Source organism: Zobellia alginiliquefaciens (assembly GCF_029323795.1).
Lineage (GTDB): Bacteria > Bacteroidota > Bacteroidia > Flavobacteriales > Flavobacteriaceae > Zobellia > Zobellia alginiliquefaciens.
Genome location: NZ_CP119758.1, coordinates 288,357 through 403,699, shown reverse-complemented (window position 1 = coordinate 403,699; position 115,343 = coordinate 288,357). Strand labels below are relative to the sequence as shown.

General features: G+C 39.0%; 81 protein-coding genes, 1 tRNA gene and 1 pseudogene (2 of these 83 cut by a window edge). 64 read left to right on the top strand and 19 right to left on the bottom strand.

Going from position 1 to position 115,343, the window contains the following annotated elements; all coding sequences use genetic code 11:
- On the bottom strand, positions 1-825 hold the 5' portion of the coding sequence (locus tag P0077_RS01680) for a GntP family permease (RefSeq protein WP_276167451.1). 474 nt of this gene lie to the left of the window's left edge; 825 of the gene's 1,299 nt are visible here — the first part of the coding sequence; its start codon is at positions 823-825; the stop codon falls past the left edge of the window.
- A gap of 161 nt (positions 826-986) precedes the next feature.
- Entirely contained in the window at positions 987-1,871 is an 885-nt protein-coding gene (locus P0077_RS01675; protein WP_276167450.1) for an AraC family transcriptional regulator, read from the bottom strand.
- A gap of 282 nt (positions 1,872-2,153) precedes the next feature.
- Between P0077_RS01675 and P0077_RS01670 the strand changes: the two genes are divergently transcribed.
- From P0077_RS01670 to P0077_RS01635, 8 genes are all read left to right on the top strand, one after another.
- On the top strand, positions 2,154-2,981 hold the full coding sequence (locus tag P0077_RS01670) for a polysaccharide deacetylase family protein (protein WP_276167449.1): 828 nt from the start codon (positions 2,154-2,156) through the stop codon (positions 2,979-2,981).
- Positions 2,982-3,261: 280 nt separating this feature from the next.
- Positions 3,262-5,952 carry a c-type cytochrome gene (locus P0077_RS01665; RefSeq protein WP_276167448.1) on the top strand — a complete coding sequence of 897 codons (2,691 nt, stop codon included), beginning with the start codon at positions 3,262-3,264 and terminating at the stop codon, positions 5,950-5,952.
- Positions 5,953-5,961: 9 nt separating this feature from the next.
- Positions 5,962-7,068 carry an aldose 1-epimerase family protein gene (locus P0077_RS01660; RefSeq protein WP_276167447.1) on the top strand — a complete coding sequence of 369 codons (1,107 nt, stop codon included), beginning with the start codon at positions 5,962-5,964 and terminating at the stop codon, positions 7,066-7,068.
- Positions 7,049-8,260, top strand: coding sequence for a class I mannose-6-phosphate isomerase (locus P0077_RS01655; RefSeq protein ID WP_276167446.1), 1,212 nt, complete (start codon positions 7,049-7,051; stop codon positions 8,258-8,260). Before P0077_RS01660 ends, P0077_RS01655 begins: the two co-directional genes overlap by 20 nt.
- Positions 8,261-8,353: 93 nt before the next feature.
- Positions 8,354-9,382: a sugar phosphate isomerase/epimerase family protein gene (locus P0077_RS01650; RefSeq protein ID WP_276167445.1), complete on the top strand. Its 1,029-nt coding sequence runs from the start codon at positions 8,354-8,356 to the stop codon at positions 9,380-9,382.
- Between the two features lie 23 nt (positions 9,383-9,405).
- Positions 9,406-10,218, top strand: coding sequence for an alpha/beta fold hydrolase (locus P0077_RS01645; protein WP_276167444.1), 813 nt, complete (start codon positions 9,406-9,408; stop codon positions 10,216-10,218).
- A gap of 87 nt (positions 10,219-10,305) precedes the next feature.
- Positions 10,306-11,118, top strand: a complete 813-nt coding sequence (locus tag P0077_RS01640) for a sugar phosphate isomerase/epimerase family protein (RefSeq protein ID WP_276167443.1) — start codon at positions 10,306-10,308, stop codon at positions 11,116-11,118.
- Positions 11,119-11,155: 37 nt separating this feature from the next.
- On the top strand, positions 11,156-12,307 hold the full coding sequence (locus tag P0077_RS01635; protein WP_276167442.1) for a Gfo/Idh/MocA family protein: 1,152 nt from the start codon (positions 11,156-11,158) through the stop codon (positions 12,305-12,307).
- Between the two features lie 87 nt (positions 12,308-12,394).
- Here the strand turns inward: P0077_RS01635 and P0077_RS01630 are convergent, their stop codons facing one another.
- From P0077_RS01630 to P0077_RS01620, 3 genes are all read right to left on the bottom strand, one after another.
- Positions 12,395-13,480, bottom strand: a complete 1,086-nt coding sequence (locus tag P0077_RS01630; protein ID WP_276167441.1) for a GDP-L-fucose synthase family protein — start codon at positions 13,478-13,480, stop codon at positions 12,395-12,397.
- 1 nt (position 13,481) lies between these two features.
- Positions 13,482-14,594 carry a GDP-mannose 4,6-dehydratase gene (gmd, locus tag P0077_RS01625; RefSeq protein WP_276167440.1) on the bottom strand — a complete coding sequence of 371 codons (1,113 nt, stop codon included), beginning with the start codon at positions 14,592-14,594 and terminating at the stop codon, positions 13,482-13,484.
- Positions 14,595-14,798: 204 nt separating this feature from the next.
- A complete protein-coding gene (locus P0077_RS01620) occupies positions 14,799-16,172 on the bottom strand; it encodes a Gfo/Idh/MocA family protein (RefSeq protein WP_276167439.1) in 1,374 nt (457 codons plus the stop codon).
- Between the two features lie 121 nt (positions 16,173-16,293).
- On the opposite strand from P0077_RS01620, the gene P0077_RS01615 reads away from it, so the two are divergent.
- From P0077_RS01615 to P0077_RS01595, 5 genes are all read left to right on the top strand, one after another.
- Positions 16,294-17,682, top strand: a complete 1,389-nt coding sequence (locus P0077_RS01615; protein WP_276167438.1) for a sialate O-acetylesterase — start codon at positions 16,294-16,296, stop codon at positions 17,680-17,682.
- A 66-nt stretch (positions 17,683-17,748) separates the two neighbouring features.
- A complete protein-coding gene (locus P0077_RS01610) occupies positions 17,749-19,860 on the top strand; it encodes a thioredoxin domain-containing protein (protein ID WP_276167437.1) in 2,112 nt (703 codons plus the stop codon).
- A 94-nt stretch (positions 19,861-19,954) separates the two neighbouring features.
- Entirely contained in the window at positions 19,955-21,673 is a 1,719-nt protein-coding gene (locus P0077_RS01605; protein WP_276167436.1) for a GMC family oxidoreductase, read from the top strand.
- 5 nt (positions 21,674-21,678) lie between these two features.
- Positions 21,679-22,398 (top strand): gluconate 2-dehydrogenase subunit 3 family protein, encoded by a 720-nt coding sequence (locus tag P0077_RS01600; RefSeq protein WP_276167435.1) that lies wholly within the window; start codon positions 21,679-21,681, stop codon positions 22,396-22,398.
- Positions 22,399-22,460: 62 nt separating this feature from the next.
- The gene (locus P0077_RS01595) at positions 22,461-23,279 is read left to right on the top strand and encodes a sugar phosphate isomerase/epimerase family protein (protein ID WP_276167434.1); all 819 of its coding nucleotides are present in this window, start codon (positions 22,461-22,463) and stop codon (positions 23,277-23,279) included.
- 101 nt (positions 23,280-23,380) lie between these two features.
- Here P0077_RS01595 and P0077_RS01590 read toward each other — a convergent pair whose 3' ends face one another.
- The gene (locus P0077_RS01590; protein ID WP_276167433.1) at positions 23,381-25,189 is read right to left on the bottom strand and encodes an arylsulfatase; all 1,809 of its coding nucleotides are present in this window, start codon (positions 25,187-25,189) and stop codon (positions 23,381-23,383) included.
- A gap of 200 nt (positions 25,190-25,389) precedes the next feature.
- On the opposite strand from P0077_RS01590, the gene P0077_RS01585 reads away from it, so the two are divergent.
- The 8 genes from P0077_RS01585 to P0077_RS01550 all read left to right on the top strand — a co-directional run bounded on the left by P0077_RS01585 (position 25,390) and on the right by P0077_RS01550 (position 36,818).
- Positions 25,390-27,246 carry a DUF5060 domain-containing protein gene (locus tag P0077_RS01585; protein WP_276167432.1) on the top strand — a complete coding sequence of 619 codons (1,857 nt, stop codon included), beginning with the start codon at positions 25,390-25,392 and terminating at the stop codon, positions 27,244-27,246.
- 88 nt (positions 27,247-27,334) lie between these two features.
- Positions 27,335-28,057 carry a M15 family metallopeptidase gene (locus P0077_RS01580; protein WP_276167431.1) on the top strand — a complete coding sequence of 241 codons (723 nt, stop codon included), beginning with the start codon at positions 27,335-27,337 and terminating at the stop codon, positions 28,055-28,057.
- Between the two features lie 16 nt (positions 28,058-28,073).
- A complete protein-coding gene (locus P0077_RS01575; RefSeq protein ID WP_276167430.1) occupies positions 28,074-28,988 on the top strand; it encodes an alpha/beta hydrolase in 915 nt (304 codons plus the stop codon).
- Positions 28,989-29,054: 66 nt separating this feature from the next.
- Positions 29,055-29,128, top strand: a tRNA-Pro gene (locus P0077_RS01570).
- Positions 29,129-29,355: 227 nt separating this feature from the next.
- Complete coding sequence (locus tag P0077_RS01565; protein ID WP_276167429.1) at positions 29,356-30,639, top strand: site-specific integrase; 1,284 nt, start codon at positions 29,356-29,358, stop codon at positions 30,637-30,639.
- Positions 30,640-32,568: 1,929 nt separating this feature from the next.
- Entirely contained in the window at positions 32,569-34,188 is a 1,620-nt protein-coding gene (locus tag P0077_RS01560) for a sulfatase family protein (protein WP_276167428.1), read from the top strand.
- 147 nt (positions 34,189-34,335) lie between these two features.
- Positions 34,336-35,358 (top strand): alpha/beta hydrolase family protein, encoded by a 1,023-nt coding sequence (locus P0077_RS01555; RefSeq protein ID WP_276167427.1) that lies wholly within the window; start codon positions 34,336-34,338, stop codon positions 35,356-35,358.
- Positions 35,359-35,453: 95 nt separating this feature from the next.
- A complete protein-coding gene (locus tag P0077_RS01550) occupies positions 35,454-36,818 on the top strand; it encodes a glycoside hydrolase family 28 protein (protein ID WP_276167426.1) in 1,365 nt (454 codons plus the stop codon).
- 320 nt (positions 36,819-37,138) lie between these two features.
- Here the strand turns inward: P0077_RS01550 and P0077_RS01545 are convergent, their stop codons facing one another.
- Positions 37,139-37,729, bottom strand: a complete 591-nt coding sequence (locus P0077_RS01545) for an RNA polymerase sigma factor (protein WP_276167425.1) — start codon at positions 37,727-37,729, stop codon at positions 37,139-37,141.
- Between the two features lie 116 nt (positions 37,730-37,845).
- Here P0077_RS01545 and P0077_RS01540 point away from each other — a divergent pair, with 116 nt between their 5' ends.
- The 10 genes from P0077_RS01540 (at position 37,846) to P0077_RS01495 (ending at position 53,343) form a co-directional block, all read left to right on the top strand.
- The gene (locus P0077_RS01540) at positions 37,846-39,006 is read left to right on the top strand and encodes a FecR family protein (protein WP_276167424.1); all 1,161 of its coding nucleotides are present in this window, start codon (positions 37,846-37,848) and stop codon (positions 39,004-39,006) included.
- Between the two features lie 142 nt (positions 39,007-39,148).
- Entirely contained in the window at positions 39,149-42,607 is a 3,459-nt protein-coding gene (locus P0077_RS01535; RefSeq protein ID WP_276167423.1) for a TonB-dependent receptor, read from the top strand.
- A gap of 10 nt (positions 42,608-42,617) precedes the next feature.
- On the top strand, positions 42,618-44,027 hold the full coding sequence (locus P0077_RS01530; protein WP_276167422.1) for a RagB/SusD family nutrient uptake outer membrane protein: 1,410 nt from the start codon (positions 42,618-42,620) through the stop codon (positions 44,025-44,027).
- Positions 44,028-44,241: 214 nt separating this feature from the next.
- Positions 44,242-45,570, top strand: a complete 1,329-nt coding sequence (locus tag P0077_RS01525) for a sulfatase family protein (protein WP_276167421.1) — start codon at positions 44,242-44,244, stop codon at positions 45,568-45,570.
- A gap of 64 nt (positions 45,571-45,634) precedes the next feature.
- On the top strand, positions 45,635-47,239 hold the full coding sequence (locus P0077_RS01520) for a sulfatase family protein (protein WP_276167420.1): 1,605 nt from the start codon (positions 45,635-45,637) through the stop codon (positions 47,237-47,239).
- An 8-nt stretch (positions 47,240-47,247) separates the two neighbouring features.
- Entirely contained in the window at positions 47,248-48,669 is a 1,422-nt protein-coding gene (locus P0077_RS01515; protein ID WP_276167419.1) for a sulfatase family protein, read from the top strand.
- 183 nt (positions 48,670-48,852) lie between these two features.
- Positions 48,853-50,544 (top strand): GMC oxidoreductase, encoded by a 1,692-nt coding sequence (locus P0077_RS01510; RefSeq protein WP_276167418.1) that lies wholly within the window; start codon positions 48,853-48,855, stop codon positions 50,542-50,544.
- 3 nt (positions 50,545-50,547) lie between these two features.
- Entirely contained in the window at positions 50,548-51,123 is a 576-nt protein-coding gene (locus P0077_RS01505) for a gluconate 2-dehydrogenase subunit 3 family protein (protein WP_276167417.1), read from the top strand.
- Positions 51,124-51,177: 54 nt separating this feature from the next.
- Positions 51,178-51,942: an SGNH/GDSL hydrolase family protein gene (locus P0077_RS01500; protein ID WP_276167416.1), complete on the top strand. Its 765-nt coding sequence runs from the start codon at positions 51,178-51,180 to the stop codon at positions 51,940-51,942.
- A gap of 141 nt (positions 51,943-52,083) precedes the next feature.
- Entirely contained in the window at positions 52,084-53,343 is a 1,260-nt protein-coding gene (locus P0077_RS01495; RefSeq protein WP_276167415.1) for a glycoside hydrolase family 88/105 protein, read from the top strand.
- Between the two features lie 368 nt (positions 53,344-53,711).
- Here the strand turns inward: P0077_RS01495 and P0077_RS01490 are convergent, their stop codons facing one another.
- Positions 53,712-54,287, bottom strand: a complete 576-nt coding sequence (locus P0077_RS01490) for an RNA polymerase sigma factor (RefSeq protein ID WP_276167414.1) — start codon at positions 54,285-54,287, stop codon at positions 53,712-53,714.
- Between the two features lie 133 nt (positions 54,288-54,420).
- Between P0077_RS01490 and P0077_RS01485 the strand changes: the two genes are divergently transcribed.
- From P0077_RS01485 to P0077_RS01435, 11 genes are all read left to right on the top strand, one after another.
- Entirely contained in the window at positions 54,421-55,587 is a 1,167-nt protein-coding gene (locus P0077_RS01485) for a FecR family protein (protein WP_276167413.1), read from the top strand.
- Positions 55,588-55,730: 143 nt separating this feature from the next.
- On the top strand, positions 55,731-59,081 hold the full coding sequence (locus tag P0077_RS01480) for a SusC/RagA family TonB-linked outer membrane protein (RefSeq protein ID WP_276167412.1): 3,351 nt from the start codon (positions 55,731-55,733) through the stop codon (positions 59,079-59,081).
- 12 nt (positions 59,082-59,093) lie between these two features.
- Entirely contained in the window at positions 59,094-60,746 is a 1,653-nt protein-coding gene (locus P0077_RS01475; protein WP_276167411.1) for a RagB/SusD family nutrient uptake outer membrane protein, read from the top strand.
- 262 nt (positions 60,747-61,008) lie between these two features.
- Positions 61,009-62,205, top strand: a complete 1,197-nt coding sequence (locus P0077_RS01470) for a Gfo/Idh/MocA family protein (protein WP_276167410.1) — start codon at positions 61,009-61,011, stop codon at positions 62,203-62,205.
- A gap of 183 nt (positions 62,206-62,388) precedes the next feature.
- Positions 62,389-63,288 (top strand): alpha/beta hydrolase, encoded by a 900-nt coding sequence (locus P0077_RS01465; RefSeq protein ID WP_276167409.1) that lies wholly within the window; start codon positions 62,389-62,391, stop codon positions 63,286-63,288.
- 281 nt (positions 63,289-63,569) lie between these two features.
- Complete coding sequence (locus P0077_RS01460; protein WP_276167408.1) at positions 63,570-64,562, top strand: nucleoside hydrolase; 993 nt, start codon at positions 63,570-63,572, stop codon at positions 64,560-64,562.
- 81 nt (positions 64,563-64,643) lie between these two features.
- On the top strand, positions 64,644-64,943 hold the full coding sequence (locus tag P0077_RS01455) for a hypothetical protein (protein ID WP_276167407.1): 300 nt from the start codon (positions 64,644-64,646) through the stop codon (positions 64,941-64,943).
- Positions 64,944-65,099: 156 nt separating this feature from the next.
- On the top strand, positions 65,100-65,345 hold the full coding sequence (locus P0077_RS01450) for a hypothetical protein (protein ID WP_276167406.1): 246 nt from the start codon (positions 65,100-65,102) through the stop codon (positions 65,343-65,345).
- 93 nt (positions 65,346-65,438) lie between these two features.
- Entirely contained in the window at positions 65,439-66,176 is a 738-nt protein-coding gene (locus P0077_RS01445; protein WP_276167405.1) for a rhamnogalacturonan acetylesterase, read from the top strand.
- Positions 66,177-66,369: 193 nt separating this feature from the next.
- Positions 66,370-67,311 carry a DUF6807 family protein gene (locus P0077_RS01440; protein ID WP_276167404.1) on the top strand — a complete coding sequence of 314 codons (942 nt, stop codon included), beginning with the start codon at positions 66,370-66,372 and terminating at the stop codon, positions 67,309-67,311.
- A 471-nt stretch (positions 67,312-67,782) separates the two neighbouring features.
- Positions 67,783-69,147, top strand: a complete 1,365-nt coding sequence (locus tag P0077_RS01435; protein WP_276167403.1) for a glycoside hydrolase family 28 protein — start codon at positions 67,783-67,785, stop codon at positions 69,145-69,147.
- 234 nt (positions 69,148-69,381) lie between these two features.
- On the opposite strand, the gene P0077_RS01430 is transcribed toward P0077_RS01435, so the two are convergent.
- The 3 genes from P0077_RS01430 to P0077_RS01420 form a co-directional block, all read right to left on the bottom strand.
- Positions 69,382-70,508, bottom strand: a protein-coding gene (locus tag P0077_RS01430; protein WP_432422796.1) for an IS3 family transposase whose coding sequence is annotated in 2 segments (ribosomal slippage) — positions 69,382-70,256 and positions 70,256-70,508 — 1,128 coding nt in all. Because the reading frame shifts where the segments join, the coding sequence is not laid out codon by codon here.
- 66 nt (positions 70,509-70,574) lie between these two features.
- The gene (locus P0077_RS01425; RefSeq protein WP_276167401.1) at positions 70,575-70,847 is read right to left on the bottom strand and encodes a hypothetical protein; all 273 of its coding nucleotides are present in this window, start codon (positions 70,845-70,847) and stop codon (positions 70,575-70,577) included.
- A 14-nt stretch (positions 70,848-70,861) separates the two neighbouring features.
- Positions 70,862-73,828, bottom strand: coding sequence for a SusC/RagA family TonB-linked outer membrane protein (locus tag P0077_RS01420; RefSeq protein WP_276169159.1), 2,967 nt, complete (start codon positions 73,826-73,828; stop codon positions 70,862-70,864).
- 850 nt (positions 73,829-74,678) lie between these two features.
- Here P0077_RS01420 and P0077_RS01415 point away from each other — a divergent pair.
- From P0077_RS01415 to P0077_RS01405, 3 genes are all read left to right on the top strand, one after another.
- Positions 74,679-74,912 carry a helix-turn-helix domain-containing protein gene (locus tag P0077_RS01415; protein WP_276167400.1) on the top strand — a complete coding sequence of 78 codons (234 nt, stop codon included), beginning with the start codon at positions 74,679-74,681 and terminating at the stop codon, positions 74,910-74,912.
- Between the two features lie 213 nt (positions 74,913-75,125).
- Complete coding sequence (locus tag P0077_RS01410) at positions 75,126-75,764, top strand: type IV toxin-antitoxin system AbiEi family antitoxin domain-containing protein (RefSeq protein ID WP_276167399.1); 639 nt, start codon at positions 75,126-75,128, stop codon at positions 75,762-75,764.
- Positions 75,761-76,618, top strand: coding sequence for a nucleotidyl transferase AbiEii/AbiGii toxin family protein (locus P0077_RS01405; protein ID WP_276167398.1), 858 nt, complete (start codon positions 75,761-75,763; stop codon positions 76,616-76,618). Before P0077_RS01410 ends, P0077_RS01405 begins: the two co-directional genes overlap by 4 nt.
- Before the next feature lie 144 nt (positions 76,619-76,762).
- On the opposite strand, the gene P0077_RS01400 is transcribed toward P0077_RS01405, so the two are convergent.
- From P0077_RS01400 to P0077_RS01380, 5 genes are all read right to left on the bottom strand, one after another.
- On the bottom strand, positions 76,763-78,199 hold the full coding sequence (locus P0077_RS01400; protein WP_276167397.1) for a type IV secretory system conjugative DNA transfer family protein: 1,437 nt from the start codon (positions 78,197-78,199) through the stop codon (positions 76,763-76,765).
- Entirely contained in the window at positions 78,196-79,230 is a 1,035-nt protein-coding gene (mobB, locus tag P0077_RS01395; protein WP_276167396.1) for a MobB family relaxase, read from the bottom strand. The genes P0077_RS01400 and mobB overlap by 4 nt, the downstream gene beginning before the upstream one ends.
- Positions 79,230-79,769, bottom strand: a complete 540-nt coding sequence (locus P0077_RS01390) for a BfmA/BtgA family mobilization protein (RefSeq protein WP_276167395.1) — start codon at positions 79,767-79,769, stop codon at positions 79,230-79,232. The genes mobB and P0077_RS01390 overlap by 1 nt, the downstream gene beginning before the upstream one ends.
- Positions 79,770-80,173: 404 nt before the next feature.
- Complete coding sequence (locus P0077_RS01385) at positions 80,174-80,623, bottom strand: JAB domain-containing protein (RefSeq protein ID WP_276167394.1); 450 nt, start codon at positions 80,621-80,623, stop codon at positions 80,174-80,176.
- A 71-nt stretch (positions 80,624-80,694) separates the two neighbouring features.
- On the bottom strand, positions 80,695-81,030 hold the full coding sequence (locus P0077_RS01380; protein WP_276167393.1) for a single-stranded DNA-binding protein: 336 nt from the start codon (positions 81,028-81,030) through the stop codon (positions 80,695-80,697).
- A 2,021-nt stretch (positions 81,031-83,051) separates the two neighbouring features.
- Here P0077_RS01380 and P0077_RS01375 point away from each other — a divergent pair.
- The 5 genes and pseudogenes from P0077_RS01375 to P0077_RS01350 all read left to right on the top strand — a co-directional run bounded on the left by P0077_RS01375 (position 83,052) and on the right by P0077_RS01350 (position 88,187).
- The gene (locus tag P0077_RS01375) at positions 83,052-83,483 is read left to right on the top strand and encodes a hypothetical protein (protein ID WP_276167392.1); all 432 of its coding nucleotides are present in this window, start codon (positions 83,052-83,054) and stop codon (positions 83,481-83,483) included.
- A gap of 137 nt (positions 83,484-83,620) precedes the next feature.
- Positions 83,621-83,800: a hypothetical protein gene (locus P0077_RS01370; protein ID WP_276167391.1), complete on the top strand. Its 180-nt coding sequence runs from the start codon at positions 83,621-83,623 to the stop codon at positions 83,798-83,800.
- 7 nt (positions 83,801-83,807) lie between these two features.
- On the top strand, positions 83,808-86,339 hold the full coding sequence (locus P0077_RS01365; RefSeq protein WP_276167390.1) for a glycoside hydrolase family 95 protein: 2,532 nt from the start codon (positions 83,808-83,810) through the stop codon (positions 86,337-86,339).
- Positions 86,340-86,579: 240 nt separating this feature from the next.
- Positions 86,580-87,935: pseudogene (locus P0077_RS20945) on the top strand (glycosyl hydrolase family 95 catalytic domain-containing protein); the annotation flags it as partial.
- A 6-nt stretch (positions 87,936-87,941) separates the two neighbouring features.
- Positions 87,942-88,187, top strand: a complete 246-nt coding sequence (locus P0077_RS01350) for a glycoside hydrolase family 95-like protein (RefSeq protein ID WP_432422808.1) — start codon at positions 87,942-87,944, stop codon at positions 88,185-88,187.
- Positions 88,188-88,292: 105 nt separating this feature from the next.
- Here P0077_RS01350 and P0077_RS01345 read toward each other — a convergent pair whose 3' ends face one another.
- Entirely contained in the window at positions 88,293-88,883 is a 591-nt protein-coding gene (locus P0077_RS01345; protein WP_276167386.1) for an RNA polymerase sigma factor, read from the bottom strand.
- A 307-nt stretch (positions 88,884-89,190) separates the two neighbouring features.
- Here P0077_RS01345 and P0077_RS01340 point away from each other — a divergent pair, with 307 nt between their 5' ends.
- The 9 genes from P0077_RS01340 (at position 89,191) to P0077_RS01305 (ending at position 108,471) form a co-directional block, all read left to right on the top strand.
- Positions 89,191-90,363 (top strand): FecR family protein, encoded by a 1,173-nt coding sequence (locus P0077_RS01340; protein ID WP_276167385.1) that lies wholly within the window; start codon positions 89,191-89,193, stop codon positions 90,361-90,363.
- 100 nt (positions 90,364-90,463) lie between these two features.
- Positions 90,464-93,832: a SusC/RagA family TonB-linked outer membrane protein gene (locus P0077_RS01335; protein WP_276167384.1), complete on the top strand. Its 3,369-nt coding sequence runs from the start codon at positions 90,464-90,466 to the stop codon at positions 93,830-93,832.
- Positions 93,833-93,843: 11 nt separating this feature from the next.
- Positions 93,844-95,547 carry a RagB/SusD family nutrient uptake outer membrane protein gene (locus tag P0077_RS01330; protein ID WP_276167383.1) on the top strand — a complete coding sequence of 568 codons (1,704 nt, stop codon included), beginning with the start codon at positions 93,844-93,846 and terminating at the stop codon, positions 95,545-95,547.
- A 366-nt stretch (positions 95,548-95,913) separates the two neighbouring features.
- On the top strand, positions 95,914-101,343 hold the full coding sequence (locus P0077_RS01325) for a carbohydrate-binding protein (protein ID WP_276167382.1): 5,430 nt from the start codon (positions 95,914-95,916) through the stop codon (positions 101,341-101,343).
- A gap of 819 nt (positions 101,344-102,162) precedes the next feature.
- On the top strand, positions 102,163-102,327 hold the full coding sequence (locus P0077_RS20925; RefSeq protein WP_349292970.1) for a DUF6747 family protein: 165 nt from the start codon (positions 102,163-102,165) through the stop codon (positions 102,325-102,327).
- 240 nt (positions 102,328-102,567) lie between these two features.
- Entirely contained in the window at positions 102,568-103,092 is a 525-nt protein-coding gene (locus P0077_RS01320) for a Crp/Fnr family transcriptional regulator (protein WP_197057950.1), read from the top strand.
- A gap of 570 nt (positions 103,093-103,662) precedes the next feature.
- Positions 103,663-104,094, top strand: coding sequence for a hypothetical protein (locus P0077_RS01315; RefSeq protein WP_276167381.1), 432 nt, complete (start codon positions 103,663-103,665; stop codon positions 104,092-104,094).
- Positions 104,095-104,098: 4 nt separating this feature from the next.
- Entirely contained in the window at positions 104,099-107,563 is a 3,465-nt protein-coding gene (locus tag P0077_RS01310; protein ID WP_276167380.1) for a T9SS type B sorting domain-containing protein, read from the top strand.
- Positions 107,564-107,586: 23 nt separating this feature from the next.
- Entirely contained in the window at positions 107,587-108,471 is an 885-nt protein-coding gene (locus P0077_RS01305) for a PorP/SprF family type IX secretion system membrane protein (protein WP_276167379.1), read from the top strand.
- A gap of 364 nt (positions 108,472-108,835) precedes the next feature.
- Here P0077_RS01305 and P0077_RS01300 read toward each other — a convergent pair whose 3' ends face one another.
- Both P0077_RS01300 and P0077_RS01295 read right to left on the bottom strand, forming a co-directional pair.
- Complete coding sequence (locus P0077_RS01300; protein WP_276167378.1) at positions 108,836-109,384, bottom strand: hypothetical protein; 549 nt, start codon at positions 109,382-109,384, stop codon at positions 108,836-108,838.
- A 278-nt stretch (positions 109,385-109,662) separates the two neighbouring features.
- Positions 109,663-109,809: a hypothetical protein gene (locus tag P0077_RS01295; RefSeq protein WP_276167377.1), complete on the bottom strand. Its 147-nt coding sequence runs from the start codon at positions 109,807-109,809 to the stop codon at positions 109,663-109,665.
- A gap of 474 nt (positions 109,810-110,283) precedes the next feature.
- Between P0077_RS01295 and P0077_RS01290 the strand changes: the two genes are divergently transcribed.
- From P0077_RS01290 to P0077_RS01270, 5 genes are all read left to right on the top strand, one after another.
- Positions 110,284-110,703: a hypothetical protein gene (locus tag P0077_RS01290; RefSeq protein ID WP_276167376.1), complete on the top strand. Its 420-nt coding sequence runs from the start codon at positions 110,284-110,286 to the stop codon at positions 110,701-110,703.
- Positions 110,704-111,041: 338 nt separating this feature from the next.
- On the top strand, positions 111,042-111,473 hold the full coding sequence (locus P0077_RS01285) for a response regulator (protein WP_276167375.1): 432 nt from the start codon (positions 111,042-111,044) through the stop codon (positions 111,471-111,473).
- Positions 111,474-111,893: 420 nt separating this feature from the next.
- On the top strand, positions 111,894-112,379 hold the full coding sequence (locus P0077_RS01280) for a YciE/YciF ferroxidase family protein (RefSeq protein ID WP_276167374.1): 486 nt from the start codon (positions 111,894-111,896) through the stop codon (positions 112,377-112,379).
- A gap of 1,112 nt (positions 112,380-113,491) precedes the next feature.
- On the top strand, positions 113,492-114,565 hold the full coding sequence (locus P0077_RS01275) for an AI-2E family transporter (protein ID WP_276167373.1): 1,074 nt from the start codon (positions 113,492-113,494) through the stop codon (positions 114,563-114,565).
- A gap of 549 nt (positions 114,566-115,114) precedes the next feature.
- Positions 115,115-115,343, top strand: the beginning of a protein-coding gene (locus tag P0077_RS01270) for an SDR family NAD(P)-dependent oxidoreductase (protein ID WP_349292969.1). Its footprint extends 809 nt past the window's final position; 229 of the gene's 1,038 nt are visible here — the first part of the coding sequence; its start codon is at positions 115,115-115,117; its stop codon lies off the right edge, out of view.

Below are 115,343 nucleotides of genomic sequence, written 5' to 3'. Positions count from 1 at the left end.
GTCTTTTCTGGGTAATAAGGGAAGTGCAAAAAGTACACCTATGAGCAGTGCCCAGACAGGATTTTTTATAAATTCAATATATCCATTTTTTAATGGGAAAATAGTGCCTATGGACATAAGGAATAACGGCACCAACAAGGCTGCAAAGGGCAATACTTTTTTGAAACCTTTCAGCTCTTTTGTTTGTGCTGTTTCAATGGTTTGCTCAGGTAAATGGATGCTGAGGTTTTTCTTATTGAACTTAATCCACAATAAACCTCCAGCTATGGCAGCTAAGGCTACCACAATGTTAACGGGTATCATATCGCCTATGTTTATCTCAAGAATAGCTGCTACTGCAAGAGGACCAGGAGTAGGAGGTATAAGAGCATGGGCAACGGTAAGACTAATGGCCAAAGAGAGTCCGAGGGTCAAAACGGAATGCCCGGATTTTTTAGACAGAACGAATATGGTGGGCAAGAGGGTCAGATACGCTACATCCATAAAAACAGGTATACCGATTAAAAACCCAATAACAGCCATACTCAATGGTAGGTACTTTGTGCCGAATAAGTTAATTATGGTATTCGCTATAACATCGGCGCCACCGGTTTGAGCAAGAATTTCACCTAACAAAGTGCCAAAAAGAATTATTAGGCCTATCCACTTTAAAGTGTTGCCAAAACCACTTAACAAACTTTCGGTGACCAGTTCTACGGAACTGCCTGTGGTTAGTCCTAAAATAAGTCCCGAAATTAAAAGTGCGGGAATAGGATGTACTTTAAAAACCGTAACCGCCACGATAAGTAATACAATACAAAGAAGTAAAAATAGAAGGCTGGTCACGTGGTTAAAATTAAGTTAGATCTGCGGAGGTAATGGTATCCAAACAAAATTAAAAGAAACCTAGGCTTGCAGACAAGCGTACATTAACCAATACAGGCACTATTGTAACCTTGGAAGTAATGTTACAGGTAAGTTAGTGTGTCTAAGGTTTTGCATTCAGGTTACACCAACTCTTTTTTCTCGTTATATTTCTGCATGTATTCGGTTGGGGTAATATCCATAAGTGCTTTAAATTGTCTGTTGAAATTTGTAAGTGTATTAAAGCCCGATTGATAGCAAACGGTTGAAATCTGCATTTCGCCCTCAATTAAAAGCTTGCATGCATTTCGTAAACGAATTTCATTTAAGTATTGTGTAAACGATTTTCTTGTTTTCTTTTTAAAGTACCTGCAAAAGGCGTTCGGGGTCATATGTGCAATAGAGGCAATCTGCTCTAGTTCTATTTTTTTTTCAAAATTTTCGGTCAGGAAATTTATGATTTTGCGCATTCTGTCCTTCTCGTTATTATTGTAGGTATTCGCAATTACTTCAGAACAAAGCAACTCATAATTTTCACTAATGGATAAGGTATCCAGAATTTTCAAAAGTCCTACAATGCTTGATAGTCCTTGGTCACCAACCAGTCCCAGAATAAGGTTGTGTACCATATATGTTACAGATTCTGAAAATTTTATTCCTCTATCTGCCCGTTGCATAAGACTTTTTAATCGTTTTGATTCTGCAAGGTCTAGAAAGTCGCTCCCTAAAAAGTGAGGTTCAAACTTTATGACAATGAGGTTCACAGCTTCAGTTTCCTGCTGGTCGTTGTAATACTCTTTATGGTTTCTGAATAGATGGGGAATATTACTTCCAATAAGATAAAGTTCTCCGGGTTCAAAGCTTCCTATAGAATTACCAACGTAGCGCGTTCCCGTACTTTTAATGAAGTAAATAAGTTCAAGCTCTTTATGGAAATGCCAATTCTGTTCAATACATGGTAATCTATCTTGTCTCGCTAAAAATGAATTTTCAGGGCGTTTTTCAGTTTGTTTGTACGTCAGCTTCATAGTCTCTTTCAATTTTATTATCCAGATTTTTCAAGTGCACGTTTCGACTTTAAAAATTTAGATATTCGTTGTTTTGTCAATATAAGATTCCCATAAAGATATAAAATTACCTGAAATAATATCAATTATTAATTTTTGGAGATAGAATAGTGTAGGTGTGTTGCGCTAGTTTTATCAATTTGATATGATAAATGTTAGCTGATATTCTTTTCTTAAATTTCTGCTTAGTTACTCTAAAATCTTCATTCTATTTACATCCCTATTCCTTTATAATTATTCATTATGAAAAAGAGCAAACATCTAATTATTCATGCCGATGATGCCGGCCTGTGTCATTCTGAAAATAGAGCAACAATGGAGGCCCTAAAAAAAGGTATTGTTAACTCATGCAGTATTATGGTCAATTGTCCTTGGTTTTATGAGATGGCAGAATTTGCTAGAGAAAATCCATTTTACGATTATGGAATTCACCTTACATTAACTTGTGAATGGGAAAAATACAAATTTGGGCCGGTATTGCCAGTCTCGGAAGTTCCGAGTTTGGTGGATGAAAACGGATATTTTTATAGAAATCGAGATTTAGTAAGGGAACATGCTGTGGTGTCGGAAGTAAAAAAGGAACTTGTAGCTCAAATAGAGAGAGGGTTGAGGTTTGGGATTAATCCGAGTCATATTGATTCACATATGTATAGTCTTGGGGCAAGAGAAGACTTATTTGAAGTGTACAAAGACTTAGGGAAGGCATATAACATACCTGTTTTATTGAATAGGGAACTTATGGAAATGGTTGGGTTGGATTGCAACCAGAATCTTAGTGAAGAAGACTTGGTAATAGACAAAACACATTATGGAAACTTTGATTATTTTAAGGAAGGAAAATTAAAGGAGTATTACACCAGTGTTTTTGATAATCTGGTTGATGGTGTTAATCTCATATTAATTCACCCAGCCTTTGATGATGCAGAAATGAAAGCTATTACTATTAATCATCCAAATTTTGGTTCTGAATGGAGGCAAATCGATTTTGACTATTTTACAAGTCAAGAATGTAAATCAATTTTGGATGATAGGAATATTACACTTATAAGTTGGAAAGATTTGAATAAATAAAATGGTATTTATTTGTATGCTTACAACTTTATATATCCTCTGATTTTATGATTTTTCAGCTATTTCCATGACACTCAGTTTTATAAGAGCAATTTTTCGTTTATAATCTAAATTGGGCAGTACACTACAGGATAGTAAAGAAAAAATGCTTCACTAGTTTTAGGCTCCTAGAAGCGGACATTGTCAAGTGTAAAACTGGCAGTACTTTACAAACAAATCAACTTGATCAAAGGTATATTATGTTTTGCTGATAGGAAAACCATTTAAACAAGAGAAAGATATGACCTTTAGAATTATGAAAATTTACACCTCCTTTCTCTTGATGTTCTTTCTTGTGATGCTATCAGCATCGTGTACTTCGGATAAAAAAAGTACAAATGAATCGGTTGAATCCGATAATCCTAAAATAGCAAAGCTGAAACTCCAGTCCGGTTTTAGTGCGGAACATTTGTACAGTCCGGGAGATAATGAAATGGGGTCTTGGGTAGCCATGACTTTCGATAATAAGGGAAGGTTGATTACATCTGACCAATATGGTGCTTTGTATAGAATGGAAGTTGCAGCTATAGGAGCGGACAACCTTACGCCAAAAATTGAAAAGCTTAAAATTCAAACAGGAACGCAAGTAGCGGATTCTGTTATACAGATGGGTTACGCCCAAGGTTTGCTGTATGCTTTCAATAGCCTTTATGTAATGGTAAACCATAGGGGAAGTGATGATTTTGAGAAAACTAGCGGTCTTTATCGCTTACAGGATACAGATAATGATGATGAGTATGATAAAATAACACTTCTGAAAAAGCTGAACGGGGCAGGGGAACATGGGCCTCATAGTATAGTTCTTTCTCCTGACGAGAAGTCGCTTTACGTGATTGCGGGAAACCATACGGATTTACCGGAGATGGATGGATACCGGCTATCTAATAACTGGAAGGATGATAATCTTTTTCCGCAGATTAAGGATCCACGTGGTCATGCTAATGACCGTGGAGCGCCGGGAGGCTGGGTAGCTAATCTTGATCCTGAAGGAAAAAACTGGGAGCTTGTAGCTTCAGGATTTAGAAACCCCTTTGATTTAGATTTTAATGAACTGGGTGATATGTTCGTCTATGATTCGGATATGGAGTGGGATTTAGGAATGCCTTGGTATCGCCCAACTCGCATATGTCATGTGACAAGTGGTGCCGAATTTGGATGGCGTACGGGTAATGGAAAATGGTCCGCTGCCTATCCTGATAATTTACCTCCGGTACTAAATATTGGTCAGGGTTCGCCAACAAATGTTTTGAGCGGAAAAGGAGCTAAGTTCCCTGAAAAATATCAACATAGCATATTCGCTTTTGACTGGAGTTTTGGAATTATTTATGCCATTGAAATGAAAGCAAATGGTTCGTCTTATGTGGGTGACAAAGAGGAGTTTTTATCGGGAATTCCACTTCCGCTAACAGATGGGGTTATTGGCCCGGATGGTGCTATGTATTTTATGACGGGAGGGCGCAGGTTAGAATCGGACTTGTATCGTGTATACTACAGTGACCAAGAAAACTTAAAAGCTTCTGTGGCAGAATTAGAACTGACGGAAGAGAACAAAATTCGTAAAAAACTTGAAACCTTTCATGGCGAACCACAAGATGAAGCTGTAGCTTTCGCTTGGCCTTATTTAAATAGTAAAGATCGTTTTATTCAATATGCAGCTCGTATTGCCGTAGAACATCAACCCGTAAGCACTTGGCAGGAAAAAGTGTTTTCAGAAACCAATGCTGTACGTAAAATTCATGCGGCTGTTGCTTTGGCAAGACAAGGGGATAAAAGTCAGCAAGACCAAATCATAAACTCTTTGGTAAACATAGATTATGTAAGTCTTTCGGAGCAGGATCAGGTGGATTTGGTTCGAGCTATTGAATTGACTTTATCCCGTTTCGGTAAGCCTAATGCCAATATAAAGAGGGAAATAAGTACTTACCTTTCTAATCATTATCCTGCGGATACAGATGTGTTGAACCAATTGTTGAGTAAGACCTTGGTGTATGTAGAGGACCCTTCCGTAGTGTCCAAAACATTGGCGCTATTAGAGTCGGAAGAAGGTGAAAATGCCTCCGTTATGGCTAACACGGCCACAGAAGCGGCCGATCTAATATTGAGAAACCCTCAGTATGGGATGGACATTGCCGAAACGCTAAAAAATATGCCTTTAGCACAGCATACATATTACGGATTGGTTTTACAGGATGCAACTACAGGCTGGACACCGGAATTGAGGGAGCGATATTTCCAATGGTTTTACAAAGCCTTCTCCTATAAGGCAGGTCGCAGTTATATAGGGTTTATAGATAAAGCTAGAAAAAAGGCTTTGACTCATGTGGCTGAAAATAAAAAAGAATTTTACAATCAAATGTCCGGAGATTCTTTACTTAGTAAATCTGGGAATTCATTGGTCTCAAATGCTATTCAGCCAAAAGGCCCCGGTAAAAGATGGGAAGAAAAAGATATTGAACCTTTATTGGCTGATGGTTTAAGTGGAAGAAATTATGAAATAGGCCGAAACATGTTTTTAGCTACCAATTGCATCACTTGTCATAGTATGGGTGGTGAAGGTCAGAATATTGGTCCAGAGCTGTCTCAGATTGGTACACGGTTCTCACCGGAAGATATTCTTAGGGCTATCATAGACCCTAGTGATGTAATATCGGACCAATACAATACGACTGTATTTTCATTAAATGATGGAAATTCTATTGTTGGCAGGTTGATAAGTGAAGAGGGAGAAGAATACAAAGCTTCTCAAAACCCATATGCTCCGGATATTATTCGGACAATTCCTAAGAGTGAAGTTACTAATATAAAGATGTCTTCGGTTTCATTGATGCCACCAGGGACGATTAATCGTTTGAGTGATGAGGAAGTAAAAGATTTATTGGCATATCTTATTTCTGGTGGTAATTCTGAAAACGAACTTTTTGCAAAAGAATAGAATCCATCCATGTCTATTGAAAATGAAATACATAGGGGAAAAGATAAGATTGGCAATGCCGCTCAGGTTGGCGGTATTGAAATCTCTGTCCTGGATAATGGGTTAGGTCGTGGTACACGCATTGCATGGATAAATACGGGAACAGGTCTTAGGTATAAGGTGGTCATAGATCGAGCAATGGATATTGCTGATGCTTTTTACCATGCGCATAGTTTGGCGTGGTTAAGTCAGACGGGTGTTGTTCCTGCCGATCGGTTTTCTGATAAAGGAATGGGGTGGATACGCAATTTTGGAGGGGGACTTTTAACCACCTGTGGGTTGTCTCACGTGGGAGGACCGGAAGACGATGAAAATGGAAAAAGAGGGCTTCATGGCCTTATCAGCAATACCCCTGCAGAAATAGTATCCATTGTTCAACCAGATCCAGTTGTGGGAAAAATGGATATGAGTATCACGGGAATCATTCGAGAGACTCAGGTTTTTGGACCAAATTTGGAATTAAAAAGAACTATTTCCGGCACATTGGGAGAAGCAAAAATAACGATACGGGATGAGGTTGTGAACCGAGGTAATCAAGTGGCGCCGCACATGCTTTTGTATCATGTAAATTTTGGTTGGCCTTTGATAGATGAGGGAACCGATTTACTTTGGAAAGGAGATTGGAAATCTCCAACACCGGATTCAGAACAAAAAATATTCAAAGAGGGCAGTAATTTTCGTAAGTGCCCGGCACCCATGGATGCACATTCGGGCACAGGAGAGGATGTCGCTTTTATTGATGTAGAAGCTGATGCTTCCGGAAATTGTGAATGTGGAGTTTACAATGAAAAGCTGAACTTGGCGGTAAAGCTCCAGTTTCCTAAAAAGCAATTGCCTTGGTTGGTCAATTGGCAACATTGGGGCAAAAATGAATACGTAGCGGCCTTGGAGCCAGCGACCAATCCGCCTATAGGCCAGAAAAAGGCAAGGGAAGAAAATAGTCTTATTTTTTTGTCTCCCAACGAAAGTAGGAGCTATATCCTAGAATTAGAAGTGCTATCACCAGAAAAAATAAAATCATTTATAACATCTTTTTATAAAATAAATATAGAATACTATGGCAAATTCATCGGCTAAAAAGGCTTTGGAACAAGGACAAGGAATTTTACGTTTGGCACCAACATGGGTACCGCGTTCTTTTTGTGTTCCGGGTAGAAGAATAAAATTACACCCAGATGATTATTATGTGCTAGGGGGAGAGCGTGGAGGAATAGATGAACGTTGGTTTTCTTCAACGACACCTGCAGAAAACGGGCCGTTAACCGGAGAAAACGAAGGTTTAAGTCCAGTTGTTTTTGAAGAAGATGGTAAAGAAGTCCAGATTCTTTTAAAAGATGTTATTGACGAATTAAAGGGTGAGGTTATTGGTGACCGTCTATGGGATGAATACCAAAGCTGGCCTATGTATTCCAAGTTTTTTGATAACATGGGGCCGTTGCCACATCACATTCACCATAATGATGAGCATGCTGCTAAAATTGGTCAAAAAGGAAAGCCGGAAGCCTATTATTTTCCACCTCAAGTAAATAACCATGGTGGTGATTTCCCTTATACGTTTTTCGGGATAACTCCGGGTACAACTAAAGAAGAGATTAAAGAATGCCTAAAGAATTTTACAAAAGGCGATAATAAGATAACCAACTTTTCCTCGGCTTTTAGATTGGAACCGGGAACGGGTTGGGATGTGCCACCAGGAATGCTTCATGCGCCAGGCAGTATGTGTACCTACGAGCCACAAAAGGCATCTGATGTATTTGCAATGTACCAGTCTTTGGTAAACGAAGCTATTATTCCTGAGGAACTGTTGTGGAACGGAACACCAGAAGACCGAATGGGAGATTTTGACCAATTGATGGAGGTAATAGACTGGGAATTGAATACGGATCCAAATATGCTAGAAACCCGTTTTATGAGACCTATTCCCGTAAAACCGCTAGAAGAAATGGAAGCTGAAGGGTATGTTGATAAATGGATCTGTTATCGTTCGGATGCGTTCAGTGCCAAAGAATTAACCGTGTTGCCAGGCCAGACAGTAACTATAAAAGATAGTGCATGCTACGGAATGATTATGATGCAGGGGCATGGTAAAATGGGCGTTTGGGATATTGAAACTCCATCACTTATAAGATATGGACAATTAACTCATGACGAATATTTCGTATCCGAAAAAGCTGCAAAAGAAGGTGTTACTATCGTAAATCATAGTAAAACGGACCCTATTGTAATGCTAAAACACTTTGGACCTAAAAATCCTGACCTTAAATTATAAATAAACCGTATTTTAGAGCAAGTGTATTTTTTACGTTTATAAAGATGCGCTAAATTTAGAAAACAGATACGTTTAATTTAAAAGTACAGAAGTATGAAAGACAACACTTTTCCAAAACTCCACAATGCCTCTTGGCCTGGTATTGTTGGTAAAGGACCAGATTCAGAGCCACCTATTTCATTTGATCAGATGCTTAAAATGACTGCTGACGCAGAGGTAGATGGCGTTAAGTTTGACGGAATAGATATTGGGTTATTTGATCCACATGTTGATATTCATAGTTCTGATGATGACATAAAAAGATTGGCCGATAAGGTTGCCGGTTATGATCTAAATATTGGAACCATGGTAGCTCCCATATGGGGAGGCCCAACCTTAGGTTCGGATGAAGACCGAAAGACTTTTGTGGCAATGGTACAACGTGCATGTCATTTTGGTAAAATATTTAGGGAACATGGCGTACGGCAATACGGGGTTATTAGAATTGATTCTGCTTCAGGACCGGATGCTTGGTACAAAGACCCGGTAAATAGTACCAAAATAATTACCAAAACATTTCAGGAAGCCTGTGATGTAGCTGCTGACTATGACGAAAAATTAGCTGCGGAAGGTGAGATTTGCTGGGCAGGAATGCATAGTTGGAAAGTCATGGTAGAAACTTTGGAAGCTGTAGACAGACCTAATATTGGTTTTCAGGCAGATATGTCCCACACCTTATTGTATTTATTGGGGTATAACGCGCCTGAACATAGAATTTTACCTGAAAATTTTGATTGGTCAGATCGTAAAACTTTGGAAGCCGGTCTCAAAACAGTTACCGACGCTTTACGACCATGGACTATAGATTTCCACGTTGCTCAAAATGATGGAACGGTACACGGAACGGGATCTCATGATAAGACCGGACGCCATTGCTTGGCTACGGATCCAAACGGTAAATTAGATGTTGCGAAGGACGCAGGCTATTGGTTGCGTGATGGAAATGGAGAGTTGACCAAAGCCTTTAAACATATTTGTTGGGATGGGTGCATGTTTGACAATGATGTGATGTTGAAACAACAGACTTGGAACGATATTTTAGCAACCCTTATTGAGGTGCGTACATTACATGGATGGAGTTAACTAACAAATAAAAAGAGAAGACTATGTCATTTGTTACAGTTAACGGAATACAAGTATACTACGAAACTAGAGGTCCAGTTGATGGAAAACCTCTCTTGTTAATAATGGGAATTACCGCTGCTAGTGCAGTATGGGAAAAACACGTTTCGTATTGGGAAAAAGAATATTACTGCATACTTTTTGATAACCGAGGAGTTGGTTTATCGGACAAACCAGAAGGTCCTTATACAACCGCTCAGATGGCCGATGATAGTGCAGCATTGTTAGATGCATTACATATATCAAATGCAGCGGTAGTCGGTGTTTCTATGGGAGGTTCAATTGCTTTGCAAATGGCCATTAGGTACCCAGAAAAGGTTTCCGCTATGGTGGCTATGTGTCCATGGGCAAGTTGCGATAAAAAAGGAGAAGCTATTTTTAGGCATATTACACATATTAAGGCACATCTAAGACCGGAGCAGTTTGCACATTTTATGCAATTGCTCATTTTTGACAAATCTACGTTTGATGATGATGCAGAATATGCAGGGTTATTGGAAGGACAGAAAGGTGCGGCTTTAGAAGCTATTCAGCAACCATTACACGGACTGGAAGCTCAAGCTGAAGCCTGTATCAATCATAATGTGGTTGATCGGTTGTCGGGAATAAAATCACCAACACTGGTTATAGGAGGTAAGCAGGATATGTTCGTGCCGGAATGGATGGTGCGTGAGGTAGCCAATGGCATTCCAAACAATGAGCTTCACCTGTACGATAATGCAGGTCACGCTTTCCATTGGGAGAAATTAAATGATTTTAACCCAAGGGTATTGAATTGGTTAAAAGCCAACTATTAAGTCAGGTTATGTTCAGAACGTATGTAAATAATTCGTATCGTTTTGGAGTATATGACTCATCCAATCCTAATAAAAAATAATATTACAATGTCAAAAATAAAAATTGGTTGCGAGACCTATACCTGGGCAATGTCCGGTGAAAAATATAAAAACAAATTAGATCATATAATAGAAGTAACCTCTAAAGCAGGATTTAAAGGTATTGAGCCTGATACTGGTTTTATGAACGGGTTTACAGATCCCAAAGTTTTCAAGGAGACTTTGGATAAAAATAATATTGAATTGTCCGTCCTGTGTCATGTCGAAGATTGGAGAAATCCAAAGGAAACTGATGCGGAGAAAAGAAATGCCGATCAATGGATCGAATTTATGAAGCATTTTCCTGAAGCAATATTATTGCTGGTGCAAATGCCAGGACAAGATCGTGAGCATTTAAAGGAAAGGCAACAGAATCTATTGACCTGCGTAAATGAAATTGCCGCAAGGGCCGCTGGTGAAGGAGTGATATGCTCATATCACCCTAACTCTCCCATGGGTTCTATATACAGAACCGAGGAGGACTATAAAATTTTGTTGAACGGCCTGGATAGTAATGTAATAAAATACACGCCGGATGTTGGGCATATGGCCAAAGGCGGTATGGATCCATTACCTATTATAAAACAGTACCGGGAATTGGTGAACTGCGTGCATTATAAAGACATGTACGATAATGGTAAATGGGCTGCAATGGGCGATGGAGTTATTGATTTTAAAGGTATAACATCGTATTTAAAGGAAACCGATTTTGAAGGTTGGATAATTGTGGAAGATGAATGTGATGCTGCAATTACTGATCCGGACGGAATTACTTTTCAAGATGGAATCTATATAGAAGAAGTATTGAGACCCTTAATATAAATAGTTAGAACATTTTTAAATATTAAAATTGATTGAGATGGCACACACAAAAGAACTCCGAATAGGATTGATAGGTACAGGTTTAATGGCGAGAACGCACACCAACGGGTATAAGCGTAGTGGTGATTTTTTTCCTGAACTGGAATATCGGCCGGTCTTAAAAACGGTGTGTGCCCGAACTGAGGAAAAGGTAAAGGCTTTTGCCGAGCAATGGGGTTTTGAATCTTATGAAACCGATTGGAAAGCGGTAATTGCCAGAGATGATATAGATGCTGTTGATATATGCACACCCAACCATATGCATGCGGATATTGCTATTGCTGCAGCCGAGGCTGGTAAAATGGTTCTTTGTGAAAAACCTTTGGCCCGTACAGTTGCTGAAGCACAACCAATGGTAGATGCTATTAAAAAAGCCGGTGTAGCGAATACGGTTTTTTATAATTACCGACGTGTACCTGCTGTAACTTTAGCCAAGCAAATTGTAGATTCGGGCAAGTTGGGAAAGATATTCCATTACAGGGCCAACTTCTTGCAAGACTGGACCATTAATCCAGAACTGCCGCAAGGAGGTGAAGCTTTATGGCGTTTAGACGCAGAAGCGGCAGGTTCAGGGGTGACGGGCGATCTCTTGGCGCATTGTATAGACAGTGCTATGTGGTTGAACGGAGCAATTAAAGATGTATCTGCCGTAACGGAAACTTTTATTAAAGAACGTGTGCACCAAGGAACGGGCGAAGTCAAAAAAGTAACGATTGATGATGCCTGTATTTTTCATTGTCATTTTGAAAACGGTGCTCTTGGACTTTTTGAAGCAACACGATACGCACGGGGTCATAAAGCGTTAAATACACTAGAGATAAATGGGGAACACGCTTCTTTACGATGGGATTTACATGATATGAACTATCTTGAAATGTATGATCATGCAGACGATGCTATAGTAAGAGGTTGGAAAAGAATTTTGATTACGGATAGTGACCAACCGTATATGGATAAATGGTGGATACCAGGAACATCTATTGGGTATGAGCATTCGTTTGTTCATCAAGTAGCAGATTTCCTAAAAAGTCTAGAGACAGGAGAACCTTGTGAGCCATCCTTTGAAAATGCTTTAATGACACAAAAAGTGTGCGAAGCGGTCATTAATTCGGCTAATTCCAAAAGCTGGAAAGATACAGGTTTGGTTTAAAAATTTACAACCTGTCCTTTTTACAATAAAGAATCCCGCTAAACTACTTGTTTAGCGGGATTTTAATATAAGTATGCTTTTCAGTATCTATTCAGAACGATACCAGCTATACATTTTCTCAATACCTTCTTGAAGGTCTATACTGTGTTTCCAACCTAGCCCGTGAAGTTTAGAGACATCCGTCAATTTCTTCATCGTTCCATCTGGTTTATCAGCATTGAAATTTAAAGAACCTTCAAAACCGACCATGTCTTTAATCGACTCAGCTAGTTCACGAATTGAAAGATCTTTACCTGTACCAATATTGATATGGGTATTTCTGATTTCTTTCTCTCCCGAAGCATAGGTGTCTTCAAAATTTCTACTTTTCATGATGAAAATACATGCATCGGCCATGTCTTCTGACCAAAGAAATTCACGCATGGGCTTTCCGCTACCCCATATCTCTACACTGATCCCGTTATCGGCCTTTTTAACACCGTATTTCTCAAGAATTGCATAGATAACCGATTCGCTGGCGTTGCCGTCAACACCTTCAATCGGGCGCTCATTCAAATCTTTTCGAACGTGGTCCCAATCTTGGGCTTCTAGCGCTTTTCCTAAATGCATTTTTCTAATTAAAGCAGGCAGTACGTGCGACTTCTCTAAATCGAAATTATCATTTGGACCATAAAGATTAGTGGGCATTACGGAAATAAAATTTGTTCCGTATTGTAAATTATAGCTTTCGCATAATTTAATACCTGCAATCTTAGCAATGGCATAAGGTTCGTTCGTATATTCCAAAGTATCCGTAAGAAGATAATCTTCTTTCATGGGTTGAGGACACTCCTTAGGATAAATACATGTGCTGCCTAAAAACAAAAGCTTTTTTACTTTGTTCAAATAACTGTGGTGAACAACGTTGTTCTGAATCATAAGGTTGGCATAAATAAAATCTGCCCTATATGTATTGTTGGCGACAATACCGCCCACTTTTGCCGCTGCAAGAAAAACATATTCTGGTTTTTCGTCGGCAAAAAATGAAGCCACTGCATTGGCGTCCGTCAAATCAAGCTCCGCATGGGTTTTCAAAACAAAATTAGAAAAACCGTCTGCTTTTAACTTTTTTAGAATGGCGCTACCAACAAGACCTCTGTGACCTGCAATATAAATTTTTGCGTCTTTGTTCATGCTATTCAAAATAGTTCATGATACGATAGCCACCATCTTTAAGATAGGTGTCTTTCTTCATCAATTTTAAATCGCTCTTCATCATATCTTCAACTAAGTCATTTAAATCGTACTTAGGCGTCCATCCTAATTTGTTGTTTGCTTTGCTTGGGTCTCCAATAAGCAAATCAACTTCCGTAGGTCTAAAGTATCTTGGGTCTACGGCAACGATTTCTTTTCCTATTTCTACCTGATAGTCAGGGTTGCTGCAAGAAACCACGGTTCCTATTTCATCAACACCCTCACCTTTGAACTCAACTTCTATTCCTGCTTGAGCAAAACTCATTTTTACGAAGTCACGAACAGTAGTAGTTTTACCAGTAGCAATTACCCAATCTTCAGCTTCATCGGCCTGAAGAATCATCCACATCATTCTTACATAATCTTTAGCATGGCCCCAATCCCTTTTGGCATCAAGGTTACCTAAGTATACCTTGTCTTGAAGGCCTAATGCAATTCTGGAAGCGGCTCTCGTAATCTTACGGGTTACAAAAGTTTCCCCGCGAATAGGAGATTCATGGTTAAAAAGTATACCATTACAAGCGTACATTCCATAAGCTTCACGGTAATTGACTGTAATCCAATAGGCATACATTTTAGCAACAGCATAAGGGCTACGAGGGTAGAACGGAGTGGTTTCCGATTGTGGTACTTCCTGTACCTTACCGTATAGCTCAGAAGTTGAAGCTTGATATATTCTTGTTTTTTTCTCTAATCCCAAAAGACGTACGGCATCTAGGATACGCAAAGTACCTATTCCATCTGCATTGGCAGTGTATTCTGGAGTTTCAAAAGAAACCGCAACGTGGCTCATTGCCGCCAAGTTATAAATTTCGTCCGGTTGAATTTCTTGTATCAAACGGATAAGGTTGGTACTATCCGTCATATCACCGTAGTGAAGATGCAGATTTCTGCCTTCAACATGTGGATCTTGGTATAGGTGGTCAATTCTATCGGTATTAAAAAGAGAAGATCTTCTTTTTAGTCCGTGAACTTGATATCCTTTCTTTAATAAAAATTCCGCCAAGTATGCTCCATCTTGTCCGGTAATTCCTGTAATCAAACATTTTTTCATAATGTTGAGTTCTAATGGTTTTTATTTACAGCGACAAAGATGTCGAATTATATTCTTACAAGAGTAAAATGAACGTCAAAATTATTTAGAAATGAGGATATTATGATTGTATGCGTTGTAGATTAAGAATGTCTTATTATGAGCATCATTTTATGAAAAAAAATGAAATAAATGTTGTTTTCAGGTCTTTTAAGAACTAATTCTTCAAAACATCGCGGGGTGCGGATGCTCCCAACCTTCTCTATAACCACGCTGTAAAAGCTTGGTAGCTTCCGGATCATTCACTACAATTAGCTGTTTTTGGTCATAGACCAAAGGTCTGTTAAGTTCCATAGCCATATTGGCCAGGATACAGCTAGCAGTGGAAATATGTGCTTCCTGTATGTTCGCTATAGGTTTGGTTTTGTTTTCAATTGCAGATAAGAAATCTAGCATATGGGCCCTCGTAGCCGGAGCTGCGTGTAATTCAATATCCTTTTCGGTTAGGTCCTCAGGGTATTTTTCTCTTTCGTAGAGTACATCGCCATGTATTTTTTTTCCATCTCCGTGCGGTACAAAATCATACTTTTTAACATCTCCGGAGAGTGTTCCGTTTTCTCCATAGAGTTTAAAGGACCAAGGATATTCCGGGTCCGCAGGTGTTCCCCAAGACCTATGGTTCCAAATACAATCAAGCTCATCAAATTCAAAAACAGCGGTCTGTGTATCGGCTATATTGGACTTCCCTTCTTTTTGTACATAGATGCCACCGGTAGCACTTATTTTCTTTGGCCAGCCTAAACCCAACATCCACCGTACGGTATCTAGCATATGTACACACATATCACCCGTTATACCATTGCCATATTCCATAAAAGTACGCCACCATCGTCTATGTGGCAATCCATCAAAAGGTCTTAATGGAGCTGGCCCCGTCCACATATCATAATCAAAAAAATCTGGTACCGGTACTACGGGCGGATTACCATTGGCGCGCATATGGTAATAACAACAAATTTCTATATGAGAAATTTTACCCAACAGACCGGCGTCTACAATATTCTTTTTGGCCTCAACCAAGTGGGGTGTGCTCTTTCTTTGAGTGCCTACTTGAACGACCTTTCCATATTTGTTTGCTGCAGCAACTAAGGCTTCACCCTCCATGACATCTACACTTATGGGTTTTTGAAGATAGAGGTGAGCTCCGGATTTCAATACCTCTATACCTTGCAATGCATGCCAATGGTCCGGGCTTCCTACAAGAACAATATCCAAATCCTTTTCGGCAAGCATCTTTCTATAGTCGGAGTACAGACGGGGAGATTTTTTTGATTTTTGACGAAGTGCAACCAATTTGCCCGCTTCTTCCAGCATATGTCGGTCAACATCGCAGAGGGAAATTACTTCAACATTTGTGACTTGCATCAGCCGAAAAAGGTCGCTTTTGCCATACCATCCCGTTCCTATAAGGCCCACTCTGATAGGTTTTTCCCTATTTTCAAAATCCAATCCATAAACACCAAAGGTAGATAGTGCCATTAGGCTAGAAGTACCTTTTATAAAATTTCGCCTGCTTAATGAACTCTGTTTTGTATGCATTTGCCGTGTATGTTAAGTTTGCTTTCTAAAGATATTTAAATCATTACAATTTACACTATTGCCTTGGGGTACTTTAAGAAAATAGTATATTTAAAACTTGATCAAACTAATATCCAATTTTATGAAATTTAGGTTTTTTATTATCGCTTTTTTACTGATGTTGTCATGCCAATCGATATGGGCAAAGATTGTGCTTCCCAATATATTTTCCGATAATATGGTTATACAGCGCAACGAAAAAGTTTTGTTTTGGGGATGGGGAAATACCGGTGAGGAAGTAAAGATTCTTACAAGTTGGGATAACAAAGAGTATACGGTAAAAACAACGATTGATGCCAAATGGAAACTTGAGATTGACACGCCAGGTGCTGGCGGACCATATAAAATTAGTTTTAAGGGAAATGAGAATGAGATTGCACTTAAAAATGTGATGTTAGGTGAAGTCTGGTTGGCATCGGGACAGTCAAATATGGAATGGAGTGCAACAACCAACAAGGGTATTGATAATGCCGAAGAAGAAATAGAAAATGCGAACTATCCCAATATTCGGTTTTTTACGGTGCCCAGACGTACTTCAGATTTTCCACAGGAAAATATTCCTGGGTCTTGGGTGGTGTGTACTCCGGAAACGATGAAGGATTTTAGTGCCGTCGCCTACTTTTTTGCAAGGAGGTTACAAGGCGAACTAGATGTCCCCATTGGTCTAATAGATAACGCATGGGGCGGTTCTCCTGCTGAGGTATGGACACCAAAATCGGTTTTTGATACCCATGAGGATTTAAGGCTTTCCGCGGAGGGCCTTGAAGAAACTCCGTGGAGCCCCGTTTCTCCTTCGCAAGTTTACAATGGAATGGTACATGCCATAACTCCTTTTAAAATAGCGGGAACCATCTGGTACCAGGGAGAATCTAATAGGGGAAGAGCCAATATGTACGGCAAACTTTTTTCGGAAATGATACATTCTTGGCGAAATGCGTGGGACTCCCAATTCCCCTTTTATTATGTACAGATCGCACCTTTCAACTATAAGGAGCCGGAACAAGGGGTTTTAATCAGAGATGTACAGAGACGAGTGATGCAAACCATACCCAATTCAGGAATGGTAGTTGTCAGTGACATAGCTACGATTGATGATATTCACCCTACTAACAAACAAGATGTTGGTCTTCGTCTGGCAAATTTAGCGCTCAAAGAAACCTATGAAAGTTATGAAGGAGAGGTATATGGCCCCCTTTTTAAGGAAGTAAACCTGCAATGGAAAAAGATTGAAGTGATTTTTGACCACGCAGATGGACTCATGTTTACGGATAAAAAAGAAACTTATTTTGAAATTGCGGGGGCAAATGGGGTGTTTCACCCCGCGAAAGCGAAAATTAAAGAGAATAAGGTTATTTTGACTTCCAAAGAGGTGAAAGCGCCCTTAAAAGTAAGGTTTGCATGGGATAACGTTGCTGAGCCAAATCTTTATAATGCGGCGGGTTTACCGGCTTCGGCTTTTATAAGTGAATAAACGCTCTGCTTTTTCCAAATTTTAATGCACGGTATTATTGTAATTTCGTGGGATAATAATAGTACTATGATTTTAAGTTTTTCAAAGTTTCTGCATGGCTTTTCATTCCTTGTTATTCTGTGTATGCTTTCCTGTAATGGGGAAAAAAAGAAGCCAGAAGCAACAGAGCATAAATACACAAATGCCCTAGTGGACGAAACGAGTCCGTATTTGTTGCAACACGCCCATAATCCTGTGAATTGGAGAGCGTGGAGCCAAGAAGCGCTGGAAGATGCCAAAAAGGAAAACAAATTGGTTTTGGTAAGTATCGGCTATTCATCGTGTCACTGGTGCCATGTCATGGAAGAAGAAACTTTTGAGAACGAAGAAGTGGCAAAGGTTATGAACGAAAACTTTATAAATATTAAGGTAGACCGCGAAGAAAGACCGGATGTAGATCAGATTTACATGACGGCACTGCAACTGATTTCAGGTAATGGAGGTTGGCCTTTAAACGTTATCACCTTGCCAAACGGAAAGCCGCTTTATGGCGGTACTTATCATACTAAAGATCAATGGACCCAGGTTTTGACCAAAATAAGTGAACTCTATAAGAAGGACCCCAAAAAAGCAGAAGAATACTCGGATATGGTTGCTGCCGGTATTGCAGAGGCCAATCTTATAGAACCTGCAAAAGATTTTAAATCCTTGACCAAAGATGCGGTAAAAACCAGTGTTGATAATTGGAAGGCGAATTGGGATTTGAATGAAGGTGGCGAAAAGGGAGTTCAAAAATTTATAATTCCTTCTAATCTTAGTTTTTTATTGGATTATGCCGATTTAACAAAAGACGATGATGCCAAAAGGCAAGTTAGGAAAACACTGGATAAAATGGCTTTAGGAGGCATATATGATCAGATTGGAGGTGGTTTTTATCGCTATAGCACTGATGACGTTTGGAAAGTACCGCATTTTGAAAAAATGCTTTATGACAATGCGCAAGTTTTAAGTCTGTACTCAAAAGCCTATACCATTTTTAAAGATGATGTCTTAAAAAATGTAGTATTAGAAACTATAGATTTTCTTGACAGGGAAATGTTGGATGAAAATGGAGGATACCATGCAGCGTTAGATGCGGACAGTGAGGGAGAAGAAGGAAAATTTTATGTGTGGAAAGAAGAGGAATTAAAGTCGGTTTTAGGCGATGGCTTTGAGCTTTTTTCGGCATATTACACTATTAAAAAAGATGCTATTTGGGAGCATGGTAATTATGTTTTACATAGAAAGATTGATGATGCCCAGTTCATAAAAGAGCATAATCTTGAGCAGAGTAAGTTGAATTTTATAAAGGGGGAATGGAATAAAAAACTGTTAGAGGCACGAAATAAAAGAGTACGCCCTAGAAGTGATGATAAAATTATAACATCTTGGAATGCATTACTCATTAACGGTTTTGTAGAGGCATATAAGGCTTTTGGTCAAGAGCAATTTTTAGAAAAGGCAGAAAGTGTTTTTTCTTTTATAAAATCCAATTCGTATCAAAACGGAAAACTGGTTCATACGTTTAAAAAGGGAAGTCAGCGTAAGGAGGGTTTTATTGAAGATTATGCCTTTATGATAGATGCTTCTTTGCGGTTGTACGGAGTTACTTTAAACACAGAATATTTAGATTTTGCAAAGGAATTAAATAGTGTAGTTGGTTCTGAATTTGCAGATGAAGCTTCGGGAATGTATCACTATAATGAAGGTAACGATCTTATTGCAAAAATTATAAAAACCGATGATGGTGTGCTGCCTTCCCCAAATGCGGTTATGGCGCATAACTTGTTTCAATTGGGACACCTAGAATATAATACGGACTACATAAAGAAGTCAAAGCGGATGTTATCCTCAATGGTGCCGGCTATTACGGAAAGTGCATCTAGTTATTCCAAATGGAACGCTCTTTTGTTGAATAATGTTTACCCATATTTTGAGATTGCCGTAGTAGGTAATGATGCTAATATATTGGTAAACGCTTTAAATAAAATGCATTTAACCAATGCATTGGTGGTGGGGAGTACTGTAGAAAATGACGCCCCTCTTTTTAAGGATCGGTATGAGACTAATGGTACTTTCATTTATGTGTGTCAGAATACAACCTGTAAATTACCTGTAAAAACTGTGTCTGAGGCTTTAAGGCAAATGAACAACTTTTGAGAATGTTAAATGTAAAGCGGCCGTAGAAAAAAGTGGTGGAATAACACTTTTTATTTTTAAATTGGGCACACAAACTAACAAAACCACACAATTTATGCAGATTAAGGAGAGTGCCGAAGAGTTCGACGTGATTATTGTCGGCTCGGGGGCAGGAGGCGGTATGGCCACAAAGCAGTTGGCGGATGCCGGTCTAAATGTAGCCGTTGTAGAGGCAGGTCCATTTTTTGACCCGGCCGATCCCAAAACAATGACCCAATTAAAAAACCCCTATGATTCTCCTCGCCGAGGAGCGGGAACCACGCGTGCTTTTGGTGAGTGGGACATGTCCTATGGCGATTGGAGCGTAGATGGAGAACCCTATACACATGCTGAGGGCACCACCTTTAAATGGTGGCGTTCGCGAATGCTCGGTGGCCGTACCAACCACTGGGGAAGAATTTCGTTGCGTTTCGGACCTTTGGATTTTAAGGGAAAGACCCGCGATGGCTATGGAGAAGATTGGCCTATCGGCTATGAAGATGTAAAACCATATTACGACAAGGTCGATAAACTGATCGGTGTTTTCGGTACCAATGAAGGCCGTGAAAACGACCCTGATGGATTTTTCCTCCCTCCGCCAAAACCAAGATTGCACGAGCTTTTTTATATAAAAGGGGCCAAGAAATCAGGTGTTCCCGTGATTCCAGGTCGGCTTTCCATGCTTACCAAACGTATCAACAACGATCGTGGAGTATGTTTTTACTGTGGGCAGTGTAACCGTTCTTGTCAGGTCTATGCCGATTTCTCTTCGGGAAGTTGTTTGATCTTCCCTGCACAGAAAAGTGGCGGACAGGTTAAGTTGTTCGTAAATGCAATGGTTCGTGAGGTCACCACTAATGAAGAGGGTAAGGCCACGGGCGTATCCTATATCAATAAAGAAGACAGAAAAGAATATAAATTAAAAGCAAAGGTAGTAGTACTTGCTGCTTCGGCCTGTAGTTCCGCACGAATTCTTTTAAACAGTAAAAGTAAACAACACCCTAACGGACTTGGAAACAGCAGCGATCTTGTTGGTAAATATCTCCATGATTCTACTGGAAGTAGTGGTATGGCTTTTGTGCCAGATCTTATGGACCGTGATGTATCGTACAACGAAGACGGCGTTGGCGGTATGCACGTTTACAGCCCATGGTGGGGAGATAATAAAAGTCTAGGTTTCCCAAGAGGGTACCACATAGAAGTTTGGGGAGGTATGGGACAGCCTAATTACGGATTTGGATTTGACCAAGATAGCTTCAACAAATTAGTAGGTCAGCCTACTGGTGGTTATGGAGATAAGTTACGTGACGATGTAAAGAGATATTACGGGGCTATCGTAGGTTTCGGTGGTAGGGGAGAAGGTCTGGCAGTAAAGGAAAACTACTGCGAGATAGACCCGACCACGGTAGATGATTACGGTATTCCCGTACTGAAGTTTAACTATAAATGGTCCGATATCGAAGTGAAGCAAGCAAAGCACATGCAGGATACTTTTGAAGAAATCTCACATAATATGGGCGGAATCTATCTAAACAAACCAGGTAAGGATAAGGACTATGGTCTTCATGCTCCCGGCGAGATTATTCATGAAGTGGGTACCACGCGAATGGGCAACGACCCAAAGACCTCGGTAACGAACAAGTTCAACCAGTTGCACGATGTTGATAATGTATTTATCGTAGATGCTGGACCTTTCGTTTCTCAAGCGGACAAGAACTGTACTTGGACCATTTTGGCCTTGTCATGGAGGGCATCGGATTATATTATTGAACAGTTGAAACAACAAAATATCTAATGGGGATGGACAGAAGAAAGAGTATACAGACTATGATATTGGGTGCTGGAGCAAGTGCCATCGCCTTTCACGGATGTAAGACCGAAGGAGGGGAGCCCGTAACTACGGAAACAGCCGTTGCCGAGAATACCAATTATTTTGGAAGGACGCCAAAGGAATTGGAGCGTGTAGAGAAACTGAACGCGGAGCAATTGTTCAACGAACATGAGATGGATACCATTGCCGTTTTGAGTACGGTCATCCTTCCGCCGAAAGAACCGCATGGAGGTCCTTTGGAGGCCGATGTTCCCGAGTTCATAGAATTTATAGGTAAGGATATGCCACAGATGCAGAACACTCTTTTGGGCGGACTGATGTGGTTGGATCATAAATCGAATACGGATTACGGTGTTGAGTTCAAAGGAGCTACTTTGGACCAGCAGAAAGAAATATTGGACCAAATCTGTAATCAGGATATGGAAGTGCCTTTGGATGACCAGCCATTGGAGATACAGTTTTTCGCCTTGATGCGGAATCTGGTGGTTACCGGTTACTATACTTCAAAAGTAGGCATTGCCGATTTGGGCTATAAAGGTAATTCACCCAATATCTGGGATGGTGTTCCTGATGACGTGCTTAAGAAGCATGGTGTGGAATACGACCCAGAATGGATTGCAAAATGCGTTGATCAAAGTAAACGTGACGTTATCGCCGAATGGGACGATGAGGGGAATTTGTTGACATAATATGTTGGCTTGGTGGTCTTTAATATTTAAGGGCTTATCGGTTTTAATTAATACATAGGAGAATGAAAAAAATCAATGTTTTTATCGCAGCGGCACTTTTTACGGTATCGCTATCGGCACAAGAAGTAGGTTTACAACTATATAGTTTACGAAACCAGTTTAAGGAAGATGTGCCTGAAACCCTGAAAACCATTAAAGGTTGGGGGATTACTAAAATTGAGGGAGGAGAAACTTACGGCTTATCTCTAAAGGAATTTAAGAAGTTGCTGAAAACCAATAATCTAGATGTGGTGAGTGTTGGCGCCAAATTTGGTGACCTTGAAAATAACGTTCCACAAGTTATAGAAAATGCAAAAGCTTATGGCGCTAAGTATGTTATGTGCGCATGGGTGCCTCACGATGATAATAAATGGGATCTTGAAGAAACCCAACATGCTTCAGAGGTATTTAATAAAGCTGGCAAACAACTAAAGGAAAACGGTATTACTTTGGCGTATCACCCACATGGTTATGAATTTCGTCCTTATGAGGATGGAACTTTGTTCGACTATATGGTGAAAAATGCCACAGATTATACTTTTGAACTAGATGTGTTTTGGGCACAACACGGTGGGGCAGACCCATTGGCGCTAATGAAGAAATACAAATCTAAATTTACTTTACTTCATCTAAAAGATATGGAGAAAGGCGTAAAGGGAAATAATACCGGACAGGAAGATCATGAAACCAATGTTGTTTTAGGTAAAGGTCAAGTAGATATTGCCGGTATTGTTGCCGAAGCCAAAGAATTGGGTATTGAGTATATGTTCATTGAGGATGAATCCTCTAGTGTTGTTGAGCAAGTGCCTAAAAGTTTGGAGTATTTAAAAAGTCTAGAATAGTATTTCTCCAAATAAGATGATCATAAGCCTTTAACTCAAACGAGTTGAAGGCTTTTGTTTTATGGTTATAGTTGCCCTAAAAACTTGCTGCTGTCCATATATCAATTCACCCGTTTAAACATGAGTAGGCGTACGTCTGCCACTTCTTTTCCAGGGATTTCGGTGGCTTTTAACAATAAGGTTCCCTTACCCTTTTTTAGAATAATATTCCCCAGTTTAATGGGGCTGAAATCTTTGACGTATGATTCCATACGAGGTGTACGGTCATTTTCACCTCCCTTAAGAGGTGGGTCATGCGCCTCAACAATTTTTGTGGCTATTTTGCTATTACCCATACTAAGTTCCACTATAGAACCCACGTTTTCTTTGGCGCAAGTGTAGTACATCTGTACTTCAAACTGACCGCCAGCAAGTACTTCAACGTCCCAAGTAATTGAATCTTTGGAACTCTTCCAATCCGTAAAGAAAGTATCGTTCGGGTGTTGATTACTTCGCTTAACGTTTCCATGTGCTACTGCATCGCGAACGGGAAGCTGAGTAAATTGGTAATGCGGATCACCAAGTGTAAAAGGCCGACTGTCAGTTTCCGAAGTAATTGGATTTATTTTCGCTAACCAATTCTCTTTGGCTAGTTTCATTGAGTCTGTTATTGCAGGTAATCTAGAAGAAATATCTGTAATTTGCCCTCTGTCTTTTGAAATATCATACAAACGGTTTTCACTATCCAATCTATATTTTTGGGATCGTACGCTTACTTTACCATTCCAGAAATTATAGATAAAGCGGTCTTTCCACGCAATTTCGTTCTCAAATAATAAAGGTGAAAGGTCTTTTCCGTCAGATGGTTTTGTAGTTTTTAACGTAGCGTTTGTTAAACTAGTTACGGTGGGAAGGATATCTATAGCACTTGCAATTTCGGGTATCTTTTTTCCGGGTTTTAGAACATTGGTCCATTGTATATAAAGAGGACTTCGGACCCCGCCTTCATCCGTGGATCCTTTTTTACCCTTCATGTGACCATTCCACCGGGAACTATTCGGTCCATTATCGGACAAGTAAATTATGATGGTATTATCCTCTAGGTAAAGCTTCCTTAATTTGGCACTTATACGGCCTACGTTATAATCTATGTTCTCTACCATAGCCAAAGCAGCCTTTGTAAAATCTATATTTTCATTCTCTTTATCATCAGAAAATAGATTTAATTTCTTGTCGGCAAACCGGTTCCAATATTCATCTGGAACTTGCATGGGACTGTGGGGTGTATTGTATGGGAGGTATAGAAAAAATGGCCTATCTCGGTTTTTCTCGATGAAATCCAGACCATGATCCGTAAGGTCATCAACAAGGAAGCCGTCACCTTTAACAATTTTACCATTCTCCTCTAGCATAGGGCTGAAATAATTGCCCCAATGACCGGAGGCAAATCCATAGAAATCGTCAAACCCCTGTGAATTGGGGTGGTATGGAGGTTGCATTCCATTATGCCATTTGCCATAAGCCGCGGTCTTGTAGCCTGAACTCTTTAATATTTCAGCTATGGTTATTTCATCAAAGTTCATGCGCTCGCCTCCAGAAGAAGTTGAATATACACCGGTTCTGGGAAAATGTCTGCCGGTCATTAATTCAGCACGGGTAGGGGAGCAGACAGGTTGCACATAAAAGTTTTCAAAAGAAACTCCATAGGTGGCCAGGGCATCAATATTGGGTGTGTTTAGATTGGTGTTTCCATTACTGCTTAAGTCTCCCCATCCTTGGTCGTCAGCTACAATCAGGATAACGTTTGGCGGCTTATCATTACGGCTTTCATCGTTAGAGTCCGTAGGTTTTTCAGCGTTATTTTTGCAAGCAGAGAAAAAGATAGAAAGAACAAGATAACCTAGTAAAGGTATGGTTGGTAAAAATTTCATTTGATCTGCTTTAATGGATAATGCGATTTTTTTTAATTCAACTTTAATGACCCTAACTTGGTTATAAATCCTTGTAATTTAATATGACTACATGTAGAAAATACGTAGTGAAGATATGAAACATAAAATTGGCTTCAAATTGGATTTTCACACCAAAAAAAATACTTATCTTATCGGCACTTAAAACCAAACAACTACTTATGTATTCCCACAGATTATTGAAGTTTTTTGCGTTTATCTGTACACTTTTTTTAGTGTTAAGTTCATGTGCCAAAAAGGAAAATACCAAGAATTACCTGCTTGAAGGCAACTTAAAAAAATGGCAACCTATTACGTTGACTTTTAATGGCCCGGAGGTTTCCGAAATGGACTCTGTAAACCCCTTTTTAGATTACTCCTTGCTTGTTAATTTTTCGAACAAGGACACTACCTTTAACGTTCATGGTTATTTTGCTGCTGATGGAGATGCGGCAAACTCAAGTGCGGAATCAGGAAATAAATGGCGCGTGAAATTTTCTCCGGATAAGATAGGAAAATGGGAGTTTAAAGCATTTTTGATGGAAGGCGAAAATATAGCCGTAAAACAATTCACCCTACCCAAAAAGAACAAAAGTATTTGGAACATAACCGGAAACTTTGAAGTGCAGCCCGTAGACTCAACTGCCAATGGATTTTATAGGAAGGGAAGACTTGTTTATAATGGAACACATTATCTTAAGCAAAGTGAAACAGGAAAACCTTTTTTAAAAAATGGAGTAGGAAGTCCCGAGAACTTTTTGGCATATGCTGAATTTGACGGTACTTACGATAATGGAGGGCCTGCAACTCCAACTTTGGATGAAGGTCTGCATGAATATTCGGCCCATGTGAATGATTGGAAGGATTCAGACCCGGTTTGGGGATTTTATAATGGAAAAGGCATAATAGGAGCACTCAATTATTTATCCGGAAAGGGAATGAACAGCCTTTATTTTCTTGTGATGAACGAAAATGGAGATGGTAATGATGTGTGGCCATGGGTAGCACATGATGAACAAACCCGCTACGATGTAAGTAAACTGGACCAATGGGAAATGGTTTTCACCCATATGGATCAGTTGGGCATGGCTATGAACGTATTTACCCAAGAAACAGAAAACGATACTATTTTAAACAAAGGAGAGCTGGGGCTTGAAAGGAAGCTATTTTATAAGGAATTGGTTGCTCGCTTCGGCCATCACTTGGGTGTAGTCTGGAATTTAGGGGAAGAAACAAACCGTAGTCCTGAGCAGTTAAAAAGTTATGCGGATTATATTCGTAATATAGATCCATATAATCACCCCATTGCCGTACATAACCACGTTAGGGTCACCGGGGAGCGTAGAGAAGGTAGACCTTTGGATCCCATTAAAGAAACGTTTACTCCAATGCTGGGGTATAAAAAGTTTGAAGTTCCATCTTTACAGATGTATGACACTACTGAAGTGCATAAAGAAGTGAAAAAATGGCTAAAACTTTCTGTTAAGAAAAAAAGACCCTGGGTGGTGTATCTAGATGAAATTGGCCATTGGGATATAGGTGTTACAACAGATACGGCCGCAAATAATAATCATGATATGGTAATGCATAGTAGTCTTTGGGGCAGCCTAATGTCCGGTGCAGCAGGAACTTCATGGTATTTTGGAGGGAAAGATGTTCCTAATAATGATATTTCGGCAGAGAATTTTAGAGCTCGTGATGCATGGTGGGATATTAGTAATAATGCCATAAAGTTCTTTGAAGACCATTTGCCATATGAAACAATGCAAAACCATGACGAGTTGGTCAGCAATGATAAAGCCTACTGTTTTGCGAAAAAAGATGAAATTTACGTAGTGTATTTGCCTAAAAATCAGACCACAGATCTTGCCATAGGGGATGGTGCTTTTACCATTGCGTTCTATGATCCAAAACTAGGGGGAATGCTTTATGATAAGCAAAATGAAGGTTGGAAAATCACCAAACCGAACAGTGTTGAACTGTCTGCTTATAATGGTCAAAAAGAGAAAGATTGGGTAATTGTAATAGCTAGAAAGTAATAACTTGCATGAAACTTGAAAATCAGGTTGATTTAATCTTTATTGGAGATAGATGTTGAATGCGATAATCTATCTAGAAACTATTTTTATGAGGAATTTTTATAGTGCAATTGTTCTCTTGGTTTTTTTTGTTTCATGTAGGGAAAGCCCAAAAGATAAAAAAGGCGCAGAGCACAAGCGGAAGGTAGCCGTTCAGCAGGTAGATACCACTATAAAAGAGGAGAAAATATCCAAAAAAACATTCAGGACTTTTGATAAATTGACGGACACAACATTCGTTCGTTTAGCTGATTTTAGTGACGGTTTTGCATATGAAATGCGGTATGCCACCAAGAACAATTTTCTAAAAGAAAAAGTTTATGACTGTGCAGAGTGCTATACCCGCGTAATAACCGCTAAGGCATTGTTAAAGGCCAATGAAGATTTTAAAAAGAGCGGTGTGCGGATTAAATTCTTTGATTGCTATAGACCAAATTCCGTTCAGTATAAAATGTGGAAAATTGTACCAAATCCACAATATGTAGCCAATCCTAAAAAAGGTTCTATTCATAACAAAGGTGGTGCTGTGGATATTACTTTGGAGTCATTGGATGGAGAAGAATTGGATATGGGAACCGATTTTGATTTCTTCGGAAAACGGGCGTACCATGATAATTTTGATTTGCCACAGGAGATTTTGGATAATAGAAAGCTCTTAAAGGAAACGATGGAAAAGCATGGTTTTTGGTCTACCAGAACAGAATGGTGGCACTACAATTTAGAAGGAGCCCATAAATATCCGATCGCGAATTTTAAATGGGATTGTAATTAATGATAAAATTTTTGAGATGAACAAACTCCTAATCCTTACCGTATTTGCAATGAGTGTAAACGCATTTTCACAGGACACCATAATTCCATTGTGGCCAAAAAACAAAATTCCGAACCATGTAGTATCCGATGAAAAGGAAGTTCATGAGGTAAAAGATATTTTACGAATTAGTAGGGTGCAAGAACCAACGATAGAAGTGTATTTGCCATCAAAAAAGAACGCTACGGGCCAAGCGGTGCTGATTTTCCCTGGTGGAGGGTATAGTATTCTAGCCTATGATTGGGAAGGAACGGATGTCGCCAAATTTTTGAACAGCAAAGGAATTGCAGGTATCGTAGTCAAGTATCGCTTGCCATCATCTGTATCTCAGACGCATAAAGAAAATGTTCCTTTAATAGATGCTCAGCGTGCCGTACGTCTGCTGCGGAACAAAGCGGAGAAGTTCAATATCGACCCAAATAAAATTGGTGCCATGGGTTTTTCGGCTGGTGGACATTTGGCTTCTACATTAGGGACCCATTTTGATGAAAAGGTATACGTCCCAATTGATGAAGCTGATAAATTGAGTGCTCGACCTGATTTTTTAACCCTGTGCTATCCGGTGATTGCTTTTAATCAATCGTCTACGCATAAAGGCTCTCAAAATAATTTGTTAGGCCAAAACCCGAAACCGGAAACGGTTGATTACTTTAGTAATGAAAAACAAGTAACATCAAATACACCACCTACCTTTTTATTGCATGCTACGGATGATAAAGCGGTGCCAGTGGAGAACAGCCTAGTGTTTTATAAAGCATTGGTTAAAAACAACGTGCCGGCCGCTTTGCACATATTTCCTACTGGCGGACATGGTTTTGCATTGGGCTTGGCAGATAAGCATTTAAGAACGTGGCCAGAGCTTTTATTCGGTTGGATGGAGCATTTGGAGTAGTTACTGTATTTTTTCTAAAAGATAGCAGAATATCTGCTTAACTTTTATATTTTTGCAATCCGATTTCGGGATGTAGCGCAGTCCGGTAGCGTACACGCCTGGGGGGCGTGTGGTCGCAGGTTCAAATCCTGTCATCCCGACGTATAGGGTATTAAAAATAATTTTTTAATATGTAAATGAATGAAAACCAGTAAAATACATTTTTACTGGTTTTTTTTATGCCCGTTTGTGGGCATATTCATTAGTGTCCTATTTAGTGTCCTATTTTTTTAGGAAATAATTTCCTAAATTTATGCACATGCCCTTATTTGACTTTCGAGGCGATTTGGCTTTCGTTTAACTGATTTTTTAATTAAAAACGAAAGTGATGACAACTTCACACACATTGAACGTACATTTTTGGTTGAAAAGGACCTCGATGAGGAAGGATGGGACCTTTCCCATATATGCCCGTATCTGGATAGACAGTAAAGCTATCGATATAAGTACGAAGGAAACCATTTTGGAGAAACATTGGTGCTCCAAAACCTGTCGTGCCAGGATCAGGACAAAGAACGCAAGGTACATCAGCGATATACTGGATAATATAAATTCCGGAATCAAAAGGTCCTATAGGGAGCTTAGGGACGAAGGGAGGGTAATTACGGCATTAGCGGTCAAGGAACGTTACCTGGGAAAGGACAAGGCGGTCTTGACGTGCAGAGACCTGATAGTATATCATAAGGAGAACGAGTTCAAAAAATTGGCAGCGGGTACCGTCAAAAACTATAGTGCTACAGAAAAGTACCTCTTGCGCTTTATCAAAAAGCAATTTAAGTCCGATGATGTGTACCTGGCCCAAATCGATTATTCGTTTATTGTCAAATTTGAACACTATCTCCGCACTTGCCGTCCTTTGCAGAAGTCCCGGCCCTTGAACAACAATGGAATAATGAAGCATATGGAACGGTTACAGAAATTTATGACCGTGGCCTTTAAACATGGTTGGATCAAGGCACATCCATTTGCGCTGTACGAACTTAGGTTCGAAGAGTTCGACTGTCCATATCTAGAGCAGTTCGAGCTAGACGCAATGGCAGCGATACACTTGCCCAACAAAAGTATGAGCCTGGTTAGGGACGTATTCGTCTTTTCTTGTTATACGGGACTTTGTTACATCGAAGTAAGGAACCTGAACAAGAAGGATATCGTACAAGGGGTAGATGGGCAGGAATGGATCAAAGTCAGGCGCCAGAAATCGAATACTCCTGTCAGGTTGCCACTGTTGGAAGAAGCAAAAGCCGTCCTTGACAAGTACGCCGATCATCCGTCCATCGAGAATGACTATACTCTTTTAAGGATGTTCAGCGACCAAAAGACCAACCAATATCTAAAGAGGATAGCCAAGCTCTGCCATATCGAAAAGAACCTGACCTTTCACGTGGCGCGTCATACATTTGCAACCACCATTGCACTTCTCAACGATGTTCCTATTGAGACCGTCTCCAAAATGTTGGGCCATACCAAACTGTCCACGACCCAAAAATATGCCCGGGTCATCGAAAAGAAAATCAGCAAGGATATGATGAAGTTAAGGAGCAAGTTGAAAGGCAATTCCAGAAAAGAATTAGAAGGCAAGGGTACGGCATACGATCATTTGAAAATTGTTTAAATGGGCCCAAAGGCAGGAAGCCATCTAATTGTGTTAGTAATACATGGCATTAGTTTCAAACGGCCGGGTCAATTTTGCCTAGTGAAAAAAATTTTATAAACTGTTCAATTTTATGAGGCTCCCTAATATAGTGTTTTACTCTGTACGATATAACTATCCATACAATTACAGGTGCTTTCAGTAGCAATTGCCCCGTTATTTAACCTGGAAATTAGAACGTGCTATAAGTAGCCATAACCATTAACTTTTATTTAGACTATAATAAAACAACATTTGGAATATTTTAGTAGGTCTGTGTTTGATGAAAAAATGGTCGTCTAAAAAATAGCATCACCCTTCTCGTCCTTGCCCTTTTCTTAACTGCGAAAATGGCAGCAGGGTTACATGTGTTTTCTCATACGAATGAAGAAAATCATACAGTAGATTACGCTATGTGTATCCATATCAATACAAATAATTTAACTCCAGCCATTACTCCAGACTCGCAGGATTTCACAATTGAAAACACAGAACCAATTGTTCAGAGAGAGAGATAGATAGTTGAAAACTACAATTTTATTATCTCAAGCACTATTGCCGCAAATCAGCTCTTTTCCCGGCCCCCTCCTTTTCTAATATAAGAGTTTCGTTTACAATTTATTTTCATTGTTGGGTTTTCTGACTCCACAAGTTTCATTTAGAGTATTGACTCTAAATGGATGCATTTTGTAAATGAGAGATTAACAACTCCGTATTTGTACTTTAAATAAGATATAAAGGGAATTTGGATTTCAAAACTCTACCCATACTTCAATTTTATTTTGAGAGTCTAAATTGCTTTTACGACGATAAAGGCAGAATGAGATATTAATCAAATATGGACATTCAAAGAATTTCCATGGAACTCGTTTGATTTTTTTCGATTAACAAAATGCTTTTTTGAAAATCTCTGATGATACCTGGAATAGGCATGCGTGCCTTAATTTAAATGTCTTTCATACTTAAAAATGTTGCAACGAAAGGGGAAACCGAAAACCTTGTAAATAGAGTAGGTATAACCTTAAAATACTGTAGTTATGAAAACTATGGAATCCTTGATTTCAGAAATTCTAGCTAATAAGGAATAGCAACTTAGCGGAAGCACGTGCTAGTGTTACTTGCATCTTCGTTTTGATCAAAGAAAGCTCACTTGAACGGGTGCAGGTGCAAATAAGGAATCCCATCGATTCTTTGTATGAGAAGGGAATGTTTTAAAGATCAGCCTAGGCACTTCGGTCTATGGGTTGAATCTTCGGGGCACTGTGACTTCTCCGGTTTAGGGGCCCTTTCCAAACCCAGTAATGACCGATCGGTTTTTAAGATATGCTTTATGTGTGACCTGCTGATGAGTTTATTTGAAGCCTAATCCTGAATGTCTCAGCTCCGTTTTTATAGAGTCTTTTTTACAGATTGCAGAACGAGATTATAATTTTCTAGTAAACTCCATATTAGAGGAAAAACAAATGTCAAGGGTCATATGTAATCCTCAGTTTTTCCTTTAAATAAAAATGATATCGTTAAAAAATTAAAGAAAAGGTTAGTGTATTGCATTTATGACTCGTAATAGAATAAAGGAAGTTTGATTATAACTTTGAGATAGCTAAAAGCGAATGAATATAAAGTAAGTTATTTAGCCAACGAAACTGTTTTATTGTTAGCCATTCCTGAGATTTTAAAAACAGGTGTGGAACCATCTAATTTAAGATGAATTACAATAGCAATGTATTCGGATTAAACAGGTTGTAGGTTTTTCCATAGTTTTAAATCTATCATGAGCTATTGCTAACTCTTGGTAAGCAAGCTAGACCGAAGTTAGGACCCATTCAAAGGAATTAATAATCAATCTTAATCTCAAATTAGTGATAATGTATAAATATATAAAGAACGAAACTCTTAAAAATAGATAGCACTATGTATAGAATTCCCAATCAATTTACATTAATTCCATTACTATTTCTTTCTTGTTTTATTGGTAACGCATCTAACGTAGGTCAAGTTCGTCCTCCGAATATCTTATTTGCAATCAGCGATGACCAGTCATTTGCTCATACAAGTTTTGAAGGTTGTAAGTTCATCAATACACCTGCTTTTGATCGCGTAGCGCGTGAAGGTGTGTACTTCGCAAACTGCATGGCTGGATCACCAGGTTGCGCACCCTCGAGAAGTGCTATTGTAACAGGGCGTTACCCTTGGCAAAATGAGCAATCTGGTCAACATGCTTCCTCTTGGCTTAAAAAGTTTGTGCCTTTCATTGATATATTAAATAAGGGAGGTTACGCAACGGGGCGTACAGGCAAAGGTGTTGAACCTTTTCAGTACGCTAGAGACAAAAAGGATTCTTTATGGAGAAGAACTAATGCTGCGGGCATTGCTCATTCAAACCTCACCTATGATGAGAGCGGCAATAAGGAAAATGGGTTTACGACCGAAATGTCGAATACAGATTATTTTGGAAACTTTAAATATTTCATGGAAAATGTTACGGAACAAAAACCTTTTTTCTTTTGGTATGGGGGCAGAGAGCCTCATAGAAATTTCGAAAAGGGTTCTTGGAGGAAAACGGAGAAAAAACTTGAAGAAGTTTCCGTGCCTGGTTTCTTGCCGGATAATGAGGAGGTTCGAGGTGATCTTTTGGATTATTCAGTAGAAGTTGAATGGTTCGATTTGCATCTTAAAAAAATGTTAGACTATTTAGAAGAAATTGGAGAATTGGAAAACACAATTGTTATTGTTACCTCGGACAATGGTAAAGCATTTCCCAGGGCCAAAGCAAACGGTTACGAATACGGGATACATGTTCCAATGGCTATTAGATATCCTAAGAAGTATGTTGGAGGTAGGATTATAGAAGACCCGATATCATTTGTAGATTTGGCTCCAACTATTCTAGAGATAGCTGAAGAAAAGGCCGATGGAATGATGCCTGTTTCGGGTAGAAGTTTTTTAGATTTATTAGTTTCAAAAGAACAGGGTGTCGTTAGAAGTACCGACTCTTATGCCCTTTCAGGTAGGGAACGTCATTCATCTTCAAGGTATAAAAATATGGGTTACCCTCAACGTACCATTCGTAGTAAAGATTACCTTTATATATGGAACATGCGACCGGAGCGATGGCCGGCCGGTGCGCCTCAAATGTACTCCCCTAACGATACCACTTTACTGCTCCCCAGAGATGGTGTAGGACCGGATGGCACCTATTATCCAATGAGTGCGTTTACCGATGTGGATGAGAGCCCCAGCAAACAAATTATTTTAGAAAATGCGGTTGATGCAGATAATCGGCTTTTTTATAATCTATCATTTGGCAAACGACCTGAATTTGAATTATATGATATTCGGAAAGATCCAGCGTGCTTGAACAATTTAGTAGGTAGAACAGATTTGAGCGATATTGAAAGTAAGCTAAAAAACGAACTTGTGAGCATACTGACAAATACAAACGATTCCCGTGTAGTGGGACCGGATACGGAAATTTTCGATAGCTATTTGAGATATTCCCCTATGCGTAAGTTTCCTCAGCCTAACAATTAGCTTTGTTATTTTGCGGAGTCATCAGATTTTAATCCGGGATAGGAATAACTACAGTCCTGAAACTTTAATACTAAAGAAATAGCTTTTAATACAAAGAGCTTAATAATTCACCTAATTTTTTTACTGAAGTAAACTAAACACGATCTAATGGTAAATCGATATATTAAATATTTATATATAACATTAAAGTTGTTAATTATACTTGCTCCGGAAATTTGTTTGGGGCAAAGCCAGTTTGACACATTAAAGAATCATAAATCCGAAGAAAAGATTAAAAAATTTGATGATACTAGAGAAAATAAATGGAGTGGCGACTTTAAGTTGGTTGAGATTCCTTCTAGTGTAGATGGTTATGCTCAGAGAGCTTACTTTTATAAAACAGCCTCAAAGTCTAGTAAACCTTTAATTGTTTCCTTGCATACATGGAGCGGTGATTATCAGCAGGTGGATGATTTAACACCTATGATACTACAAAAGGATTTAAACTATATCCATCCAGATTTTCGAGGGTCCAATAATACAGTGAATGCCTGCGCCAGCGAATTAGCCATTTCGGATATTGAGGATTCTATCTCTTATGCCATTCAGAACTCAAATGTCGATACAACTGAAATCTATGTCATTGGTGTCAGCGGAGGGGGGTATGCAACTTTAGCTTCGTTCATGAAATTAAAACATAAAGTAAAAAAATTTGCAGCTTGGGCACCAATCTCAGATTTGATCGCATGGCATCGCGAAAGTACCGTAAGACGAAATAAGTACCGTAAGGATATACTTGACTGTACAAATTCTGGAAACGAATTAAACGTCGATTTGGCCAAACGAAAATCACCTTTATTTATGAAAACGCCTACGACACGCTTAACTAGTGCTTCGCTATCGATTTATGCAGGAGTCTATGATGGCTTTCGAGGCAGTGTGCCCATTACACATTCTATAAATTTTTATAATAAAATATTAAAAGATTTGTCAGTTTCTGATAGCACCAAGTATGTGTCAGATACGGAAGCTCTAAAGTTACTCCAGCACATATCCCCATCAGTTAGGCTTGATAGTATTGGGGGGAGGAAAGTCTACCTCAAACGAGAGTATGGAAACCTAAGTTTAAATATTTTTGAAGGGAATCACGAAATGCTGACCGAATTTGCCCTAAATAAACTGCTAGAATAAATTAGAGACTGAGAGGGAATATTGAAAAAGTAACTTAGCAATTTTCTTCAGAATAAATTTTAGTTAATCATGATCAACCCTAAATTTTGTTATTAATGAAACGGTATAAACTTATTGTCTTTTCAATATTGTCATTATCTATCTCATGCGTAAAGAAGCAATCTACAGTAGAAGTAGATGAGATTAAGATTAAAGCTCCTTTTGAGATGCCCAGTATAAAAATTCCTGATTTCAGCAATTGTAAAAAGTTTTTGATTACTGATTTTGGTGCTGAAAAAGGAGATAAAGAAGCGACATCTTTCGCAATTGAAGCAGCCATTACGGAAGCTAATAAGAATGGTGGAGGTATAGTTGTAATTCCTGCAGGAGAGTGGTTAACAAACAAAATTCATTTCAAAAGTAATGTAAACCTTCATTTAAACGAGGGAGCTATTTTACTTTTTTCCGAAAACCCTCAAGATTATTTACCGCCCGTTCAAACCACATGGGAAGGAATGGAGTGTTATAATTATTCACCACTTATTTATGCATTTGAGTGTAAGAATATAGCCATTACGGGAAAGGGAACACTTCAAGCCAAAATGGATGTTTGGAAAGAGTGGTTTGCAAGGCCAGAACCACATTTAAAGAGTTTAAAAAGGCTTTATTATATGTCTTCATCTAATAAACCGGTAGTAGATAGGCAAATGGTCAATGACTCAGCTCACTTTCGACCGCAGTTTATACAATTCAATCGGAGTGAGAACATTTTACTAGATGGAATATCCATTGTAAATAGCCCTTTTTGGACGATACACCCGTATCTTTCAAAAAATATAGTTATTCGAAATTTAGAAGTTACGGCCCACGGTCACAATAATGATGGTGTTGATCCTGAAATGAGTCAGAATATTTTAATTGAAAATTGTGTTTTTGACCAAGGGGATGATGCAATTGCTATAAAATCAGGCAGAAATCAGGATGCATGGAGATTAAATACACCATCTAAGAATATTGTCATGAGAAACTGTACTATTAAAAATGGCCATCAGTTATTGGCTATTGGAAGTGAACTGTCAGGCGGAGTTGAGAATGTAATTGTGGAAAATTGTACTGTTTTAGAAAATGCCGAGATGTTTAACTTAGTATTTGTTAAGACTAATGAGCGGCGTGGAGGTTATGCCAAAAACATCTTTGTGCAAAATATTAAAGCCGGTACATTAAAGAAAAGTGTATTAGGTATTGAAACAGATGTGCTATATCAGTGGCGTAACCTAGTGCCTACAATTGAAAAGAGACTGACTACTATTGGTGATGTATATATCTCTGATATTAAGGTTGATAAAGCAATGTATGTGTCTCGGATTATAGGTGATGAGGCGCTTCCTGTAAATAATGTAGTTCTTACTAATATAGCTGTAGATTCGTTAGAGGTACAAAAGTATAATAATGAAAACATAACAAATTTTACCGGGAATTGATAAGGGTAATGGCTAACATTGAATACTTTCTGTATTAGAGAAAGAGCAATTTGTTAGTAGTTAAAATTGTTCGATATAAATGCGCTCGACCGAGACTCAAAGTTAATGTAAACAAGAGTCAGGTAGCGAAGTAAATTCCTTTTAACCTAATAGGGTTGTAAGGGATGAATTCGTGAACATTTATGCTCTTAAAGACAGCCTAAAAAGTTAGATAAGAATAGATGTCGTTATGTTTTAAAAGAATGATTACAATATGTTGTACAGTAGTATTTCTTTATCTTTTTTCTAAAGACAATTTTGTAAGACTTCGTTGAGAGTAACTATGCATACGAATTTGTGCCTTTGAAATATAGAAAAAATACTGTTTTGTACTGCTCGTTGAGACGATTACGTAGTTTGTTGTAGGCTTTTCCTATTTGTGCTTCAACCGTACGGATTGATATGGAAAGATGTTCTGATATTTCCTTGTTTGTAAGCCCTTCTTGCTTGCTGAGTGTAAAAATTTCACGGCATTTGGGAGGAAGTTTATCAATTTCTTTTGACATGAGGTTAAGAAAACGTTCCAATTTATATTCATTTGTTTCGTCCAATATCTCAAACATTTGTTTGTAATACTTATCTTCTAGTGGCAGTAGTTTTTTGCCTTGGCGGTATTCGTCCACAAATTCATGGTATACCATTTTGTACAAGAAGCTCTGTATAGAGTGGTCTGGTTTTAGTTTTTTGCGAAAACGCCATGTTTTAATAAATGTATTCTGCACTATATCTTGAGCTAAGGTCCTGTCGTTGATTAATGTAAGCGTATACGAGAAAAGTTTTCGATGATATTTTTCCAATAAAAAGATGTAGGCTTCTTCCTTCCCTTTGCTTAAATCATTGATTAAAACCTCATTCGTATTGTACTTCTCCATATTGACGATATAATAATTATAGAACCTAAATTTGGTTGAATATAAAAAAATATTAAGAAAAAGTAAGTGTATTGTAAATTTTGAACGTAATAATTATAAGAGTAAACAAAACTTGTATGAATTTAGTTTCCTTAGAAGCGCTACTTGTTAAATTTTTGGGCAATTCTGCCAACGGTAAAGATTTAGATGAGCTAAATCAATACTTTGGTAATGAAGAATACACAGGTTTTATTAAAAAATATTTAGAAACGCACTTTGTTGTTTTATACAAAATGAACCGAGCTGATTTAGAAGAAACCAAGAAAGAGCTTTTAAAAGAGATTAGAAGGGACAAAAAGCTTACCCTAAGAAGAAATGTATTTCAGGGTCTCAAATACGCCGCTATTTTCGTGTGTGTTCTAGCGGTGAGCATTTACATGTATAAAGGAACTGAAGATGTAATAGATACCAATATTCAGTCAAAAGAGAATACTATCACATTAGAACACTCTAACGGGCTGGTTGAAGAAATTTCGGAAACTGGTACTTTGGCAATAAAAAACAATGATGGTAAATTGATAGCGAATCAAACTGGTAACAAAATCAGTTTTAATATGAAGGAGCCGTCAGAAAAGATTGAATACAATACCATAACGGTTCCTTATGGTAAAAATATTACCGTGGCACTTTCTGATAGTACCGAGGTAACCATGAATGCCGGTAGCCGTATGACCTTCCCTACATTTTTTAAGAAGGGAGTTGGGAGAAAAGTGAAATTATCCGGGGAGGCTTTTTTTAAGGTGAGTCATGATGAGGCACATCCCTTTATTGTAGGTTTGGATAGTTTAGATGTGAGGGTTCTGGGAACAACTTTTAATGTAGCAAATTATACTGAAGATTCTGTTACTGAAATTGTTTTGGTCTCAGGGCTAGTCGAACTGGTTCCGAACTCTGTTGGAAAGGAAGCTCCGGTATTGCTTAAACCTGGCTATAAAGGAACTTTTCATAAAAAGAATTCAAAAATCGAAATGACAGAAGTTCCAACGGGGCTCTACACTTCTTGGGTAAATGGATATGTGGTTTTTAGAGAAGCTCCGTTCAACAACATTCTTCAAAAGTTAGAGAGGTATTATAATATAACTATAATCAATCCAGAAAACCACCTTGAAGGTCAGCGCTTCAATGCCACTATTGATGTGCAAAAAGAATCAATCAGCCAGGTGCTTGAATATTTTAGTAAGATGCACAATATTCAGTTTGAGGTCTCTAAAGATGAAATAATCATTATAAAAAAATAACGCCTATGAAATGAAGTGCTTAAAGCCAAAGTGTCCAGCTTAAAAGGGACAATGATCGAATAAAAAAGAAATCGAGGAATGTTCGTACCATTCCCCGATTGTCAGCGATTATTAATAATAACCACTCTAGATAATCAAAATTATGAAAAAAAGGTTGAATTCCGCGGGAAGAATGTCCTGTCTATTCAAATTACAGATGAAATTATCGCTATTACTCCTTACGGTGACCATTGCGATGCAAGCCAACTCAACATATTCCCAGAAAAAGATTACACTTGATTTGGAGAATGTTACCCTCGCTCGGGTCATAGATGAAATAGAAGCGAGTACCGACTTTAAATTTATATTTAATATAGAAACGGTTAGTACGGATAGAGTTATAAGCTTGCGTATTCGTAATGCTGAAATCAATAAGGTCTTGAACTTGGTTTTCAGGCAGAGCCCCAATATTGAATATGAAATTTACCGAGATAAGATATTACTGTTGCCTATTAACGAGGATGAAAGGATGTCTGTCGAGGCTAAAGTCTTGATAGCACTAAAAGTGGATGTAAAGGGAACTGTTACAGACAAGAACGGCACGCCCCTGCCTGGTGCGAATATTGTGGAGAAGGGAACCAACAATGGCGTAACCGCTGATTTTGATGGAAATTTTAATATTAAGTTAACAGATGAGAAGGCTGTATTAGTTGTCTCTTATATAGGTTTTGCGTCAAAAGAGATTCCTTTAAAAGGTCAAACGGAGTTAAGGATTACCTTGGAGGAGCGGTTGGCTGGATTAGATGAGGTAGTTGTAATAGGTTACGGTACACAACGAAAGAGTGATTTAACCGGATCTGTATCTTCTGTATCCGAGGAAGAACTTAAGGCCTTGCCTGTAGCGTCTTTTGATCAAGCATTGCAAGGACGCGCAGCTGGGGTACAGATTAGCCAATCATCAAGTCAGCCAGGTGGAGCCCTTTCAATAAGGATTAGAGGAGGTAATTCTATAAATGCCGGAAATGAACCATTGTATGTAATTGACGGGATTCCAATTTACAATGATAATGTTAAAAGTCAAGCAGGTGTAATCGCAGCTCCTAGTCTAAATGCACTATCCAGCTTAAATCCTGGGGATATAGAAAGTATAGAGATTTTGAAGGATGCTTCGGCCACCGCCATTTATGGGTCAAGGGGTGCCAATGGCGTGGTTATAGTAACGACCAAGCGCGGTAAAACAGGCAAGCCTAAAATAACCCTTGAAACCTATACAGGTATACAAGAAGTTAGGCGAACCATTCCTATGCTCAATGCCCACCAATACGCGGAGTTTAGAAATGAGGCATTTGTTAATGGAGGTGGGTTGCCAACTTTCTCCGATGCGGAAGTACAGGCTATGGGCGAAGGCACGAATTGGCAAAATGAACTTTTCCAATCAGCGCTGATACAGAATTATCAGGTTGGTGCTTCTGGGGGTACGGAAACCTCTCAGTATGCGCTTTCAGTTGGATATTTTGATCAAGAAGGTATTATAATCAATTCTGGCTTTAAACGCTATTCCGCACGGCTGAATTTGGATTCCAAAGTTTCGGACTTTTTAAAGGTGGGTAGCAATTTGGCCTATAGTAGGACAGTAGCGGACGTTGCAAAGACAGGAGGAGGTATTAACGGTCTTCAAAACATACAAAGCCCTAACGGCAGCGTTGTAGCTTCTGCAATATTTTATAATCCTGTAATTCCGGTTAGGGACGAAGATGGAAACTTTACTTTCGATAATACCAGCACACAAGGAAATGGTGGTGGTAACCAAGCTAACGTTCCCTTTGAAAACCCGATTGCGTATGCAACTTTAGCAACCAATGAGAGTTTCAGCAATAGACTCCTTGGTAGTGTTTTTGCGGAATTTCAACTTTTAAAAACTGTTTCGTTTAAAAGTAGTTTTAGCGTAGATGTTTTCGACAACAAACAAAATAGATATGAGCCAAGTACTATTAGGGAAGGATTAATAGCCCCGAACGGATTTGCTCATGTAGGTTCCACCAGCACAGTTTCATGGCTGAGCGAGAATATATTTTCCTACGATTTTACTTTTGGTGAAGACCATAGACTAAACGGTGTCGCAGGTTTTACCTATCAGGATTTTCATAATGAATCGTTTTCTTCCAGTGCTGCAGATTTTGTCAACGATGTGGTCTCATTTAATGATCTATCATCTGGAAATATTCAATATCCAAGTCAGAGCAATTTGTTTGATTGGGCTCTTGAATCTTATCTAGGAAGGCTTAATTATTCGTTTAAAGACCGTTACCTTTTCACTTTTACGGGAAGAATAGATGGATCTTCACGGTTTGGGAAAAACAATAAATATGCATTTTTTCCTTCAGGTTCCTTTGCATGGCGACTTTCCCAAGAAGAGTATCTTAGTTCCTCAAAAGTGATAAGTAATTTAAAGTTAAGGGCCAGTGTTGGTATTACGGGAAATCAGGAAATTCCGGTTTACCAGTCTTTGGCCAGGCTAGGTGTAAACAGATATACCATTAATGGTGAACCGGTAGTTGGAATTTCACCAACTGGAGTGGCAAATCCAGGTTTACGATGGGAGAAGACTACACAAACTAATATTGGTATGGATGCCTCATTCTTTAGAAGTAGGTTGAACCTTTCCGTTGATGCTTACCAAAAAACTACTGATGATTTGTTATTGGCTGTACAGTTACCCAAATCTTCTGGTTTTGGGACAGCATTGCAAAATATTGGTTCTGTAGAAAATAAAGGTTTAGAATTAGCACTGGATGCCATTTTGATTGATGGGCCACTTTTTTGGAGCTTAGGTTTTAATACGGCCATCAATAAGAACGAAGTAACAGATTTAGGGGGGGAGGAAAGAAGGTATATTGATCCGGGTTTTAATTTGTTCAAAGGACAAGCGGTTTCTGCATTAGTGGAAGGTGAACCCATAGGTAATTTCATAGGGTATCAAAATGCAGGAATATTTAGTACCCAGCAAGAAATCGATGCCTCGGCACAACCCGATGCGCAATTAGGGGCGCGCAGGTACGTGGATCAAAATGATGATGGGCAAATCGATGACAAAGATAGAACGATTATAGGCAATGCCTTACCTGATTTCACAGGTGGTTTAAATACTAAAGTTTCCTATAAGAATTTTGATTTGGATGTATTCTTCAATTACAGTATCGGGAACGATGTATACAATATGGTTGCCCTAGAAGCGGAATTTTTAAATGGAAGACAAAACAATTCTACCACCGTTCTCAATCGTTGGACCCCCGAGAATACAAATACTGATGTAATGTCAGCCGGTAATCCTTCAGTAGCCTATTTTAGACAGTCCCATGACCGGTGGGTAGAAGATGCTTCCTTTTTACGGTTGCGAAACATCTCATTAGGGTACAATTTCCCCGTTGATAAAATGAACATTGAGTGGTTGCGCGCAGTCAAAATTTATATAAGTGGTCAGAATTTATGGACATTAACAGATTATACAGGTTTTGACCCAGAGGTAAACCTCACCCAAGAGAGTAATATTAATATAGGATTCGATTATGGTGCCTACCCCGCTGCACGAACGATTACCTTAGGTCTGAACGTTGAATTTTAAAATACAAAAGATGAAAAAATTAATATTTATTACAGTTATGATGATGGCGGTGGGGTGTTCCGACTTTATTGAAGAAAATCCAGAGAATTTTATTTCCCCATCAAATTTTTATATAACCGAGGCCGACGCAGAGGCTGCAATCATTGGAGTTTACGACAAGTTGGGAACGAGCACCATGTACGGTCACCAAGGAGTATGGGTCATGGGAGATGTGACTACAGATGTAGCAAGTGCAAGTCCGCAAGCTACGTTCTTTGATCTTGGCTTTAGTAATTACACATTTGATGCCGCGAACCCTGTGCTGGATGGGTTTTATCAGGATGCCTATATGCTAATAAATAGGGCCAATGGGGTTATCGATAATATCGAAAATGCCGATATAGAACAAAGCGTAAAGGATGCTGTTATTGGACAAGCGAAATTTCTGAGAGCACTAACTTACTTTAATTTGGTGCGTATTTTTGGCGACTTGCCTTTGAAGCTTCAAGAAACTTCCTCCTTGGAAGAACTTAAGGTAAGTAGGGATTCGGAGAGCTTGATTTATAATCAGATTGTAACCGATTTATTGGATGCGTCCGCCAATTTGCCGGACATTACGGTAGATGGGGGCAAAGCAACTGGATATGCGGCGAAAGCACTTTTAGGAAAGGTATATCTTACTATAGGTCAAGATAATGAAGCTAAGACTATATTGAGTCAAATAATGGGACAATTTTCCTTATATGAAAATTATTCTGATGTTTTTGACGTGGACAATAAATATACGGGTACCGAGTCTATTTTTGAGGTACAGTACAGCACACCGCAAGAACTGAATCAGTATCCTCAATTTATGAGTACTCGGGACTTGAGCTCGCTGTCATTGTTTGGAGGAAATGCATTTGGTGTATTTATAGCCAGAGATGAGTTGGTAAGTTCATTTACGGAGGAAGACTTAAGAAAGGATATCACCATCTGGGAAAATGGAGCTTTGGTGGGCGCCGAAGATATTGAATTTCAGGAGCCTGGAATCATTAAATATTTAAATGCCACAATTGCCGATGGTGTATCCATAACCCAAGCAGGTTATAATAATGTACCGGTGTTGCGCTACTCGGACGTTTTATTGATGTTCGCAGAAGCTGAAACCAAGCTTAACGGGGCTACAAGTTTAGCGTTCGACGCAATTAATGAAGTTCGCTCAAGGGGAGGACTGTCCGATCTTTCGGGCCTTTCTAATGATGACTTATTAGATGCTATTTTGGAAGAGCGTAAATTGGAATTTGCGGGAGAGGGCCACCGCTGGTTTGATTTAAAGCGTAATGGTAAATTGACAGAAGAATTATCCGAATTTGGTTACGCTCCGAATAATATTGTATTCCCAATTCCGCAAGCGGTCATTGATGCCAACGATCAAATAACACAGAATGAGGGATACTAGTATTAGTTGAGTTAGTTAGTTTTGAATTGTAAAGACCGGCCTCAAAAGGAGGCCAGTTTATACAATATCCGATTGATAGACTCACAGTATTGGACACAATAGAGTATTTAATATTCAAATTAATTTTTAGTGTCCTATTCCAATTCAAGATCATTCTCTTTTTTTATAAGTTCGGAAAAACAAGGTTTACTTCTTTAAATACACATGTAAAAAAGTGAAAACAATCTATCTGCAATATTTTTTTGTCAGGATTTTAATTGGTTTTCTATGCCTTCTTTATCCGGTAAAAGGTTTAGGTCAAGCCAAATCAATACAGCCTAACATAATACTGATTATGGCGGACGATTTGGGCTATGAAACGCTGGGTTGCAATGGAGGGGAATCCTATAATACACCCTATTTGGATTCACTTGCTAATGGCGGAATACGGTTTGCCCAAACTTATGCAATGCCCCTGTGCACTCCATCTAGGGTACAATTAATGACCGGAAAGCATAATTACAAAAATTATGAAAGGTTTGGCTATCTTAATCCAAATGAGAAAACCTTTGCCAATTATCTACAAAAGAATGGTTATAGAACCGCTATAGCGGGCAAATGGCAACTGGAAGGTGATAAAGAAACGCCCGGCAACTTTGGATTTGATGACTATATGCTCTGGCAGCTCGATAAAGGTGATTTCTGGAGGCGGTTCAAAGCTCCTAAAATTATCCATAATGGTAAAGACTTGGATTTTCCATCGGATTCTCCAGTATATGGTCCCGATGTATTCACTGATTTTATAATAGACTTTATCGATAACCCGAGTAAGAAACCTTTTTTTGTGTATTACCCAATGGCATTGGTCCATGACCCTTTTCAACCTGCGCCCAGTGCTTCGGACTACGAAAATTATGATGCCCTTTCTATGAACGATACACAGCATTTTCCTTCCATGGTTAGTTATATGGATGGGCTCGTTGGAAAAATCTTTAATCATTTAAAGGCGATAAATGAATTGGAAAACACGGTAATCATATTTACAGGAGACAATGGAACAGATAGAAGAATAACTTCATGGTTCAACGGCAATGAGGTTCAAGGAGGTAAGGGCTTTGCTACGTATAATGGGACCCATGTACCTTTAATTGTATTTGGCAAAGATAGATTGCAAAAAGGTGCCGTAAACAATAACCTGGTAGATTTTACGGATTTCCTACCCACCTTACTCGAACTAAGTGGTACGGAAGTTTCGGATGACATAGAAACCGATGGGATAAGTTTCTTTGGGCAATTAAACGGAGATTCATCCTTATCAAGAGAAGTTTTAGTATCCGATTATAATCCAAAAGGAAGGGATTTCCCAAACGCACGCTTTGTACAGACTATAGAGTACAAGTTGTACGGCGATGGAAGGTTTTATGCCATTTTCAAAGATGCGGAAGAGCAATATCCATTGAAAAATTTGAACCTTAACTCCAAAGAGCGAATAGCCCTAGTATTTCTCAAGAGACACTTGGCAAAGTTTAATGCACAGATTGAAGAGTATAGGAGAGTGAACTAGTTACATTCTGAATGTGCTTTTTAGCATAACCTAAAATAGATTTAATTCGAGAATATAAGTAATAATGAAAATTTTAAAAAAGAATATAGGTAAAGCTTACCTTTCAAATGTATTAGTGGTGCTAGCTATATTTATTACCTTTATTAGCAGCGCTCAGCGAAACGGAGATGGTAAATCGGATACAACGCGTCCGAATATTATTTTTATCATGTCAGACGACCATGCGTACCAGGCAATCAGTGCTTTTGATGATAAGCTTATCAAAACGCCCAATATAGATCGTATTGCTGCCGAAGGTGCTAAATTCAACAACAGTTTTGTGACCAACTCCATTTGTGCGCCTAGTCGAGCCGTTATGCTCACAGGCAAATACAGTCACCTGAATGGGAAAAAGGATAATTTGGATGTATTTGACGGCTCACAACAAACCTTTATAAAATTATTAAAAGCAGATGGTTATGAAACTTCCATCTTTGGAAAATGGCATCTTAAGTCGGTACCGGAAGGCTTTGATATTTGGAATATTCTGATCGATCAGGGCGAATACTATAATCCCAACTTGATTAAAAATGGCGATACCGTTCAAATAAAAGGATATACGACGGACCTTATTACGGAAATGTCCTTGGAATACCTTGACACTAGGAATGAAAACCAACCGTTTGTGATGTTGCTCCACAACAAGGCGCCCCACCGAAACTGGATGCCAAAATTGGAAGACCTAGACGAAGTCCTGTCCAAAACATACCCCCTTCCAGAAACTTTTTACGATGATTACAGTGGGCGTTCTACTGCGGCCAAGGAACAGGATATGCGGATTGAAAATATGTTCTTATCAATGGATATGAAACTAATGCCGGGGGATTATGAAGAGGATACCGGTACCGGAGGAAATCGATTTGCAAATGGTGAGCATAATTTATTAGCTGATTTATCTAGAATGGACAAAGAACAATACGAAACTTGGGAAAAGCACTATGCCCCCATACGAAGGAAGTTTCGGGAAGATAGTTTGACGGGAGATTCCTTGTTGCGGTGGAAATATCAACGATATATGCAAGATTATCTCGGAACCATTAAAGCGGTAGACGATAATGTGGGCAGACTTTTGGATTATTTGGATAAAAACGGCCTTTCGGAAAACACCTTAGTAGTGTATACCTCCGACCAAGGTTTTTATTTAGGGGAACACGGTTGGTACGATAAGCGTTTCATGTACGAGGAATCCCTCCGTATGCCTTTAATGATGCGCTATCCAAAGGCGATAAAAGCTGGAACTCAAATTAATGAAATGGTGCTTAACCTTGATTTTGCGCCCACTTTTCTTGATTTTGCACAGGTACAAGTACCAAGTGATATGCAGGGTCAGTCATTTAAGTCACTGGTCTTGGGAGAATCGGTCAAAGATTGGCGCACCTCCCTCTATTATCACTACTACGAATTTCCAGAGGGCTGGCATTCTGTCAAAAGGCATTATGGGGTGCGAACAGACCGGTACAAACTCATTCATTTCTATAATGACATCGATGCATGGGAACTGTACGATTTAAGAGAAGATCCCAATGAAATGAAAAATTTGATAGGTATTTCAAAGCACGGAAGACTTTTGTCTAAGATGAAAAATGAACTAAATAGATTGCAGGAGCAATACAACGAAACGGTGAAGTAATAGAAATTATGAAGAAAGCACAACCATATTATCCGTTGAAAGAAGGCCTTTTAGCAATTCTTCTGACGGTAACTTTATCCTGTAAGGAGAAAATGAAAATAGCGGCTCAAGCGGATAATCCTCCAAATATTGTATTTATCCTCGCCGATGACATGGGGTATGCAGACCTGAATATCTATGGGGCACCCTACGCCACACCTAATTTAAACAGTTTGGCTCAAGAAGGTATGAAGTTGACCAATTTCTATTCCTTTCCAAATTGTTCCCCTACCAGGGCGGCACTGATGACCGGCTCTTATCCCCAACGGGTTGGAATGCCACGGGTTGTAGGGCCAAACGGGCCGGCTTGGACGGAAGATTTATACCGCCTTGGTTTAAATCCCAATGAAACGACTTTGGCTGAAATGTTAGGGGGAAATGGATACACTACCGCAGCTGTTGGGAAATGGCATCTAGGCCATCAAATTGAACATTTACCGATCAACCATGGTTTCGATACGTACTTTGGATTGCCGTATTCCAACGATATGCATCCTCCCAATAACCCGGAATGGCCAGATTTACCACTTATACAGGATAGTTTGGTTATAGAGTTGAACCCAGATCAACGAACATTAACAAAACGCTATACGGACTTTGGTCTGGATTTTATCGATAAAAATAAAGAAAAGCCTTTCTTTCTATATCTGGCACATACCATGCCTCACGTACCCCTCTATGTTCCAGATAGCCTAAGGGGCAGTTCAAAAAATGGATTGTATGCTGATGTGATTCAGGACATAGATAGGTCGGTAGGAAGAATTCAAAACTATCTCAAAATACAGGGGCTTCTGGAAAACACCTTAATTATCTTCACTTCTGACAATGGTCCTTGGTTACAGTTTGGTAATCACGCAGGTTCGGCAGGACCTTTCAAGGCAGGAAAGCATACCATTTTTGAGGGAGGTATGCGGGTCCCCTTTATCGCAAGTTGGCCCAAGCGAATACCGAAAGGTAAGGTCAGTGGTGAGGTGGTTTCTATAATGGATATGTATTCCACCATACGGGAGATTACTAATTCTCCAAAACAGGATTTGAAGCAGGATGGGACTGATGTTTCATCTGTATTGTTGGATAATGGGCGCATAGGGCAACGTGATTTTTATTACTTTAAAAACGAAGATGCACGTGGAATTAGGTCAGGCGATTGGAAATTGTTCCTCCCTTACGAGGAAAGCATAGTTGATATTACCGGGTCGGGTGGGATAAGAGGTACTTCTATGAAAGTCAGAGTAGATACTTCATTATATAATATATCAAAAGATTTAGGTGAGACATTAAATCTTAAGGATTCTTTTCCGGATGTAACAAAAGAACTTACCCTGAAAATTATAGCTTTCGATAGTATAATGAAAAAAGAGGCGAGAATGCCTGGGATGGCTAAAAATTAATTAGAAAAATGTAGGCGGGAATGTACTGCATATTGATAATAATTTAAGTAATGCTCATGTATGTACTAATTACTATCATGTTTTCAAAAGTTCAAAGAACCATAAAAATTAATCAATATTTAGGTTAGGGATACAACCGCTTACAATCAATAAGATAGAACATTATATTATTAAAAACTGGATATGAATATTAAGGCAAAAGCAGATAATACCTACGATGCCATTGTAATTGGCTCGGGAATAAGTGGAGGCTGGGCAGCCAAAGAGCTTACCGAAAAAGGTCTAAAGACTTTGGTACTGGAGAGAGGCAGAATGGTGGAGCATGTTACGGACTATAAAACGGCCAATACACCCATATGGGAATTTCCGCATAGAAATAAAATTCCTAGAAAAACAAAAGAAGAGAATCCGATTGTGAGTAGGTGCTATGCCTTTCGTGAAGCCACCGAAGATTTGTTCGTCAAAGATGATGAACACCCCTATGAGCAAGAAAAACCGTTTGATTGGATCAAAGGATATCAAGTGGGTGGTAAGTCGCTGATGTGGGCGAGGCATACCCAGCGATGGAGCGATTTGGATTTTGAGGCGAATGCCAAAGATGGAATAGCGGTAGACTGGCCTATTCGTTATAAAGATTTGGAGCCTTGGTACAGCTATGTGGAAAAATTTGCTGGAATTAGTGGAAATAGAGATGGATTGAAACAAATACCAGATGGGGAGTTTCTGCCACCTATGGAGATGAACTGCCTAGAAACCCATTTTAAAGGGGAGCTTAAAAAGAATTTTCCCGATAGGGATTTGGTCATTTCTCGTACCGCCAACTTAACCGAAGGTAAAAAGGGTAGGGGACCATGCCAGCATAGAAACTTATGTAAGAGAGGCTGCCCACTTGGGGGGTATTTTAGCAGTAATTCTGCCACTTTGCCGGCGGCACGTGAAACAGGCAATTTAGAGATGAAGACCCATGCCGTAGTGCATTCCATTCTTATTGACCCGGTTACCAGTAAGGCAACAGGGGTTCGGGTGGTAGATGCCAACACGAAAGAGATCAGTGAGTATCACGCAAAGATTATCTTCTTAAATGCGGCTACCCTAAATTCAACCTTGATTTTAATGAATTCGGTTTCGGCCCGATATCCCGAAGGTTTGGGCAATGATAGTGGGGTATTGGGTCAAAACTTGATGGACCATAATTACAATGCACGTGTACAGGGCGATTTTGATGGCTTTGAAGATTCGTATTACGAAGGAAAAAGACCTACGAGCACCTATTTACCGCGTTTTAGAAATTTCAGAGATGATAAACGTAACGATTATTTAAGGGGGTTTGCCTACTCCTGTGGCGGATTCAGAACGGCCGGTACGCCGGAAAAACATTTTTTAATGGGCAATGACCTTATGAACAATCTAGTACAGGTGGGGCCTTGGAAATGGAATATGTTGGGTATGGGTGAATGTCTGCCCTACGAAGAAAACAAGGTGACTTTACGTAAAGATAAAAAGGATGCTTGGGATATGCCTTTGCTGCAAATTGATGCGGAGTACAAAGCTAATGAACTCAACATGCAAAAAGATATGGTCGTTGCTGCTATGGAAATGCTCGATACTTTAGGTTTTAAAAATGTGAGGGATATGGGTGAAAGGCGAAATTTCGGACTCAATATTCATGAAATGGGAACGGCTAGAATGGGCCGAGATCCCAAAACCTCGATTCTCAATAAACACAATCAGGTTTGGGGTACCCCCAATCTTTATGTGACAGACGGGGCCTGTATGACCTCAAGCGCCTGCCAAAATCCATCGTTGACATATATGGCATTAACGGCTAGGGCTGTTGACCATGCGGTAAAGGAACTAAACAAACAAAACCTGTAACAAATGAAAAGAAAAGATTTTTTGAGATTATCAGGTTCGTTGGCCGTTGGTACGGTGACTACGGCCCCCGCTTTATTAGTGTCTGGTTGTGAACCAACGCCACCCGTGGCACGGGAGAATATTACCGAAAAAGATATTCCGATATTGAATGAAGTTGCCGAAACCATTTTACCGGCTACCAAAGATGTACCGGGTGCAAAAGCGGCAAAAACGGGAGACTACATTTTTATGATGTATACCGATATGCTCAAGGATGATGACCGCGCTCTTTTACTATTGGGAATCAATAAACTGGATGCCGATGCTTTTGGTTTATTTAAAACCGATTTTAACGGTTTGGAAAAGGAAAAGAAGGAATTCTTGCTCCGAAACTACCACAACGAGGCTTTTGCGTACGGACAGCAAAAGGCGGCCGGATTGCCCATCAACAAGCATTTTTATGGGCTGCTTAGAAGCTTGACTTTATCTGGGTATTTTGGTTCTGAAATTGGTTCGACCAAAGCCCGAATCTATAACCCGGTACCTGGGGGATTTAAAGGTTGTATTCCCTTAAAACCGGGGCAGAAGCCATTGGGGTGAACTTAAGTTTTTGAGATAACATTATCCAATCAATAAATTTTTTTCAGTAGAATTATGAGAAGAAAATATATCAAGTATCTTAATATTTGGATGTTTGCTCTTATTTTGAGTATTCCTATTTATTTCAATGCCCAGAAAAATGAAGCACCCATAAATATATTATTTGTCGGGAACAGTTTTACTTATTTCTGGAACATGCCACATTTGGTTGAGGCTATGTCCAAAACTCAAGGAGTACCGGTTCAGATTCAGCAGTCTACTGTGGGAGGTACCAATCTAATGCAACACTGGAAAAGTGAAAAAGGAACTGTAACCCGTCAGCTTATAAACGACATGAAATGGGATTATGTGATTTTTGGTGACCATAGTCTAAGTACCATTGAAGCACCTAAGCGGTTTAAAAAGTACAGCTCAAAATTTGCCGAACTTGTTCGTTCTAAAGGAGCCGAGCCAATATTTTTTATAACATGGGCCTATAAATCTAACCCATTGATGCAAAATTGTATTACTAAAGGGTATATGGATTTAACTAAAGAGTTAAATGTAAGGGTCTTTCCTGTTGGGCCGGTTTTCATGAAGGCTAAGACATTACAACCCGACTTGGAACTATATTTTGATGATAAGCATCCTTCATCGGATGGTACTTATTTAATAGCTCTGACTATAACCAAATTTCTCTTAGATAAGTCGGTTAAGACCGTTCCAAATCGGTTGACTACTTTAGATAAAGACGGAAAGAATCTATACCTATCTTTTGTGCGGCCAACAACGGGCACTTTTTTTAGACAGCTTGTGGAGGAATTAGACGAAAATTTTTAAGATTGAATATGGACTTCGTTAAAGTGTGTGATTTTGATAGTCGCACTTTGTATCGATTTAATATACTCGAAATCAATATTGCTAAGACCTTGCAATCCAAAAAAATAATAACTCATCTTTTTATTTTTTAATAACACCTTTATGAAAAATAGTGTAAATCTCCTTTCAATAATAGTATGCGTAATCGGTTTTAATGCGTTTGGACAAAAAAACCACCCTGACCCAGTACAAGATATAGAACGTGTGCTAAGAAACGTGGCGGATAACATTGTTAATAATTCGACCTTTAAAATTATTAACAAGGAAACAGGTAAAACATTTGAAAACTCTCAAAAACTACCTGTTACTGCGGGTTATGCAGCAGAAAGCCCATATAATGAATGGAAGTACTGGAACGGGGTCTCGAATATTGCTTTTATAACATTGGGGAACCAGCTGGATGATAATGAGTACATAAAATACGCAAAAAGAAATGTGGCTTTCGCCTTTGACCACGACCCGTATTTTCAAAAGTTATATGATTCAGGAATCAGGAAAACCGGTATGGACCAGAAGTTTCGCATGTCGCTGCTTGACGATGTTGGAGCAATGGGAGCCTCTGTACTGGCGGTACATAAGTTAGCCCCGCAGGAGCGTTACCGAAAATACCTTGATAATGCCGCTGATTATATTATGAATAAGGAGAAACGCCTTGAAGATGGAACTTTTTGCCGTACAGTTCCATTTGAAATGACTGTTTGGGGAGACGATTTATACATGAGTGTCCCTTTCTTAGCACGCATGGGTGCTTTGACCGGAGAACAAAAGTATTTTGATGAAGCAACGAAACAGGTACTCCTTTTTAACAAGCATCTTTGGAATCCACAAACAAATCTTTTTCTTCATTGCTGGTATGATGATATTAAACAAAATGGCGTTGCTCATTGGGGACGTTGTAACGGATGGATTATCATGGCACAGGTCGAGTTGCTAAGCCAGTTACCTGTCAATTACCCCAAACGTGAGGAATTAATTCAATTGTTAACCCGACAGATTGTTGGTCTCAGTCGCTACCAAGACGGCTCTGGGCTTTGGCATCAGTTAATAGATTTGGAAAATACCTATCTGGAGACATCGGCAACGGCGATCTTTACATATGCCATTGCAAAAGCCATAAACGAAGGTTGGCTTGATTCGAGGTACGCCTATATCGCAGCGCAAGGCTGGGAAGGAGTGTCGAGTAAGATTTTGGCAGATGGACAGGTAGAAGGCATTTGCATGGGAACTGGGATAAATACGTCTACTTATTATTATGCAAACCGACCAACCCTATTGAACGATATTCATGGACTGGGTGCTACATTGCTAGCTGGCAGCGAGGTTATGAAACTATACCAAAAAGGAATTAAGTTTAATTGGTAGAAAATCCTTTAAGTCCATGCAACTGATGTTCCAATATGATTTCATTTAGTATAACTAGTATAACTAGTGGAATTATGGAGGAATTAGTTGTGGGATCTTTTGAAACTCTTTTGTTTACAGGACACGGTAGTGTTTTTTATAACATAAACCAACAATCCAGTATGCGCAATATAAAAGAGTAATCCCCTATAAGAGTCTCTTTAAGATTTTAAATAGGTGAATACCAAGATTTGGTTAGGTTCCTGGTTTCCTGATTATTTTTTGTTTCCGGTTTGTTTGCTGCTGAGGTTCTAGCCTTCCCTAAAAATATTACAGATAATGACTTTTAAATTATATCTTACTATATTAAAAAATGATATGATAATTGGCTAGTACTTCGAAAGTAAAAATGCAATCAATAAACTAACGTTATTTTCTTTAAACCATTTCTTTATCATTAAGGTAGCACGACTAATATGTTTTTCCACTGTTTTCTCAGAAATATCCAATTTTTTCGCAATTTCTTTATGTTTATAGCCTGATTTCCTACTGAGTAGAAATACCTCTTTATTCTTTTTTGGGAGTTGATCAATAGCTCTGTTAAGGAGTTGAATTTTTTCTTCCAAAATTGTTTCATCCTTTTCAACAAAATCAATAAGTACGGAATTTTTAATTTCTAAAAGTGCTGATTCTTCCCTTTTAAGTTTGCGATATTCTTTTATAAAAGTGTTATATACAGATCTATATAAATAATTCTTTAATGAAGAGTGGATTTGAAGTGTACTTCTTTTCATCCAAATTTTCACAAAGGTCTGTTGCACTATATCTTCTGCGCGATCTTGATCCTTAGTTAAATTATAACAATACACGACTAAATTGGTGTAGTGCAAATCATATAAATGTTTATATGCCTTTTCATCTCCCTTTCTTAGGTTGGTAAGTAATAAATGCTCTGGTTTTAACAAAATGGATATGTAATATTAAGCTGGTTAAGCTATGTAAAAAAAAATTAATATCAGAAAAATTTAAAAAAAGCTTAGTAAAATGTAGGGATTGTGATAAGATTGGGGTCATACTTATGTAATTGATAATTTTGTTATGAAAAAAAGTTCGTTAGAAAAAATAATTCAGGATTACTTGGATGGCAAAATTGAGGAATCCAAGTTGTATGAACTTGTTCAAGATTATCCTTTGGAGTTGGTTAAAAAGTGCTTTTATGATTCTATGGAAGTAGATTACCTTCTTACAAAGAAATATTTAAAGGTTGATAAGGAGGTCGCTTTCAAAGATTTTCTACATCAAATAAAAAAACAAACTATTCCTGTTAAGAAGCTACAGAATAGACGAACTTATCCATTTTTTAAATATGCCGCAATCTTTTTGGGTGTTATAGGATTAGGTCTAGGAATTACAACATTTTTAAATTCTGAGGATACTCATGATACATTAACTATAGGCAACGAAGAAGTGAACCTTAATTTAGGCGATGGAAACGTCAAAATAGTTAAGGGGACAGAAAGTTCTGATATATTGGATTCTGAGGGAAGAGTTATTGCTAAGCAAACAGGTAATAGAATTTCTTATAAATCAACAGATAAATCTGGCAAAATAGAATATAATGAAATATCAGTTCCAAATGGGAAGAAATTCCAATTAGAATTGTCGGATGGAACTATAGTTCATATAAATTCTGGCTCAATTTTAAAATTCCCTATAAGTTTCTCAGTAGGCAATCATCGTAGAGTAACGTTGAAAGGAGAAGCTTTTTTTAAGGTTAAAAAAAACGAAGAACATCCTTTTGTCGTTATGACAGAGAATTTTAATGTACGTGTTTTAGGAACAGAATTTAATGTTTCAGCATATGAAGAAGATTCTGAAGCAAGTACGGTACTTGTTTCGGGAAGCGTACAATTATATGATTCTTTAAGTCCTATCAAAATGCAGTCCAAGATTAAACTAATTCCCGGAGAAAAGGGAACATGGAATAAAGATTTAAAAGTCTTAAAAAGAGATATGGTAGATACCACAATATATACATCATGGATACAGGGTAAGCTTATATTTAGAGATGTACCTTTTAAAGATATTCGAAAGAAACTGGAAAGGCGTTACAACGTCACTATTGTAAATACCAATTTAGCTTTAGATGAAAATACGTTCAGCGCTAATTTTGAAGAAGAAAGCATAGAAGAGATTCTAGAAATTTTAGATAGAACTTACGAAATTGAATATGAAATCAAGCATAATCAAATAATAATCAACTAATCTTAATCGCGCCTATGACATAGAATAGAATACACTTTAAGATGTGATCGCTCTTAAAAAAAAACCGGAAAATGCTCGTAACATTCTCCGATTTATAGATGTGGTCAAAAATAGAGTTACCAATTAATAACCTTAACAAAAGTATGAAAAAACTGATTATAAACGCATGTTCGTTTATTTACACCTTTAAGTTGGACCTTAAAATGAAGCTAACTGGCTTTTTCCTATTAGTATTTATGTTACAAATAAATGCTAATACCTATTCCCAAAAAGCAAGAATATCTATTGATATGAGGGATATTCAATTAAGTGAAGTCCTCAATAAAATTGAAACTATTTCAGAGTTTAAATTTTTTGTTGATACACAGAAAATCGATGTAAAAAGAGAAGTAAATATAAGAGCAGAAAAGGAAAATATTTTTGATGTTCTGGATAAACTTTTGCTTGGAACAGATATTTCTTATGAAGTATATAAAAAGCAGATTTTATTAAAGAAAGTAGAAGTTAAAACGACTATTTCAAACTCCTTAAATGTTGATTCCGATCATACTGAACTTGATACGGTACAACAGACCATTACAGGAACTATTACTGATAAAAATGGCGCCCCTTTACCCGGGGCAAATATCATTGTAAAAGGTACCACCAATGGTACCCAGGCCGATTTTGACGGAAACTTTACAATTACTATAGAAGAAAAAAATGCTATTTTAATAGTTTCTTACATTGGGTTTACTACCGAAGAAGTTACGATTAATGGGCAGTCAGAAATAAAAGTTTCTTTGGAAGAAAATAGCTCCGAATTAGAAGAAGTCGTTTTAATAGGATATGGAACTCGAAAAAGAAAGGATGTAACGGGTGCTGTTGGGCGAGCAAATATTGAAGACTTTAAGCAAGCTCCTGTAAGTAATGTTGGCCAGTTGTTGCAGGGGAATTTACCTGGTTTAAACGTTGGTCAAGTAAATAGTGCAGGTTCGACACCTTCTTTGTCAGTAAGGGGCAGAACTACGATATCAGGAAACCAGAATGTGTTGATCGTTCTCGATGGTATACAATATAACGGATCTTTAGAATCTATCAACCCCAAAGATATTGAAACTATAGATGTATTGAAAGATGCAAGTTCCGTAGCTGTATATGGTGCACAAGGGGCAAATGGGGTTATTTTAATAACCACTAAATTGGGTAAGAAAAATCAAAGCCCAAGGGTATCAATCTCCACCTCATACGCCACCTTAGAAACTTCTGAGAATTTAAGAACACTTTATAGAGCTGATTATTTAGACCGCATTAAAAAACTGAATTACCAAGATGCTTATTTAGGGCCTAATTTTACAGAACCAAATCCAGATTTTGAATTATCGGATTATATTGATTATTCCATGCTCGATGAAAATAGGAATATAGTGAACACTGATTTTGATTGGTGGGATTCAGGGACGCAAACAGGTTATATTAATGAACAAAAAATAAGTGTTTCTGGGGGGGCTGAAAGAATTAAATATCTTATATCACTTGATCATACCAATCAAGAAGGATTTATCGCAAATGATAAATTCCAGCGTAAAGGAGCGAGAATCAATCTTTCTATTGAGGCTTCAGATTGGTTGGAATTCGGTACTCAAACTTTTGCATCTTTCGTGAATAAAGATGGGTCTGAACCACATCTAGGTCAGTTGATAAGAACGTCACCTTTATTAAAACCTTATGATGAGGAAGGTAATATTATACCATACCCCGCAAATACAACCGATGAAAATCCGTTTTTAGGATATGACGTATTGGATAAAGAAAGACACGATTATTTTTTCGCCAACTTTTACACCAAAATAGACTTTCCGTTCTTAGAAGGATTGTCATACAGAGTAAATTTTGGTAACAATTACAGAATTAATAAAAATTATAGGTCTAGTGAACACGGCTCAGGGTTGATTGGTTCGGCTAACAAGAATACAAGTTTTTATTATGACTATAATTTAGATAACATTTTAAGTTATAATCAACAATTTGGTAAACACGATATTGATGCGACACTTTTGTATGGAGCTATTGAACGAAAATCTGAGTGGACCGGGGCAAAGGCTAATGATTTTGCAAGGATAGATTTAGGGTACAATAGTTTACAGCAAGGTGTAAACCAGTTTACGGAATCTTCTGCTTGGCGAGAAGCATTAAATTATCAGATGATGAGACTCAATTATACTTTTGATCATCGATACCTTTTAACTGGTACACTGCGAAGAGATGGTTTTTCTGGATTTTCTGAAAAGAATAAGTACGGATATTTCCCTTCAGCGGCAATTGCTTGGAATATTCATAATGAATCATTTTTTAAGTCTCAATGGGTTAATAATCTAAAGTTGAGACTAGGGTATGGTACGAGTAGTAATCAAACTAGCCGTTACAGCTCTTTAGCTCGAGTGACAACACGTGCAGCTTACGTGTTTGATGATGGTGGAAGTACGGTGTTTGGTCAACAACTAAGTTCTTTGGCGAATCCTAACTTGAAATGGGAGCGTACAACTGGTGTTAATTTAGGATTAGAATATGGGTTGTTTAAGTCCAGAATAATTGGCGCCGTTGAATACTATCATAACAAAACTAATGATTTATTGTTCGACGTTGCAATTCCAGATATAACAGGCTTTGACGCTATCAGTACCAACATTGGTGAAATTGAAAATAATGGTTTTGAATTTACCATATCTAGTCAGAATATTGATACTGAAAATTTCAAATGGAACTCTACTTTAAATTTTTCAACTACAGCAACCAAAGTTCTTAAACTAGTTGGAAGGGATAGTGATGGAGATGGAGTGGAGGATGACCTCGTTGCGAGTAATCTATTTATAGGTGAACCCTTAGGAGTAGTTTATAATTATATGACAGATGGTATTTATCAATTAGATGATGAAGATATTCCTGAAGGTTTTTTTCCTGGAAGTTATAGAATTGTAGATGTAAATGGAGATGGGGAAATTACACCTGAACATGACCGAGTTAAAATAGGCCATTCTAATCCGGCTTACCGATTTAGTATTCTAAATAAATTTGAATATAAAGGTTTAAGCTTAAGGGTATTTTTAAACTCTATTCAAGGAGGTAAAAATGGATACTTACAGAATAATATTTACCCAATTTTTGTGAATGGTACAAGTATTAGAAATAATTATTTAAATGGAATAGATCTTTGGCAACCTAATAATCCAAATGGTGTTGATCCTGTATTTCCAGGGAAAAGTCCTAGAATATCGCCTTCTGTGTATGAGAGTAGAAGCTTCGTGCGATTACAGGATGTGAGCCTTTCGTATAATTTTGCTAAAGAATTGACAGATAAATTACACATGGCCGATTTACAAATTTTTGTTAGTGGCAAGAATTTAGCAACATGGACTGGTTGGAGGGGATGGGATCCAGAGACCGGTAGTGGATTGGGAGCAAATGAGAGACCTGTCCTTAGGAGTTATTCACTTGGATTGAACCTAACTTTTTAAAAAATTACAAAGATGAAGAGATTTATAGTATTAGTGATAAGCATAATGTGCATAACAACAGCATGTAATAAAGATTTTTTAAAGGAAGAACCTTTAGACTTTTTAAGTGATGTAAATGCCTATGATACTTATGAGGGGCTTAACGCAACAGTAAACAATTTGTATTGGTTAACTAGAAGCATATTTTATGTTCTTGATGAGAATAGACCATTTGACTATTTATACGGTACTGATTTGGTCTCAGACGGACATAGAAATAACAGACATAGCAATATGATTGCAGCGTATGATCCTACCAGTGATATCCCTGCTACACATTGGGCGAACCTTTATACAATGGTAGTTGAATCAAATATTGTTATTAGCCGAACCTCCACAGCAGATATTTCTGCGGAACAGTCTATAGAACTTATAGCTCAGGCAAGATTTTTTAGAGCATTTGCTTATCGAACGTTGGTCTATATGTGGGGAGGTGTCCCTTTAGTAACTGAAGAAATGTCGGAGCCACGAACGGATTTTTTAAGAGCTTCCAAAGAAGAGGTTTTAATCCAAATAATCGAGGATTTGAAATATGCAGCCGAAAATCTTCCAGGAATATCGGAAGCTTTAGATGGAAAGATAAACAAACTAGTTGCTCAACATGTACTCGCTGAGGTCTATTTAGCAGCAGGACGGCCAGAAGATGCTGTTGACGCAGCTAGTTCAGTTATCAATAGCCCTGAGACGGCTTTGATGAAAGATAGATTTGGCTCTAGAGCCAATGAAACACCTGGGGACGTCTATTGGGATTTGTTCAGAATGAATAATCAAAATAGGAGCTCTGGCAATACGGAAGCTCTTTGGGTAATACAGTTTGAAACGGATATTTTAGGGGGTAGTGTTGCTTCGGGACATAGATGGGGGGCTTATAATTTAGAAAGACACCATCCCCCTATGGTTCGTAATGTTGTAATAAATGGAGAAACACCATTTCTATGGCCAAAAAGTGGATATACTGGAGGTCGTGGAATAGGCTGGGCTCCACCTACCAAACACTTTTCCAATGAGATATGGGAGAGTGATTTCGATAATGATATACGTAATGCAAATCATAACTTCGTTCGGGAATTTACAGCGGATAATCCTAATTCAACTTTATTTGGTCAGGTTTTTTCTGTAGAGAACCCACCTGATGGTGTAGATACACTTCGTGATTTTTATGCTTATCAGTCAAAGGCTACAACTCCATTTAATCATCCTCCAGGACTTTATGATAATATCGAACTAGGTACTTTAAAAAGTTCTGCAGGAGCGACCTATACAGATCAATATATGTTTCGATTGGCTGAAACCTATTTACTAAGAGCTGAAGCATATTTGGCAATGGGTAATGCTATTGATGCGGCAAAGGATATTAATATGGTACGCTCTCGATCTAATGCTAATGATGTAGCTCCTTCAGATGTAGATATCGATTATATTTTAGATGAACGAATGAGAGAATTAGGGGTCGAAGAGAAAAGAAGACTCACTTTAATGAGACTCGGATTATTATATGAAAGGGTAAAATCTTATAACCCTTATTTAGCAAATGAAATTCTTCCCAAATATAATTTATGGCCAATTCCAGCAGCAGAAATAGAGCGAAATATTGATGCTGTACTTGAGCAAAATCCAGGATATTAACAATTAAGCATAATGGTACAAGTTTGAAAAACTTCAAACTTGTTCTTATTAACTTATAGTTAAATAAGATAATCTTTATCATGTTGACCAATAACTCTTATTAATCACTATAAAATCTATTATTTATAAGTTTCCTGTTATTGCTGACTCCATTTAGTAATGGCAATACATTAAATGAAACTTTGGGATTATATAATTGATTGGCCAAGAATTGGTCGAACTGACACTTTGAATCTGAATTTAAAAATAATTTATAATAGTCATGAATAGACGAAAATTTGTTAGTAGTACCAGTAAAGGTGTATTAGGTACGATTGCAGCTTTATCACCTATAAATTCTTTTTCCCTTAATAAAAATGAAATCATAAATTTAGGTGTAATCGGAACGGGAGACAGGGGAGGAGGACTCATACCGTTGATAAATAAAATTTCTCAGTTTAATTTGATGGCCTGTTGTGATGTTCTACCATTCAGGTTAGAGAATGGAATAGCCCGTGCCGATAAAAAAGTAATTGGGTATTCTGACTACAGAGGTTTATTAGATAATAAGGAAATAGATGCTGTTTTGGTGGCAACGCCATTTAATACACATTCCGCGATTGAAATTGATGCTATAGATGCCAATAAACATGTTTATGGTGAAAAAACTATGGCAAAAGGTTATGAAGGGATTAAAAATTTAATTTTAAAAAAAAGAGACTGCTCTAAAATTTTCCAAGTTGGTCATCAATACCATAGTTCCAGACTTTATTCGCATGTAGTAGACATTATAAAAAATGGAGCTGTAGGAAATATTACAGCCTTTGAATGTCAGTGGAACCGAAATGGGGATTGGCGAAGACCAGTAGTTGATACTAAATTAGAACGTATTGTTAATTGGAGAATGTATAAAGAGTATTCAGGAGGGTTAGTGGCTGAACTTTGTTCTCATCAAATTGATTTTGTTAATTGGGTTCTAGATTCTGTACCAGAGCAAGTTACAGGTTCTGGCGGAGTTGATTATTGGAAAGATGGAAGGGAAACTTTTGACAATATTCATTTGATTTATACATACCCCCAAGGAGTTAAGGCCAAGTTCACTTGCTTAACATCTAATTCCATGAATGATTATCAAATTAAAGTTTTGGGGGATAAGGGAACCATTATCTTAGATTATGATAAGGCGTGGTTTTATCCAGAAGGAAATTCGGATAAAAAGGAAATAGGGGAGGTAGACGGAGTTGCAGGTGCTACAGTCCAATGGGCAAAGGGAAAGGGAATCCCGATTAATATTGAACATGCAAATTCTTCAGTACAGGCTTTAACCGATTTTGCAAACAGTATTATTGAAAACAAAACACCAGAATCTGATATTATTAGTGGTTCAAAGGCAGCAATTTCCGTACAAATGGGCCTGGATGCCTTACATGAAAATAAGATAGTAAAGTGGAAAGATGAATTTGAAAAATATTATAATTAGAAATTCAATTTATTATGTTTTAAAATTCGAATAAGCTTTTTCTAAGTTCTTGAGGTCTTATTTGAGATAAGTAAGATTAATGATAAGCCATTTCGTTCGAGATGGAAATCAAGACCAATTTAATCTCAAACAAAATAGTAAGACTTTAATGAGGATAGTTAAATAAAAAAGTAAATAATTACGATGAAATATTTAATAATTGTCATATTCGTTTTGGCAACAAATTTTACAGCTGCTCAAACCATTTATTTAGATAGTGTTTTTTCTAAAGTCACTAAATACACTTATAATTATGGTCCTGATAAAAATGAATCATTACAATTTGATTATTACGTAGCAGGAGACGATCGAGACCAGATTCCCTTAATTGTTTATGTTCATGGAGGTGGTTTTTCTAGTGGTAACAGAGATAGCGACAAAGCTGTTCGTTTTGCTGCAAAACTTGCTCAGCGGGGATATGCCGTTGCTTCTGTATCCTACAGGCTAACTATGAGAAATATTGGTTTTAGTTGCGACGTTCCCACTGATAAGAAAATAGCAGCTATTGATTCAGCGTCCTATGACGTTAGCTTAGCCGTAAAGTTTATACTCAACAACGATAATAAATTTCGGGTGGACCCAAATAAAATAATCATAGCGGGATCGAGTGCGGGTGCAGAAACGGTTTTGAATATGGCATTCTACTATGAGAATGAAATACTACCTTCAGATTTTAAATATGCAGGAATAATTAGCATGGCGGGAGCTATTAAAACACTTTCGAAAATAGATAAAAATAGGGCTGTTCCAACCCAACTTTTTCACGGAACGGGAGATAAGTTAGTGCCCTATAACATTGCCCCTCATCATTATTGTGATAGTAAAGACAAAGGCTTTTGGATGCTCTATGGTTCAAAGCCTATAGCTGAGCGTTTAAGGGGGTTAGGTGAAGCGTATCACTTCACGACCATTTATGGTGGCAACCACGGTTGGGCCGGCTTATCGATGTCTGAAGGTTTTAATGAAATTATTGACTTTTTATATAATGATGTTATAAACGTTAAATCTTTAAGACAAACAGATAGAACGATAAATAAGCTATAATTAAAAATGAATGAAAATGTGACCATATGCTCTACAACGATATATAAAAACAAGAGTCGCGATATCTGTAAATTCAAGACTTTTGTGTAAAAAAACAAATTACTGATAAAAAACAATTTGGGAAGAGTTTTCAATTAGACTAAGTTCTTGGTGAGCGGAAGTAGATTGCAACAAATGGCCAGACTGAGTTCAATATTCCATTCCTTCTTCAGTAAAAGGAGGGTTAGGGAACGAACAATTTAGCTGACACGCAGCCAACCGTAATTATTAAATAAAATACAATGAAACAATTACTTTACATTTTACTCATTTTGGTTGTGGGATGTAACACGACACCAGAAAAAAATAAGACTCCAGAACCCGTTAAAGTTATTTTTGATACGGATATGGGTCCAGATTACGATGATGTGGGAGCCATTGCTGTTTTGCATGCTTTAGCAGATAGTGGTGAATGTGACATTTTAGCAACTATTTCATGCAATAGTCATCCAAGTGTTGCCCCTACTATAGAACTCTTTAATAGGTACTTTAATAAGCCGAACATTCCCATAGGAGTGCCTGAAAAAAACGGCGTGAATTTTATCCATAAAAACAATTGGAATGATTCTACTATTGTAAGATTCGCCCCTGAGCTTAAACATTCGAAAAATTATCCTTCGGCGACTAAAGTATATCGAGAGGTTTTATCATCTCAGTCCGACAAAAGTATTACAATTGTTACCGTTGGATTTACTACAAATCTTGAAAATTTACTAAAATCAGGTCCCGATGAATTTTCTCCGCTCTCGGGTATTGAGCTAGTAAACCAGAAGGTAAAGAAACTGGTTGCGATGGCCGGGTACCTCCCAGAGGGGCGTGAATATAATGTTTATAAGCATTCAGAAGCTTCCTTTTACACGTTCAATCACTGGCCAACTCCTATACTTTTTAGCGGAGCTGAGATTGGAAATTCAATTAAGACCGGTAATAAATTAGCAGCAACGGGGTCGGTTAAAAACCCGGCTGCATGGGCTTATGCTTATAATTTAGCTACTTATAGCGAACAACCCTCTGAAAATAGAAGATCGTGGGATCAAACAGCAGTTCTTTGTGCCATAAGGGATCCGGAGAAGTATTTTTATGTTTGTGGACCTGGTGAATTTTTAGTTGACGAGGATGGTTACAATCAATGGAAACCAAAAATAAATGCCAACCATTATTTCCTCGTACATAAGTACCCTTATAAAATAGTTACTGATGTTATAGAAGAATTAATGATGCATGAACCTATATAAGGTCCATTTAACAATAAAGAAATTAAATCTGGGCATCCTCCTTTTTGGAGTGGCTAATTAAATCTTAAGATAATAATTTCCATGAATCAGAAAATTATCTACATTTTACTATTACAGTGTCCGTTTCAAATCCCGCAATATGCAAACGGGATAGAGACGGAGAAAACACGAGTAACAATTTCACAAAAGGACACGGTTATGAGTGCTGCCTACTGGAAATTGTGGATCTCTAAAGTTCAGGCAAAAATTGATCGAGATATTGAGGAAAACAGAAAAGCTGATGCGGTATTAAATCTCAAAGGGCTTCCTGCCGGAACAGCGATAACCGTAAAACAGGTTGCTCATGATTTTATTTTTGGGGCACATATATTCAATTTTTAAAAGATATGTTTCGAATATTCATTGTTATCTGTTTTGTCAACTTGACAAATGGTATTAACGCCCAAAAAATCAGCTTTGTAATTCAAGGGGATGCTGCCTATTTTATGGAGAATAAAGACAGTATTTTAAATTATCAGATAGCAGAAAAATCGCTTAATGGTACTTATCGAAGATCTAATTAAAGATAAAGGCTTTTGGATGCTTTATGGTTCAAGGCCTATAGCTGAGCGTTTAAGGGGGTTAGGTGAAGCGTATTACTTCACTTCCATTTACGGTGGCAACCACGGTTGGGCCGGCTTAACGATGTCTGAAGGTTTTAATGAAATTATTTACTTTTTATATAATGATGTTATAAACGTTAAATCTATAAGACAAACAGATAGTACGATAAACGGTTTATAATTTGAAAAGTTGGTTACCTTAATTCAGTGCCTTGTGCTGTAAGAGTCATAATGACCGATTATGAAATCCATTATAATTGATAAAAATAATTAAATGAAAAAACTAATTTTCCTTTCAGTGATTTGTCTAGGGTTTACTAAAAGTGATTTTCGCCCGGTTCACATTTTTATGATTGGTGATTCGACCATGTCCAATAAACAGAAAAAAGAAATTCCCGAATATGGTTGGGGACAGGTCTTACAACATTTCTTTAATGATTCAGTTATAGTTGAAAATCATGCAAAAAATGGACGTAGTTCAAAGAGTTTTATTGATGAGGGTAGGTGGGAAAAAGTAATTTCTAAAGTCAAAAAAGGAGATTACATTTTTATACAGTTTGGCCATAATGATAGTAAGCCCGATACCGCAAGGTATACACGTCCTTTTACCACTTACAAAAGAAATCTTGAAAAATATATTAAAGAGACCGAAGAAAAGGGAGCTATTCCCATACTTTTTACCTCTATTGTTCGAAGGCATTTTAACGAGGCAGGAACTTTAACAGACACCCATGGAGATTACATTCCTGCAGTACAACAAGTGGCCGAAGAGAATGAGGTCTATTTTATAGACATGGAAGTCAAAACCAAAACATTGGTTGAAAAAATGGGTCCGGAGAAATCGAAACAGTTGTATTTATATTTTGAACCGGGGATTTATCCTCAAAGACCAAAAGGTGCAAATGATAATACCCATTTATCCCAGTTGGGAGCATTTATGATAGCGGGTTTAGCAGTGGAGGAAATGAAGGAGTTAGAAATTCCTGTCACAAAATATTTAATTAGTAAATAAACTTGTAATCGGATATCGGTAATATAAACATAAATAGGATGCAGTTTAATTTTACCAATTTTATTTACAAGATAAATTATGGACAGAAATAAGGTTTTACTGTACTTTAAATCTAGTAAGTATGAGCATATTGTAACTATATAACAGGACTAAAGAGTTCCTCAACGATACCCAATAATTCATTTTAAAAGATATGTTTCGAATATTCATTTTTATCTGTTTTGTCAACTTGACAAATGTTATTACCGCCCAAAAAATCAGTGTTGAAATTCAAGCGGATGCTGCCCATTTTGTTGAGAATAAAGACAGTGTTTTAACTTATCAGATAGCTGAAAAATCACTTAATGGTACTAATCGAAGATCTAATTACATACACCCGTTATATACATTGGACGGGCAAATTTTAACAGAGGATTTTCCGAAAGATCATCTACATCATAGAGGAATTTTTTGGGCATGGCATCAATTGTACATTGGTGATACCCAACTAGGGGATGCATGGGATATTAAGGATTTCAGTTGGGATGTACGGTCGGTCAAGGAGGTTCAGGTAGAAGGAAAGGCCAAGGCGATACAGGCAGAGGTATTTTGGAAAACTTCTCAATGGAAAGATAACTACGGAAACGAAAAGCCCGTTGTTAGGGAGTTGACCACGATAAAAGTGTATCCCGTAGAAAATCAATATCGAAAGATAGATGTTCAAATAGCTATTCGTGCCCTAGAACCCGATATGCGCATAGGTGGATCTGAAAATGAGAAAGGGTATGGGGGTTTTTCTACACGAGTTCGGTTGGTGGACGATATTGGGTTTACCAGTTCTTCCGGCGAAACAAGGCCTCAAAATTTGCCTATAGAAGCTGGTGGTTGGATGGATATTTCCGGATCATTTGGCAAGGAAGGCGCCCTTTCAGGAATGAGTATTCTTTGTCATCCAGACAATTCTGGTTTTTCAGATCGCTGGATTTTGCGATCCGAAAATAGTATGCAAAATGCAGTGTACCCTTATCCCGGAGCAATTGCTGTGCCCTTATCACAAACGCAACCGACCATTTTGCGCTACCGTTTGATTATACACGAAGGCGGTTCGGAATTTTTGGATATTGAATCGGAACATGCAGAATATGGAAAACAATAGATGGTGGAAACTGAACTTGGTTGCTCCAATTCGTAAAGTTTAGTGATGGCAATATTATTTAAAGTGTCAAACTTGGATAATGAAAAAGTTGTTTTCAGTTAAGTTTAAAACATACATAGCAAATGAAAGAATACTAAAACTTTATGCTCAGACATAAATAAATTTAATATAGACAGAGAAAATTTATCCAAAGAGAATAACAGCATACAGAATAGGGATATTATTTAAATAGATGGACCTTATCAATTTACCTGACATAAATCGGGATAGAGTCATAATAAATAGTAAATAAATAATGAGATGAGCAATAATTTAATAGGTTGTGTTTTAATGAAAATACACTTTAACGTCATATTGCTTTGATACCAATTAAAGAAATAAACTTGAGTTTTTTGTAGATTACCGTTTTCCAAATTTTTTAATTATTCGTTGAGAATCGTTTAGATATCTTCAATTAAATACAGAATTATAATGAAAAAATCAAATGCACTTTTAATCTTAATTTGTTTAATAGCCTTTCATTCTTGCAATACGGAAACCACATCGGTGAACATCAAAGAAATTACAGTTGAGGCCCCTTTTTACATGCCTACTATTAAAATTCCTGATTTTAGTAATAGTAAAGAGTTACTAATAACTGAATTTGGTGCAATTGAAGGAGATAAGAACGCAAATTCAAAAGCTATATCAAATGCGATTCATGAGGCAAATAAAATAGGGGGAGGAATCGTCGTAATACCAAAAGGAGAATGGCTAACGAAAAAAATTCATTTGAAAAGTAATGTGAACTTGCATCTGAACGAAGGAGCTGTTCTTTTATTTTCTGAAGATCCTAAGGATTATTTACCCCCTGTTAAAACCACGTGGGAAGGTATGGAGTGTTATAACTACTCTCCGCTAATTTATGCTTATGAATGTAAAAACATCGCTATTACTGGAAAAGGCAAATTGAAAGCGAAAATGGATGTTTGGCAAAAATGGTTTGAACGTCCTTCAACTCATATGAATAGTTTAAAGCATTTATACAACTTGGCATCCAAGGGTGTCCCGGTAAATGAACGACAAATGGTAAATGATACTTCTAATTTGCGCCCCCAATTTATTCAATTAAATAGGTCTGAAAATATTTTATTGGAGGGTATAACCATCACGGACAGTCCATTTTGGGTAATCCATCCTTTTTTGTCTAAAGATATTGTAATCAAAAACGTGAAAGTTCGCGCCCATGGACACAATAATGATGGTGTTGACCCAGAAATGTCTCAGAATATGCTAATTGAAAATTGTGTTTTTGACCAAGGGGATGATGCCATTGCCTTAAAATCTGGACGCAACCAGGATGCATGGCGTTTGAATACACCTACTAAAAATGTTGTAATTAAAAATTGTATCGTAAAAAATGGACATCAACTATTAGCTATAGGAAGTGAATTATCTGGTGGTATTGAAAACATTTTTATGGATAGCTGTAAGGTAGTGGATGGCGCAGAATTAAATCATTTAGTTTTCATAAAAACAAATGAACGTAGAGGGGGATATGTTGAAAATGTTCATGTAAGAAATATTGAAGCTGGCAAAATTGAGAAAGGAGTTCTTGGTATTGAAACAGATGTATTATATCAATGGCGTAATTTGGTGCCAACGTATGAAAGAAGGTTAACACCAATTAAGAACATTCATTTAGAGAATATAAAATCAACAGATGTCAAATTTATTTCTAGAGTTTTAGGTCAGAAAGAATTACCTGTTGAAAACTTATATTTAAAGAGTGTTTTTACTGATACCATAAGAGACAAAAAACATGTACATGAGAATATTCTTAGTTTTATTGACTAAAATAGACGAATTTAAATACGATAGCCAATCGAGAAGTTCGTACTAATGTATCCTTACCCTTCTTGTAGCCTTCCCTAAGATTGTAAGCTCCCCCCTTGATAGAACTGATTACTTTTCTAAAATTTTATTAAAGTTATTGTTTTTATTCTTTTCGGGCTAGCCCGAAAATGAAAACTTACCCGTTTTCGGACAGTTCTAAGTTAAACAATCTTCTTTTTTGACCTCCTCCCATATTTAGGTACCGGTCATAACTAGAAAATCCGGGCTATTTTCATTCTTTTCGATATACTCGTTGGGGGACATGTCCCCCAACGAGCTGTGCGGTCTAAATCCATTATAATCTTCCCTCCAAATATCGAACTTTTCCTGTGCATCTTCCAAAGAAAAGAACCAATTGGCATTCAGACATTCGTCCCTGAACGAACCATTGAAGCTTTCGATAAATGGGTTATCGGTAGGTTTTCCAGGTCTTGAGAAGTCAAGTTCTACATTGTTTTCATAGGCCCATTTATCCAATACTTTGCTGATGAACTCACTTCCATTATCCACTTTGACACGCTTTGGCAGCACTTCGTTCCCAAAAGTAATAGTTTCCATAACTTGCACGACATCGCTTCCTTTGAGCGATTTTCCGGCATGGATGGCCAAGCACTTTCGACTATAGTTATCCACTATAGTTAAGGCCCTGAAGCGGTTGCCGTTATAGAACTGGTCGCAGACAAAATCCATGCTCCAGCACTCGTTCAAACTAGAAGCGTTGCCCTGATTTGGTTGTCTATGTGCGGCCGAACGGTTGCGTTTTGGGCGCTTACTCCTTAGGTTCAGACCTTCCTCGCAATAGACCCTGTACATGCGCTTGTGGTTGTCCATGAAGCCTTCCCTCCTCAAAAGGATATGGATGCGCCAGAACCCATAACGTACCCTTACCGAGGCTATCTCGTTCATACGCATCCGCAGTAGCTGGTCGCTACGCCGTCCCTTGGCCTTGTAATAGAAAACACTCTTATGCAGCAATACGAGCTTGCAGCAACGCTGAATGGAAATATTGTACTCCATCCTGATGTTATCGACCATCCCGCGCTTTCGGGACGGCCTCAGAACTTTTTTTTAAGCACGTCCTGTAAGATCTGTTTGTCCAGGCTCAGGTCGGCCACCAGTTTCTTCAACTGAGAGTTCTCCTCTTCGAGGTTCTTCAGCCTGCGCAGTTCCGATACGCCCAGCCCGCCGTATTTCTTCTTCCAATTGTAAAAGGTGGCCTCGCTCACCCCCATCTTACGGCAGACCTCTTGGATACGGGTGCCCGTCTCTACTTGTTTGATCGCAAATACGATCTGCGACTCCGAATACTTTGATCGTCTCATAAGCAAATAGTTGTTTAAAGTTAAACATTTATTCGCCCGGTTTTCTCTAGTATTAAACTGTCCGGTTTAACGGGAGGAGGTCAACCCCGATACCATCCCTTGTTCCCGCATTCCATAATATAGGTTGGCCAATGCAGATTCTACCGTAGAGGGGTCTTTGAAGACGGTCTCCGAAATCAAGTTGTTCTTTGGGGGGTCTACCTCCACAAAGTCGGAACAGCTACACGATATAATGCTAATTACAAATAGGAAGGCAATCAGTAATACGCGGTTTATTTCAAGGAATGCTCCTCCGAAGGTGATATGCCTAGAATTTATATTTTTTAAAAATTTCATCATTCTTTTTTTTGGGTTTAAAAACTAACTTGAAGTCCTAGGGTAATCTGTCTCAACGGAGGCAAACGACTATTTGTAGGCTGTTCCGGATCAGGCCCTTTGAAGTTGGTCAGGGTCCATAGATTCTGACCTTGTACATAAATATTAACATCTGGCCCCTTATCGCGGGACGGAATCTTATAATTCAGGGAAATGTTGCGCAACCGGACAAAGGATGCATCCGATACGGCAGCACTGCTCTCCTGTTGCAGTGCCCCAAGATCCTGTCCACCGGCCATTCCGGCGGAAGCCCTTTGGAATGTCCTTTCGTCTCCTACCTTTTGCCATCGATCATAGAGTTCGATCGAGGTATTTCTCTTGAACCCCGGAGTGGCATCAAAGCGCAAGGTATTGTACGACCTTTGTTTTTTGAACTGGAAGAAAAAGTCCAAAGCGATATTTTCAAAGCTAAGGGAGTTGCCCAAACCACCATACCACTTGGGGGACAGGTCCTCGACCCATTGCCGGTCTCCGATACTACTGTAATTTCCATCCCCGTCATAATCCTCGAACCGGTATAGGCCTGTTTCTGGATCCACGCCTAGGGCATGGTAAAGTTTCAGGATGGTTAGGGGTTCCCCAATAACATAACGGTTGGCAAAAGTGGAAGTTTCCAATCCATCAAAGGCAACCAGCTTATTTTTTGGGATGGTCAGATTAAGGTTCGTGGACCATTTGAACTTCCCCGAACGCAGGTTGCTACTGCGCAGTTCCACCTCCACTCCGGAGTTCTCCACGATGGCGTCAAAATTTCCGGTCAATTCCGAAAAACCGGTGGTGGCCGCCAAGGGTATCCCTACAAGTTGGTTGGAAGACCGATTGCGGTACCAAGAGGTATTGAGCAATAACCGATCCTTGAAAAATCCCAGTTCCACTGCCGCCTCGAGTTTTTGGTTTTCTTCCCAACCGAATTGGGGGTTGAAAATACCTGTTGGCTCCACGGTGGTAATCCCATCATAATTATTTCCGGTGACCGTATAGGTGTCCAAATAGCGATAGTCCCCAATATTGTCGCTCCCTGTTGTTCCATAACTGGCCCGCAACTTGCCAAAGCTCAGTGGGGATTGTTCTCCGAACAAGGCCTCCTTGGAAAATATCCAGGCAACGCCTATGGCCCCGAAGTTCCCGAATTGCTTTCCAGGCCCAAAACGGGAGGAACCGTCCCTTCGCCCCGTAAAATTAAGGATATACCTATCCAATACCTTGAGATTGATCCGTCCGAAAACCGCATTGTAATTATATTCGCTATCCGAATTGGAAATGGCCTCTATCTCTTGTGCCGCGGCCATATTGAGCAGTAGTTCATTATTTGGAAAACCAGAGCCCTTCAGTACCAATTGTTCGGTGTTCTCCCTTTGGAAGGTCGAGCCTGCGAGCATATCCACCGAGACCCCGTTCCAATGTTTATTCCAGTTTAATTGGGGCTCCACTATCCAAGACTCCCGCTGGGAGGTATTGGAGGTCAGATTGGAATAGCTCTGTGGTGTCAAACCAAAACCCGGGTTCCTGGCCGAACTGGGCATGGCCCGATACGTATCCAATCGGTAATTGGTAAAGCCTATACTGGAGCGCAGTTCCAGGTTCTGTCGAATGGAATAGGAGACCATGGCATTGGATATAAGGGTCTTTGATACAGACCCAAAACGTTCCTCTAGGGAAGCCATCGGGTTTTCCCAGGTATTGTTCTCCCAATTAAGGTTTCCCTCAGCATCATAGAGTGCAGGAGCGTTGGGCTCCAATGAATAGGCCTTTACGGTAAAGTCCGTCCTGGGCATGAGATTGTTCTCGTGGGCATAACTGGTGGAAAGGGTGATTTTGAAACGGTTGTCAGTAGAATGATGGTTCACATTGCTGTGGATATTGGCCTTGCGATAACTGGATTCCCCGGGAAACACCGTGGTTTCCTTTTGGTATGCCCCACTGATCAGAAACTGGGTCCTATCACTTCCACCGGAAATCGAAAGCTGGGCATTGTTCCGGTAGGCCGTACCCCCGATAAGTTCTTTTTGCCAATCCGTATAGCGGTCATTCTCCCATAGTTTTACATCGGGCCAGAAGAAATCGAACAAGGAACCTTCCAACTGGTCCTCAAAACCGTCGTTTTGAATTCCTTCCCTTCGGATTTCCAGGTATTGTTGGGTATCCAACAGGTCTAGAAAATGGGAAACCTTGCCCATAGTGGTACTGAGATGGGCATCGAACCGAGTTTTTCCGGGCCTTCCCTTTTTGGTCGTGATGAGCACGACACCATTGGCCCCACGCGATCCGTAGATGGCCGTGGCATCGGCATCTTTGAGTACTTCTATGCTCTTGATATCGTTGGGGTTGATTGCATTGAGCGGACTGATGTTCCCGCCAACGATCTGGCCGGAAATCTGAAAATCACCCAAGGACTGGGACCCAAAGGGCACCCCGTCCACGATGAACAATGGATCGGAAACCCCATTGATGAAATTACGGCCCCTGACCTCAATGGAGAACCCTCCTCCGGGTACTCCGGTATTCTGGACAATATTGACTCCGGAAAGATGCCCTTGCATAGCCGACAGAGGATTAGCAACGGGTTGCTTTTCTATGACATCGGCTTTAATGGTTGAAATGTTACCTGTCCGTTCCTTATCTTTTATAGAATAGTAACCCGCATTGAGCACAACCTCGTCCAGTTGAGTTACGTCTTCTTGGAGAATTACATTGATTTCCTGTCTGCCATTGACCGGAATACTTTCTGTCTTGTAGCCGATAGCCGAAAAGATTAAATGACTGTCCAGGGGTACTTGGATACTATAGGACCCGTCAAATTCCGAAATGGTTCCGGTTTTGGTTTCCCCGACTTGGATGGTAACTCCTGCAACTGGACGTCCGTCGGTATCGCTGATGGTTCCGGAAATGGCGGACTGTAGGTACTGGTAATAGGTTCCATCGTCGGTAGGGGTGTTTGCATTCATTTTTAACCCCAGGAGGGGGGTGAAAAGGAAATATACGGTAAGTAGGGGTATGGGGGCAGCCTTTATAATTGTTATTTTCTTCATAATTTAGATAATTGGTTTATACAATCGTTTTCAGTTCCACCAGCAACACTTCGTTGGTGTTTAAGGGGTTAATTTCCGCGGACAACCATTGCTACGTATCATTAGGTTGAAATAGAGCAAAGCTTGACCTGTCCAAGACCTATTTGGGTTGGAGACTGGGATTTGATAAAAAAGGGGGCTGGAATTACGTGGTATGGCCGGATGCCATAAAAATGATTTTGTCAGTTTTGGGTAAAGGAGCTATCGTTAACCGGAAAGTGAAGTATCGTAAGCCCAAAACTACAGCCAAATAAAAATTAGACCGGATTTTTGGGCTTCTTTTTAAAGAGCAGCTCATGTACCGATGGGCCATGAGCTCTCCTAATCTGGAAGTTTGGTCGCGGCCATTGTGAAACATATGTAGGATAAGGAATGCTCATAATACTTAAACTAAATGCGAGACTATATTGCACCTAGAGCAGAAGCTTCGAACTATGCTGAGAACCTAAAACGAAAAAAGCGTGGAGCTCAACTTATTGTACTAGAGGTACTGGTATACCTACACACAAATAAGAGAGCCCACGCCCGGGTCGTGAGCAATCTGCTTATTCTCTCGTGTGTTTAAAAATTACCAGTTTTCTAGTACGAGATTCAAAGCGAATGCTTCTAATATTTTTGGATTTAGAAGAATCGCAAAATTAATAATTCGATACTAATATAAGCAAATAATTTAAAATACGGGCGTTCGACCGAATAATTTTATTGACTACCTCTTTTCTTTGCTAGCATGTCTAATATCAATCTGGAAATTTGCAATTTTATCACTAAGGAGTGGTTATTTCCGTGGTTAAATGAAGGTAAATCCCAGAGTTCTTTCGCAAATAATCACAATATTGATGAAAGTACTGTTAGAAAAATAAAGAGTAAGAATGGATATAGAATTCCTGTTGAAACTCTAAGCAAAATCTGTGAAGCTAGAAATCTAAAGTTAAGCGAGTTTTTTCAAATGGTTGGGGTCTAATCCTAATTTTTCATCACTATTAATTCTAAATTCAATTACTTAGGTCACCCATAATAGTATTCCTCAGAACCTTATTACATCATAACAAAAATGCAATAATTTAATCACCTAATCGGATTAAATCCGGTTATGTAATTGGTTTTTTACATGATTTTGTTATATTTGAAATAGAAAATCGGAAATTAACCGATGATTATACGAAATAATTACAATATGGATTTCAGAGAGATGGTAAAGAAATATGCGGAGGCTCCTATATCTAGACATTTGATCTTAGGATTACTCGGTGATTATAAGCGTCCAAATGATAAGATCAGTGAGCTACTTAAAAGCAAAGCGCTTATTTCACTTAGAAGGGGACTGTATATAACGGGACCTAGAATGGACTTACCGACACCTGAACCCTTTCTAATAGCGAACCACCTTAGAGGTCCAAGTTATGTGTCATTGGAGTCCGCTTTATCCTATTGGAACATGATACCGGAAAGAGCTTATGAGGTCAGTTCAGTGACCCTAAAAACATCGAAGTTGTATAAAACTCCTGTTGGACGATACAGTTACCAACAATTAAAGGCTCCTTATTATTCCTATGGAATAAAGAGCATAGCCTATTCACCTAAGCAAACCGTATTGGTTGCCTCACCTGAAAAAGCTTTATGTGATAAAATTGTACTTACCTCCAAAATTTATCTTAGGAGCATTAAACAAACCCGTGAATTTTTAATGGAGGATCTTCGTATGGGTAGTGAGCAATTAAAAACATTGGATACGAAAGTTATGGAACTATGGATTAAAAATGCACCTAAAAAAAGTAGTCTGAAAATGCTTGTCAAAACGTTGATAGAATTATGATAAAAGAGTGGATAGCCGAGTATAACCCTAAGAATGAGGAAGAGATATTAGCTGCGTTACGAGAAATAATGCAGGAAATAACTTTAGCAGGTTTATCAAGAACCGACTTTTTTGAGAAGGCTGCTTTTTATGGAGGAACGGCACTCCGGATTTTTTATGGATTAGATCGCTATTCGGAAGATTTGGATTTTTCCTTACTCGAACCTGATTTAAATTTTTCAATCGAGCCCTATTTCAAAGCCATATTGGATGAATTTCAGTCATTAGGACTGAGCGTTAGTATCAAGGAAAAGAAAAAAACGAAACAAACCGCTATTGATTCTGCATTTCTCAAAGCTGAAACTATATGGCAAGAAATAGAACTGGTCGACATCATCCAAGAAACCGGTGTACGTTCTAACAAGACTTTGAAAATAAAAATAGAAGTTGATCGACAGCCTCCGGTTCATTTCAGCACCGAAGAAAAGTTATTGCTCCGTCCATTTTCTTTTTATGTGAAATGTTTTACCAAATCAAGTTTGTTTGCAGGTAAAATGCATGCGCTGCTTTTCAGAAAGTGGAAAAATAGGGTCAAAGGTAGAGATTGGTACGACTTGGAATGGTATATCAAAAAAGGAATCCCCTTGGATGTAAATCATTTTCTAACCAGGGCAATAGACACAAACGATTGGCAAGATAAAGGTATTTCCAATGAACAGATTATCGAGTTATTGGAAGCCAAGATTACTTCTGTTTCTTTTAGTAACATTAAAGAGGATGTTGTTCGGTTTATTCCAAATGATGATGTTTTACGGATTTGGAGCCCAGCATATTTTAAGGATTTGATTGAGAAAATTAAATTTGAAAATCCTTGATTTTAGTAAAAGGAATTTCAAAAATTATCTAATCAATAAATAAAGAGAAGGCTTCAAAACAAATTCTATCTTCCTGCTATTTAGAGGTTCGACAGAGGGAAGTACGAATCGGTAGGGTGGTTTGCATTACCCTTAAAAGAGCGTTCAGAGTAGCCTTCTAATTTCCAGGTAGCACCTTTCATACACGAGCTTTATTTCTGCAGCGGTATGGACGACTCTTTTTCTGGGCCTGGTCCGTACTATTTTCTGCAGAGCAAACCGCAGCTTACGATCTTTACCATCCGCAAAAGCAATAAACTCCCCTTGTTTTAAACGAAAGAACGTATCCGCCCTACGTTTCGATACCTCTTTTTCCCCTTTTGTAATCCTACTTTCCAGACTCAGCCCGCTACTTTTGCTAATGCTGTGTGTCGGTTTTTTTATGATCTCGAAAAAACGTTCGTAGTATTTAGCGGTGTCCGGGTCGTTTACTTTTCCAAAGAACTGGTAGGAGAGGTTGCTCAATATCGCCTTGCTAGCCCTATCACCGTACAACAGATCATTCTGCACCTTGTCCTGCATGACATAGATGGTACAAATCTCATAGCTACGCAATGTGGCCGGAATCCGGTGCATATTGGGAAGTTTCAGGGTAGGGGCCTCTTCCATTAAAAGAAAGGAAGGCTTCCAGCCATGAACACTCATCTGTTTTATTATGGTATGCATTACCATGGCGATAATAGGGGAGTAGGCCGAATCGTATTTTGGGTCGTTGACCAACGATATAATGGCCGGGTGGTCGGGGTTGTTGATGTCCAGAGGCACTTCGTCCTTGGAAAGTACAAAGAACATCTTTTGGGAACTGATTTTTTTAAAGGCGTTGGCCAGGGTACTTTTTACCCCGGCGGTCTGCTTTTCCGATTCGGTACCATTGAGAAAGGCACTGGCCATACTGCGGGCGGTAAGGTCGGATTTGAGGAAGGCTACCAATTTTTTTGTCGATACAGACTGGAAAAATGCGATGATATGTGGAAGCGTGCAATACTCCGGGTAGGCAGTTTTCATTTTCCATATCATCCCGCTTAAAAGCCCTTCTACCGCATCCGAGAAAAATTTATTGCTGCCCTTGTTCTGTGACAGGTCCTGTTCCAATAGGTTTTCCATGAGTACCCGGGACACTTCGTTTACGCTTTCCTCATTGGGCAAATATTTGGGAGCGATCGGATTGACCCTATAATGGATGTCCCCAATGGCTATCGTATAGAAGCGTATACCTGCTTCCTTGAACAGGGGATAGGCGATTTCGGAGAGATCAAAGTTCTTGTAGTCATGGATGACCCCGCAAAACCCGTAGGCACTGAAATGTTGTAAAAAATTATAGACTACGCTTTGGGTCTTGCCGCTCCCTGCAGAACCGATGATGGAGGCCCCCCTTCGGATATTGGCCACCTTGAAGGTTCCGTACCTCAATTTAAACCGAACCCTATATTTCTTGTCGGTCCGGGCGTTCGTTTCCCTACTGAGTATGGCATACAGTACCGTTGCGGTAAAGAGTATAGGTACCAGTATGTAAAGGACAATATGTTCAACGTGCCAGTTCATATCCCAATGGAGGCGGATTCAATGGCCTTGCCAATGCCCTTTTTCAAAATATGTATCGCTTTCATGGTCAGTTGCAGCTTGTTGGTGGGGATAGTCAAGAGAGCCGTATCGACCCCGGATCTTTGCAACAGCTGAAACGCCAAGGCCCTTTCATTGGTGGGAAGTTTTGTAATCGTAGAAAAATACAGCTTCGGATTTTTTAGAAAGGTTTTTCTTGCCCGGTAGGTTTCTACGTAGTTTCGTTTGTAACCGAACATTTTATCGTAGGTCTTTTCCGCTCTTTTATAAAAAGCGTCCCTATCAAAACCTCGTTTCACCTTCTTGCCGTTCATCAGAACCTCGGAAGCCCTGTATTTGCTTCCTGGCGAAAGACTGTAGCGATTGGAGGCATCCTTTCGGCTGACGATAATATGGATATGGCTCTGTGGTCCCGGTTTTGACGTGCCCCGCACGATGCGAATACCGTTGATTTGGTGTGGTGCTTCCTGTTCCAATTGCTCGATCCGCTGTTGTAGCTTCGAGATGTTCCCGCGCAGTTCCCCATGCTCGATACGTCTTATTTCTTGTTTTAATTGAAGTATTTGGGTAGCATAGGGTTGGTTTTCGATAATCTCTTTATCACCGCCCTTAAAAGTGCGATAGTGCTCGATCTTAGCGTAATATTTGATATCATCTATGGTCACGGGCCTGCCGTTGATTTCCCTGTTGAACGATGACGCATAGGCCTTCATTACCTCCGTGGTGTATCGCTTTAGCGCTTCTTGCGAACTTTGTATGGTCTTCAGTTCCCTTTCGCTGGGATTTAAGGTAATGGAATAGAATTTAGGTTCGGACTTTTTAAGTTTGGCGGTGTTCCCATCTATGGCGCTTATTACCTCTTGCCTCAATATTCCCTCTTCGTACTGGTCAAAGAAGTGTTCGAGGTCGTCCGTGTTTTTTCCTACGTTTTCCTTTTCAAGGTAGTTGACGAAGTCGACTGCGCTCTGGGCGTAGTTCCCGTCAGTTTTCTGGGCGGTGATCGTGATATACATTACAGTTCATTATTAAATCGTTCAAACTCGTTTTCGTCCATATTCAGTTTATAATAGCCCCTGCCGAAGGTTCCCTTTACGTAGGTCATTCTTTCCAAGAGCTCCTGCATCCGGTTTTTGTAGTTGCCCAGATGTTGCTGTATTTCCTCGTATCGATTCCGGTAGTGTTCCATTTCGGTATCCCTGGAGAAGGGTTCTGAAGTTTCAAAAACAAAATTTTCTTCCTTTCCTTCTTGGTCTTCCTGTTTAGCGATTTCGTGGAATAGGGTATCGAGCATTGTTTTGGTCGGTAAGGTCTGGTGCTTCTCGATATTTTTAAGGATGGCAATAAGGGCATTGATGCGCTTGTTGGTCCTGTTGTTCTTTATACCTAGGTCATCATTTGGCAAAAGGTCGTTGCGCTCGAAAAAGTCCATAATGGCTTCCAGGGTGTGGGTATGGGAGTCGGATACCAATTTGGAAAAGGCCCGAAATCGCCGGGCCACTTCCTTTTTGATGCTGATGGCCGAAAAATGATATTTTTGGTAGGAATCCTTCATCTTTTACTGTAAAGTTTTGCCTGTTTACGGGGGTTACAATCCCATTTACTGTAAGGGTACCTTTTCAACTTAAATATTTTATATTTTAAACAACTGGTTATCAGTATGTTAAATTATATAACATCGCGTAGCGTGTTACCCTCTTGCTTCTCCTTTTCGTTCCGCAGGGACCCGAACGTTCGAACAAGCTGACCAAGGTCAGTTGCCTTCTATGTTTTGTTTTTTTGGATACGGTCATCGAGGAAAGTCAAATCAAAATGAGGTGATGACCGTTAGCGCACTACATGTGCCTAACGCCCTAAAGATATGTAAAATAGGGCATTGAACATAGAAAAAGCCCTTCATAATAAAAGGGCCGTTTTGGTGTAATTTGCTATTTTAACATTCGTTATCTACTAACAGGATCATAGCAGTCCGTTGTCCTTAAAACTATAATACCCACCGTTGGGGGCAATAATCAAATGGTCCAAAATCGTGATATCAAAAAGTCGTGCCGCTTTGTAGATTTTAAGGGTCACGGCTTTGTCCGCTTCACTGGGCCTTAATTTTCCAGACGGGTGGTTGTGGGCCAAAATGACGGTCGTGGACAATGTTTTGAGTATCAGGGCGAACAATATCCGTAGGTCGACCATGGTCCCTGTAATCCCACCGACCGACAAGGGGTAGATTCCTTTCACCTTATTGGAATGGTTTAGCAAGAGTACTTTGAAGGTTTCCCTCAATCCTATGGTGTCGGTATCCCAGTTTTCATATAGTAATTTTGCCACATCTTGGGAGCTTTTCATGGGTATTGCTTCAAAAATGCCTGTATTTTCATGATAGCTTACCTGTATTTCATTGACCTGTGTTTTCATATGCTAAGATGTTTTTAAGTCGTGAATAGTGAGGGAACCCTAGCATTCTAGGATTCCCTCTGATTTATAGTTTACCTATTTCCCAATAGAAGGATTTCATCCGCTACCACTTCGGTAACATAACGTTGGTTGCCATCGTCCGTGGTATAGGTACGGGTCTTCAGTTTGCCGGCCACCCCGACCTCTTTGCCTTTCTCGACATATTTTTCTATGATTTCGGCGGTCTTGCCCCAAGACACAATGGTGTGCCAGTCGGTGTCCGTTTTTTTATCGCCCTTGTTATCTTTATAATGGACATTTGTGGCGAATGAAAAGCGGGCGACTTTTTTGCCACTTTCAAGGTTGGTAATGGTCGGTTCCTGTCCGACGTTTCCGATCAACTGTACGTGATTTCTGATAGTACTCATAATAGAAGATTTAAATGGTTCATATTTCCCTTTTTGGTTTCAGCTGAATTCAATTTTAAGGGGTGTTTGTTTGCTTTCTTCTGTGCACCGCACAATGGAGGGAGTGGGTTTTGTCCAGACTTTCAGGGTGCAAATCGGGAGTGTCTGCAACGTAGTAAAACCGTTGGGTTTTCAAGGAGGTAGATACCCGATCTGTACCCTGAAACTTGTATAGTCTTGACAAGTTCCATTAGGGCATTAGCCATTCTTTCGTGCCTATTCGTGATTTGAGCGTACCGGCAGTTAAGCGAAAGGAGGGGATGGGACCGTATTAGAATGGCTTATGGCATACCTGTTTTTCGCCGTCCCGAAAAACAAGACAGGCTCCCGCCATTATAAACCCCTTAAAATGTTTAAGACAGCGGTTTGGTTTTTCAGGATTTTCAAGTGAGGGCTCAAGAAGTCCTCGCCGAAAATCCGCTCAAGAAAATCAAGTCGAGGTCTTTCCGTTGAGAAAGCGGACGTAATTCGCGGTTTTCACTCCGGAATGAAGTCTTCCTTCCCAGGGAAGCGGGTAGGGGTTACGCAATGGAGCGTTAAAATTGTGAATTATGTCCAAGAGTCAGAAAGGGAAGCTTTTTACACGATGTGGAGTGGTCGCCCGCTTTTCTAGCGGGCGACCGTGGAATGTCGTGGAATGTGCTGACTGGATATAACCATCGGCTATAAATTTGGTAATCCAGTTTGAGGTACTGGAGGAACTTGTTTTTTATGCCATTGCATGGACTTCATAGAACAGCTTCTATCCAACCTATCTAGTTATTAAAGCTGTCCTTTAAAATCTTGTGATACAGGATTTCTCTCTTTACTATTTTAATATTTATTTAAATAGCTATTAACGTCCAGTAGCATGAAATTATCTGACCGGCTGGTTTCTACATTTTAAAATAGGAAATCACCTTTTTTTTGTTTTATCACTTTCCGAAAGTTCATTAATAAAGGTGCTTCTTCGCAGCTAAACTTAACATATCTTGAAATGAAAGTGATGATTTGCTCTTTCAGTTAAACAGATCTTCGGTTTAAGGTTATTCTCTTATATGTATTTTGTTTAAGATTGTAGTGCATAATAAATACAACAATCTATTATCTTTATATTGATCTCTAATTATGACTATGCCAATAAATATTGTGATATATAGGTCGTACTTGTTGTCGAAGCTAGCGAATAATCGTAATATATGATGTTGCATTAGGAACGTAGGGAAAAAACATTAGTAAGGAAAACCGGAATCGCATTTACAATTGAGCGAGTTTTATATTTGGACGTTCTTACCGAATTTTAAGTATTAGGTCGGTCTCCCATTTGTGGAGCGTTGACAATTTTTTCGGTATAGTGAAGGTGTACACCATCGGGCTTACCTGCGAGCAAGGTAATAGACCTCAAGACAAATGCGTACAACCAGAAATTGTGGATTAAATGTGGGTTAAAAGGAGACTAGGTGTTGGTTCTTAATTTCGATAAAAGTCAGGTAGCTCTAGCGCTGTGGAGAGTTTCTATCCAGTGTAAGAACGCGGGAATGACTGTTTGCTAGTTGTCGATGCAATAAAGAGAGTGTCTGACTTTCAATCGGGAAGGTTTGTCTTTGTAGCGAAAAATACACTAAACAATTATGAATGCAAGGGTGCGGGACACCTACAACCCATATAGGGAATATTATTCCCAGTTTCTTGTGTACAATACGGTAAAAGTAGATGGTGCTTCTTCATATTGAGATGCTAAGTTATCACGCTTTCGATTTAATCTGGCAGTATCCAAAATCTGAACAAAAAGAAGGTTTCTATAAAGATATAATCTTTTCCGATGTTTATTTTTTAGAGCCAGAAACACGTAGTGACCAATCGAGAACTGTAAGTATAGTACGGACTGGTGAATAAACTGGGTGTTATGTAGATATTTCGGTCAAAAAAGCAACAAGGGAGAGATAAATTCCAAGACTATTTCTGCCACAATCTTGGCCAAAGTATACTAATTATGGATAAAGATGGGAGCCCATTGTCCCTTACACCTGATGAAGAAATGGCATGTGCAGATAGTCATTTGTATGGTCTGGAATTATATGTGGAATAAGAAGTCGGTTAGACTAGAAAACGATTATCAGACAGAATGGAAAATAGACATGCCAGAAGGTAAGGACGGTATTTATATGAACCTTTGGATGAAAGGAACAGACGGGCGTGAAGTATTTTCAATCAAATCTCCGCCCAATAAAGCCTTTAAAGGAAATCACGGCCTTCCCTATGAGGTAGGCAATGAACCATATTTAACTTTAGCCGCCCGACAACATGGGCCAGCTTGGGAAAATCCATTCGTTTGCGTTTATGAGCCTTTTTCGTCATCCAAAGGAAAAAGTATAACTAAAATTCTAGTTTTAAGGATGAAAATGATAATTCGGAATTTGTGGGTATCATGGTAATCCATAAATCAGGTAGAGAGGATTTTGTTTTTCTTCTGCCAATCATGAAAAGGCAACTCATAAAGATATGGTTACAGATGCAACCTATACATTGATTTGCCTTGAGGAAAATAGCGATTGGGTCATTTTTGTAGGTAATGGAAAAAGAAACTAAAGCGCAAGGTTTTAATATTAAAGGCTCGGAGTCGGGAAATGTGGTTCTTGAGGGAAGAGAAGGAAAATATTGGTTGCATAATGAGGCGCCGGTAACTATTTTATACAAAGGAAAATCTAAGGAATTCGGAGCTGATAACCGCAGGTCCATAACTATAAATTAATTATATAATGCCATTAAATACCAACAAATCGTACCTAAGTGTTTTCTGTATCCTTCAATTGTTTTTAATGGGGACTATAACGGTCTCAGGACAACATGAGCCTTCTGAACTTAAACTTTGGTACGATGCACCGGCCGCCGATTGGAACGAGGCACTTCCTTTGGGAAATGGACGCCTAGGAGCTATGGTTTTCGGTAACCCGTCGAACGAGAATATACAGTTAAATGAACTTACGTTGTGGGCCGGTGGGCCGCACCGTAACGATAATCCCGAAGCCAAGCAGGAGCTATCTAAAATCAGGAAATTGATATTTGAGAAGAAGTTCGAGGAAGCCCATCAATTAGCGAACGACAAATTTATTTCTAAAACCTCGCATGGCATGCCCTACGAAACCGTAGGGAATTTAAGATTGAGTTTTCCTGATCATCAAGTTTATTCGGATTATTATCGAGAATTGAATATTGAAAACGCCATCAACACTACCAAATATATCGTTGATGGCGTCACATACCATCGTGAGATATTTACATCCTTCTCCGATCAGGTAATTGTTATGAAATTAACTGCAAGCGAAAAGGGTAAAATTAGTTTTACAGCAGCTATGGACCGCCCAGAACCGGCAAAAATCTCCTTTTTTACGGAAAGCGATAATATATTGGTAATGACGGGTCATGGAAGTGATACCAGAAGCAAGCGCTTGCCAAAGGAGGCGGCACCCATTAAGGGGGAAGTTGTTTTTGACTCACGTGTTAAAATCGTACCTCAAGGTGGTAAACTGACCACCATGAACGATAAGTTAAAAGTTGAGAATGCAGACAGTGTTATTTTATACCTTTCAATTGCTACTAATTTCGTGAACTATCAAGATGTTAGTGCGGATGCCCATAAGCGGGCGAAAGAATATTTGGACAAGGCGGAGCATAAGAGTTATTATAACTTAGTGAACGACCATACTGCATTCTACAAAAAGTATTTTGATAGGGTAGTATTAAATTTAGGTACTTCTGAAGCGGCAAAAAAACCTACGGATGTCAGAATCAAAGAATTTAGTGAAGGTTATGATCCCGCGCTGGCGGCACTCTATTTTCAATATGGGAGATACTTACTGATTTCTTCTTCACAACCTGATGGGCAACCTGCTAATTTGCAAGGCTTGTGGAACAATCTTCTGACTCCTCCTTGGAAGAGCGCCTATACGGTAAATATCAATACCGAAATGAATTACTGGCCTGCAGAGGTCACGAATTTGCCGGAAATGCATGAGCCGTTGATACAAATGGTTCGTGAACTATCGGAAGCAGGAAAAGAAACCGCAAAAGTTATGTACGGAGCCGATGGTTGGGTAACGCATCATAACACCGATTTATGGCGTATCTGTGGTCCTGTAGACGGGGCAACTTGGGGTATCTGGCCCACTGGCGGAACCTGGTTGTCACAGCATGTCTGGGATAAATTTATGTTCAATGGGGATTTAGAGTATTTAAAGACCGTTTACCCGGCCATGAAAGGTGCCGCAGCGTTTTGTTTAAGCGTGCTTACGCCAGAACCAACAAACGGTTGGTTGGTGATAGCACCTTCTATATCTCCAGAGAATGGACCTAGTGTGCGTAGTAGGCAAATTAATATAGAAGCAGGTACAACGATGGATATCCAATTGGTATTCGATATGTTGACGAAGACCATAGAAGCGGCCAATTTATTGGAAACGGATAAAGAACTGGTCAAAAAAATGGAAACTGCCTTGGCCAAACTACCACCTATGCAAATAGGGAAACATGGTCAGATTCAAGAATGGTTAGAAGATTTGGACAACCCGGATGATAAACACCGTCATGTTTCCCATTTATACGGACTCTATCCTTCCAATCAAATATCACCATATAGAAATGCGGAACTTTTTAAAGGTGCTGAAAATACGCTCATACAAAGAGGAGACCCATCCACAGGATGGTCTATGAATTGGAAAATAAACCTATGGGCTCGTTTGTTGGATGGCAATCATGCGTATAAATTAATGGGAGACCAGATAAAATTGGTGGGTAGGCCAGATTCACCAAAGGGCGGTGGTACCTATGCCAATATGTTGGATGCACATCCACCTTTTCAGATAGATGGGAATTTTGGATTTACTTCCGGCTTAACGGAGATGTTGCTACAGAGCCACGATGGCGCGGTACACTTGTTACCAGCTTTGCCAGATGTATGGAAAGAGGGAAAGGTTACGGGCCTAAGAGCCAGAGGAGGATTTGAAATAGTGACGATGGATTGGAAAGAAGGGAAAGTGACTAAAGTAACCCTCAAGTCCAATTTGGGAGGTAATCTGCGTATACGTTATTACAATGAATTGGTTTTAGAAGATGATAAAACCTTGAAAAAGGCCCAAGGCGATAACCCGAATAAATTTTACACAACTCCGGAAATAAAGGAGCCTCTTGTTGATAAAGCATCTCAGATAGACAGTCCGTCATTAAAGCCAGTCTATCTATATGACCTGAAAACAAAGGCTGGAGAAGAGGTTACCCTTACAGGAAAGGAATAGCCTTCTTTCTTACATAAATAGCATTTTCATATTACTGTAGAACCACCAATAAGGAGGTGTTGGGCGCATATCTATAGAACAGTGATTCCGGCTTTGGTATGTCTACAGGAAACAGCCGCTGCACCGCTATGAACAACCGGGCAACTGGGCTCAGTAAAAGAACGAGGCTTAATAGGTCCTTGGGAAGGGGATGGTACCAAATTTGCAGCAAAAGTAAGCGTACTTGCTCAAGGTGGAGAGGTGCTATACTATGAAGATAAAATAACGGTCAAGGATGCCGGTTCCGTTACTTTGGTATATGTGGCCGCTACCAGTTTTCAGAATTTTAAGGATGTTAGCGGTAATCCGTTAAAAAAAACAGATGCCTATTTAAAGGCACTAGCAGGGAAATCATTTAAGCAGCTCTATGAAAGACATGTAGCGGACTATTCAAAATTTTTCAATCGTGTAGCGATTGACTTAGGGGGTAAGCCAATCCAAAGTATACCAACGGACAAGAGACTTCAGCAGGTGTCTGAAGGAGGTTCGGATCCATTGTTGGACGAGCTTGTTTTTCAGTATGGCCGCTATCTCATGATTTCCGGTTCACGACCAGGTACGCAACCACTTAATTTACAAGGTATTTGGAACGGAACGATCTACCCGCCTTGGTGCAGCAAATATACCATCAATATTAATATTCAAATGAACGATTGGGTAGCTGAGGTTGGTAATCTCAGTGAATTTCACGAACCGTTTCTACGCATGGTAGACGAACTTCAAGGCCCAGGTAAAAATACGGCCAAGATACATTATGATGCAGAGGGTTGGGTAGCACATCACAATACTGATATTTGGCGAGGTGCGGCTCCGGTAGATGGAGCACAATGGGGCATGTGGCCTACAGGTGGGGCTTGGTTGTGTCAACACCTTTGGGAACACTATTTATACACTGGTGATGAGGAATTTCTTAAGAAGGCCTACCCAATTATGTAGGGTGCAGCCGAGTATTTTTTTGATGCTCTAGTGGAAAATGAAAATGGCTATTTAATTACATCACCGTCCATTTCTCCCGAGCATAGCCATGGAGGAACTACCAGTGATGGACTAAGTGTATGGCGTTCGGGTACGTCGCTTTGCTCCGGTCCAACGATGGATATTCAGATTTTAAATGATTTGTTTGGAAATATAATGGAAGCATCCCAAATATTGAACGTGGATAGAAGTTTTAGGTCTAAAGTAGCGAAGACAAAAGCTAGATTGGCACCTATGAAAATAGGAAAGTTCGGGCAGTTACAGGAATGGCAGGAAGACTGGGACAATCCGGATGACCCACATAGCCATGTATCTCATTTATACGGACTATACCCGAGTGGTCAGATTAACCCAAGGGACACTCCTAAATTATTTGAAGCAGCAAAGGTTTCCTTGAACCAGAGAGGATTTGATGATGGGTGGCCGGGTGCTTGGCGCATATCGTTGTGGGCACGCGCGGGAAATGCTGAAAACGCGTATAAGGCGTTAAACAAATATGTTACCCCGGGATAATCGGAAAGTCTGTTGAACAATGGAAGAGTATTTCAAATTGATGCAAACTTTGGGGCTACTGCCGGTATTGCGGAAATGTTGTTGCAAAGTCATAATGGGGAAATTAACCTTTTGCCCGCCTTGCCAAAAGCTTGGCAAAATGGATCGGTAAAAGGGCTACGGGCCAGAGGTGGTTATACCATTGATATGGTATGGGAGGAAGGCAAACTGGTGGAAGCTGTTGTTTCTGCGGATAACGCGGGAAAAGTTCCGATTAGTGTTAAGGGCGAACCTAAAGGAAGCGTAACCTTTAAAAAAGGAGAATCCAGAACGATTGAATGAAAGCAGTAAGGTGTTTGGTAAGGAGACTTTAAACGTAATGGTTGCGCTGTTACCTGTAGCTAACATTTAATAGTAAATGTTAGGTAAGATTTTTTGATGACGCCCTTATAGTTTCCTTTTTCCGCTGAAAATCAAAAACAAAATGTTTTCCATCTTTAGGCCAACCTGCTTTCGCAATAGGTTGTAGGCTTTGTTGAGTTGCCATTCTACCGTTCGCACAGATACATTTAGGTATTCCGCTATTTCAATGTTGGTAAGACCATCTTTTTTGCTTAGCAAAAAAGTTTGTTTGCACTTTTTCGGTAGTTTGGAAATACCTTCTGTAATCAGTCGAATTTTACGCTCGAACAATTCAGAATGGGTGTCCTCAACCATTTCATCTAGGGCTTCCATATAGGTGCGTTCTAGAATAGATAGTTTACGGTTTTTATGGTATTGGTTTATAAACTCATTGTACGTGGTCTTATACAGGAAACTTTTAATGGAAAGTTCCGGCTTTAGTTTTTTCCGGTACTCCCAAGTTTTAAGAAATACGGTCTGGACAATGTCTTTTGCTGTTGCTTCTGAATTGCTAAGACTAAGGGCATAAGTGAATAATGGCTTGTGATAAGTTTTTACCAACTGTGCGTAAGCGTTTTCATTACCGCTTTTTAGTCCCTCGGTAAGATTAATATCGTGTAGATTTTTTATAGACATAAAGCTATTTTATGCAATCGCGGTTATTTGTTTTGGTTTAAAGAAAATTTGGTTATACGTTCTATCAAGATACTATATTCTGTTAAGTTTTTACTGATATTTAATGTACTATTTTCAGTTTAAAATTTAAGAGATTTATTAAAATTAAAAGAAGTCATTTGAATGACTATCTCTTTCAAAGAAAAGGTGTTAATCTATGAATATGCATAATAGAAGGTGTAATTTTACAATAAATGTAAAAAAAATACAAAAAAAGCAAGTAGTGTGTAAAAATGCTTTGTAATACATATAAATAGGATACTAAAAGATGTTACCGGAAATAGAAAACCTTATCGTAAAATTTTTAACGGACTCGGCAACGGCAAAAGATTTGGACCGTTTGGCGGTTTGGATAGAAAATGACGAGAATAAAAAAGTGTTTAGTGAATATGTGCAAGTGCACTATGCTGTTTTTTTTAGTGTAAAGGAACCGGATACCAAAGAGCTACTGGACAATTTACTCACTACTATAAAAAGAGAGAACTCATTAGGATACAAATTTAGAAAGCTAGCTCCTTACCAATACGCAGCTTCCATTGCTTTGGTTTTATTGTCGGTACTTGCAGGCTATTTTTTGCTCAATAGGACTTCAGAGGAAAAGCAAATTCAAACACCTATTGTTCTAGAGGAGACTAATAGTATTGTTCCGGGAACGGACAAGGCGATATTGACGTTGGCCAATGGATCACAGGTAATTTTGGAAAAAGGGAATGTTTTTAAAAAGCAAAATGCGGATAGTAACGGAGAGCAAATTACATACGCGCAAAAATCAAGGAACTTAAACGTAGAGTACAATTATCTTACCATACCAAGAGGAGGGCAGTTTTTGGTAAAGCTGAGTGATGGCACCAAGGTCTGGTTAAATTCGGAAACACAATTGAAGTATCCGGTAGACTTTAAGGCAGGCGAAACCAGAAAGGTAGAATTGGTATATGGGGAAGCATATTTTGATGTATCACCTAGTTCCCAGAATGGTGGATCTAGTTTTGTAGTGTACAATCAATCTCAAGAAGTTAAGGTACTTGGTACGGAATTTAATATAAAGGCCTATCTGGAGGAAGCTAATGTAAATACCACATTGGTAGAGGGAAAAGTGGCTGTTCATACGAACGATTTTAATGAGACATTAAAACCTTTCCAACAGTTTCAATTTAATAAGGATTTAAACACAGGTACGGTTAAGGAGGTAGATGTATATAACGAGACCGCTTGGAAAGAAGGGGTGTTCAGTTTTGAGGATAAATCCCTCAAAGAGATGATGGCAGTGCTTTCCAGATGGTACGATGTAACTTTTGTATTTCAAAATCAAGCGGTGGAAAATGAGGAATTCATCGGCGTGTTAAGAAAGGATCAGGATTTAGAAGAAATACTAACGGGAATCAAAAACTTTGGAATAATCAAAAACTACAAGATATATGAGAAGAAAGTAATATTAGAATAAAAAAGAGGAACGAGAAATAAGCATTTGGTCGTGTCAAATCTTCGTTCCCCAGCATTTTAAGTATTAATTGATGAATAACAACTAACACCAGAACAAATTTATGGAAATCAAATTAATTTATATCCGTTCGCTTCTGCGAAAACGGATACTGAAGACTATTATGAAACTTTTTATCTTTTTATTCAGTACCGCTGTTTTCTGTCTTGTGCCGGAAAATACGCTGTCACAAGAAAAGATAACTATAGAAAAAGACAGGACGGTAAGTGCGGACCAGGTCTTTAAAATAATTAAAAAACAGACCGATCTAAATTTTATCTACCCAAAATCCTTGTTCAAGGGCGCGTCAAAAATACAACTGACCAAAGGAGAGGTTAAAGTTTCAGAGTTGATTGATCGCGTACTATTTAAGAATAACCTTAGTTTTGAATTGACCAAGAACAACACCATCCTAATAAAGAAAAGACGATTGGCTAAACCGGTCTCCAAGCAGAATCAAGGGCTTCGTATTACCGGACAGATTTTAGACGAAGTAGGAGTAGGACTCCCCGGAGCTACTATTGTTGAGGTAGGCACGACCAATGGGACCACTACTGATTTTGATGGTAATTTTAGCTTGGAGGTAACGGATGAAAATGCTACAATTTCCATATCGTACATCGGGTACAAAACACAAAAGCTTTCCGTTGGTGATCGCACTCAGTTTAAAGTAAGTATGGAGATGGACTCACAGGGTCTAGATGAAGTGGTAATTGTTGGTTATGGCTCAAAATCCAAAAAAACATTAACCGGTTCTGTGGCTACAGTAGAGGGGGAAACATTGACTCAAACACCAAGTGCGAATGTTTCAGCGAACCTGCAAGGTAGATTACCGGGACTGATAGCTAACCAACGAACAGGACAACCGGGAAGCGATGACCCCAGTATTTTAATTCGTGGGGCCGCTACGCTTAACAATAACAATCCGTTGGTAATAATAGATGGGGTACCTCGTGGAAATTTAAGTAGGTTAAACCCATCCGATATAGAAAATATATCTGTTTTAAAAGATGCATCTGCAGCCATATACGGAGCAAGAGCAGCTAACGGTGTTATTCTGGTAACTACCAAAAAGGGGAGAAGCGGAAAAACCGAATTTAATTTATCTTTTGACACGGCCATAAGTAAGCCAACGGTGGTTCCGGAGGTATTGGGCTCTGTTGCCTATGCGGAAACCTATAACGAAGGTGAATTTTATGCACAGGGGCGTCCAAGCGCAAACGATTTTACTCCCTTTTATTCAGAAGCGGATATTCAAAAATTCCGTGATGGTTCGGACCCTATACTTTACCCCAACACAGATTGGGCGCAAGAAACGCTTAAAAGCATGCCTTTACAGCAGCGGTTTAATTTATCCGCTAGTGGTGGCTCGGATAAAATAAGTTATCTTTTATCTTATTCCTTTTTAAACCAAGAAGGCCATTATATCAACAACCCTACAAATTATAGACAACATAATGTACGTGTAAATGTTGAGGCAGACCTTACGGACAACCTAACAATGGGAGCCAATCTTTCCGGCATCATTAACAAAAAGGACTACTCCGTAGCGGGCAACTTTGTAAATTTTTACAACATTCTCCGAGCTTTGCCTACGCTTCCGGCAAGATATCCAAATGGGGATATAGCACCAGGCCGTTTAGGTGAAAACCCATTGCTGCTAGATAGAAGAGGGTATAATCGTATTGAACAAACACCACTGTACACCACGTTTACCGCAACTTATAAAGTACCTTTTGTGAAAGGGCTAAAGATAGATGCTTCCTTTAATTACGATCAGGACAACCATACCGACAGAACTTGGACTTTGCCCTATACTTTTTCTTCGTACAACGTAAATACCGGAAACTACGATCAAAGAACATTAGGCCCACCAACACCAAATCTTAGTGATCGCTATGACAAGTTTACCACCTTACTATATAACTATAGATTATCTTATGACACTAAGTTTGGCGACCACAATGTAAGTGCTTTGGTGGGGCAAGAGCAACAACAGAACGAACACAGTTATGTTCAAGCTTATAGACAAAATTATGTAAGCTCTGCAATAGATCAGCTGAATGCAGGAAGTAACGCCCCAGAGGACAAGAACAATTCTGGGACTACTACGGCAAGTGCATATAACAATTACTTTGGCCGTTTCAATTATGACTTTAAATCTAAATATTTACTTGAGTTTTTGTTTAGATATGACGGTTCGCAAATATTTGCAGAAGGAGAACGATACGGTTTTTTTCCGGCCGTTTCTGGGGGATGGAGACTTTCTGAAGAACCGTTTATTAGAGACAATGTTTCTTTTATAGACAACCTAAAATTAAGATTTTCCTATGGTGAGCTTGGTAATGATGCCGTAGGACAATACCAATACCTACAATCTTTTTCCTTTAACAACAATTATGTTTTTGGATCAACAGATGTTCCCGGAGTTTCCGCTAACACTTTACCCAATGCCTACATAACATGGGAAAAAAGTAAAAAGACGGATATAGGTTTGGAGGCTGACTTTTTAGGAGGGCTTTTGGGTACAGAACTAACATTTTGGACAGAGAACAGATCTGATATTTTAACGTCTCGTAACCTGTCCATACCACAAATAGTTGGGTTTCCAGGGTTGCCGGATGAAAATATAGGGGAGGTAGATTCCAAAGGTTTTGAAATAGTTTTGACGCACCAAAATAGTATTGGAGAAGATTTTAACTACTCTGTAAACGCCAATGTAGCCTATGCCACCAGTGAAGTTGTCTTTATGGATGAGGTTCCTAATGATGAGGCGTATCAAGACCAGACGGGAAAACCTATCAATGCAGGCTTGTTCTATGAGACAGATGGCATATTCAATACCCAAGAAGAATTAGATGCTTATCCGCACCGTGCGAATAGCGGTCTTGGCGATATTAAGATTATAGACCTTAACGAGGATGGTGAAATTAATGACCTGGATAAGTTTAGGTATGATAAAACTGATACACCGGAATGGGTATTTGGTCTAAATGCGGGAATCAATTATAAAAATTTTGATATGAACCTGTTCTTTCAGGGGCAGGCAGGGGCGGTCAATTACGCTACAAGGTTCGAAGATCTTGGAACTACCGAACCCGCAAACGCTTTTGTACTAAGGGCTGAAGATCGTTGGACTGTAGACAATCCTAATGGTACCATGCCAAGAGCAAGACACGACAACCCAGGAGACAATACTTTTTTCTTGTTTGATGCAACTTTTGTAAGACTCAAAAGCGCAGAGATCGGTTATTCGTTACCAGAGGATGTTATTTCTAAAATAGGATTGGGCGGCGTGCGGTTGTACGTAAGCGGATCTAATCTGCTCACCTGGGCAAAAGAAATTGAATTTACAGATCCGGAGGTAAGTGGGCAAGCCCTTTTCTATCCTCAGCTTCGAGTAATCAATTATGGAATTAACGTGAACTTTTAGAATCAGAAAAAATGAAACATATATTATATATAACTATTATAGCATTATCACTATTTTCCTGTAGTGATGATATTTTAGACATTCCACCAAAGGATAGAATCGCAGAATCGGCCGTGTGGACAGATGCCGCATTGATACGTTCTTATCACAATCAGATATATGCGGGAATAGATCATTCCAAAGGTCCTAATATGATGGCCAAGGCAGTAGATGAAATGGTTTTTAACGATGCAAATCGCTATCCTGGACCTATTTTAAATGCTACATTAGACCCTGATAATGTTGATGATAGGGCTAATTTTAGAGGAGGTGGAAGCGTATATACGTGGAACAAGGATTATGATGTAATTAGAGAAGTGCTGGTTTTCTTGGATAGAATGGAGACTGATGAGGTGCTTGAAGAAGAAGAACGAAGGGTTTTGATAGCTGAAGCTAAGGTCATAAGGGCGTATATGTATTCCAGATTGATCGTTAGGTTCGGAGGTGTTCCCATCATTGAAGAGGTGTTGGAACTGGATGATGAATTAACGTTCTCCCGTAATACAATTGATGAGTGCGTAGCTTATATTGAGTCGGATATTGCGTCTGCAATGCCAGATTTACCTCCTGTAATATACGCCAGCGATGGTGAGTTTGGAAGAGCTAACCAATCTGCTGCTAAAGCTATTCTTTCTAGATTGTACTTATATATGGCCAGTCCGTTGTTTAATCCCTCCAACGATTTGTCTAAATGGCAGAAAGCGGCTGATGCTGCTTTTGATATCATAGATGATGGGTATTTCTCTTTGCACCCAGATTACACTTCCCTTTTTAATGCCCCTTCTGGATCAGTCAATACAGAATTGATTTGGGGAAGAAATTATACGCAATCCAATGCTCATGACCAGCCTATGTATATGCTTGGTAGAAGATGGGGTGCCTATGGCGGTTGGAGCGGTGCCGGTGGAGTAGCTCAAAATTTGGTAGATGATTATGAAATGACCAATGGAGAACTTCCTTTCATAAAAGTCAATCATGTCAATACTACCATAAATCCAGCTTCTGGTTATGATCCACAGAATCCTTATGCCAACAGGGATCCAAGATTTTATCAATCTATAAATTTTGACGGGACGGAATTCCGCGAGGTCATTTTGGAAAAATGGGTCTCTTCGGATGAAAGTGCTTGGGGTATGGATTCCTATAAAGAAAGTGGTGATAATCCAAGAAGCAATTACACCCTCAGAAAATTTATGCCCGGAACGGATACGGAACCAATTTTAAATTGGGACATTAATTACACCACTCCGTTTCACTTTTTTAGGTTAGGCGAAATTTATCTCAACTATGCAGAAGCGATGTTCGAATTAGGAAACGAAGGCGTCTGTAGGGAATACCTGAATTATATAAGACAACGCCCAACTGTAGAAATGCCACCTATACCGGATAGCATAACAGGAGAAGAACTTCGGACCCGGTTGTATAACGAACGTCGTATAGAACTTGCATTTGAGGAGCATAGGTATTTTGACGTTAGAAGATGGGGCATCGCTCAATATACCGAGGCCGTAGATCTTTATGGAATGGATATCATTAAGGATGTGGACACTGGCGTTAAAACATACGAACCTGTTTTGTTATTTGACCGTGCTTGGAATGAGAAACTGAACTTTATACCTATTGAAAGATCAGAAGTTCAAATAACAGGTGTGGAGCAAACTCCTGGATACAATTAGAGGTCAAACATTTCCTCTTATATTACGATGTAAAGACTAAAATACCGGCAGTATTGACGTATTGATGCTGTCGGAATTAATTTTACTTTTTTAAACGCTAAATCCAGCTTAATTATGACCGCTTTATATGTTTTTAAATAATCTGAAACAAATATAAAGTATCTGTTAATCGTGTAGAATTTCATTGAAATTGTAATTAACGCGCTTCATGTAGCCTTATAAGGTTATTGCTTTACATCAGAAAAAGTAAGGCAATACATTTATTAAGTAGGAATTGGATGCAACGTTTCCAATTTTACCTAAGAACCTTGTCAACCGCAACCGTTACAATTCCCCACAATAAAAAGCATTATAAAAATAGAACAGATGAAAAATAAATCTTCAATTCGAAAAGCTTTTATCCCTTACGGCTCGCATCGTTTTTTTGTGTTAGCATGGCTATGTCTTTTTGTAGGCACCAGTGCAAGTGCACAGACCGTAATTAACTCCCTATCAGAACTAAAGGAACATTTAGCTGCTAGCGATAAAAATTTTGTTATGGCACCTGGCACTTATTACTTTAACGAGGATAATTGCGGTCCGGACAAGTTGTTCTCGGATCCTGAAATTCTTTTGTTTACGGGATCTAATAGTACGTTTGACTTTACAGACGTGATTTTTGAATTCGATACGGAAATACTATCGGCTTTTGGAAGTAATTGGGTTGTAGAATTCTGGCCTACAGGTAATAATAATGTGTACACTAACCTCACGATGGAGGATATCGGAAACAAAAAACCGAGTAGAGGAGCAGAGGCCGTACACTTAGATGGAGCGGATAACAGAATAGAAGGCTTTCATATTACTACTAGAGGCTCTTATCCGTATGGATACGGAGACATATTTGGAAAAGGAGGTGGTAGTGTTATAGGGCACCAAAAACATGCGGGTATATTGGTGAGGGGAGATAGAAACCACATAAAGGATTGTACGGTAATGATGCGGGCTTATGGGCATGGCATTTTTATGCAGGGTTCTCAAGATGCACTAATAGAAAATTGCTACGTGGAGGGAGAATTGAGGACTTTAAATGAAGTATTGGAAGAAGAAGGTACGGGTAGCCCTGCCGATAATGTAGATTTTAGGACCGTTTGGGGTTATAGTCTTAAAGATTTAGAGCACGATTATAAATTTAGCCTACAGGAAGATGGGATTAGGAGTTATACTACCGGAAATATTTATGGTACGGATGAATCTAGGAGTACAACAGGGACAAAGGTCGTTAACTGTACGGTGGTAAAAATGCGTTCTGGGGTTACTATCGGATGGGATTACACGGAGAAACTCGTAGAAAACTGCACGGTACTGGCATGTGAGACCGGGTTTTGGGTAGGTTCCAATACCCAGATGACGAACAGTAGGGGTGATGCCTCTATAGGACCTTTATTATCGGAAGACGTAGAAAGGTCTAACTCAACTATAGAACTTACACTTCTGGATAATTATGTACCAAAAATAGGAAATACGCCCTATTTTTATTTTTCTGGAAGCAACCACGATCTTACCTTACATGATGGAACCACATACTTTAATTCGGATATTGAATTACAGGTTGGAGGCAAAAGATATGGGCATAGATGGCTAGAAGGTTCGGGAGAAGAGCCTTTATACAGAACGGCAACTCAACTTAAATTTAAAAACGAAACATTGTACCCGATTGTGATAGGGGACAACGCAACCGAAATTGAAATAAGCAGTTGCGGCCCTGTTACTGACAGAGGCACGGCTAATACAATTACGGTATTAGCAGATTGCAGCTATGAACGTCCTTGTAACAACTCCTTATCCAATTTGCAGGCAGAATGCCATGATAGTATGATAGGAGTTGAACCTGTTGCTATAAGCGGGAATAATGAACTTGGTGTAACATCTGTTGAAATTGGGGATTATGTGGGTTTTACAGGACTGGATTTAACTAATGTCGCAAAGGTAAGGGCCATAGTCAAATCTGATGTAGATGGAGTCGTCATCGAAGTACGCGGCTCCAGTGTAGATGGTCTTCATTTGGCCACATTGACCATTAACGGCACCTCAGGCGAATTCCAGAAATTTGAAACGGAATTGATAAACCAGGTAGAAGGGGTAACCAATGTCTTTTTTGTTGTAAAAGGCAATAGTAGCGACTCGTTGGTGTTAGATAGATTCGGGTTTGATTACGACTCTTGTGCGGTAAGCACGTTTAACCCCATTCTGCCAATCAGCGCAGAGGGCTTTTGCAATTCCCAAGGAGTGGAGCTCGTTGAAATTACGGCTACGAACCAGGCGGTATTAGCCAAAGAAAGTGGTAGTTTTTTACAATTTTCAAATATGGATTTTGGAAACGACGACACCTATAACGCGGTACGGCTCTCGGTATCTTCTACAAAAGAAGAAGGAACTATAGAAGTACGCCAAGGCTCGGAAGACGGAGAGTTATTGGCAAGTGTGGGAATACAAGACACGGGAGGGGATGATATTTATAAAAGCTTTTCCGCTTACACGGATAATAATATCAGTGGTTTACAAGATATATTTCTGATCTTTAACGGGGAAGGAGAAAACATCTTTAGAGTTGATAATTTTTTGTTCTACAATGATGAGTGCTCAGGTACCCAATATCAAGCATATACAGAAATAGATGCTTTGGATTATTGCGATATGTTCGGCGTTGTCCCTATAAACGATGAATATTTGGGTGGTATTCAAGATGGTGATTGGATAAGGTACGGTAGTGTTGATTTTACCGATACCGCTCCGCTTAGCGCAGTACTCAACCTTGCAGGTTTGGACACGGCCCAAGGATATATTAGCCTCATGCTAGATGACCCGGAAGAAGGTACTAGGATAGGTTATGCCGTGGCACCAAAGACTGGCGGCTGGGAAATTTGGGAAGAAGTAGAAATCCCCCTGAACGAAGAGGTAACCGGGGTTCATGAACTTTATCTGCGGTTTAGCGGCACCTATTACAATATAGACTGGTTCTCTTTTTCGGACAAAGAAGTCGTGTTGCCGCCACCGGCAATATTAACTGCATCCAACAATTTTGATAATGGGGAAATTATCCCTTTCCATTCATGTACTACAAAGGAACCACACTACGCTAAAGTTGAGAACGGTCGTCTTAAAACATTTTGGAGTATGGAGGGTGGTTACGATGGCACAGAAGAAGATGAAAGTGCCGAGGTTTGTTCCGATACCGAAGTGTGGAGTACCACAAAAGAAGGATGGTATGGTGTAACCGTTAATATTGGTGAGGATTACGGTACCGATGTACAAGCGGCAATCGCACAGGTTATCGGTTACGGCAGAGATGTAGAAATGTGGGAAGCTATGTTAAAAATGAACAATAACGATTTGGTGATGGCCTATCGGGGCAATGGCTCGGACTACATAGAAACCGAAGAAAGTGAGATTAAGGAAAACACCATATTTTCTAATGTGCCGCGCAACCGCAATATAAATATCATCGTTCATTTTGTATTATCTGCAACTGACCAAGGATTAATGGAGGTCTGGGTAGATGACGAGAAAGTAATGGAAGAGGATAATATATCCTTAGGTTATGGAAGTTGGAACGCAGATACGGATAGAAAGGATTGTCCGGAATGCAGAAGCGAGTTACGAACTGGGCAATACAATTATAACACTAATCATTATCAGGAAAACGAAACACGCACCGTTTATTACGACAATATAACCATGTATAATGGGGAAGACGGTTATGACATAGTAGATCCGTCAATAAATGATGAGGATAACATAGTCTGTGAGGGTTTTGATGCCTACAATAAAATTGAAGCAGTCAGCTATTGTGGAAAATCCGGTGTAGTTATGGATACGGATGATTTTGGTAACGAGATTGTAAGTACAATGGATACAACGGCTTGGTTAAGGTACGGTTTCGTAGATTTTAATGAGGGAGCATATAGGTTTAACGCTCGTATAAAATCTTCTAAAAACCAAGGAAGCATAGAATTACGTTTAGGAAATGTCAGTGGACAATTATTAGGAACCTACAAGATAAATGAAGAAACGGATACAGCACGATGGATTGATATAACTGCGGATATTTCTGGAGCAACCGAAATTCAAGATTTGTACATTTTGTTTGACAACAGTGCGGTGTCCCTTAAGGAATTTCAGTTTGAAGCCATACCGGAAAAAGGCGAAAATAGAGCTTTGCTAGGTTCAGCGGAGCAATCTTCCACAGCTTATGGTGGGGATAGTTCTCGGGCAATTGATGGTAACACCAGTGGTAGATTTGGAGACGAATCGGTAACACATACCGCTGTTGAAGAGAACCCTTGGTGGGAAGTAACCCTGAACGAAACGCATGCTGTAGATTTCTTGTACATCTACAACAGAACGGATTGTTGCTCAGATCGCTTATCTAATTTCACTGTAAGTATTATAAAGGGCGATTCCATTACTTTTTCCAAATCTTATACCACCTATCCTGATCCATATGTATTTATTGATGCCAAGGGTGTAAGTGGGGAACGTGTACGTGTCCAATTAAACAATTCGGACAATTTGGCCCTAGCGCTGGCAGAGGTGGAGGTATACGGTGTGCCGGAATCTGAAATACCACGTCTAAGCCTGACTAGCAAAACCAAAGGCAACGCTGCAGACAAAAATATTGCTACGGATTTAGAAATATTAAATATGGGAGTAGCGCCCATATCTATTGAAGATATTACCGTGCGTTATTGGTTTACTGCAGAAGATTATGCCCCACTTAACTTTACATGTTTTTATGCGGCAATTGGCGCGGAGAACATTAATGGTAGTTTTAAAAAGAGCGAGCCCTTAAAACTGGGCGGACATTATTATATGGAACTTTCTTTCTTGGGCGGCCCGGACATTTTGCCAGATGCCGGTACAGGACTTATTAAAACCTTTATTTCTAAAAGTGATTGGTCCGTTTTTAATGAAGCTGACGATTATTCTTATCTCAGTACGGATAGTATGGTTGAAAATAGGAACATTACTTTATACTATAAAGGCAGCCTGGTGTATGGAAATGAACCGGAAGACATTGTTTCCAGAACAGAACTTCAACTTGTACATAGAACGGGAGATGCGGGAAGGCCTTCCGATAAAAATATGAGACCGGACCTGTTGATTAAGAATATCGGCAATACTGATGTATCCTTAAATGATATTAAGCTCAAGTACTGGTTTTCGGACAGGCATAAGGGGGCGGTCAACTTCTATATAGACTATTCAAAACTAAATAAAGCTCATATTAAAGGTCAGGTTCATGATATGGAAACCCCTTATTCAGGTGCCAATAAGTACTTAGAACTGACCTTTTCCGATAACGATACGTTGTACGCATTAAGCAGTTCCGGTGAGATACGTACAAGGCTGGCAAAGTCTAACTGGAAAGCCTTTGATGAAACCGATGACTTTTCATATTCGGATAATCAGGATTATATGCTAAACGAAAAAATAGCCGTGTACTTGAACGATAAGTTGGTTTGGGGAGAGGAACCAACAGAAGCAGAAGGAGCCTATGAAGAGCCCGAATTTATAATTGGCAAAACCCGAATGTATCCTAATCCGGTTGTTACGGAGCTGACCGTAGAACTACCCAAAAGCAAGTATGACAGATATTCGGTTTATGACAGTTTTGGGCGGAAAGTTTTCAAGGGAGACATCGGTAAGGAAACGGAAAAATTCACCATTGATTTTAGAAGTAAGTATCGCGGACTATATTTTCTTGTCCTGCATAATGACAGAACGAAGAAGGTGAGTATAGTTGTAAAGAAATAAATACGGCTAAAACACCACGTTATAAAGTAAATTGAAAATGAGTCATTATTTATTGCGAGGGTAAAGTGGAAATGAGATAAATTTTTGATAAGCAGTCCGCAAAGTAAAGGATATCATACAATTGAAGCTAAATTTTGGGGAGGGATTCCAGGCGACCTTTCTGATAAATTTTGAAATATTTGGATGTTATATTATGATGTACAAAATCGATTAATTATGCAAAAATAAAAAAGATAAAATAATAATTTGGACCTCGACAACTATCATCGCTTTATTTGAAGGTGTCATGCTTACATTGACTTCACTGCCAGAATTTGCAATAGATGGCGTAAGGCATTTGGGTTATCGAGTTTTTTGGAGCAATTTGGTCTCCTCACGCAAAAGGTCATTTCCATAAATGCAGCAAAAGGATCAAAACATTTTTTATTTCAACAAATTAATTTTAATTAGTCGTTAATATTCAATTAATTATATGGTTTAAACCTTCTAAATTAACGCTTGTCTATAACAATGTGATTCGCTCTATTAATATTGTATCAATCGGATAGTTTAAATTATGGACGGGCAGAAAAAGAAAGAATTTCTAGATAGGATATTTATAGTTAACGGGTAGTGTCATGTGTATACCTATCTAAGGGCTTTCCCCAATGGAAAGCCCTATTTCTCTTTCAATTTAACGACCACTGGACAATTCTTCCGAACATGGACTTTTCGTCCGACCGCTATTCCAAATTGCTCTAAAAGAAAAAATGGGCGGTACACCAAAGTATTTTGGCTCTGGAGGAGGTACAAATAATTTCGTCTGAAAATCCCCCGAATATGAAAACAGTTTTACTTCTAAAGAACATTTATCTAGAAGGCATCAAAGTTATAAGCAACATTGTTATTAGAAACTATCTTAAGCTTTTCACTTGGTTTATAGTAGTTTTACTTATGGTTGTAGTCCATTCGTTTCTATATAGAATATACTGGATTTACCTTTAAGTAATTTTTAATCCGTTCACAAAGAAAATCGAAATTTAGTAATCAATAATATAGGGATTCAACCGGTTTAAAACTTGGGTTTAAGCCGGTTTTTTAAATTTTAGGATATGGGGTATGGATTGCTTTTATAATAGGATTGGTGTATTTTTGTGCAACCAGACCAATACCATTTCAATGACCTCCAATTCAGCTGAAGAGAGAAATCTATTTATTTTAATATTCCTTAACTCTATATATCCTATGGGAAAGGAACTAAAATCATATTTAGGTGAAAAAATCAAAAGTTGCCACTTTCAAAAAAATGAAATCGTAAGTAAGACCGGTGAGACCTGTAACCGACTTTACTTGATTAAAAAGGGAATGGTAAGGGGCTATTTTAATAATGGTGGAATTGATATTACGACTTGGATAGATAGTGAAAACGAAGTATTTACCTCCATAACGGGCTTCTTTAGAAATCAACCTTCCCGAGAAAATATACAGTGTATAGAAGAGACTTATTGTGATTATTTGGAATATGAAGATTACAAATACTGTCTGCAACGTTTTCCAGAGATGAATCATATTAGCAGGATAATGCTTGAGGAGTATTATATGTTATCGGAACATAGAGTGCTCTTAGCTAGAATTCCAAATGCTTCAAATAGGTTAGACTACTTTTTAGAACATAGTAAAAAAGCTATTGCTGATCGCATACCTAGAAAATATTTAGCTTCTTTTTTGGCCATGAGACCCGAAACTTTGAGTAGACTGCTAAAAAAATAGTCCGATTTCCAAAATTTGAAGTTTATCGGGAAAATGTTGTCGTTTATCGATTTTGTACAATACTTTTTCTTCAACGTATTGATAGAGTGAAAGTTATTATTTTAATCCTTCATTTAGTTTGGGAATGTCTGATTTTTTTATTTTGTAAGAAATGATCTGAAATTGACATTTGTCAAGTTTGTATAAATATGCAGGGTAATAAGTTAATTTCACTAACGTTTTCCTACAAACACAATAATATAATTTCATGTATAATATTATTGTTCACACTACTATTGATCAATAATAAATAACAACCAAACCAGAATATACCTAAACAATGAAATAGCGATTCCTTACTACCTCAGAATTCCTAAAGTCATAGTATAAACGGTTATTATCAACCGTGCTTTGAAAAGTTCATCTAGTATGAACAGGGAAACCTTTGCCCATTTTTAAGCATTTTCTATGGGCTTTTGAACCTTACTTTGCTTCCTAAAGATAGCAATGCTTAACCTTTAATAGTTATACAATAATCACTAAAACATTTTAGCTCCAGTTTCTGTTGGACAACCCAAATTTCTTAACCCTATGAAGATTAAATTATCACCATTAATTTTTATGCTGACAGTTTTTCTGTCCATTTATACGCAAGATTTGAAAGCGCAAAATACAACGCAAAACCTTTTGTCCAATGCTGTATCAGATGAAACACTGTGGGAATCTTTAGAGCTTGATTTCAATCAGGTGTCAAAGATTTACATATTAGACCACGGTGTCACTTTAGAACTCCCGGACACATTTGCTATAGATGGTGTTCCCGTCGAAATAATCCAAAAAAATCAAGTGGAATCTATACAGGGTTTTCCATTGATTCATATCCATACGTTACATGTTGAAAATAATCAGGCCTTACTCAGAATCTACCTTTCTAAAAGGCAAAATGGTAAGGAACAAACTACGAATGCTGAATTTCAATTCATAAAAAAGGATTTGGAGTGGCAAATAACTAAAAAACAATAAAAAGATGAGAGTGGATTATTTGAAGATAGGATTGGCCATTCTTTTTGGTCTATTATTCAATGTGACTGATTTATACGCACAGGAGAATAAAATCTTAAACAATGATAGATTGCGAATTGGAAACGGTAACCAGAACTCTATCAATACCTATGGAAACATGGAGCAACCATTTTATTATAATGGTTCTGAATATCGAAAATTGACCTACTCTACTTATCCATTGGACATCCAATGGGGTATTGGAGGTGATGGTACCCAAAACTGGAATACCAGTGGTAGTCTGACCGAGAATCCCGCCTTGGCCAACCAAGTATTTGATTATTCAAACTTTACCATCACGAATGCCGCTACTGGTGATGGTTATGGACAAATTAGGACTTATGGAGATATTACCATCAACGGACAGGATTTCAGGGTGGAGAATATTTATGAGCTTCTACAACCGGAAGGGTACATCGCCATTAAAGTAAAGATAACCAATATGAGCGCTAGCAATGCTGAAAATGTTCGGCTTTGGGTAGGTACCAGAGATGATTATGTTGGAGGTAGCGATGGGCCAACAAAGGAACGAGGAAACTTGGTTGATGAGGAATTCGTTATTCTAGACAATCAGGCGGATCAAGCCAAGGCAATTAAAATATCTACTTCTGAAGAAGCTATTTTATTTTTTAGTAATTCCGATAGGGCGTATTCGACCATTAATAGGTGTTGCAGCTTTGGTAATGCCACCAATCAAAATCCAGCCACAAATAATGTTACCGAAACGGGAGACGGTTCTTATGCGCTATATGTACGTTTTAACGATTTGGCCGCTAACGAAAGTGATGAACTTATATGGTATTACGGTGCCGGAACGCTGCCTGAAATCGACGAAATTATCGCCAGGGTTGCCAATGCAGCCATAGGCGCTTTTGACAATGTAACGTATAATTCCGCAGATTATACGGCCCGTATCAATGAATCAGGCACTGGCTATTGGATATTAGTTCCTGATGAATCACCGGTACCTACCAGTGAACAGATCGAGAACGGAGTTGATTATAATGGAGTAACATTGATCGGTTCGGGTAATTCCCCGATGCAGGCCAATCAAGAATATATATTTTCATTAAATGGTCTAACACCTTCTACGGATTACGATTTCTACTTCGTGGCAGAATATTTTGACGGGGTCGAAGATACCTATACCGAGATTATAAGTGAAGATTTAACAACACTCGAGGCTCCTCCAGTCTTAACTTCCTTTAGTCCTAATAATGCGGCTTTTGGTGAGATGATCACCCTTTCAGGTTCTCATTTCTTGACTACTAATAATGTTCTAGTGGGGGGATTAAACGCCTCTTTCACCGTAATAGACGAAAATACGGTTGAGGTAATAGTACCCGATGGTGCACAAGACTCTTATATCGAACTTACTAATGAAAGTGGAACTGCCACCATAGAGTCTGAAAATACTGGCAATGGAGATGATAGTTGCAGTACTGGTTGGTCCGGTGCCTGGCAAACCATCAGTTCCAATGAGGATGAAATTTTAAGAAGCGTTACCTTGAAACTTGCGAATACAGACGTAAGCGCCGATTACGACTTATATTTGGAATTGTACGATACAGATGATAATCCGGGCTCAGCTAATCCTTCGGAAAAATTCACATCCTTAGTAGCATCCTCAGCAGAGTTGAACATTGGGGCGAACTCCAATGCTGCTGAGTTCGAGTTTCTGTTTGAAACCAATCCGGAACTTACCGGAAATGAAAACTACTATGTCGTTTTGAAGGAGCGGGCATCAAACCCTGCGATTACAGGAGGACAAAGTATTTATCTTTCATGTGACGGCAATGACAACGGCGGTGCAGGCAATAATTTTAGTTCACTTTTTCACTCTTTTGTCACAAATCCTGTTTTTCATATTAGTAATCCACCGTCTGACGTAACCCTTGCTCCAAACACAATTATGGAGAACAATTTAGAGGGAGCGGTTATTGGCTCATTTTCTTCAGTGGATGCAGATAATGGTGATTCCCATGTTTATATGTTGGTGGCAGGGATTGGAGATGAAGATAATGATCATTTCACGATTGACGGAAACGGTCTTAAGGCTAATGTTGTCTATGACTATGAAACCAAAAATTCTTACTCGATTCGAATCTTATCTACAGATGAAGATGGGAATGAATTTCAAAAGAATCTAATAGTTACGATTTCTGATGATGTTGATGAAGATAATGATGGGATTCCGGAAAGCACTGATAATTGCCCGGATACGGCTAATGCCAATCAAACGGATACCGATAGTGATGGTACAGGAGACGTTTGTGATTTAGATGATGATAACGATGGCACACCTGATACAGAGGACGCTTTCCCGTTAGACGAAAACGAGGATACCGATACGGACGGCGATGGAACCGGGGACAATGGGGATACGGATGACGATGGGGACGGAACACCGGATTCGGAGGATGTATTTCCATTAGACGAAAACGAGGATACCGATACGGATGGTGATGGAACCGGGGACAATGCCGATAATGACGACGACGGGGACGGAACAGCGGATTCGGAGGATGCATTTCCATTAGACGAAAACGAAGATACCGATACGGACGGTGATGGAACCGGAGACAATGTGGATACGGATGACGACGGGGACGGAACAGCGGATTCGGAGGATGCATTTCCATTAGACGAAAACGAGGATACCGATACCGATGGCGATGGAACCGGAGACAATACTGATAATGATGACGATAATGATGGGATTGTGGATATCGACGACGAATTTCCAAAAGATTCTAATGAATGGTCGGATATTGATGAGGATGGAATCGGTGATAATGCAGATACCGATGATGATGACGATGGTGAAGAGGATATTGATACCGATGGGGACGGCCTAGGGGATAATGTTGATGAGGATGACGACAATGATGGTATTTGGGATACTGAGGACGACTTCCCGCTGGATGAAACAGAAACCATCGATACAGATGGTGATGGTACCGGTGATAATGCCGATACCGACGATGATGGGGATGGGTACTCTGATGAACAGGAAATTGAACATGGAACGGACGCCACCGATTCAATGGATACACCTGCCGATAACGACAATGATGGTATTCCGGACACCAGGGACGAAGATGATGATAATGATGGTATTCCAGACAATATGGACTATTTTCCCTATGACAGCAAACCTACACTGAGTCCAGCAGAAGCCTTTACGCCTAATGGCGATGGTATGAACGATGCTTGGGTAGTGCCGGGAATAGAAAATTACCCCAATAACACGGTGCGGGTCTATAACCGATACGGTCATGAAGTTTTTGCCCAGAAGGGTTATCGAAACGATTGGCAGGGCTTCTTTAAAGATAAAAACGAGAAACTGCCTTCCGGATCTTATCTCTACGTAATCGACCTAGGAAATGATGAGGCTCCGTTGAAAGGTTGGATATTTGTCAACTATTAACCATAACTAAACCAATATATATAATGAAATCTATAGTAATAACAATCTTTAGCGTGCTTCTGACATCCATAGGTCTTTATGCCCAGCAAGATCCGCAATACTCGTTCTACCGCTATAACATGAACGTAGTGAACCCCGCTTATGCTGGTAGCAATGAAGGGCTAGAATTTGCCCTGGGCCTCCGAAGTCAATGGGCAGGGGTAGAGGGAGCTCCTGAAAGCCAAAGTGCTATTTTTGGAACACCCTTAGGTAAAAATGTAGGCTTGGGAGTTTCAATTTTGAATGATAAGACTTTTATAGAAACCCAAACATGGGTAGGAGTAGATATTTCTTATCAATTAAAAATTTCCCAGAAAAATCAATTGTTCTTTGGTCTTAAAGGAAGTGCAAATACCTATGATGCCAATACGCAAGGTCTCCAGACTTATGGGGTAGGGCAAGATGGTAGTTTGATGAACTTTGATAACCGATTTACGCCAAATGTTGGCGTTGGTCTGTACTGGAAAAATGATAAATACTTTGTTTCCGCTTCTATCCCCAAATTATTCACACCGGAAAGATTGGAAGAGAAAAATGGAGAGGCAAGGGTAAGTACTGATAAAGTACATATGTATCTTGCCGGCGGATATGAGTTCGAGCTCTCAGAATCTACCAATCTGTACCTTAGCAATATGCTGCGTTTTGTTTCGGCTTCCCCGGTATCGTATGAACTCACCGGTATGGTTGGTTTTGCCGAGCGTTTTACTATCGGCGCGGGTTATAGGTTTAGCGAAAGTATTAGTGGTCTGTGTTTATTCAATATCAGCGGAGGTTTTGATTTGGGGTATGCATATGAAAACGCAACCGAAAGCCCTGTAAGTGGCATAGAAAGAGGTACACACGAGCTGTTCATGAGATTGAGAATATAGAAGTCTTGCTTTGTTTGGATAAAACTGGCCAGTTCATAAAAGGATACTGGCCATTTTGTTTAACAGATAAATTCAATAATCAGCGGCGTAAGAAAGGATTAACTATACCAATTCAGTTATAGTGTAGTCTTCATCTTTCAAGAAATGATAGTTCGAAATGTAGCCTTCCCCGTTTTCTTCAATTGATAATTCAGGATTTGTAAATTATGGGAAAGTCCATAAAAGGATCAATTATTCGAACTATTTATGGTGAGCTTGACACCGTTGCTCTTCAAAGATAAACAAACGTTAGTGACAATAAATTGTACGAGAACAAGGTAACAAAGGATTAGGCTTCAATTGTGTTTAGTTTTGTTTTCGTTCTTCACAGAATCCTAATTCCTATAAACTGGTCGTACAGTATTATAATTGAACTGACCGCCATTATCACTATTGTTGTCCAAAAGTTGAATTTCCAATTCAGTCCGTATTTTCTTGAGGTTTTAAAGACAAGAAAAAATAGAAATCCGCAAACAATTATTGATAAGGTAAAAAGTCCAATTCCAAGAAAATCACTTATTCTGCCTTCGTCGTTGGGATTGATTAAATTCATTGCCCCTGCTAGCGACCTCATGTATAATGGAGTAAATAAAATCGGATAAATGAATTTGTTCCAGCCCTTTGTCATAAGTACTAGGAATGCAAATATGGCTTGAAGAACGGTAATTATTGGTCCGGATGCGGAAATGTACATTTTATGCAGATCCGTCCGTTGCTGACCGTCCACTGCAGATACGGAGTTTAAGCGCATTATGGATTCATATCCCAGAGATTCACTTGTGATCCAATGTGTAAATTCATGCAGGGTCCAAGTAATAACCACAGAACCTATAAGAGATGTAATATATTTGAGAGTTATCCTTTGGTCCGTCATTTTTTAGTTCAGGATTAATCCTTTATTTTGAACTTTAGTTTGTGATGCAATGCTCTTAAAATGGAGATTGTATCATTTTGAATTAAAAAATCGAAGGAGTACTTGAAATTAGAAAAATGAACCCTTCTAACATTCCTATAATAGATATGAAACAAATATGGATTCGCTTTCAGATAATCAATTTGATTCCTAAAATTAATATCAAAGCTCCTTCCAATTTTGTAATTCGATAATGACATTTTGCAGTTAGAATATCCTTTTCAGCATCTTTTGAAACTTTAATTTGATATGCCATTTCTGCTCATTACCTTTTCAATAGTAGAAAATTCTATTTCGTTCTTATCAAACTTAGTTAAAAGTTTATCCATCATATCAGTATATTCCTTAGATGGAACTTCTAATTTTTTAGCCTGTTCAATAGCCAAAATTCTAGGTAATTTTAAGACTACGGTTTTGTCTTTTAGCCTCAGCTTCAAGTGCCGAAACAACCGTTTCGTATAAATGAGGTTCTTTACGTATCATTATAATTATTGTTTAAACGTATAAATTACAAATATAAGTATACTTTTCAAGTTGTGCTGTTAATCCATATACCACTTTAAAAATACATATTTAAGACTAATTACTGGCCTTGTCATTCCAATTATTGCTTGTGTACTGTAACTTAGGTTTTAATTTATAAAAGTTTACTCTGGCTAAAACAGTTCCTGTGCATACTGTCCGCTTCATATGCCGTAGCTATATGCTTCTAGTACAAAACTCATTAAAAAAACTGCTTTTTGATAGCTTTTTTACATTTTGTACAGTAATACCTACAAATTATACAACGTTATCTTATAGTGTCGTAAAATGATAATAACTTGGTACAGAATGGAGTATTAACCTAAAAATAAACAAGTATGTCACGAATTCAATTTGTACCGGGCGTATGGCCCAGAACTTTGACTCCGCAGTCGAAAAGGTTTCTTAAAGATCTCATCCAATTTTATGAACTGGCCAAGTTTATAAAATGGTACGATTTAGTTGGCTATACTCCAAACCCAGATGGTCCTGATGATCGTCCATGGCCTTGGCCTGGACCCCCACCGTTATGGAAAATGAGATTTGGTGGTCCTGACCCACAACCAAACCTCCCTAGTCTTCTACAAGGAGAACTTTTGATAAAAGAAGTCGTTAGATCTAATGGTGATAAAGAAAGCTCATCTTTTATCGATGTCATGAAGAGGGAAGGAATTGCCCAAGAGGCTTTTGATGAGTTATTAGTGGATTTGGCAGATGTGCAGAAATCTATAGAGCTACAAAAAAAAGCTTTAGGTTAGAGGTAAATGGTAATTACATTTGAAACGGCCCGATCAGGCCGTTTTTTATTTGAATAATACCTCCTTATTGAGGTGACTTGGCCGAAATTGGGATGGTTGTTGGAAAAGTTTATAAGAAAGGTTTTGAGTCAACTTTCCTTCTTTTAACACTAATTACCTTGGTGTATAATACATAATTTTAAGGCTCATATTTTGAGAAATTCGAAATTCTATATCCCCACACGTCATATTTGTTAAATTTTAGACACTCGAACATTACGGGACGGGTTATCAATTTTGAATTAGTATCAATTTTAACAGAAGCATGAAAAAGATTAATTGTTAAAAGACAGTTAGGTATGGAAGTATTGAGAATATTTTTGGTGGATGACGATCACGATGATCAAGAATTTTTTAGTGAATCACTTTCTAAAATCAATGGTAATTTCGAATTATCGAAATATAACAGCGGCGCAGAACTTGTGAATGAGATCTCTACCAAACCTCTTATCCCTGATATAATCTTTTTAGATTTATATATGCCTGTCATTACTGGAGAAGACTGCCTTAAAGCTCTGCGGAGAAATAGCAAATTTGATTCTGTACCTATCGTGATATATTCAACTGAATATGATATTGATCGAATTGCTGAACTTTTTAAGCTAGGAGCTAATAGATATTTAAAAAAGCCCGACTCGTTTGATTCTTTGGTCGCTTCCATAAAGGTTTGCTTGAGTTCGCTCCACCGGAACGCTCTCGGAGGGAATGCCATCATCAATGTTGTGGCTTAAATCCAATTATAAGTGGTACAATTGGCCAAACGTAATTAATCTTGGTATATTGTATACATGAGAAGACTTTGATTAACGACTACTTCCGTACAATAGGTGTATTGCCAAGTACAAAATTTCGCAAACAACCATCAATCGGTTGGTCTGGAAGGTTAGTAAATTAAAAAATCCCAGCGTGACGGATATTAGATTCAACTTGACCAAGAATTCAGCTCATTTAGAAACTGAATTGTTGACTTTCCTACTTTGTTTCCTCTTCATTTAAGAGCGAGCACCTAATGCCTGCGCCCCTTGGCCAAGCATGCGGTTTTATGAGTTTTAAATTTCTTCATTTAGAATAATTAAACTATTGTTTGGGTTAAAGATGATAGGTTTATATGAATATTTTTAAGCAAGAATTTAACCCTTAAATAAAATGTTATGAAGAATTTGGAACAATTATTTGAACATCAATTAAAAGACCTGTTCAGTGCAGAAAATCAATTATTGGATGCCTTGTCCAAAATGGCGGATAAAGCAACCGATAGCAATTTGAAAAAAGCATTTGAAGATCACTTGGAAGAGACCAAGGTTCAGAAAAAAAGAATTGAGGAAATATGCAAAGAATTCAACCTTTCACCGAGTGGGGAAAAATGCAAGGCTATGGAGGGATTGATTAAAGAAGCCCAGGATTTCATGGAAGAAGTCGAGGATGAAGACGTGTTAAACGCCGGACTTATTGCCGAAGCCCAACGGGTCGAGCATTATGAGATTTCAGGTTATGGAACGGCTATTAGATATGCCAAGGAACTAGGTCATAAAGATGTGGCCAAAAAGCTTCAAGAAACTCTAGATGAAGAATACGCCGCCGATAACAAGCTTAATAAGTTGGCAGAGAGCCGATTGAATAAGTCTGCTATGGCTTAAAAATCATTTTCACCAAGTCTTGGGCGCCTTTAAGGTGCCCTTTTTTTACACCTAAACTTTAGTTTTTTCGGTAATAGCTAAAAGTGAAAATGTTGAAATTGATTACGAAGTGCACTATATCGGTATGAATGATTATGCCAAAAATTCTAAACCTATTTTTAATGATTTCTGTAACGAGCAAAGACAAAGCTTTTCTTATTGCATCGCGGTTCTTGATATGATGCAAAGTTGGATAACTCCTACGTACTCTATGACGCACTTTGTAAGTATGCCCTAGATTATGCAAAGAATACTAGTATCAACTTTGCTTTTTGAACATGAAAAATCCTCAAGTCTATTGCAGAATGCTATGACTGTGATTTAAAGTCTTATGCTTAATAAATATTAATTACCCTTTTTTTGGTTTCCCGGAATACGAGTGCAAATAGGGATATTAACTTTTAGGGATACGCTTTAAGCGAGGGACAAGGGAATTTCCCAGTGGTCTGTGTGGGCGGTCGGCAGGAGGTCCATCTACCTACAACCGATAGCTGGTATAACTGCCTTTGGACATGGCCGTGCCCCTAGTCGTTAGTCAACCATTCGGGGACCGCACTGTTGCCGGAAATCCTTCTCTTTTTTACCAAAATGCACGTCGATAGGATAGAGGAAAGGATGGTCGTTAGGCGCGACCACGTGTACATAATTCTCGAAAAGTGGGACCTGCACCTTCAGAGATGTATTCCGTTGACGGCCACTTTCCAAGCTAAGGGGATGGTCGGACGTTATAACGGTTTTTTGGAAACCGGGCAAAGTTTTTCGGTGTAGTTAAGTCGATTTCCGGATGTTAGAACTAGGCAAAATTAGAGTTGTATAACAGCCATGAACTTCCATCCTTTAATGAGTATTTTCAGCTTATGTAAATATTTAGAGCCTATCGATGAGTAAAATAAGAAGTCATTGGCTAAAAGGATGATTAAATGAGTTCCGAGGTTATGAATTAATAATGGAAGGGATGAAGCCAACCGAATCATTGAATATTTCAGAATTTAGACGCCGGTGGCAATGAAGCTATAAAGACCGATTGCGATTTTGATTCCATGCAACCGGATGGCAACTAAACTAAGATTTCGATGAAAGATAGAAAAACTAATTCGGCATTGATATCAACGGAATTTAACCGAAAGGTCCTCGTTACGGTTGGCATTGTTACGGTAACTGTACTATTTACACTGTTACTATTGAACGGTTTCCGGGTGATTCTTCTTATACTGGCGGGGATCTTGGTGGCTGCATTTTTCTTAGGCATAGCCAAATTCATTCAATCGAAAACTCCCTTATCCCAAAAATACTCCCTTCTGGTTTCTGTGCTACTTGTGGTGGGTACCATGGTCGGTATCTCCTTCGCCTTGGCGCCTAGCATTTCGCAACAAGTCAGTTCTTTGGAAGAGCAGCTGCCACGGGCTGCAGACGAGACCTTTAACAAAATAGAGCATACAACGTTCGGAAGTTTTATAATCAAGCGGGTAAAAGAAATGGATTTACAACCCGAAAGCGGTCAAATCAAGCAATTGTTCGGTTCGCTGGGGGGGACACTGAGTACGGTCTATATTGTTGTTTTTTTGGGCATTTTCTTTACAGTTGATCCCAAAGCCTATCTAAGGGGCATGGTCGTGTTGTTCCCTAAAACGCGAAGGAACCGTGCCCGGGAAATTTTAGTGGAAATGGGGCATACGCTACAAAAATGGTTGCTTGGAAAGCTGCTTTCCATGTTGATAGTGGGGGTACTTACCGGTATTGGGTTGGTACTTTTAGGGGTACCCTTAGCTTTAACCTTGGCTATTTTTGCGGCCATTATCAGCTTTATTCCGAATTTCGGACCGTTACTGTCGCTGATTCCTGCCTTTTTGCTAGCATTTATGGTGAGTCCCACGACGGCTTTGTACGTGGTTCTGTTGTACATCGCAGTACAAGCGCTTGAAAGTAATTTGTTGACTCCGTTGATTCAGAAAAAAATGATATCGCTTCCGATGGCATTAATACTTATCGCACAGGTGACCCTAGGAATTTTCACAGGGGTTCTTGGTGTTATCCTTGCCGTTCCATTGGTCGCTATATTAATAGTTTTGATCAAGAAGGTCTATATTGAGGATTTGCTCTCTGATCATAAGCATGATTACAATAATGAGAATCAGTCGGCTACTTAGGCTAGAGGATACAACAGTTAAGTATCAAAGGGCGTCAGAAGTGGGTGGTGGTACAGTGAACTGCAACGGCACTTTATCCAAAACCATTATACCCTTCAAAATTGATTCTTTGCGAACAGTCGGATTTCGGAAGATTCGTGCACCGGAACGAGACAGCAGGAAATAATATTAATAAAATTACAGCGGCTTGTATTGTATGGTGACCGGCCTTTCTCTCTCAAGTACGTCGGGTTTACCATTTATAGGTGATTTTCTCATAATCCCGCATCATAATAATCGGCGGGCTGATCGAAGCCTTGCATTTAAATTACCTTAAGGAATCGGGCTAATTTTTAAACGAATCAAGTCAATTACAATTGGTCATTGGGTCTAGTTTCGAGAACAAGTTTCCAAATCGGGAACTGTAAATGAATTTTGAGTAAAACGGCATGTTCTGTCACGGTCGAGGTTATTATCGCTCGTAGTTCATGTGGAGAATCCCAACCCTGCATTCGCCAATGCACGTAAATGCATATTGTGGTTTTCCTTCTAAATTTTTACTAATTAGTTATGAAACTGAGCCGCTATATGTGGGGAGCAGTTGCTGTTGGAGGTTTAGTGGCCGCACGGCATTTGCACAGGAAAAAGCGACATCTCGAACTTTCGGGGCGGGTAATCCTTATTACTGGGGCTACTAGGGGACTTGGGTTGGTAATGGCCCGTCAGCTGTCGCAGGCCGGGGCAAAGGTGGCCATATGCGGACGGAATCAGGAAGAACTGGACGCTGCCTGCAGGCAAT

Coding starts and splice junctions, on each gene's coding strand:
- P0077_RS01675 (WP_276167450.1), bottom strand. CDS start 1,871: ATGAAGCTGACGTACAAACAAACTGAAAAACGCCCTGAAAATTCATTT.
- P0077_RS01670 (WP_276167449.1), top strand. CDS start 2,154: ATGAAAAAGAGCAAACATCTAATTATTCATGCCGATGATGCCGGCCTG.
- P0077_RS01665 (WP_276167448.1), top strand. CDS start 3,262: ATGACCTTTAGAATTATGAAAATTTACACCTCCTTTCTCTTGATGTTC.
- P0077_RS01660 (WP_276167447.1), top strand. CDS start 5,962: ATGTCTATTGAAAATGAAATACATAGGGGAAAAGATAAGATTGGCAAT.
- P0077_RS01655 (WP_276167446.1), top strand. CDS start 7,049: ATGGCAAATTCATCGGCTAAAAAGGCTTTGGAACAAGGACAAGGAATT.
- P0077_RS01650 (WP_276167445.1), top strand. CDS start 8,354: ATGAAAGACAACACTTTTCCAAAACTCCACAATGCCTCTTGGCCTGGT.
- P0077_RS01645 (WP_276167444.1), top strand. CDS start 9,406: ATGTCATTTGTTACAGTTAACGGAATACAAGTATACTACGAAACTAGA.
- P0077_RS01640 (WP_276167443.1), top strand. CDS start 10,306: ATGTCAAAAATAAAAATTGGTTGCGAGACCTATACCTGGGCAATGTCC.
- P0077_RS01635 (WP_276167442.1), top strand. CDS start 11,156: ATGGCACACACAAAAGAACTCCGAATAGGATTGATAGGTACAGGTTTA.
- P0077_RS01630 (WP_276167441.1), bottom strand. CDS start 13,480: ATGAACAAAGACGCAAAAATTTATATTGCAGGTCACAGAGGTCTTGTT.
- gmd (WP_276167440.1), bottom strand. CDS start 14,594: ATGAAAAAATGTTTGATTACAGGAATTACCGGACAAGATGGAGCATAC.
- P0077_RS01620 (WP_276167439.1), bottom strand. CDS start 16,172: ATGCATACAAAACAGAGTTCATTAAGCAGGCGAAATTTTATAAAAGGT.
- P0077_RS01615 (WP_276167438.1), top strand. CDS start 16,294: ATGAAATTTAGGTTTTTTATTATCGCTTTTTTACTGATGTTGTCATGC.
- P0077_RS01610 (WP_276167437.1), top strand. CDS start 17,749: ATGATTTTAAGTTTTTCAAAGTTTCTGCATGGCTTTTCATTCCTTGTT.
- P0077_RS01605 (WP_276167436.1), top strand. CDS start 19,955: ATGCAGATTAAGGAGAGTGCCGAAGAGTTCGACGTGATTATTGTCGGC.
- P0077_RS01600 (WP_276167435.1), top strand. CDS start 21,679: ATGGACAGAAGAAAGAGTATACAGACTATGATATTGGGTGCTGGAGCA.
- P0077_RS01595 (WP_276167434.1), top strand. CDS start 22,461: ATGAAAAAAATCAATGTTTTTATCGCAGCGGCACTTTTTACGGTATCG.
- P0077_RS01590 (WP_276167433.1), bottom strand. CDS start 25,189: ATGAAATTTTTACCAACCATACCTTTACTAGGTTATCTTGTTCTTTCT.
- P0077_RS01585 (WP_276167432.1), top strand. CDS start 25,390: ATGTATTCCCACAGATTATTGAAGTTTTTTGCGTTTATCTGTACACTT.
- P0077_RS01580 (WP_276167431.1), top strand. CDS start 27,335: ATGAGGAATTTTTATAGTGCAATTGTTCTCTTGGTTTTTTTTGTTTCA.
- P0077_RS01575 (WP_276167430.1), top strand. CDS start 28,074: ATGAACAAACTCCTAATCCTTACCGTATTTGCAATGAGTGTAAACGCA.
- P0077_RS01565 (WP_276167429.1), top strand. CDS start 29,356: ATGACAACTTCACACACATTGAACGTACATTTTTGGTTGAAAAGGACC.
- P0077_RS01560 (WP_276167428.1), top strand. CDS start 32,569: ATGTATAGAATTCCCAATCAATTTACATTAATTCCATTACTATTTCTT.
- P0077_RS01555 (WP_276167427.1), top strand. CDS start 34,336: ATGGTAAATCGATATATTAAATATTTATATATAACATTAAAGTTGTTA.
- P0077_RS01550 (WP_276167426.1), top strand. CDS start 35,454: ATGAAACGGTATAAACTTATTGTCTTTTCAATATTGTCATTATCTATC.
- P0077_RS01545 (WP_276167425.1), bottom strand. CDS start 37,729: ATGGAGAAGTACAATACGAATGAGGTTTTAATCAATGATTTAAGCAAA.
- P0077_RS01540 (WP_276167424.1), top strand. CDS start 37,846: ATGAATTTAGTTTCCTTAGAAGCGCTACTTGTTAAATTTTTGGGCAAT.
- P0077_RS01535 (WP_276167423.1), top strand. CDS start 39,149: ATGAAAAAAAGGTTGAATTCCGCGGGAAGAATGTCCTGTCTATTCAAA.
- P0077_RS01530 (WP_276167422.1), top strand. CDS start 42,618: ATGAAAAAATTAATATTTATTACAGTTATGATGATGGCGGTGGGGTGT.
- P0077_RS01520 (WP_276167420.1), top strand. CDS start 45,635: ATGAAAATTTTAAAAAAGAATATAGGTAAAGCTTACCTTTCAAATGTA.
- P0077_RS01515 (WP_276167419.1), top strand. CDS start 47,248: ATGAAGAAAGCACAACCATATTATCCGTTGAAAGAAGGCCTTTTAGCA.
- P0077_RS01510 (WP_276167418.1), top strand. CDS start 48,853: ATGAATATTAAGGCAAAAGCAGATAATACCTACGATGCCATTGTAATT.
- P0077_RS01505 (WP_276167417.1), top strand. CDS start 50,548: ATGAAAAGAAAAGATTTTTTGAGATTATCAGGTTCGTTGGCCGTTGGT.
- P0077_RS01500 (WP_276167416.1), top strand. CDS start 51,178: ATGAGAAGAAAATATATCAAGTATCTTAATATTTGGATGTTTGCTCTT.
- P0077_RS01495 (WP_276167415.1), top strand. CDS start 52,084: ATGAAAAATAGTGTAAATCTCCTTTCAATAATAGTATGCGTAATCGGT.
- P0077_RS01485 (WP_276167413.1), top strand. CDS start 54,421: ATGAAAAAAAGTTCGTTAGAAAAAATAATTCAGGATTACTTGGATGGC.
- P0077_RS01480 (WP_276167412.1), top strand. CDS start 55,731: ATGAAAAAACTGATTATAAACGCATGTTCGTTTATTTACACCTTTAAG.
- P0077_RS01475 (WP_276167411.1), top strand. CDS start 59,094: ATGAAGAGATTTATAGTATTAGTGATAAGCATAATGTGCATAACAACA.
- P0077_RS01470 (WP_276167410.1), top strand. CDS start 61,009: ATGAATAGACGAAAATTTGTTAGTAGTACCAGTAAAGGTGTATTAGGT.
- P0077_RS01465 (WP_276167409.1), top strand. CDS start 62,389: ATGAAATATTTAATAATTGTCATATTCGTTTTGGCAACAAATTTTACA.
- P0077_RS01460 (WP_276167408.1), top strand. CDS start 63,570: ATGAAACAATTACTTTACATTTTACTCATTTTGGTTGTGGGATGTAAC.
- P0077_RS01455 (WP_276167407.1), top strand. CDS start 64,644: ATGAATCAGAAAATTATCTACATTTTACTATTACAGTGTCCGTTTCAA.
- P0077_RS01450 (WP_276167406.1), top strand. CDS start 65,100: ATGGTACTTATCGAAGATCTAATTAAAGATAAAGGCTTTTGGATGCTT.
- P0077_RS01445 (WP_276167405.1), top strand. CDS start 65,439: ATGAAAAAACTAATTTTCCTTTCAGTGATTTGTCTAGGGTTTACTAAA.
- P0077_RS01440 (WP_276167404.1), top strand. CDS start 66,370: ATGTTTCGAATATTCATTTTTATCTGTTTTGTCAACTTGACAAATGTT.
- P0077_RS01435 (WP_276167403.1), top strand. CDS start 67,783: ATGAAAAAATCAAATGCACTTTTAATCTTAATTTGTTTAATAGCCTTT.
- P0077_RS01425 (WP_276167401.1), bottom strand. CDS start 70,847: ATGATGAAATTTTTAAAAAATATAAATTCTAGGCATATCACCTTCGGA.
- P0077_RS01420 (WP_276169159.1), bottom strand. CDS start 73,828: ATGAATGCAAACACCCCTACCGACGATGGAACCTATTACCAGTACCTA.
- P0077_RS01415 (WP_276167400.1), top strand. CDS start 74,679: ATGTCTAATATCAATCTGGAAATTTGCAATTTTATCACTAAGGAGTGG.
- P0077_RS01410 (WP_276167399.1), top strand. CDS start 75,126: ATGGATTTCAGAGAGATGGTAAAGAAATATGCGGAGGCTCCTATATCT.
- P0077_RS01405 (WP_276167398.1), top strand. CDS start 75,761: ATGATAAAAGAGTGGATAGCCGAGTATAACCCTAAGAATGAGGAAGAG.
- P0077_RS01400 (WP_276167397.1), bottom strand. CDS start 78,199: ATGAACTGGCACGTTGAACATATTGTCCTTTACATACTGGTACCTATA.
- mobB (WP_276167396.1), bottom strand. CDS start 79,230: ATGTATATCACGATCACCGCCCAGAAAACTGACGGGAACTACGCCCAG.
- P0077_RS01390 (WP_276167395.1), bottom strand. CDS start 79,769: ATGAAGGATTCCTACCAAAAATATCATTTTTCGGCCATCAGCATCAAA.
- P0077_RS01385 (WP_276167394.1), bottom strand. CDS start 80,623: ATGAAAACACAGGTCAATGAAATACAGGTAAGCTATCATGAAAATACA.
- P0077_RS01380 (WP_276167393.1), bottom strand. CDS start 81,030: ATGAGTACTATCAGAAATCACGTACAGTTGATCGGAAACGTCGGACAG.
- P0077_RS01375 (WP_276167392.1), top strand. CDS start 83,052: ATGGGAGCCCATTGTCCCTTACACCTGATGAAGAAATGGCATGTGCAG.
- P0077_RS01370 (WP_276167391.1), top strand. CDS start 83,621: ATGGAAAAAGAAACTAAAGCGCAAGGTTTTAATATTAAAGGCTCGGAG.
- P0077_RS01365 (WP_276167390.1), top strand. CDS start 83,808: ATGCCATTAAATACCAACAAATCGTACCTAAGTGTTTTCTGTATCCTT.
- P0077_RS01350 (WP_432422808.1), top strand. CDS start 87,942: ATGTTGTTGCAAAGTCATAATGGGGAAATTAACCTTTTGCCCGCCTTG.
- P0077_RS01345 (WP_276167386.1), bottom strand. CDS start 88,883: ATGTCTATAAAAAATCTACACGATATTAATCTTACCGAGGGACTAAAA.
- P0077_RS01340 (WP_276167385.1), top strand. CDS start 89,191: ATGTTACCGGAAATAGAAAACCTTATCGTAAAATTTTTAACGGACTCG.
- P0077_RS01335 (WP_276167384.1), top strand. CDS start 90,464: ATGGAAATCAAATTAATTTATATCCGTTCGCTTCTGCGAAAACGGATA.
- P0077_RS01330 (WP_276167383.1), top strand. CDS start 93,844: ATGAAACATATATTATATATAACTATTATAGCATTATCACTATTTTCC.
- P0077_RS01325 (WP_276167382.1), top strand. CDS start 95,914: ATGAAAAATAAATCTTCAATTCGAAAAGCTTTTATCCCTTACGGCTCG.
- P0077_RS20925 (WP_349292970.1), top strand. CDS start 102,163: ATGAAAACAGTTTTACTTCTAAAGAACATTTATCTAGAAGGCATCAAA.
- P0077_RS01320 (WP_197057950.1), top strand. CDS start 102,568: ATGGGAAAGGAACTAAAATCATATTTAGGTGAAAAAATCAAAAGTTGC.
- P0077_RS01315 (WP_276167381.1), top strand. CDS start 103,663: ATGAAGATTAAATTATCACCATTAATTTTTATGCTGACAGTTTTTCTG.
- P0077_RS01310 (WP_276167380.1), top strand. CDS start 104,099: ATGAGAGTGGATTATTTGAAGATAGGATTGGCCATTCTTTTTGGTCTA.
- P0077_RS01305 (WP_276167379.1), top strand. CDS start 107,587: ATGAAATCTATAGTAATAACAATCTTTAGCGTGCTTCTGACATCCATA.
- P0077_RS01300 (WP_276167378.1), bottom strand. CDS start 109,384: ATGACGGACCAAAGGATAACTCTCAAATATATTACATCTCTTATAGGT.
- P0077_RS01290 (WP_276167376.1), top strand. CDS start 110,284: ATGTCACGAATTCAATTTGTACCGGGCGTATGGCCCAGAACTTTGACT.
- P0077_RS01285 (WP_276167375.1), top strand. CDS start 111,042: ATGGAAGTATTGAGAATATTTTTGGTGGATGACGATCACGATGATCAA.
- P0077_RS01280 (WP_276167374.1), top strand. CDS start 111,894: ATGAAGAATTTGGAACAATTATTTGAACATCAATTAAAAGACCTGTTC.
- P0077_RS01275 (WP_276167373.1), top strand. CDS start 113,492: ATGAAAGATAGAAAAACTAATTCGGCATTGATATCAACGGAATTTAAC.